Annotated in this window: 113 protein-coding genes, 1 tRNA gene and 2 pseudogenes (2 of these 116 running past the window's edge); 77 read left to right on the top strand and 39 right to left on the bottom strand. The window is 64.6% G+C overall.

Annotated elements, in window-relative coordinates; genetic code table 11:
* Positions 1 to 803, bottom strand: the 5' portion of a protein-coding gene (locus ACVIIV_RS01895) for a DMT family transporter (protein WP_456742656.1). 133 nt of this gene lie to the left of the window's left edge; the window shows 803 of its 936 coding nt (coding positions 1-803); the start codon lies at positions 801 to 803; the stop codon falls past the left edge of the window.
* A 105-nt stretch (positions 804 to 908) separates the two neighbouring features.
* On the opposite strand from ACVIIV_RS01895, the gene ACVIIV_RS01890 reads away from it, so the two are divergent.
* On the top strand, positions 909 to 1298 hold the full coding sequence (locus ACVIIV_RS01890; RefSeq protein ID WP_456748646.1) for a DUF1330 domain-containing protein: 390 nt from the start codon (positions 909 to 911) through the stop codon (positions 1296 to 1298).
* A gap of 121 nt (positions 1299 to 1419) precedes the next feature.
* Entirely contained in the window at positions 1420 to 2517 is a 1098-nt protein-coding gene (locus tag ACVIIV_RS01885; protein ID WP_456742655.1) for an ISAs1 family transposase, read from the top strand.
* A gap of 56 nt (positions 2518 to 2573) precedes the next feature.
* Here the strand turns inward: ACVIIV_RS01885 and ACVIIV_RS01880 are convergent, their stop codons facing one another.
* Positions 2574 to 3506: a DMT family transporter gene (locus tag ACVIIV_RS01880; protein ID WP_456742654.1), complete on the bottom strand. Its 933-nt coding sequence runs from the start codon at positions 3504 to 3506 to the stop codon at positions 2574 to 2576.
* Between the two features lie 428 nt (positions 3507 to 3934).
* Here ACVIIV_RS01880 and ACVIIV_RS01875 point away from each other — a divergent pair, with 428 nt between their 5' ends.
* Positions 3935 to 5227, top strand: coding sequence for an adenylosuccinate synthase (locus tag ACVIIV_RS01875; RefSeq protein WP_456742653.1), 1293 nt, complete (start codon positions 3935 to 3937; stop codon positions 5225 to 5227).
* A 37-nt stretch (positions 5228 to 5264) separates the two neighbouring features.
* A complete protein-coding gene (locus ACVIIV_RS01870) occupies positions 5265 to 6857 on the top strand; it encodes a hypothetical protein (protein WP_456742652.1) in 1593 nt (530 codons plus the stop codon).
* 76 nt (positions 6858 to 6933) lie between these two features.
* Here the strand turns inward: ACVIIV_RS01870 and ACVIIV_RS01865 are convergent, their stop codons facing one another.
* From ACVIIV_RS01865 to ACVIIV_RS01855, 3 genes are all read right to left on the bottom strand, one after another.
* Positions 6934 to 7206, bottom strand: coding sequence for a hypothetical protein (locus ACVIIV_RS01865; protein WP_456742651.1), 273 nt, complete (start codon positions 7204 to 7206; stop codon positions 6934 to 6936).
* A 256-nt stretch (positions 7207 to 7462) separates the two neighbouring features.
* Positions 7463 to 7702, bottom strand: a complete 240-nt coding sequence (locus ACVIIV_RS01860; protein WP_456742650.1) for a hypothetical protein — start codon at positions 7700 to 7702, stop codon at positions 7463 to 7465.
* Positions 7703 to 7727: 25 nt separating this feature from the next.
* Positions 7728 to 7985 carry a hypothetical protein gene (locus ACVIIV_RS01855; RefSeq protein WP_456742649.1) on the bottom strand — a complete coding sequence of 86 codons (258 nt, stop codon included), beginning with the start codon at positions 7983 to 7985 and terminating at the stop codon, positions 7728 to 7730.
* Between the two features lie 145 nt (positions 7986 to 8130).
* On the opposite strand from ACVIIV_RS01855, the gene ACVIIV_RS01850 reads away from it, so the two are divergent.
* On the top strand, positions 8131 to 8556 hold the full coding sequence (locus ACVIIV_RS01850) for a DUF5413 family protein (protein WP_456742648.1): 426 nt from the start codon (positions 8131 to 8133) through the stop codon (positions 8554 to 8556).
* 58 nt (positions 8557 to 8614) lie between these two features.
* Positions 8615 to 9157 carry a DUF4112 domain-containing protein gene (locus ACVIIV_RS01845; RefSeq protein WP_456742647.1) on the top strand — a complete coding sequence of 181 codons (543 nt, stop codon included), beginning with the start codon at positions 8615 to 8617 and terminating at the stop codon, positions 9155 to 9157.
* 276 nt (positions 9158 to 9433) lie between these two features.
* Here the strand turns inward: ACVIIV_RS01845 and ACVIIV_RS01840 are convergent, their stop codons facing one another.
* The 4 genes from ACVIIV_RS01840 to msrA all read right to left on the bottom strand — a co-directional run bounded on the left by ACVIIV_RS01840 (position 9434) and on the right by msrA (position 11382).
* Positions 9434 to 9727 carry a hypothetical protein gene (locus tag ACVIIV_RS01840; RefSeq protein WP_024337713.1) on the bottom strand — a complete coding sequence of 98 codons (294 nt, stop codon included), beginning with the start codon at positions 9725 to 9727 and terminating at the stop codon, positions 9434 to 9436.
* A gap of 212 nt (positions 9728 to 9939) precedes the next feature.
* Entirely contained in the window at positions 9940 to 10104 is a 165-nt protein-coding gene (locus ACVIIV_RS01835; RefSeq protein WP_456742646.1) for a DUF3309 family protein, read from the bottom strand.
* Between the two features lie 108 nt (positions 10105 to 10212).
* The gene (msrB, locus tag ACVIIV_RS01830) at positions 10213 to 10632 is read right to left on the bottom strand and encodes a peptide-methionine (R)-S-oxide reductase MsrB (RefSeq protein WP_456742645.1); all 420 of its coding nucleotides are present in this window, start codon (positions 10630 to 10632) and stop codon (positions 10213 to 10215) included.
* A 45-nt stretch (positions 10633 to 10677) separates the two neighbouring features.
* A complete protein-coding gene (gene msrA, locus ACVIIV_RS01825) occupies positions 10678 to 11382 on the bottom strand; it encodes a peptide-methionine (S)-S-oxide reductase MsrA (RefSeq protein ID WP_456742644.1) in 705 nt (234 codons plus the stop codon).
* A gap of 250 nt (positions 11383 to 11632) precedes the next feature.
* On the opposite strand from msrA, the gene ACVIIV_RS01820 reads away from it, so the two are divergent.
* A complete protein-coding gene (locus ACVIIV_RS01820) occupies positions 11633 to 13321 on the top strand; it encodes a caspase family protein (RefSeq protein WP_456742643.1) in 1689 nt (562 codons plus the stop codon).
* Between the two features lie 141 nt (positions 13322 to 13462).
* On the opposite strand, the gene ACVIIV_RS01815 is transcribed toward ACVIIV_RS01820, so the two are convergent.
* From ACVIIV_RS01815 to napE, 6 genes are all read right to left on the bottom strand, one after another.
* Complete coding sequence (locus ACVIIV_RS01815) at positions 13463 to 14578, bottom strand: ATP-dependent DNA helicase (RefSeq protein ID WP_456742642.1); 1116 nt, start codon at positions 14576 to 14578, stop codon at positions 13463 to 13465.
* An 89-nt stretch (positions 14579 to 14667) separates the two neighbouring features.
* A complete protein-coding gene (locus ACVIIV_RS01810) occupies positions 14668 to 15321 on the bottom strand; it encodes a NapC/NirT family cytochrome c (protein ID WP_456742641.1) in 654 nt (217 codons plus the stop codon).
* Positions 15318 to 15788: a nitrate reductase cytochrome c-type subunit gene (locus ACVIIV_RS01805; protein ID WP_456742640.1), complete on the bottom strand. Its 471-nt coding sequence runs from the start codon at positions 15786 to 15788 to the stop codon at positions 15318 to 15320. Before ACVIIV_RS01805 ends, ACVIIV_RS01810 begins: the two co-directional genes overlap by 4 nt.
* Positions 15785 to 18298 (bottom strand): nitrate reductase catalytic subunit NapA, encoded by a 2514-nt coding sequence (gene napA, locus ACVIIV_RS01800; RefSeq protein ID WP_456742639.1) that lies wholly within the window; start codon positions 18296 to 18298, stop codon positions 15785 to 15787. Before napA ends, ACVIIV_RS01805 begins: the two co-directional genes overlap by 4 nt.
* Positions 18299 to 18314: 16 nt before the next feature.
* Positions 18315 to 18659 carry a chaperone NapD gene (locus ACVIIV_RS01795; RefSeq protein ID WP_456742638.1) on the bottom strand — a complete coding sequence of 115 codons (345 nt, stop codon included), beginning with the start codon at positions 18657 to 18659 and terminating at the stop codon, positions 18315 to 18317.
* Positions 18660 to 18686: 27 nt separating this feature from the next.
* Complete coding sequence (gene napE / locus ACVIIV_RS01790; RefSeq protein WP_456742637.1) at positions 18687 to 18872, bottom strand: periplasmic nitrate reductase, NapE protein; 186 nt, start codon at positions 18870 to 18872, stop codon at positions 18687 to 18689.
* Between the two features lie 267 nt (positions 18873 to 19139).
* Here napE and ACVIIV_RS01785 point away from each other — a divergent pair, with 267 nt between their 5' ends.
* On the top strand, positions 19140 to 20342 hold the full coding sequence (locus ACVIIV_RS01785) for an LLM class flavin-dependent oxidoreductase (RefSeq protein WP_456742636.1): 1203 nt from the start codon (positions 19140 to 19142) through the stop codon (positions 20340 to 20342).
* A gap of 10 nt (positions 20343 to 20352) precedes the next feature.
* Here ACVIIV_RS01785 and ACVIIV_RS01780 read toward each other — a convergent pair whose 3' ends face one another.
* Together ACVIIV_RS01780 and ACVIIV_RS01775 are read right to left on the bottom strand one after the other, a co-directional pair.
* Positions 20353 to 20832 (bottom strand): DUF2269 family protein, encoded by a 480-nt coding sequence (locus ACVIIV_RS01780; protein WP_456742635.1) that lies wholly within the window; start codon positions 20830 to 20832, stop codon positions 20353 to 20355.
* On the bottom strand, positions 20832 to 22106 hold the full coding sequence (locus ACVIIV_RS01775) for an SDR family oxidoreductase (RefSeq protein ID WP_456742634.1): 1275 nt from the start codon (positions 22104 to 22106) through the stop codon (positions 20832 to 20834). Before ACVIIV_RS01775 ends, ACVIIV_RS01780 begins: the two co-directional genes overlap by 1 nt.
* A gap of 335 nt (positions 22107 to 22441) precedes the next feature.
* Between ACVIIV_RS01775 and ACVIIV_RS01770 the strand changes: the two genes are divergently transcribed.
* Complete coding sequence (locus ACVIIV_RS01770) at positions 22442 to 22936, top strand: septal ring lytic transglycosylase RlpA family protein (protein ID WP_456742633.1); 495 nt, start codon at positions 22442 to 22444, stop codon at positions 22934 to 22936.
* A gap of 184 nt (positions 22937 to 23120) precedes the next feature.
* Here the strand turns inward: ACVIIV_RS01770 and ACVIIV_RS01765 are convergent, their stop codons facing one another.
* Positions 23121 to 23282 carry a hypothetical protein gene (locus tag ACVIIV_RS01765; RefSeq protein WP_456742632.1) on the bottom strand — a complete coding sequence of 54 codons (162 nt, stop codon included), beginning with the start codon at positions 23280 to 23282 and terminating at the stop codon, positions 23121 to 23123.
* A gap of 496 nt (positions 23283 to 23778) precedes the next feature.
* On the opposite strand from ACVIIV_RS01765, the gene ACVIIV_RS01760 reads away from it, so the two are divergent.
* The 10 genes and pseudogenes from ACVIIV_RS01760 to ACVIIV_RS01715 all read left to right on the top strand — a co-directional run bounded on the left by ACVIIV_RS01760 (position 23779) and on the right by ACVIIV_RS01715 (position 33461).
* Complete coding sequence (locus ACVIIV_RS01760) at positions 23779 to 24561, top strand: helix-turn-helix transcriptional regulator (protein ID WP_456742631.1); 783 nt, start codon at positions 23779 to 23781, stop codon at positions 24559 to 24561.
* Positions 24562 to 24759: 198 nt separating this feature from the next.
* Positions 24760 to 26520: a caspase family protein gene (locus tag ACVIIV_RS01755; RefSeq protein ID WP_456742630.1), complete on the top strand. Its 1761-nt coding sequence runs from the start codon at positions 24760 to 24762 to the stop codon at positions 26518 to 26520.
* A gap of 562 nt (positions 26521 to 27082) precedes the next feature.
* A complete protein-coding gene (locus ACVIIV_RS01750) occupies positions 27083 to 28246 on the top strand; it encodes a cytochrome P450 (protein WP_456742629.1) in 1164 nt (387 codons plus the stop codon).
* A 428-nt stretch (positions 28247 to 28674) separates the two neighbouring features.
* Positions 28675 to 29628: pseudogene (locus ACVIIV_RS01745) on the top strand (aliphatic sulfonate ABC transporter substrate-binding protein).
* Positions 29629 to 29630: 2 nt separating this feature from the next.
* Positions 29631 to 29753, top strand: coding sequence for a hypothetical protein (locus tag ACVIIV_RS01740; RefSeq protein ID WP_456742628.1), 123 nt, complete (start codon positions 29631 to 29633; stop codon positions 29751 to 29753).
* Between the two features lie 9 nt (positions 29754 to 29762).
* Entirely contained in the window at positions 29763 to 30926 is a 1164-nt protein-coding gene (ssuD, locus tag ACVIIV_RS01735) for an FMNH2-dependent alkanesulfonate monooxygenase (RefSeq protein ID WP_456742627.1), read from the top strand.
* Positions 30923 to 31729 (top strand): ABC transporter permease subunit, encoded by an 807-nt coding sequence (locus tag ACVIIV_RS01730; protein ID WP_456742626.1) that lies wholly within the window; start codon positions 30923 to 30925, stop codon positions 31727 to 31729. Before ssuD ends, ACVIIV_RS01730 begins: the two co-directional genes overlap by 4 nt.
* 20 nt (positions 31730 to 31749) lie before the next feature.
* A complete protein-coding gene (locus ACVIIV_RS01725) occupies positions 31750 to 32601 on the top strand; it encodes an ATP-binding cassette domain-containing protein (RefSeq protein ID WP_456742625.1) in 852 nt (283 codons plus the stop codon).
* Between the two features lie 33 nt (positions 32602 to 32634).
* Positions 32635 to 33216 (top strand): flavin reductase family protein, encoded by a 582-nt coding sequence (locus ACVIIV_RS01720; RefSeq protein WP_456742624.1) that lies wholly within the window; start codon positions 32635 to 32637, stop codon positions 33214 to 33216.
* Between the two features lie 89 nt (positions 33217 to 33305).
* Positions 33306 to 33461: a hypothetical protein gene (locus ACVIIV_RS01715; protein ID WP_456742623.1), complete on the top strand. Its 156-nt coding sequence runs from the start codon at positions 33306 to 33308 to the stop codon at positions 33459 to 33461.
* Positions 33462 to 33621: 160 nt separating this feature from the next.
* Here the strand turns inward: ACVIIV_RS01715 and ACVIIV_RS01710 are convergent, their stop codons facing one another.
* The 9 genes from ACVIIV_RS01710 to ACVIIV_RS01670 all read right to left on the bottom strand — a co-directional run bounded on the left by ACVIIV_RS01710 (position 33622) and on the right by ACVIIV_RS01670 (position 43404).
* Positions 33622 to 34770 (bottom strand): M20 family metallopeptidase, encoded by a 1149-nt coding sequence (locus ACVIIV_RS01710; RefSeq protein ID WP_456742622.1) that lies wholly within the window; start codon positions 34768 to 34770, stop codon positions 33622 to 33624.
* A 257-nt stretch (positions 34771 to 35027) separates the two neighbouring features.
* A complete protein-coding gene (gene flbD, locus ACVIIV_RS01705; protein ID WP_456742621.1) occupies positions 35028 to 36413 on the bottom strand; it encodes a sigma-54-dependent transcriptional regulator FlbD in 1386 nt (461 codons plus the stop codon).
* A gap of 51 nt (positions 36414 to 36464) precedes the next feature.
* Positions 36465 to 36815: a flagellar motor switch protein FliN gene (gene fliN / locus ACVIIV_RS01700; RefSeq protein WP_407185462.1), complete on the bottom strand. Its 351-nt coding sequence runs from the start codon at positions 36813 to 36815 to the stop codon at positions 36465 to 36467.
* Positions 36816 to 36818: 3 nt separating this feature from the next.
* Positions 36819 to 37442: a FliH/SctL family protein gene (locus ACVIIV_RS01695; protein WP_456742620.1), complete on the bottom strand. Its 624-nt coding sequence runs from the start codon at positions 37440 to 37442 to the stop codon at positions 36819 to 36821.
* Positions 37442 to 38536, bottom strand: coding sequence for a flagellar motor switch protein FliG (gene fliG, locus ACVIIV_RS01690; RefSeq protein ID WP_456742619.1), 1095 nt, complete (start codon positions 38534 to 38536; stop codon positions 37442 to 37444). Before fliG ends, ACVIIV_RS01695 begins: the two co-directional genes overlap by 1 nt.
* A gap of 45 nt (positions 38537 to 38581) precedes the next feature.
* On the bottom strand, positions 38582 to 40195 hold the full coding sequence (gene fliF, locus ACVIIV_RS01685; protein WP_456742618.1) for a flagellar basal-body MS-ring/collar protein FliF: 1614 nt from the start codon (positions 40193 to 40195) through the stop codon (positions 38582 to 38584).
* A 180-nt stretch (positions 40196 to 40375) separates the two neighbouring features.
* Positions 40376 to 40651 (bottom strand): CtrA inhibitor SciP, encoded by a 276-nt coding sequence (sciP, locus tag ACVIIV_RS01680; RefSeq protein ID WP_002714638.1) that lies wholly within the window; start codon positions 40649 to 40651, stop codon positions 40376 to 40378.
* 436 nt (positions 40652 to 41087) lie between these two features.
* Positions 41088 to 41795: a flagellar hook assembly protein FlgD gene (locus ACVIIV_RS01675; RefSeq protein ID WP_456742617.1), complete on the bottom strand. Its 708-nt coding sequence runs from the start codon at positions 41793 to 41795 to the stop codon at positions 41088 to 41090.
* A 13-nt stretch (positions 41796 to 41808) separates the two neighbouring features.
* Positions 41809 to 43404, bottom strand: coding sequence for a flagellar hook-length control protein FliK (locus tag ACVIIV_RS01670; protein ID WP_456742616.1), 1596 nt, complete (start codon positions 43402 to 43404; stop codon positions 41809 to 41811).
* A 350-nt stretch (positions 43405 to 43754) separates the two neighbouring features.
* Between ACVIIV_RS01670 and mnmA the strand changes: the two genes are divergently transcribed.
* The 7 genes and pseudogenes from mnmA to ACVIIV_RS01635 all read left to right on the top strand — a co-directional run bounded on the left by mnmA (position 43755) and on the right by ACVIIV_RS01635 (position 49734).
* Positions 43755 to 44936, top strand: a complete 1182-nt coding sequence (gene mnmA, locus ACVIIV_RS01665; RefSeq protein ID WP_456742615.1) for a tRNA 2-thiouridine(34) synthase MnmA — start codon at positions 43755 to 43757, stop codon at positions 44934 to 44936.
* A 249-nt stretch (positions 44937 to 45185) separates the two neighbouring features.
* Positions 45186 to 45824 carry a class I SAM-dependent methyltransferase gene (locus ACVIIV_RS01660; RefSeq protein WP_456742614.1) on the top strand — a complete coding sequence of 213 codons (639 nt, stop codon included), beginning with the start codon at positions 45186 to 45188 and terminating at the stop codon, positions 45822 to 45824.
* A gap of 44 nt (positions 45825 to 45868) precedes the next feature.
* Positions 45869 to 46226 (top strand): annotated as a pseudogene (locus tag ACVIIV_RS01655) (hypothetical protein).
* 307 nt (positions 46227 to 46533) lie between these two features.
* Positions 46534 to 46610, top strand: a tRNA-Met gene (locus tag ACVIIV_RS01650).
* Positions 46611 to 46845: 235 nt separating this feature from the next.
* Positions 46846 to 48558, top strand: coding sequence for a tetratricopeptide repeat protein (locus tag ACVIIV_RS01645; RefSeq protein WP_456742613.1), 1713 nt, complete (start codon positions 46846 to 46848; stop codon positions 48556 to 48558).
* Positions 48559 to 49390: 832 nt separating this feature from the next.
* Positions 49391 to 49552: a DUF2934 domain-containing protein gene (locus tag ACVIIV_RS01640; protein ID WP_456742612.1), complete on the top strand. Its 162-nt coding sequence runs from the start codon at positions 49391 to 49393 to the stop codon at positions 49550 to 49552.
* Positions 49549 to 49734 (top strand): hypothetical protein, encoded by a 186-nt coding sequence (locus tag ACVIIV_RS01635; protein WP_456742611.1) that lies wholly within the window; start codon positions 49549 to 49551, stop codon positions 49732 to 49734. The genes ACVIIV_RS01640 and ACVIIV_RS01635 overlap by 4 nt, the downstream gene beginning before the upstream one ends.
* A 350-nt stretch (positions 49735 to 50084) precedes the next feature.
* Here ACVIIV_RS01635 and ACVIIV_RS01630 read toward each other — a convergent pair whose 3' ends face one another.
* Positions 50085 to 51872 (bottom strand): peptide ABC transporter substrate-binding protein, encoded by a 1788-nt coding sequence (locus ACVIIV_RS01630; protein ID WP_456742610.1) that lies wholly within the window; start codon positions 51870 to 51872, stop codon positions 50085 to 50087.
* Positions 51873 to 52170: 298 nt separating this feature from the next.
* On the opposite strand from ACVIIV_RS01630, the gene ACVIIV_RS01625 reads away from it, so the two are divergent.
* The 8 genes from ACVIIV_RS01625 (at position 52171) to ACVIIV_RS01590 (ending at position 60047) form a co-directional block, all read left to right on the top strand.
* A complete protein-coding gene (locus tag ACVIIV_RS01625) occupies positions 52171 to 52965 on the top strand; it encodes a MetQ/NlpA family ABC transporter substrate-binding protein (protein WP_456742609.1) in 795 nt (264 codons plus the stop codon).
* 148 nt (positions 52966 to 53113) lie between these two features.
* Positions 53114 to 54148: a putative FMN-dependent luciferase-like monooxygenase gene (locus ACVIIV_RS01620; RefSeq protein ID WP_456742608.1), complete on the top strand. Its 1035-nt coding sequence runs from the start codon at positions 53114 to 53116 to the stop codon at positions 54146 to 54148.
* A 37-nt stretch (positions 54149 to 54185) separates the two neighbouring features.
* Positions 54186 to 54800, top strand: coding sequence for a CMD domain protein (locus ACVIIV_RS01615; RefSeq protein ID WP_456742607.1), 615 nt, complete (start codon positions 54186 to 54188; stop codon positions 54798 to 54800).
* Positions 54797 to 55372: an alkylhydroperoxidase domain protein gene (locus ACVIIV_RS01610; RefSeq protein WP_456742606.1), complete on the top strand. Its 576-nt coding sequence runs from the start codon at positions 54797 to 54799 to the stop codon at positions 55370 to 55372. Before ACVIIV_RS01615 ends, ACVIIV_RS01610 begins: the two co-directional genes overlap by 4 nt.
* A 57-nt stretch (positions 55373 to 55429) precedes the next feature.
* On the top strand, positions 55430 to 56587 hold the full coding sequence (locus tag ACVIIV_RS01605) for an ABC transporter substrate-binding protein (RefSeq protein WP_456742605.1): 1158 nt from the start codon (positions 55430 to 55432) through the stop codon (positions 56585 to 56587).
* Positions 56588 to 56641: 54 nt separating this feature from the next.
* Positions 56642 to 58465, top strand: a complete 1824-nt coding sequence (locus tag ACVIIV_RS01600) for an ABC transporter permease (protein WP_456742604.1) — start codon at positions 56642 to 56644, stop codon at positions 58463 to 58465.
* Positions 58465 to 59313, top strand: a complete 849-nt coding sequence (locus ACVIIV_RS01595) for an ABC transporter ATP-binding protein (RefSeq protein ID WP_456742603.1) — start codon at positions 58465 to 58467, stop codon at positions 59311 to 59313. Before ACVIIV_RS01600 ends, ACVIIV_RS01595 begins: the two co-directional genes overlap by 1 nt.
* Positions 59310 to 60047 (top strand): ABC transporter ATP-binding protein, encoded by a 738-nt coding sequence (locus ACVIIV_RS01590; RefSeq protein WP_456742602.1) that lies wholly within the window; start codon positions 59310 to 59312, stop codon positions 60045 to 60047. Before ACVIIV_RS01595 ends, ACVIIV_RS01590 begins: the two co-directional genes overlap by 4 nt.
* A gap of 67 nt (positions 60048 to 60114) precedes the next feature.
* On the opposite strand, the gene ACVIIV_RS01585 is transcribed toward ACVIIV_RS01590, so the two are convergent.
* The gene (locus ACVIIV_RS01585) at positions 60115 to 61629 is read right to left on the bottom strand and encodes a helicase HerA domain-containing protein (RefSeq protein WP_456742601.1); all 1515 of its coding nucleotides are present in this window, start codon (positions 61627 to 61629) and stop codon (positions 60115 to 60117) included.
* Positions 61630 to 61734: 105 nt separating this feature from the next.
* On the bottom strand, positions 61735 to 62553 hold the full coding sequence (locus ACVIIV_RS01580; protein ID WP_456742600.1) for a YkgJ family cysteine cluster protein: 819 nt from the start codon (positions 62551 to 62553) through the stop codon (positions 61735 to 61737).
* A gap of 631 nt (positions 62554 to 63184) precedes the next feature.
* Between ACVIIV_RS01580 and ACVIIV_RS01575 the strand changes: the two genes are divergently transcribed.
* A complete protein-coding gene (locus ACVIIV_RS01575) occupies positions 63185 to 63613 on the top strand; it encodes a LysE family translocator (protein ID WP_456742599.1) in 429 nt (142 codons plus the stop codon).
* Between the two features lie 26 nt (positions 63614 to 63639).
* Here the strand turns inward: ACVIIV_RS01575 and ACVIIV_RS01570 are convergent, their stop codons facing one another.
* The gene (locus ACVIIV_RS01570) at positions 63640 to 64704 is read right to left on the bottom strand and encodes a ketopantoate reductase family protein (RefSeq protein ID WP_456742598.1); all 1065 of its coding nucleotides are present in this window, start codon (positions 64702 to 64704) and stop codon (positions 63640 to 63642) included.
* Positions 64705 to 65303: 599 nt separating this feature from the next.
* On the opposite strand from ACVIIV_RS01570, the gene ACVIIV_RS01565 reads away from it, so the two are divergent.
* Together ACVIIV_RS01565 and ACVIIV_RS01560 are read left to right on the top strand one after the other, a co-directional pair.
* Positions 65304 to 65459 carry a hypothetical protein gene (locus ACVIIV_RS01565; protein WP_456742597.1) on the top strand — a complete coding sequence of 52 codons (156 nt, stop codon included), beginning with the start codon at positions 65304 to 65306 and terminating at the stop codon, positions 65457 to 65459.
* A 22-nt stretch (positions 65460 to 65481) separates the two neighbouring features.
* Positions 65482 to 66564: an alpha/beta hydrolase gene (locus ACVIIV_RS01560; protein ID WP_456742596.1), complete on the top strand. Its 1083-nt coding sequence runs from the start codon at positions 65482 to 65484 to the stop codon at positions 66562 to 66564.
* Between the two features lie 86 nt (positions 66565 to 66650).
* Here the strand turns inward: ACVIIV_RS01560 and ACVIIV_RS01555 are convergent, their stop codons facing one another.
* The gene (locus ACVIIV_RS01555; protein ID WP_456742595.1) at positions 66651 to 67130 is read right to left on the bottom strand and encodes a MarR family winged helix-turn-helix transcriptional regulator; all 480 of its coding nucleotides are present in this window, start codon (positions 67128 to 67130) and stop codon (positions 66651 to 66653) included.
* Between the two features lie 530 nt (positions 67131 to 67660).
* Between ACVIIV_RS01555 and ACVIIV_RS01550 the strand changes: the two genes are divergently transcribed.
* A complete protein-coding gene (locus tag ACVIIV_RS01550) occupies positions 67661 to 69202 on the top strand; it encodes a porin (protein ID WP_456742594.1) in 1542 nt (513 codons plus the stop codon).
* A gap of 1260 nt (positions 69203 to 70462) precedes the next feature.
* Here the strand turns inward: ACVIIV_RS01550 and ACVIIV_RS01545 are convergent.
* The 4 genes from ACVIIV_RS01545 to ACVIIV_RS01530 all read right to left on the bottom strand — a co-directional run bounded on the left by ACVIIV_RS01545 (position 70463) and on the right by ACVIIV_RS01530 (position 74844).
* On the bottom strand, positions 70463 to 71098 hold the full coding sequence (locus ACVIIV_RS01545; protein ID WP_456742593.1) for a MarR family winged helix-turn-helix transcriptional regulator: 636 nt from the start codon (positions 71096 to 71098) through the stop codon (positions 70463 to 70465).
* A 797-nt stretch (positions 71099 to 71895) separates the two neighbouring features.
* Positions 71896 to 73221 (bottom strand): flagellar protein export ATPase FliI, encoded by a 1326-nt coding sequence (gene fliI, locus ACVIIV_RS01540; RefSeq protein ID WP_456742592.1) that lies wholly within the window; start codon positions 73219 to 73221, stop codon positions 71896 to 71898.
* A 102-nt stretch (positions 73222 to 73323) separates the two neighbouring features.
* Complete coding sequence (gene flgF, locus ACVIIV_RS01535; RefSeq protein WP_456742591.1) at positions 73324 to 74052, bottom strand: flagellar basal-body rod protein FlgF; 729 nt, start codon at positions 74050 to 74052, stop codon at positions 73324 to 73326.
* A gap of 3 nt (positions 74053 to 74055) precedes the next feature.
* The gene (locus ACVIIV_RS01530; protein ID WP_456742590.1) at positions 74056 to 74844 is read right to left on the bottom strand and encodes a DUF1217 domain-containing protein; all 789 of its coding nucleotides are present in this window, start codon (positions 74842 to 74844) and stop codon (positions 74056 to 74058) included.
* A gap of 142 nt (positions 74845 to 74986) precedes the next feature.
* Between ACVIIV_RS01530 and motA the strand changes: the two genes are divergently transcribed.
* The 37 genes from motA (at position 74987) to ACVIIV_RS01345 (ending at position 105686) form a co-directional block, all read left to right on the top strand.
* On the top strand, positions 74987 to 75883 hold the full coding sequence (gene motA / locus ACVIIV_RS01525) for a flagellar motor stator protein MotA (RefSeq protein ID WP_456742589.1): 897 nt from the start codon (positions 74987 to 74989) through the stop codon (positions 75881 to 75883).
* A complete protein-coding gene (locus ACVIIV_RS01520) occupies positions 75880 to 76821 on the top strand; it encodes a flagellar motor switch protein FliM (protein ID WP_456742588.1) in 942 nt (313 codons plus the stop codon). Before motA ends, ACVIIV_RS01520 begins: the two co-directional genes overlap by 4 nt.
* Positions 76802 to 77113: a hypothetical protein gene (locus ACVIIV_RS01515; protein ID WP_456742587.1), complete on the top strand. Its 312-nt coding sequence runs from the start codon at positions 76802 to 76804 to the stop codon at positions 77111 to 77113. Before ACVIIV_RS01520 ends, ACVIIV_RS01515 begins: the two co-directional genes overlap by 20 nt.
* Positions 77114 to 77189: 76 nt before the next feature.
* On the top strand, positions 77190 to 77564 hold the full coding sequence (gene fliN / locus ACVIIV_RS01510; RefSeq protein ID WP_027572802.1) for a flagellar motor switch protein FliN: 375 nt from the start codon (positions 77190 to 77192) through the stop codon (positions 77562 to 77564).
* Between the two features lie 2 nt (positions 77565 to 77566).
* Positions 77567 to 78607, top strand: a complete 1041-nt coding sequence (locus tag ACVIIV_RS01505) for a flagellar motor switch protein FliG (RefSeq protein ID WP_456742586.1) — start codon at positions 77567 to 77569, stop codon at positions 78605 to 78607.
* Between the two features lie 13 nt (positions 78608 to 78620).
* Positions 78621 to 79706 carry a flagellar biosynthesis protein FlhB gene (flhB, locus tag ACVIIV_RS01500; protein WP_456742585.1) on the top strand — a complete coding sequence of 362 codons (1086 nt, stop codon included), beginning with the start codon at positions 78621 to 78623 and terminating at the stop codon, positions 79704 to 79706.
* A gap of 85 nt (positions 79707 to 79791) precedes the next feature.
* Positions 79792 to 80172: a flagellar basal body rod protein FlgB gene (gene flgB, locus ACVIIV_RS01495; RefSeq protein WP_456742584.1), complete on the top strand. Its 381-nt coding sequence runs from the start codon at positions 79792 to 79794 to the stop codon at positions 80170 to 80172.
* A gap of 11 nt (positions 80173 to 80183) precedes the next feature.
* Positions 80184 to 80600 (top strand): flagellar basal body rod protein FlgC, encoded by a 417-nt coding sequence (gene flgC / locus ACVIIV_RS01490; protein ID WP_456742583.1) that lies wholly within the window; start codon positions 80184 to 80186, stop codon positions 80598 to 80600.
* A 2-nt stretch (positions 80601 to 80602) separates the two neighbouring features.
* Positions 80603 to 80932, top strand: coding sequence for a flagellar hook-basal body complex protein FliE (locus ACVIIV_RS01485; RefSeq protein WP_456742582.1), 330 nt, complete (start codon positions 80603 to 80605; stop codon positions 80930 to 80932).
* 18 nt (positions 80933 to 80950) lie between these two features.
* Positions 80951 to 81739, top strand: coding sequence for a flagellar basal-body rod protein FlgG (gene flgG / locus ACVIIV_RS01480; protein WP_456742581.1), 789 nt, complete (start codon positions 80951 to 80953; stop codon positions 81737 to 81739).
* Positions 81740 to 81752: 13 nt separating this feature from the next.
* Entirely contained in the window at positions 81753 to 82229 is a 477-nt protein-coding gene (gene flgA, locus ACVIIV_RS01475) for a flagellar basal body P-ring formation chaperone FlgA (protein ID WP_456742580.1), read from the top strand.
* Entirely contained in the window at positions 82226 to 83356 is a 1131-nt protein-coding gene (flgI, locus tag ACVIIV_RS01470; protein WP_456742579.1) for a flagellar basal body P-ring protein FlgI, read from the top strand. Before flgA ends, flgI begins: the two co-directional genes overlap by 4 nt.
* 66 nt (positions 83357 to 83422) lie before the next feature.
* Positions 83423 to 84193: a MotE family protein gene (locus ACVIIV_RS01465; RefSeq protein ID WP_456742578.1), complete on the top strand. Its 771-nt coding sequence runs from the start codon at positions 83423 to 83425 to the stop codon at positions 84191 to 84193.
* The gene (gene flgH / locus ACVIIV_RS01460; protein WP_456742577.1) at positions 84194 to 84901 is read left to right on the top strand and encodes a flagellar basal body L-ring protein FlgH; all 708 of its coding nucleotides are present in this window, start codon (positions 84194 to 84196) and stop codon (positions 84899 to 84901) included.
* A 42-nt stretch (positions 84902 to 84943) separates the two neighbouring features.
* A complete protein-coding gene (locus tag ACVIIV_RS01455; RefSeq protein WP_456742576.1) occupies positions 84944 to 85387 on the top strand; it encodes a flagellar basal body-associated FliL family protein in 444 nt (147 codons plus the stop codon).
* A complete protein-coding gene (gene fliP / locus ACVIIV_RS01450; protein WP_456742575.1) occupies positions 85384 to 86124 on the top strand; it encodes a flagellar type III secretion system pore protein FliP in 741 nt (246 codons plus the stop codon). Before ACVIIV_RS01455 ends, fliP begins: the two co-directional genes overlap by 4 nt.
* 266 nt (positions 86125 to 86390) lie before the next feature.
* A complete protein-coding gene (locus tag ACVIIV_RS01445) occupies positions 86391 to 87299 on the top strand; it encodes a flagellin N-terminal helical domain-containing protein (RefSeq protein ID WP_456742574.1) in 909 nt (302 codons plus the stop codon).
* A 273-nt stretch (positions 87300 to 87572) separates the two neighbouring features.
* Positions 87573 to 88487 (top strand): flagellin N-terminal helical domain-containing protein, encoded by a 915-nt coding sequence (locus ACVIIV_RS01440; protein WP_456742573.1) that lies wholly within the window; start codon positions 87573 to 87575, stop codon positions 88485 to 88487.
* Positions 88488 to 88794: 307 nt separating this feature from the next.
* The gene (fliF, locus tag ACVIIV_RS01435; RefSeq protein WP_456742572.1) at positions 88795 to 90420 is read left to right on the top strand and encodes a flagellar basal-body MS-ring/collar protein FliF; all 1626 of its coding nucleotides are present in this window, start codon (positions 88795 to 88797) and stop codon (positions 90418 to 90420) included.
* Positions 90417 to 91118 carry a hypothetical protein gene (locus ACVIIV_RS01430; protein WP_456742571.1) on the top strand — a complete coding sequence of 234 codons (702 nt, stop codon included), beginning with the start codon at positions 90417 to 90419 and terminating at the stop codon, positions 91116 to 91118. Before fliF (ACVIIV_RS01435) ends, ACVIIV_RS01430 begins: the two co-directional genes overlap by 4 nt.
* A gap of 6 nt (positions 91119 to 91124) precedes the next feature.
* Positions 91125 to 92438, top strand: coding sequence for a MotB family protein (locus ACVIIV_RS01425; protein WP_456742570.1), 1314 nt, complete (start codon positions 91125 to 91127; stop codon positions 92436 to 92438).
* Positions 92435 to 93613: a chemotaxis protein gene (locus ACVIIV_RS01420; protein ID WP_456742569.1), complete on the top strand. Its 1179-nt coding sequence runs from the start codon at positions 92435 to 92437 to the stop codon at positions 93611 to 93613. Before ACVIIV_RS01425 ends, ACVIIV_RS01420 begins: the two co-directional genes overlap by 4 nt.
* On the top strand, positions 93610 to 94941 hold the full coding sequence (fliK, locus tag ACVIIV_RS01415) for a flagellar hook-length control protein FliK (RefSeq protein ID WP_456742568.1): 1332 nt from the start codon (positions 93610 to 93612) through the stop codon (positions 94939 to 94941). Before ACVIIV_RS01420 ends, fliK begins: the two co-directional genes overlap by 4 nt.
* Positions 94892 to 95473 (top strand): transglycosylase SLT domain-containing protein, encoded by a 582-nt coding sequence (locus ACVIIV_RS01410; protein WP_456742567.1) that lies wholly within the window; start codon positions 94892 to 94894, stop codon positions 95471 to 95473. The genes fliK and ACVIIV_RS01410 overlap by 50 nt, the downstream gene beginning before the upstream one ends.
* Positions 95474 to 95563: 90 nt before the next feature.
* Entirely contained in the window at positions 95564 to 96796 is a 1233-nt protein-coding gene (locus ACVIIV_RS01405) for a flagellar hook protein FlgE (protein ID WP_456742566.1), read from the top strand.
* Between the two features lie 34 nt (positions 96797 to 96830).
* A complete protein-coding gene (flgK, locus tag ACVIIV_RS01400; protein ID WP_456742565.1) occupies positions 96831 to 98306 on the top strand; it encodes a flagellar hook-associated protein FlgK in 1476 nt (491 codons plus the stop codon).
* A 3-nt stretch (positions 98307 to 98309) separates the two neighbouring features.
* Entirely contained in the window at positions 98310 to 99356 is a 1047-nt protein-coding gene (locus tag ACVIIV_RS01395; protein WP_456742564.1) for a flagellar hook-associated family protein, read from the top strand.
* Between the two features lie 55 nt (positions 99357 to 99411).
* A complete protein-coding gene (gene flaF, locus ACVIIV_RS01390) occupies positions 99412 to 99756 on the top strand; it encodes a flagellar biosynthesis regulator FlaF (RefSeq protein ID WP_456742563.1) in 345 nt (114 codons plus the stop codon).
* Positions 99756 to 100166 (top strand): flagellar biosynthesis repressor FlbT, encoded by a 411-nt coding sequence (gene flbT / locus ACVIIV_RS01385; RefSeq protein ID WP_456742562.1) that lies wholly within the window; start codon positions 99756 to 99758, stop codon positions 100164 to 100166. The genes flaF and flbT overlap by 1 nt, the downstream gene beginning before the upstream one ends.
* Before the next feature lie 15 nt (positions 100167 to 100181).
* Entirely contained in the window at positions 100182 to 100604 is a 423-nt protein-coding gene (flgD, locus tag ACVIIV_RS01380; RefSeq protein ID WP_456742561.1) for a flagellar hook assembly protein FlgD, read from the top strand.
* Positions 100601 to 100867 carry a flagellar biosynthesis protein FliQ gene (gene fliQ, locus ACVIIV_RS01375; protein WP_027572776.1) on the top strand — a complete coding sequence of 89 codons (267 nt, stop codon included), beginning with the start codon at positions 100601 to 100603 and terminating at the stop codon, positions 100865 to 100867. Before flgD ends, fliQ begins: the two co-directional genes overlap by 4 nt.
* 77 nt (positions 100868 to 100944) lie before the next feature.
* Positions 100945 to 103026 carry a flagellar biosynthesis protein FlhA gene (gene flhA / locus ACVIIV_RS01370; protein ID WP_456742560.1) on the top strand — a complete coding sequence of 694 codons (2082 nt, stop codon included), beginning with the start codon at positions 100945 to 100947 and terminating at the stop codon, positions 103024 to 103026.
* Positions 103023 to 103775 (top strand): flagellar biosynthesis protein FliR, encoded by a 753-nt coding sequence (gene fliR, locus ACVIIV_RS01365; protein ID WP_456742559.1) that lies wholly within the window; start codon positions 103023 to 103025, stop codon positions 103773 to 103775. The genes flhA and fliR overlap by 4 nt, the downstream gene beginning before the upstream one ends.
* 8 nt (positions 103776 to 103783) lie before the next feature.
* Entirely contained in the window at positions 103784 to 104203 is a 420-nt protein-coding gene (locus tag ACVIIV_RS01360; RefSeq protein ID WP_456742558.1) for a hypothetical protein, read from the top strand.
* Positions 104200 to 104676 carry a rod-binding protein gene (locus ACVIIV_RS01355; protein ID WP_456742557.1) on the top strand — a complete coding sequence of 159 codons (477 nt, stop codon included), beginning with the start codon at positions 104200 to 104202 and terminating at the stop codon, positions 104674 to 104676. Before ACVIIV_RS01360 ends, ACVIIV_RS01355 begins: the two co-directional genes overlap by 4 nt.
* A 42-nt stretch (positions 104677 to 104718) precedes the next feature.
* Complete coding sequence (locus ACVIIV_RS01350; RefSeq protein ID WP_456742556.1) at positions 104719 to 105231, top strand: flagellar biosynthesis protein FlgN; 513 nt, start codon at positions 104719 to 104721, stop codon at positions 105229 to 105231.
* On the top strand, positions 105228 to 105686 hold the full coding sequence (locus ACVIIV_RS01345) for a hypothetical protein (RefSeq protein WP_027572770.1): 459 nt from the start codon (positions 105228 to 105230) through the stop codon (positions 105684 to 105686). The genes ACVIIV_RS01350 and ACVIIV_RS01345 overlap by 4 nt, the downstream gene beginning before the upstream one ends.
* 180 nt (positions 105687 to 105866) lie before the next feature.
* On the opposite strand, the gene ACVIIV_RS01340 is transcribed toward ACVIIV_RS01345, so the two are convergent.
* Positions 105867 to 106637, bottom strand: a complete 771-nt coding sequence (locus tag ACVIIV_RS01340; protein ID WP_456742555.1) for a response regulator transcription factor — start codon at positions 106635 to 106637, stop codon at positions 105867 to 105869.
* An 821-nt stretch (positions 106638 to 107458) separates the two neighbouring features.
* On the opposite strand from ACVIIV_RS01340, the gene ACVIIV_RS01335 reads away from it, so the two are divergent.
* Positions 107459 to 108409, top strand: coding sequence for a hypothetical protein (locus ACVIIV_RS01335; protein ID WP_456742554.1), 951 nt, complete (start codon positions 107459 to 107461; stop codon positions 108407 to 108409).
* A gap of 12 nt (positions 108410 to 108421) precedes the next feature.
* On the opposite strand, the gene ACVIIV_RS01330 is transcribed toward ACVIIV_RS01335, so the two are convergent.
* A complete protein-coding gene (locus ACVIIV_RS01330; protein WP_456742553.1) occupies positions 108422 to 109000 on the bottom strand; it encodes a MarR family winged helix-turn-helix transcriptional regulator in 579 nt (192 codons plus the stop codon).
* Positions 109001 to 109589: 589 nt separating this feature from the next.
* Positions 109590 to 110438: an SDR family oxidoreductase gene (locus tag ACVIIV_RS01325; protein WP_456742552.1), complete on the bottom strand. Its 849-nt coding sequence runs from the start codon at positions 110436 to 110438 to the stop codon at positions 109590 to 109592.
* 157 nt (positions 110439 to 110595) lie between these two features.
* Here ACVIIV_RS01325 and ACVIIV_RS01320 point away from each other — a divergent pair, with 157 nt between their 5' ends.
* Positions 110596 to 110786: the start of an HAD family hydrolase gene (locus tag ACVIIV_RS01320; RefSeq protein ID WP_456742551.1), read on the top strand. Its footprint extends 565 nt past the window's final position; only the first 191 of its 756 coding nucleotides appear in the window; its start codon is at positions 110596 to 110598; the stop codon falls past the right edge of the window.

Here is a 110786-nt window from a genome sequence, read left to right as displayed (position 1 = left end):
AGATGGAAGAACGGCGCCGCCCGGTTCGGCCCGATCAGCGCCACGCCGCGATTGAAGAAGAGATAGGCGAGGGTGGAGGGAAAGATCAGGATGTAGCCCAGCGTTGCCAGCGTTATTGCGTCGAATTGCAGCACGCGGCCGCTTGCCGCCTCCCAGATCGCCGTCGGCAGCAGCATCGTCGCGCCGCAGCAGGTGGTGAAGGACAGGAACGAGAGCTGATGGATCTTCGGCCGCCGCGGGATGAAGGCGGAGTAAATGCCGAACGCCACCAGCGAGGAGGCGAACATGATGTCGCCCCTGTTGAAGCTGATGCTCGCGAGCGCGGCGAGATCGCCGCGCAGGATGATGATCAGCACGCCGAGCAGCGAGATCGCGATGCCGCCGAGCTGCGCGCCGGTCAGCCGGACGCCGAACAGCACCAGTGACCACAGCGCCACGAACAGCGGACCTGCCGACTGGATCAGAAGCGCGTTCAGCGCCTCGGTGTATTGCATCGCCCAGTACGAGATCGCGTTGTTGAAGGCAAAGCCGACCAGCGACAGGAACAGCATCAGCGGCAGGCTGCTCCGCAACGCCGGCCAGTCGCGCTTCAGATGCGGCCAGGCGAACGGCAACAGGATCAGGAACACGCCGAACCAACGGATCGTGGTCACCGTCAGCGGCGGCACATGCGCGCCGACATGGCGCGCAAGCACGATGTTGCCGGCCCAGAACAGCGAGGTCAGGCTGAGCAGCAGATAAGGCTGGTTGTTGAGCCAGCCGGCCGGATTGGCGGCCGGTGGCGCGGGCGAAGCGATCGTCATGGGCGTTGCATGCAAGCTTTCGCCGGATTGCCGTGATGACACAAGTCACAGGGCCGCAATGCTACAATGCAGGTATGACCCAAGGAGGCGCCATTGGCGGTCAATATGTTGAACATCGAGGGCCTGGAGCGGCTCGATCCGAATGCGCCGGTGGTGATGCTGAACCTGATGCGCTTCCACGCGCGCTCGCGCGACGGCGATGGCTCGGGCTGGGATGCGTATCTGCGCTACAGCGCGATCACGGTGCCGATGATCAGGGCGCGCGGCGGCACGCTGCTCTGGACCGGCGAAGCGAAGGCGGTCGCGCTCGGCCCACATCAGGGTAACCACTGGGACTTCGTCGCGCTGGTCTATTACCCGTCCGTCGCGGCCTTTCTCGACATGATGACGTCGGAAGCCTACGAGCGCGAAGCCGACCCGCATCGCGTCAACGGCTGCGCCGAGCACGTCATCATCGCCACGAACGAGGCCTACAGCAAGTTCAGGCCGAAGTAGCGAGCGCTCTTTCTTACCCTCCCCTGGAGGGCAGGGGAATCGCATGTGGGATTCTGTAAGTCATTGCGAAGCGGCGAGAAATTGATTCTGAAGGTAGCTCCTGATTCGGATGGAGCGGCCGATGAACCGATTTGCGGAGTGCTTCGAGGAATTGCCGGACCCGCGCGCGGACAATGCGCTGCACGATCTGACGGAGATTTTGTTCATTGCGTTGATGGCGACGCTGTGTGGGGCAACGAGTTGCACCGACATGGCGCTGTTTGCGCGGATGAAGGCCTATCTTTGGGAGGGTGTGCTGGTGCTCGAGCATGGTCTGCCGAGCCACGACACGTTCAGCCGCGTGTTCCGCATGCTCGATCCGGCAGCGTTCGAGAAAGCCTTCCAGCGCTTCATGAAGGCCTTTGCGGAAGGCGCGAAGATCAAACAACCGAGGGGAGTGATCGCGCTCGACGGCAAAGCGCTGCGGCGCGGCTACGAGCGCGGCAAGAGCCATATGCCGCCCGTCATGGTGACCGCTTGGGCGGCGCAGACCCGCATGGCGCTGGCCAACGTGCAGGCGCCGAACAACAACGAAGCTGCCGGCGCGTTGCAGTTGATCGAACTTCTGCAGCTCAAAGGCTGCGTGGTGACGACCGATGCGCTGCATTGCCATCGCGGCATGGCCAAAGCGATTGTGGCACGGCGCGGCGATTACGTGCTGGCGGTGAAGGAGAACCAGCCGGCGCTGTTGGCCGACGCCAAGGCTGCCATCGGTGCCGCAACGCGCAAGGGAACCAGAGCGACCACAACCACCGATGCCGATCACGGGCGCAAGGAAAGGCGCACTGCCGTTGTCGCACCGGTCAAGGACATGGCGCAAAAGCACGACTTTCCCGGGATCAAGGCCGTGGCCAGGATCACCAGCAAGCGCGGCAAAGACAAGGCCATCGAGCGCTTCTTCCTGATGAGCCAAGCCTACAGCTCCAAGGATGTTCTGCGTATCGTCCGTACTCACTGGACCATCGAAAACGGCCTGCATTGGCCGCTCGACGTCGTCCTCGACGAGGATCTGGCCCGCAACCGCAAGGACAACGCCCCGGCCAACCTTGCCGTACTCCGGCGTCTTGCCCTCAATGTCGCCAGAGCCCATCCCGATACAACCACCTCCTTGCGCCTCAAGCTTAAGCGCGCCGGATGGAACGATGCCTTTCTCTTCGAGCTTCTTGGCCACATGCGATAGCCCTACCCTCCAGGGGAGGGTGAACTGGCAGCGGCGTGCGTGGATGAAGTTCGTGGCTAACCCGACTGCTTCCGCGATGCCGCGAACACGCCGGCCAGCACCAATGCAAAGCCGATGAAGTGGAACGCCTGCGGGTGTTCGCCCAGAAATGCCATCGCCATGATCGAGCCGAACACCGGCACGACGTGGAAGAACGGCGCGGCGCGATTGGCGCCGATCAGGCGCACGCCGCGATTGAAGCAGAGATAGGCGAGCGCCGATGGGAAAACGGCGACGTAGAACAGGCTCAAGATGTTCGGCCCGTCGAGCCTCATGACCGGGCGGGCAGACAGTTCCCAGACCTCCAGCGGAATGAGACAGGCGGCGCCGCAGCCGAAGGTGAAGGCGAGGAACGAGAGGCCGTGCATCGGCGGCCGCTTCAGTGACAGCACCGAATAGAGCGCGAAGATCAAGAGCGCGAGGAGGAAGATCAGGTCGCCCTTGTTGAAGTCGATGCTCGACAGCGTGGTGAAATCGCCGTGCAGCAGGATGGTCAGCACGCCGCACATCGACAGCAGCACGCCGAAGGCCTGCGCGGCGGTGAGCCGGATGCCGAGGATGACCAGTGACCACAGCGCCACGAGCAGCGGCGCGGCCGACTGCAGCAGCAGCGTGTTGAGTGCCTGGGTATGCTCCAGCGCCCAATATTGCAGCGTGTTGAAGGCGCCGATGCCGGTGACCGAGAGCGTGACCATCAGGCCGAGCTTGCCGCGGATGGCCGGCCAGTCCTGCACGAGGTGCTTCCAGGCGAACGGCAGCACCAGCAGGAAGGCGAAGAACCAGCGCAGGAACGACAGGGTGACCGGCGGAATGTGGCCGGCGGCGAGCCGCCCGACGATGGCGTTGCCGGCCCAGCACAGCGCGGTGATGCTGAGCAGCAGATATGGCTGGTTGGCGATCCAGCTGTGGCCGGATGTTTCCGCGCTCGTGGTCTGGCCGGTGGCGGACATTGTGATGATGCGGGCTCCGCGTGGAGTACGCCGAGCCCTCCGGCCCGGCGAGATCCGGGCCGGCTGATCACCCGGCACCGTCCAAAGACACGGAAATCGAGGTTGCATCAACGGGGCGCGGACGCATCGCGACCATGCTAGCGGCGAAGGCGGCCTCTCACGCTTTGGTCGAAGCCATTGCGCCCGTAGCGAAGGTTTCGGGATTTTCCGGGGATATCAAAGGCTTGGAGTGCGCGCTGGGCCCGAAAAAAGCCCCGTTCTTGCTTGCCTAGAACGGCCGCTTCCTTTATCCGGTTGGGCTGCCTCGCGTGCGAACGGCCTCGGCCGGGAATTGGGCTGGGCAGGCATGATCTTAGGAAAAGTGGGTACCCCGTTTTCCGTTCGGATCATGCCACTTACAAAAGAAATCTTCGAAGGATTACCCGCGCATGGCCAATGTTGTCGTCGTCGGCGCCCAGTGGGGCGACGAAGGGAAGGGCAAGATCGTCGACTGGTTGTCGGAGCAGGCGGATATCGTCGTCCGCTTCCAGGGCGGTCATAACGCCGGCCACACGCTGGTGATCAACGGCAAGACCTACAAGCTCGCGCTCCTGCCATCCGGCGTGCTGCGCGAGGGCAAGCTGTCGGTGATCGGCAATGGCGTCGTGTTCGATCCCGCCGCCTTCCTCGACGAGGTCACCAAGCTCAGGGCGCAGGGGGTCGCGGTCTCTCCGGACAATTTGCGCATCGCCGAGAACGTCACGCTGATCCTGCCGCTGCATCGCGAGCTCGATGCGCACCGCGAATCCGCCAGCGCCGCGACCGCGATTGGCACCACCCGCCGCGGCATCGGGCCTGCCTATGAGGACAAGGTCGGCCGCCGCGCCATCCGTCTGATGGACCTCGCCGACCTCGATACGCTCCCGCACAAGATCGACCGGCTTCTGGCTCACCACAATGCACTGCGCCGCGGCCTCAATCTGCCGGAGTTCGACGGCAAGGAGATCGTAAAAGAGCTGACCGCGCTGGCGCCGCAGCTGCTGCCCTATGCCGAGACGGTCTGGCGGCTGCTCGACATCGAGCGGCGCGCCGGCAAGCGCATGTTGTTCGAGGGCGCACAAGGCGCGCTGCTCGACGTCGATCACGGCACTTATCCTTACGTCACCTCGTCCAACACGGTGGCGGCGCAGGCCGCGACCGGCGCCGGCCTCGGGCCCGGCGCGGTCGGCTACGTGCTCGGCCTGTGCAAGGCCTACACGACCCGCGTCGGCCAGGGCCCGTTCCCGACCGAGCAGGACAACGAGATCGGCCGCAAGATCGGCGAGCGCGGCCGCGAGTTCGGCACCAATACCGGCCGTCCGCGCCGCTGTGGCTGGTTCGACGCCGTGCTGGTCCGTCAGGCGGTCCGAACCTGCGGCATCAATGGCCTCGCGCTGACCAAGCTCGACATCCTCGACGGCTTCGATTCGATCGAGGTCTGCACCGGCTACAAGCTCGACGGCAAGGAGATCGACCATTTCCCGGCCGGCGAGGGCGCCCAGGCCCGGGTCGAGCCGATCTACGAGACCATCGAAGGCTGGAAGGAGCCGACCGCCAGCGCGCGGTCCTGGGCCGACCTGCCGGCCCAGGCCATCAAATATGTCCGGCGGATCGAGGAATTGGTGGGGTGCCCGGTCGCGCTGCTTTCCACCAGCCCGGAACGCGAAGATACTATCCTGGTGCAAAATCCGTTTGAAGCTTAACGCTATCTTACCGGGACGCGCGTATAGTTGAGTAGAAATGGCTGATTACTACCCGCTGATCGCCCGCGCTATTGCCGCCCTGGACCCCAACGCTCCCGGCGAAAGCCGTCGCGCGCTCTATGAGCGGGCGCGCACGGCCCTGATCGCGCAGCTGCGCAGCGTGCAGCCACCGCTCTCCGAATCCGAGATCACGCGCGAACGGCTGTCGCTGGAAGAGGCTGTCCGCAAGGTCGAATCGGAAGCCGCCCAGCGTGCCCGCGAGGCCTCGCGCCCCGGTGGCGGCACCCGCTCCGGCGGCAGTGGCGATGCCTTCCGCCGCGCCAGCGCCCGTGCCACCGAGCCCACCCCGGCTGCGGCGCCGCCGCGCACGCGTCCGGCCCCGACGCCGCCACGGGCCGACCGCCCGTCCTTCAATGTCGACGACCAGGGCGAGGCCCCGCGCCCGCCGCGCGCTCCCCGTTTCGACGCCCCGCGCCAGGGAGGGCCCTCCGCCCCGCCGCCGCCGCCGGAGCCGCCGGCCGGGCGCGATCGCCAAGCTGCGCGGCGTCCGCCCGACGTCGGACCTCCGCCGCCGCTGCCGCCGTCCCCCGGCGTGCGCGGCTTCCGCGACATCACGGCCGACGCCAATGATCTCGGCGGCGCTGCCGCGCAGGCCAGCCGCGCCGCGCGCCGCACCTATGCCAACGTGCCCTCGCCCTCGCCGGAATTCGACCGGCTGGAGCCGAACCTGGAAAACCGCGCCGGCGAGTCCGAGGCGCCCTATTCCTACGACGAATCGATCGAGGAGGCCGAGCGCTACGCGCCGCCGTCGCCGCGTTCGCGCGTCGCGCCCGACCGCGACGCGAAGAAGCGTGCTCGCACCGGCTCGGCGTTTCCGTTCAAGAGCGCGATCGCCGTCGGCATCGTGCTGATCCTGGTCGGCGCCGGCATTCTCTGGGGCAAGCAGCTGGTCCAGACCGTCAACGGCTTTCTCAAGCCGTCCGCGACACAGGTGGTGGAGGCGCCGAAGGATCCGTCGCAGCCGCAGAGCAAGCCGAAGATTCCCGATCGCGTCGGCCAGCCCTCGGCCAGCGATCAACCGGTCGCGCCGGTGGCGCAGAAGGTAGTGCTCTACGACGAGGATCCGTCCGATCCCAAGGGCAAGCAGTTTGTCGGCTCGGTGGTGTGGCGGCTCGAGCCGATCAAGGCCTCGGGCAACCAGAAGGCCGACGTCGCCGTGCGCGCCGACATCGAGATCCCCGACCGCAAGTTCAAGATGACGATGTCGTTCCGCCGCAACACCGACTCCTCGCTGCCGGCGAGCCACACCGCGGAGCTGACCTTCATCCTGCCGCCGGATTTTCCCGGCGGCAGCGTCTCCAACGTGCCGGGCATCCTGATGAAGTCGAACGAGCAGGCGCGCGGCACGCCGCTCGCCGGCCTCGCGGTCAAGGTCACCGACGGCTTCTTCCTGGTCGGCCTCTCCAATGTCGATGCCGACCGCGCCCGCAACGTGCAGCTCCTGAAGGAGCGCTCCTGGTTCGACGTGCCGCTGGTCTACGCCAACCAGCGCCGCGCCATCATCGCCATCGAGAAGGGCGCCCCCGGGGAGCGCGCCTTCAACGACGCCTTCGCCCAGTGGGGCGATTGAGCTCTTCACCTCTCCCTACGGGAGAGGTGAAGCAAGCGATCTCGCTGGCAGCGGCCCAATCGAAATTAGAACCGCGCTACTGCGCCGCCGCTTCTCGCTTGCGGGCTGCCGCTGCGGCTGCGTGCTGGCGGTCCATCACGGCGCGACAGCCGGGGCTGACATGGGCCTTGTTCCGCACCATGCAGGCGGTGATCCGCGGGATATCCGGAATCTCACTGGAGCACAGCCGCATCGCATCGCCCGAGCACATCTGCTGGGCTTCTTGCGAGAAGGCGAGACTGGGTGATGTCTGGAGTGCGAAGGTGGTGGCGAGTGCGAAGAGAGAGGTGATGGTCTGATAGCGCGTCATGAAGGATGCGTCCCCGAGTTCCGTGGGTTGAGCCACTTGATTTTGGGGCGCCGCACGCGGCTTGATTTGCCGCATGTCACAGCCTCCACGCCGGGACCTCGATCCCGCATGTGGTCGCTCGATTACTTGTGATGTCGAATCGAAAGTGCTGCGCCGCCCGAGCGAAGTATGCGCCATTGTCACGGACCTGCAATGGTCAGCGCAAAGGAATTCGCAATTGTTGCGCGCGAGTCACGCCGCAAGCGGCGCTACGTGATCAGATCAGTCGGTCGGGCGATGCGCTCGCTTGTTCCGGGTCACCAGCACCGAGCGAAGCGGCATGTTCCTCGACCGCCGTGACGCCCTTCGGGGTGAGCTCGAACAGATCGCCGTCCTTCATCACATAGCCGCCTGCGATCAGCTCGCCGATCTTGCCCTGACGGTCGTCGGCGAAGGCGACCGACTGGCTGATGTCCCTAAGGATCGAGAGTTGTTCGTCGCGCAGCATGTCTGACATCTCCGATCTCCTCTGGGGCCGATCCTCACATGCCGTGGCTCTGAAACACCTTGCTGCAAGCGCGCGACAATCTGGACCGGTTGGCTTGCAGGCAGCTCTGCACCGCGCCGTCATTGCCGAGATCCTTGCGGCAGAAGCGCGACGCGTCGCGCGAGCAGGCCTGCTGCTCCTGCTGCGTGCCCTTATGGCCTTGCGCAACAGCGGGCGTCTCCGACAGGCCGCTCAGGGCCGCCAGCGCGATCGTCGCCAGGAGAAATTTGGCCAGGAGAACTTTGCGGGCCATCGGCCGCTCCAATCCGACAGGGATAATTGTGGTCCTGTCTGAACTCGTCGCCCTGCCACTTGTTCCCCAGAGGCAGCCCCGCGCCCCGGCTGTTCAAGGTTCCCGCTGCGCTGCTATAACACTGGCGAAGTGTGAGGGTTGTTTGATGAAACGCTATCTGGTGTTTGCGCTGGTCGGCCCGTTCGTCGGCGGGTTCCTGCTGCTGCTGACGACGACCTACCAGTCCGGCTATTGGGCCCAGACCAATCTCGGCGAGGTCGGCAAGCTGTTCGCGGTGTTCTTCAAGACCCTGCAATACAGCTATCTGTTCGGCTTCCTGCCCGCGCTGATGATCGGCGCGGTCGACGACATCCTGATCCACATCCGCCGGATCGGCCCGGGTTTGCGGATGCTCCTGGTCGGCCTGTTCGCCTTTGTTCTGGCCTCGCTCACCTACAGCTCGCGCGGACCGGATTCGGGCGCGGTGCAGTTCATCCTGTATGGCCTCGTCGGGTTCGTGCCGGCGGTGATTTCATCCTGGCTCGTGCATCGCTATATCGAGGAGCCGCAAGCGGCGGCGGCGCCGACCTGACGCGCGGCGTTCGATCGCGGCAGCAACCTCCGCCGCGCTGGCGCGTTCACCGAAGGCCATGATCATGTCCGAGGACGATATCCTTGCTCCGCGCAAATCCCGTACGGGCAGCAGCTCGCGCGCGACCTTTTCTCGCAACGAGGCGCGCGGGCCGATCATCGACCAGGAAGGCCACGAGATCAGGCCGGAAACCCTGGAGCAGGGCTTTCGTGAGTTTCGCTTCGAGTTCGGGCAAGCGAGCCCGTTCGGCAATCTGACGCGCGAGCAGCGGATCGCGCGCCTCGAGGCGATAGCAAAGCTGCTCGACGTCGCCTTCATCCTGCCCGGCACCAACATCCGCTACGGCATCGACGGGCTGATCGGCCTGATCCCCGTCGTCGGCGACATCGTCACCACCGCGATCTCGCTGTGGTTGGTGCGCGAGGCCCGCACGCTGGGGGCGCCCTGGCACATCACCGCGCGCATGCTCGGCAATGTCGCGCTCGACGGCGTGGTCGGCTTGGTGCCGTTCGCGGGCGACGCCTTCGACGTCATGTTCCGCGCCAACATGCGCAACGTGCGTCTCCTGCGCCGCTGGCTGGAAAAGCAGCCGCGGATGTAGTGTCTCTTTAAATTCCTCCGCCTTGCTCTCGCGTGTCCCGGACAAGGTGCGGCGCGTAAGCGCGGCGCCGCAGAGCCGGGACCCAGGAACCACGGGGGATGTCGATCCGTGGGCCCCGGCTCTGCAGCGCACCGCTGAAGGAGCGCTGCCATAGCGCGTCGAAGACGCGCGTAAACGCGCTGATGGCGCGTCCGGAGCACGAGGGTCGCAAACGCAGAAAGCGCGATGACCTTCGGCCATCGCGCTTTCTGCGCATATCGGAGGCTTGCGAAAAGCTTACGCCGCGTCGGCGTCGGTCTCCGCGGCCGGAGCCGGCTTGGGCCGACGGGGCAGCGGGAAGGCATCGCTCTCGTACAGCGAGCGGATGCCGTTCTGGTCGAAGCGCGCTTCCTCGACCTGAAGATAGGCGCCGTTCAGCGAGTCCGTCGGCAACTGCTCCATCGCGAACTGCACGGCCTCGGCCGCAGTGCCGAACCGCCGATAGGTGAAGCCCGCACGCTTCTTTTTGCGGATCGCGGCGGGGAAGAGTTCGGCGGAAGTGTTGAAGTTGAACGGACGCAGTGGACGCATGGTCAAAGACCTCGTGATCTTCTCTGGGGCTTTAAGCGCGTGGGGTTGGGGAGGGCAGGGGCCGCAATCAAGCGGGCCCGCCGCATGTCATTTTCGTCCACTAATATAGGCCGATTTGACAGAAATGCGACCCCCGCGATGCGAGATGATGAATCCGCGCATGGCAGCTCCGCTACTGAAATAAATCAAGTAATATCAAATAGTTAAATTGCTTACATCTTGCCAAGAAGCAGCAGCACGATCAGCACCACGAGCACGACCCCGCCGATGCCCATGCCGGAATGGCCCAGGCCATAGCCGTAGCCGCCGAACCGGCCGGACAGGCCGCCGACCAGATAGATGATCACCAGGATGATCAGGATGGTCCCAAGCGTCATGGCATCCTCCCTGGCGGCCGCCGAAATGCGATGATCGGCCGCACCGCCAGAGGAGAAAAGCACATCACGCCCCCGGGTTCCATGGGGGAACCCGCGGGCGTGCGCTGTTTATTTCGGCTCCAGCTTCAGCGCCGCCGAGTTGATGCAGTAGCGCAGACCGGTCGGCCCGGGGCCGTCGGGGAAGACATGGCCGAGATGGCCGCTGCACTTGGAGCAGAGCACTTCGGTGCGGATCATACCGTGACTCGTATCCCGCTCCTCGTCGATATGGCTCTCGACCGTGGGCTGGGTGAAGCTCGGCCAGCCACAGCCGGAATCGAACTTGGCATCCGACTCGAACAGCACATTGCCGCAGCCGGCGCAGACATAGGTGCCGGCGCGCTCCTCATGCTCATATTCGCCTGAGAAGGGACGCTCGGTCGCCTTCTCGCGCAGCACGGCGTACTGCATCGGCGTCAGCTCGCGCCGCCACTGCTCTTCGCTCTTGATGACCTTGTCGTCGGTGGTTTTCGCCTTGGTGTCGGGCATGGGTCTCCCGTTTCTTCAGTGATTTTGTTTTCGGTGATGTCGCGATCAGTTGGTGGCCTTGCTGGCATTCACCAGCGTCGGCTTCTCGATGTAATTATCCGCGAACAGCTTTTTCAGGTTCTGGACCTTCGGGATGTCGTTATAGGCGATGTAGGGCTGGTTCGGGTGCAGCGTCAGATAGTCCTGGTGATAGGCTTCTGCCGGGTAGAATGCCTCGAGCGCGCCGATCTTGGTCACGATCGGCTTGTTGAAGACCTTGGCGCCGTTGAGCTGGGCGATATAGGCCTCCGCCACCTTCTTCTGCTCGTCGGACGTGGTGAAGATGGCCGAGCGATATTGCGGGCCGACGTCGGGACCCTGGCGATTGAGCTGGGTCGGGTCGTGCACCACCGAGAAATAGATCTGGAGGATCTTGCCATAGGAGATCTTCTTCGGGTCGTACTTGATCTCGACCGATTCCGCGTGGCCGGTGCGGCCGCTCGAGACGGTCTGGTAGTCGGCGGTCGCCTTGGTGCCGCCGGCATAGCCGGAGACGGCGTTGACGACGCCTGCGGTGTGCTGGAAGACGCCCTGCACGCCCCAGAAGCAGCCGCCGGCGACCACGGCGGTCTGGATGCTGCTCGCGGGCGCCGCGTCCAGTGCGGGGGCGGGGATCACGACCGCATCCTCCGCGGCCCGGGACGGCATCGTGAAAGCCAGCGTCAGGGCGGTGGTTGCGGCGAGCAGGGAGGCGAGGGCGGTTCGGCGCATGGCAATCCTCTTTCGGAAGGGCTGACAGTCTAGGGCGGTCGGGACCGGGCGAACAGCCGGTCCGGCCGCGTTTTCGCATCATCCGAGATACGGGCCGGGACGGCGATTGTTACGAGATGACGGACACGAGGCCGTGAAGACGGCCGGGGCGGGCAGCCTGACTTGGCGGGATGCGGAACTCCGCGCTAGATGAACCGGCGCGATCGAAGATCGACCATTACGAAATGGTGGCTGGAGCTGACCTGACAACATGCTGCGCGTCGTTTCCCTGACCCTCGCCGCTCTGGCCGCCTTTATTTCGACTGCCGCGGCCGATCCCCAAACCGGCGACGATCTCGCCCTTTGCCGCGACCGCCAGGCGGAGATACAGGCTCGCGCCGCCGCCTGCGGCAATCTGCTGAACGCCGACCGTCTCACCGGCAAGGACAAGGCGATCGCGCTGTCCGTGCGCGGCAATATCCTGCTCAACAAGCGCGACCATGTCCATGCGATCGAGACGCTGTCCATGGCCATCGATCTCGATCCGGACAACGTCGTTGCGCGCAACCTGCGCGGCCTCGCCTATGAACGCAGCGGGCAGGACGACCTCGCGATGGCCGACTACAACCTCGCGCTCCAGAAGCGTCCGGCCTACGGCGTTCCCTACAACAACCGCGGCGTCATCTACGCACGCCGCGGCGCGCTGCAGAGTGCGATCGACGATTTCAGCCTGTCGATCAAATACACGCCGAAGTTCCTGCTCGCCTGGACCAATCGCGCCCGCGCGCGAACGCTGATGAAGGATTTCGACGGCGCGATTGCGGATTTCGCCGAGGCCGAGAAGATCGATCCGGCCGCGCCGCAGATCGCCGGCAATCGCTGTGTCACTTACGGCATGATGGGCAAGTTCGACCGCGCCCTGGCCGACTGCAACGGCCTGATCGAGAAGCAGCCGAAGAACGTGTTCGCGATCAACAACCGCGCTGACGTCAACATGATGAAGGGCGACTTTGATGCCGCGCTGAAGGACTACAACACGGCCATCCAGATCAATCCGAACAATGTCCGCGCCCATTCCGGCCGCGGCCAGATCTACGAGCGCCGGAAGGATCTCGCGCAGGCCCGCGCCGATTATCGCGCCGCGGCCTATTCGCTGACGAGGTTCGACGAGACGGAGGTCGCCCGCGCCCGCGCCATCGCGCAGGAGCGGCTCGCCGCCCTGACGCCGCAGGCGCCGGGAGCCGCGCCCACCGGTCGCCGCGTCGCGCTGGTGATCGGCAACGGTGCTTACAAGAATGTCCACGCCTTGCCCAATCCGCCACGAGATTCGAAATTGATCGCTGGCGTGCTGCGCGACGTCGGTTTCCAGACCGTGATATCGGTCAGCGACCTCACTCGCGACAAGTTCTTTGACGCGCTGAAGGCCTTCGCGGAGGAAGCGGAGAAGGCCGACTGGGCCGTGGTCTATTACGCCGGCCACGGCTTCGAGATCGGCGGGGTGAACTATCTCGTTCCGGTCGACGCAAAGCTCGCCGCCGACAAGGACGCCGAGACGCAAGCGGTCGCGCTCGAGCAGGTGATCGCCGCAGTCGGTGCCGCGCGAAAAATGCGTCTTGTGGTGCTCGATGCCTGCCGCGACAATCCGTTCGCGCCGACCATGCAGCGCACGCTGGCGCTGAAGCTGGTCGACAAGGGCTTTTCCAACATCGAGCCCGGCGCCGGCTTCATGGTGGTCTACGCCGCCAAGCATGGCGAGACCGCGATGGACGGCGACGGCAGTGCCAACAGCCCGTTTGCCACTGCGCTGGCGCGCGAGATCAAGCAGCCGCGCGTCGAGATCAGAAAATTGTTCGACATCATCCGCGACGACGTCTGGGCCGCGACCCGGCACGCGCAGCAGCCGTTCACCTACGGCTCGCCCCCGGGCCGGGAGGATTTCTACTTCGTCGCGGGGAAGTGAGGCGAGCTCGGATTCGTAGGGTGGGTTAGCCCTGCGATTGCGCGAAGCGCAATCGCTCGGCGTAACCCACCACCTCTGTCGCTGCGGAGACTAAAGAGGTGGGTTACGCCTTCGGCTAACCCACCCTACGGCAGCGGAGATTCAAATGACGATGCTCAGCCTTTTCGCCGCCCGCGTAATCCCCGTGTACAGCCACCGCGCCCGGCTATCCCCAAACGCAAAGCTCTCGTCGAACAGCACGACGTCGTCCCATTGCGAGCCCTGCGACTTGTGCACGGTCAGCACGTAGCCATAGTCGAACTCGTCGTAAGGCTTGCGCTGCTCCCAGGCGATCTGCTCGATGCCGCCCTCGAAGCAATCGGCGCGCACCGAGACCTTGGTCACCTTGTGGCCGAAATCCTCGTCCGGCGACAGTCGCATCGACAGGATGCGCGATTTCGAGCGCGAGGTGTTGCGCGACTTCACGCGCCACAGGCCGCCGTTGAACAGGCCCTTCTTGCGGTTGTTGCGCAGGCACACCAGCTTGTCGCCGGCGACTGGAAAGGTGTCCTCGATGTTCTGGCGCTGGCGCACCCGCATGTTGTAGGCGCGGCGCGTGTTGTTGCGGCCGACCAGGATCTGGTCGGCGCCCATGACGCGGTCGGGATCGAGCTCCTTGCGCGAGACGACCTCGCTCTCGCCGTAGCGGCCGATATCGAGCTCGCGGCCCTCGCGGACATCCATCGACATCCGCACGATCGGATCGTCCTGGGCCTGGCGGTGCACCTCGGTCAGCATCGCGTCCGGCTCTGAATTGGTGAAGAAGCCGCCGCCCTGGATCGGCGGCAGCTGCGCGGGATCGCCCAGCACCAGCAGCGGACAGTCGAACGACATCAGGTCGCGGCCCAGTTCGGCGTCGACCATCGAGCATTCGTCGATCACGATCAGCTTCGCCTTCGAGGCCGGCGCGTCGTCCCACAGCTCGAAACTCGGCTGCTCCTCGCCGGATTCACGGGCACGGTAGATCAGCGAGTGGATGGTGGAGGCGCCGTCGCAGCCCTTGTTGCGCATGACCAGCGCAGCCTTGCCGGTGAAGGCGGCGAACTTCACCTCGCCATCGACGCCATCGGCGATGTGCCGCGCCAGCGTGGTCTTGCCGGTGCCGGCGAAGCCGAACAGGCGGAAGATCGGCGGCGTGCCGCCCCGGCCCGGCTTGGCCTTGAGCCAGTCGCCGACGGCCTTCAGAGCGGCATCCTGATGCGGAGTGAAAGTGGCCATGTCTGTCTTGAGGGAGTGGCGAATGAGGCGATTCGCCTTCCCCCAAAACTAACCATTCGCCCCGGCCATTCAAGCGGGGCATGGCTACCTTACTGCCAGCCGGGAACGCCGCGCATGTCGGGCAGCTGGTGGGCGATGCCCTTGTGGCAGTCGATGCAGGTCTTTTCCTTGGTGAACAGGAAGCGCTGGTGCGCCACCGAGGCCCGCGGCGACTGTTTGGTGATGTCCATGGAATCGGCGCTGTGGCAGTTGCGGCATTCCAGGGAATCATTGGCCTTGAAGCGCGCCCATTCATGCGCGGCGAGCTCGAGCCGGTGATCCAGGAATTTCTCCCGTGTATCGATCGTGCCGAAAATCTTGCCCCAGACCTCCTTGGAGGCCTGCATCTTGCGCGCGATCTTGTCGGTCCAGTTGTGCGGGACGTGGCAGTCCGGGCAGGTGGCGCGCACGCCGGAACGGTTGGTGAAGTGGATGGTCGACTTCAGCTCGGAGAAGACGTTGTCCTTCATCTCGTGACAGCCGGTGCAGAACTTCTCGGTATTGGTGATTTCCAGCGCGGTGTTGAAGCCGCCCCAGAAGATCACGCCAGCCACGAAACCGGCCAGCACCAGCGTGCCGAGCGCGAACACCGAGCTCGGCCGCGTCAGCACGCCCCAGAGCTCGCGCACGAAATCCCAGCTTCGCGCGATGAAGCCGCGCTTGGCTTTCAGCTCCGCATCGGGCTCGTCAGCAGTCGTCGTCATCGCCGGCCACCCGGACTTGCGCGCGACAGCAGCGTGTCGATGTCGGTGAAATCGTTGCTGACGGGCGGATTGGCGGTGTTCTGCGGCACGTGGCATTCGGTGCAGAAGAAGCGGCGCGGCGAAACCGAGCCGAGGAACTGGCCATCACGGTCCATGAAGTGCGTGATCGAGACCATCGGCGCCTGCGACTCGGCCGTGCGCGCCCGTGCATGGCAGGACAGGCATTTGTTGCCGTTGAGATCGACCTGATAGCCGTCGATATTGTGCGGGATGACGGGCGGCTGCTCCGGATAGTTGCGCACCTCCTTCTCGGAGGTGTTGCGGTTCGGCAGCATCGGCGGCGCCGGGCCCTCGTCGTTGAGCGGGGTCGGGCCGCGCAGGCCGGAGGTCACGGTCTGCGCCGTCAGCGAACTCGTGCCCGCTGCGATCGCGAAGGCGAGCAGGATGATTGCGGATCGTTTCATCATGACATGTTCACCCGCTCGATGCGCACGGCGCATTTCTTGAAATCGGTCTGCAGCGAGATCGGATCGGTGGCGTCGAGCGTCACCTTGTTGATCAGCTTGGATTCGTCGAACCACGGCACGAACACGAGGCCGCGCGGCGGCCGGTCGCGACCGCGCGTCTCGACGCGGGCGCGGATGAAACCGCGGCGGGAGACCACCTTCACTTCGTCGCCGCGCCGCAGCTTCATGTCCTGGGCGTCGTCCGGATGCATGAAGCAGACGGCTTCGGGAAACGCCTTGTAGAGCTCGGGCACGCGGCGCGTCATGGTGCCGGAATGCCAGTGCTCCAGCACGCGGCCGGTCGAGAGCCAGTAGGGATATTCGTTGTCGGGCGATTCCGCCGCCGGCTCGTAAGGCAGCGCGAAGATGCGCGCCTTGCCGTCGGGATAGCCGTAGAACTGCACGTCGGTGCCCTGCTTGACGTAGGGATCGCTGCCCTCGCGGAAGCGCCACTTCGTCTCCTGGCCGTTGACGACGGGCCAGCGCAGGCCGCGCTCCCGGTGATAGGTGTCGAACGGCGCGAGGTCGTGGCCATGGCCGCGGCCGAACTGGGCATATTCCTCGAACAGGCCCTTTTGCACGTAGAATCCGAATGCCTTGGCTTCCTCGTTGGAGTATCCGGCCTCGATCTCCGACGTCGGAAACTTGTCGACCTGGCCGTTCTTGTAGAGCACGTCGAACAGCGTCTTGCCGCGATATTCCGGCTTCTTGGCGATCAGCTCCTCGGGCCAGACCTCTTCAACCTTGAAGCGCTTGGAGAACTCCATGAGCTGCCACAGGTCGGACTTGGCCTCGCCGGGCGCGGTGACCAGCTGGTGCCAGAACTGCGTGCGCCGCTCGGCATTGCCGTAAGCGCCTTCCTTCTCGACCCACATCGCGGTGGGCAGGATCAGATCGGCGGCGAGCGCCGTCACGGTCGGATAGGCATCCGAGACCACGATGAAATTCTCGGGGTTGCGGAAGCCCGGATAGGTCTCCTCGTTGACGTTGGGACCGGCCTGGAGGTTGTTGTTGACCTGCACCCAATAGGCGTTGATCAGGCCGTCCTTCAGCATGCGGCTCTGCAGCACGGCGTGGGCGCCGTTCTTGTCGGGAATCGTGCCTTCCGGAAGCTGCCAGATGTGCTCGGCGTGATCGCGATGCGCCTTGTTGGTCACGACCATGTCGGCGGGCAGGCGGTGCGAGAAAGTGCCGACCTCGCGCGCGGTGCCGCAGGCCGAGGGCTGGCCGGTCAGCGAGAACGGGCTGTTGCCGGGCGAGGAGATCTTTCCGGTCAGAAGATGGATGTTGTAGACGAGGTTGTTGGCCCAGACGCCGCGGGTGTGCTGGTTGAATCCCATGGTCCAGAACGAGACCACCTTGGTCTTGGGATCGGCATAGAGCTCGGCGAGCGCCTCAAGGCGATTGAGTGGCACGCCGGACATTTTTGCAGCCTTCTCCAGCGTGTAATCCGAGACGAACTTGACGTATTCGTCATAGCTCATATCGGTGGAGTCGTTGGCCTTTGCTGCGCCTGTCGCCTTCTTCTGCAGCGGATGCTCGGGCCGCAGGCCATAGCCGATATCGGTCTGCCCGCGCCTGAAGATGGTATGGGCGTTGACAAAATCCTTGTTGACGCGGCCGGTCGTGATGATGTGGTTGGCGATGGCGTTGAGGATGTAGAGATCGGTCTGCGGCACGAACACCATGCCGATGTCGGCAAGGTCGAACGAGCGGTGCTCGAAGGTGGAGAGCACGGCGACGCGCACGTGAGGCGCGGACAGCCGGCGGTCTGCGATGCGCGACCACAGAATCGGGTGCATCTCCGCCATGTTGGAGCCCCACAGCACGAAGGCGTCGGTGGCCTCGATGTCGTCGTAGCAGCCGGCCGGCTCGTCGATGCCGAAGGTGCGCATCATGCCGGCGACCGCGGAGGCCATGCAGTGCCGCGCATTGGGGTCGATGTTGTTGGTGCGGAAGCCGGCCTTGAACAGCTTTGACGCCGCATAGCCTTCCCAGATCGTCCACTGGCCGGAGCCGAACATGGCGACGCCGTTCGGCCCGCGCTTCTTGATCGCCTCCTTCCACTTCAGCTCCATGATGTCGAAGGCTTCAGTCCAGGATACGGGCGTGAACTCGCCGTTCTTGTCGTATTTGCCGCCCGTCTTGCGCAGCATCGGCTGGGTCAGGCGGTCATGGCCGTACATGATCTTGGAGAGGAAGTAGCCCTTGACGCAGTTGAGGCCGCGATTGACCTCGGCCTTGATGTCGCCGTGGGTGGCGACGACGCGATTGTCCTTGGTCGCGACCATCACCGAGCAGCCGGTGCCGCAGAAGCGGCAGGCGGCCTTGTCCCATTTCAATTCGCTCACTTCGCGCTCGGCGGCGAGGTTGGCGGCGAGCGCCGGCGCCGGGAGGCCGGCGGCGGCCGCGGCGATCGCGGCGGCCTCGAGCTTCAGCATCTGGCGGCGGTCGAGCTTCGGCGATGTCATGATGGCTCTTCCTGACTCACGCGGTTTCGATGGCGTGGAAGACCAGCGCCGCGGAATAGACGTGTTGCAGCGACTGGATGGTGTTGAGCAAGGTGCCGAGGCTGCCGGCATCGGGCGCTTCGGTGACCACGACGAGTTTTCCGCGCGCGTCACGGCCGTGAATCTCGCAGCCGGGCAGCGCCGTGATCTCGGCTTCGACCTCGGCGAGGCGCTCGGGACGCGCCTGCACGATGATGCTGGCGATCTCGGCGCCCGGCGGCGACACGATGCGGTCGGCGCTGAGCACGCGGCCGGTGATCAGTGCGCGGCGGTTGAGTGTGGTTCTGTTCAGTGTGGCTTGATTGGCTGTGGCTTGGGCCATGATGCCTGTCTTTCGCTTTTCGAATGATCAATGCGCGGAGGTTGGCGGGCCGGGAGGGCCGGTGAACATCTGATAGATCCAGACGCCGAGCCCATAGGAGCCGACCGTCCCGACCGCGAGGACGGGCATCACGACCGCGGTCAGGAACAGGAACGCAAAAATCTCCATGCGCTTACGGCGCACGCGCGACGTCGTGTCGTCAGGGGCCGACATATTCGGTCTCTTCGGGGATGAGATGGGGAATCGGGACGGCATCCGGGCCGTTGCCTTACTGCACTTCTGATCCATCCGGGCCGCCACGGCGTTGATCTGGATCAACCTATCGACTTGCGCGGATGTCGCAGCGCCGGGGGCGACCAGCCCCGCTTCGCACGCCGGGCGGCGAAATCATTCTCCCGCGCGGCGGAATTGCCACTCCGTAGACAGCTTCGCCTCACGCTTTAAGATGAGCTCAACAAGAATAAGCGGGAGAGCGACGCCATGAAGTTCGGCATCTTCTACGAGCTGCAATTGCCACGGCCCTGGGTGGCCGGCGACGAGCTCAGGCTCTACCAGAACGCGCTCTCGCAGATGGAGCTCGCCGACAAGCTCGGGTACGACCACGCCTGGGTGGTCGAGCATCACTTCCTCGAAGAATATTCCCACTCGCCTTCGCCGGAATCCTTCCTCGCCGCGGCCAGCCAGCGCACCAAGAAGATCAGGCTCGGCCACGGCATTCTCCAGCTCACCACCAATCACCCGGCGCGCGTCGCCGAGCGTGTCGCCGTGCTCGATCTGCTCAGCAACGGCCGCTGCGAATTCGGCATGGGCGAGAGCGCGTCCATCACCGAGCTGGAGCCGTTCGGCCGCGACATGGAGACCAAGAAGGAGGTGTTCGAGGAGGCGGTCGCCGCGATCTTCCCGATGTTCAGGGATGCCGGCAGCGAGTACCACGGCAAGTACTTCGACATCCCGTTGCGCAACGTCGTGCCCAAGCCGGTGCAGAAGCCGCACCCGCCGCTGTGGATGGCCTGCTCGCAGCTGCCGACCATCGAGCGCGCCGGCCGTCACGGCTTTGGCGCGCTCGGCTTTCAGTTCGTCAGCGCGGATGCTGCGCACGCCTGGGTGCACGCCTATTACAATGCCATGACCAAGCGCCTGCACAAGCTGGCCGACTATGAGATCAATCCGAACATGGCGCTGGTGTCGTTCTTCATGTGCGCGAAGACGGACGAGGAGGCGCGCGCCCGCGCCGACGGCGCCACCTTCTTCCAGTTCGCGCTGCGCTTCTACGGCGCCTCGCAGAGCCGCCAGCGTCCCGCGCCCTACACCGTCAACATGTGGGACGAGTACAACAAGTGGAAGCGCGACAATCCGCAAGCCCAGGAGGCGGCGCTGCGCGGCGGCCTGATCGGCTCGCCCGAGACCATCCGCAGGAAGCTGAAGCGCTTCCAGTCCTCGCATATCGACCAGGTGATCCTGCTCAACCAGGCCGGCAAGAACAGCCACGAGCACATCTGCGAATCGCTCGAGCTGTTCAGCCGCGAGGTGATGCCCGAGTTCCAGGACGATCCGGCGCAGGCGGCATGGAAGCAGGGGGTGATGAGCGGCGAGATCACGCTGGAAGAGATCGACACCGAAGCCTTTACGGATCGCTACGGCAAGCTCGCCATCAATGTCGCACCAGTGAGGGCGGCGGGATAGACGCGCGAACCTAGTCCCAATATGGAATGGCCGGGCGGGCGATCATCAGCCAGAAGATCATCAGCACGGCTGCGAACGCCGGAAAGCCGAAGGCGAACCACCATCGGAAGAGATGGTGATACCGGGCAGGCAGCTTGGTGTTGCTCGCAACCGCTGCGACGGCGAGATCGCGCATCTGCTTCTGCATCCACACCACAGGCAGCCAGAAGGCGCCGGTCACCAGATAGAGTGCGATGGACGCCGCAACCCAGCCGTCGCCAAGGGAATACCCACTCGACCAGGCGAGCCATGTGCCGGTGATCGGCTGCAGGATCACGGCACTCGCCGTGAACAGGAAGTCGGCCAGCACCACCGTCCGCGCGACTCCCGCGATCTCGCGCGGGTCGCCGCGCAGATGCGCCGCCAGCATGAAAAAAGCGATGCCGGCACCGGTGCCGAGCAGGACTGCAGCACCGACGATGTGCACCATCTTGACCAGGAAATAGAGCATCAGCGATCTTCCCGGATCGCCATGGCAACCAGATTGAGCATGATGACCGGCCAGATCTTCAGCATCGGTCCCAGCGGATCGGCCCACAGGCGGGGAACCAGCGCCGTGCCGATCACGGCATAGGTGAGCGAGATAATCAGTGCTGCCCACAGCCCGTAGCGGCTCAGAGGCCGCCAGAGGATGGCGAGGCCGATGACGATGTCTGCGAGCGCGCCGGCGGTGACGGTGAGCGCCGCGACGTTCTCTTGCAACCCGCCTTCCCGCAGCAACGACATGCCAATGTTCCAGCCTGCGCTCAGCGAGATGATGCCTGTGGCGATCCAGAACGTGCCGAAGACGCCGAAGATCAGCGGCTTGAGCGCATACAGCGGCGCAAACCAGCGTTCCTGCACCGAGGCGGGCTCACGTGCGAGCGCGACCTCGAGAGCGCGCGGCCTCATGCCGGTCACTTGACGCCAGGGCTCAGGGTCGCCGGTCGCGCCGCGCCGCATCTCGGCCTGTGCCGTCGAGTTGACGGGCGTTCTCCAGCCCAGCATCTGCGCAGCGTCGCCGACGCGATAAGCGGCTGAAGCCACCCAGGACGGCAGGTGCAGGCGGTAAGCAGCCCGCCAGCGCAGCCAGGAGCGAAACAGCGCGACCGCGTCGCTGAAGGCGATCCGCTTTGGACCGGCCAGATCAAGCGCGACGCGGGAGGGAGCACCCGGTCGCAGGAAGAACACCACTGTCTCAACCACGTCGTCGAGATGCACGGGTTGAATAGCCGCCGTGTCGGGCATGACGGGTAGGATCGGGAGTGACGCCAGACCTCGCAACAGCGCGCTGCCGCCATAGGCGGGCCGGCCCACCACGACGGAAGGCCGCAGCACGACCCAGTCGAGGTCACGCGCCATCAAGACAGCTTCGCCGTCCCGCTTGCTGCGCGAAAAATCGGTGCGGGCATCGCGATCGATGCCGATCGCCGAGAACAGGATGACACGGCGGACGCCCATGCTTTCACAGGCCGCATAAAGCGCCGCGCTGCCGGCGACATGAACGCCTTGCATGTCCTGTCCCTGCAGGGCACCCGCCGCATTGATGACGGCATCGGCGCCTGCAAGAAGGCTCTTCCATTTCGAAGCGTCGGTGGTCCGAGCAATATCGAGGGTGACGTGATGTCTATCGGGTGACGTCACCGGATGACGCGAGACCAATACGCATTCATGCCCTTCGGCGGACAGCCTCGCATGGATTGCCGATCCGATAAGCCCCGTACCTCCAACGAGAAGGATGCGCATGGATTGCTTCTTCGATCTGTCGGCCAGGATGGCGCAAACGGCTGATCAAACTCCGAAGATCTGGAGAATAAAGCGGGTGCGATGCCGATCGTTCCTCGCGGCGGAACCTGGAAGTTCGCGAAGGCCGCTCAGTCATGTTGCTGACGCATTCTCTGTCTTAGTCGGTGACAACTTAAAACACTACGTGGGAACCACCCTGGTTCACACGACGGTTCCATAGCCAAGGGGTTGGCTCGAATCCGCAAAACATCGGCGCAAGCCTCATGAACGCTCTCGCGTTCGCTTGCCCTGTTTGCGGGTGCCGGGAACCGGACGACGAAAAAATCACAGGAGTTATGATGCTGTTCCGCTCGAGCGCCGCACTTTGCGGCGCCCTGGTTGCGCTTGCCGTGTCTGTTACCGTTGCTAGATGTGAAACGCGCGGGGTCTACTCAAACGCCGTCGTCGATGCCGCCTCCGGGGATGCGGTCGTCGGCGCTGCATCCATGTACAATCCATTCAAGCCCGGCAAGGAGGAGGGAGGTCCGCGCACAGCATCCGGCGAGCGTTATGATCCCTCTGCCTGGACGGCGGCCATCAAGACGGGTCTGCGTCGGAAATTCGGTGGGGTCCAATTCGGTGTGAGACCGAAGTTTGCCCTCGTTGAGGCCGCAGGCAAGAAGGTCATCGTCAAGATCAATGACGTGGGGCCACTCAGGCCCGGCCGCATCATCGACTTTAACGAGCGCACGATGCGCCATTTCGATCCCAGCCTGGAGCGCGGAGTCATCAAGGACGTAAGAGTCAGCCCGCTTTCAGGGGACGATTGGACACTGGGACCGGTGGGCTGAACATCCCGCGCGGAAGAGGTCGTGCAAGTCTTGGACGAATTGACAAGTCCTGGACGAATTGACCGCCTCAGCCGGGACGGCTTCTGACCCGCAACGGATATGGCAGACTTAGAAGGCTGGACGCGGGCTCAAGTCCGGAGCTTTGTCCGCTCGGACAATCGTATCACGGACTGACGCGGTCGCCCTAACTGCTGCCGTGCTGGTCTTGATCGTAGGACTGCAGGATCCGGACGAAATCAGCCATGCTGGATCGATCCCGGTTTTCGGCAACAGCCGCAAGCTGAGTATCGGATGCGGACTGGCTTCCTTGCCAGAACCGCATGAGGAGATCGGCGATGTTTCTCATGGCGTGTTCTCTGCGGCCAGGTGTGGCAGTAGACACCAACTGAGCGGCAACGCGCCGCTAAAGCATGATCCGGACCCGAAGTGCCGCGTTAGCGCAAAGTGCGAAGCGGTTTTCCGGAAAGACCATGCGTAAACGACGACCTTAAGGTCGAGAAAAGCCGGCGGGCGTTACGCCGCCGACCTTGCTCCGCAACTGCCGGCTCGCGGGACCGGTTCCGTTGCTCTCACTCCGGATTTGTTGGTAGCACCAGCATTCGGTTGCCGCCATTGCGCACGGGTATGAAGGGGGCATACCTAGGTAGACTTGGACTGGTGAAGCGGAATCCGTCGAGCAGGTATCGACGTCCGTGGATGCCCCGTGGCAGTCCTGGCGCGTCTGGACGTCAATTCCCCCGGGGTGTGATTGCGGCCCGTGTCCGCAGACGCTGGCCTCTCTGCCTTTCGCGGAAATCGCCTTGCTGCTATCCTCCCGCAAACAATGTCTTGCGGAGGAAACGATGCGGTCTCAGGCGGTGCCCACAAATCCGTCGGCGGGCGATGTTACGTCCGCGGTGCTCGCCATCGGCCGCTCCGATTTCCGCAAAGTCCTGATCGACACGCTGCGCCGGCAGGCCGATGTCGGACATTGCATGGTGTTCGCGCTGAGCCGGGCCGGTGCCGCGCGCTGTCTGCTCGATGCCGGCAACATTCCGATCGGCGGCGATCTCGGCGCGGCCTATGCCGGCCAGTTCCACGAATCCGATCCCAACCGCGACGCGATGTTCGAAGGCGAGGGCGGGGCGCCGATCATGCTGCCGGCGTTCGCGCCGCGCATGTACGGCGCACGTTACCGCAAGATCTTCTTCCAGGATTCCGGCATCGTCGACAAATGCGCGACCGCGATCTGGACCGGCGACACCTGCTTCTACGTCAACTTTTATCGCATCGCCGCGCAGGGCCGCTTCAGTGCCGTGCAGCGTGAGCGGCTTGAGGCAATCGCACCGGCGATCGCGGCAAGTGTCGCGCGGCATTTCCAGGAGAATGCAACGCCGGACCAGTCCCTCGCTGCCTTGTTCGCCACCCGCCGGCCGCTCGCCGCGCTGACGCCGCGCGAGCAGGAGGTCTGCCGCCGCATCCTCGCAGGCTTCAGCTCCGAGGCGATCTCACAAGCGCTCGGCATCAGCCTGCATTCGACGCTGACCTACCGCAAGCGCGCTTATGAGCGGCTCGGCATCTCCTCGCAGGGCGAGCTGTTTGCGATCGTGCTGCGCCTGCTCGCCGGCTCGCGCGGTGTGAATTAAGGGTGCTCTTACGTCGCGATGTCTGCTCCGAAAAGCTAGACGGCTGCGTTGCGTAGCCTTGGAAGACTCTTCCCAAGAACTAGCTGTTACCTGACCAGCCGATGGTAGGTCCTCATCCCAGGTCGAGTGACGGCGATCACAGAGCCGTTGCAACTTTAAAGACATGTAGGTAGTCTTCGAAGCAGCCTGAGGCTGGCAATGGCTCTATTTCGAAGAATCTTATTGGCTTTATGGATTGTTGGACTAGGGGCGGGATCCGCGTTTGCCGAGAAGCGCGTGGCCCTTGTCATCGGCAACTCGGCTTATGAAAAGGTCGCGCGGCTCGGCAATCCCTCCAGCGATGCAGCGCTCGTGGCTGACACCTTGAAGGCTGCCGGCTTCGATCTTGTCGAGCTGCGCCTTGACCTGAAGGTAGCCGATATGAGGCGGGCCCTGCGCGATTTCATCGAACAGTCCCGCGATGCCGAGGTTGCGGTCGTCTACTATGCCGGTCATGGCATCGAGGTTGATGGGGTCAACTATCTCGTCCCGATCGATGCCGTCCTCGAACGCGACACCGACATCTATGACGAGGCATTGTCGCTCGATCGGGTGTTGGTAGCCATTGAGCCTGCGAAAAAGTTGCGGCTGGTGGTTCTTGACGCGTGCCGTGACAGCCCGTTCTCGAAGGCGATGAAGCGGACACTTGCCTCCAGGGCGATTGGACGCGGCCTCGCAAAGGTGGAACCAGCAAACCCGAACACCCTGATTGCCTTCGCATCAAAGGCAGGTTCAACGGCGTTGGACGGTGACGGCAAGAATAGTCCGTTCACGGCGGCGATGGTTCACCACGTGACCAGGCCCGGTCTGGATCTTCGAAAGGCTTTTGGTTACGTCCGCGACGAAGTCTTGAAGTCTACCGCCAACAGGCAAGAGCCATATCTCTACGGCTCGCTTGGAGGCGATGATCTGTCGCTTGTCCCGGCAGCGCCGTCCGCGACGGGACCGCAGGGCGATCCTCAGACGGCTATCCGGAGAGACTACGAGCTGGCGCTGCAACTCGGGACGCGCGACGGCTGGGAAGCTTTTCTGTCTCAATATCCGGATGGCTTCTACGCCAACCTTGCAAGGGCACACGAGAAGAAGATCGCTGCAGAGGAGGCGCGGGCAGCTGCAGCCGAAAAGGCGAGGCTTGCGGAGCAGGAGAGGGCTCGACTCGCCGCGGAAGGTGCAAGACAGTTCGAGATTGAAAAAGCAGCCGCGGCCGCCAAGGCTGCTGAAGAGGCCCGCATCGCTGCCGAGAAGGTCAAGCAAATCGAACAAGACAAGGCTGCTGCCGCTGAGCGAGCTCGTCTGGCAGCCCAGGAGAAGGCAGCCCAGGAGCAGGCACTTCGAGACAAGGCCTTGCGAGACAAGAACCAGCAGGTCGCTGCTCTACCACCTTCCGTCGAGGCGGAGCAGATGAATGTGGATACAGCTCGCGCGCTGCAAGCCGAGCTGCGCCGTGTCGGGTGCAATGTGGGCGTTGTAGACGGCGTTTGGGATGAGCCCTCTCGGAAAGCCCTCGACCTCTTCAACAAGCACGCTGGCATGAAACTGAATGTGAGCGTCGCCACGACCGACGCTCTGGACGCTGTCAAGAACAAGAGCGGGCGAATATGTCCGCTGATTTGCGAGAACGGTTACCGCGCAGAGGGGGACCGCTGCACGAAAATCACCTGCCGCAAGGGTTATGTCCTGAACGAAGAGAACGAGTGCGAGAAGAAGGGAGCATCGCCTGTGGCAAAGAGCAAGCCAGAGGTGCCGCAGCGCGAAGCAAGACCTTCTTCGTCCTCCGCCGTCGCTCGTGCGGATGCGGCTCTATCTAACGGCACCTACCAGAAATGCATGGGCCCGATCACGGGATGTTATGCAAGAGCTATTCAGCAGATGGATCCGGAAAGAGCCAAGATCTGGTGCAGTCGGCGGCCGACGTGCTGAATCGCCAAGGCAGACGAAGAAGCAACGAGAGTTGCTTGTGGTTACGCTGTTGTCGCGGCAGTCGCGTTTCGAACTCGCTTCAGCTTGACAGATCGAGGGAGCAGAAAATGTCGAGGATTCTTGCAGTTGCTTTAATCGTTATGTCTCCGCTGGTGCTTGCGGTCGAGGCGAGGTCCCAGGGGCACAGTCCAGCAGCCAAAATGAGTTCCGACAACGGACAATGTCCCACCGGGAGTTGCGCCATGGACGGATCGGCTTTCGCAAAACACCGAAAATATTGTTCGCCAGCCAACTGCCTGAACAACCGCTTCAACAAGAAGCAGACGCAGAGGTAGAATTTGAATCGTGTTCGGCGCATCATCCGGCGCTGCGACCCTGCGATCTAAGGAGCTGTACCGCAGGCATATTCGAACGTCGCCTCGTGACCCTCAGTGAACATGATGCATCGTCGACGTCTGCTGCTGTAGTTGTGCGGACCACGTCTGTCCCTATGACTGGGGACAGACGCCGGCACCGGCGGTCGCTAGTCTGGCCTCGACGACACGAGAAAAGAGAGGCCGCCTTGAGCACCGCGCCGCATATCGACATCGACCCTGATACATTCTGGACCGATCCCTATCCGATGCTCGCGAAGATGCGGAAAGAGGCGCCGATCGCGTTCGTGCCGCAGCTCGGCTCGACGCTGCTGACGAGCCGCGACGACATCTCGATCTCCGAGAAGCAGATTGACGTGTTCTCCTCGCACCAGCCCGCCGGCCTGATGAACCGGCTGATGGGCCACAACATGATGCGCAAGGACGGCGAGGCGCACCAGGTCGAGCGCCGCGCGATGTTCCCGACGGTCTCGCCGAAGACGGTGAAGGCGCATTGGACCGCGCTGTTCCAGGGCCATGCCGACCGCATTCTCGATTCGATCGAGCCGGGGCGCATCGACTTCATGCGCGACTTCGCGCTGCCGTTCTCCGGCGAATGCCTGAAGTCGATCACGGGCCTCGCCAACATCGGCTTCGAGGACATGGACGCGTGGTCGCAGGGCATGATCGAGGGCATCGCGAACTATGCCGGCGATCCCGCGGTCGAGGCGCGCTGCCACGCCGCGACGTCAGGCATCGATGCCGCGATCGACGACATCCTGCCGGCGATGCGCAAGAATCCGGACCAGAGCATCCTCGGCGTGCTGCTCGCCTCCGGCATGCCGATGGAGAGCGTGCGCGCCAACGTCAAGCTCGCGATCTCGGGCGGCCAGAACGAGCCGCGCAAGGCGATCGCCGGCACGGTCTGGGCGCTGCTCACCCATCCCGACCAGCTCGATCTGGTCCTGCGCGGTGAAGTGTCCTGGCTCCAGGCCTTCGAGGAATATGCCCGCTGGATCTCGCCGATCGGCATGTCGCCGCGGCGGATCGCAAAACCCTGGAGCATCCGCGATGTGTCGTTCGAGCTCGACGAGCGCGTGTTCCTCATGTTCGGCTCCGCCAACCGCGACGAGAAGCACTTCGAGCGCGCCGACCAGTTCGACGTGCGACGCGACACCACCAAGAGCGTCGCCTTCGGCGCCGGCCCGCATTTCTGCGCCGGCGCCTTCGCTTCGCGCGCCATGATCGCCGACGTGGCGCTGCCGACCGTGTTTGCCCGCGCGAGGCGCATCGAGATCGCCGACGACGAGCCGGTGCGGATCGGTGGCTGGGCGTTCCGCGGGCTGCAGAATCTGCCGGTGAAGTGGCATTAGGCTGGGTGATGCCTGCGTGCACCTAAGGGATTGTGGCACGCGTCCCGTCATACGTTCGGTGTCATCGCCCGGCTTGACCACTCCGCGATGACGCCATTCTGCCCCTGTTTTGCCCGACGAGTCAAACCAACTTCGGATAATGCGTAAGTCATTGTTTTCGCACGCCCTGGCTACTGTGCATGGGGTTGTTTTGCGACTTTTCATGTTCCGGTCGTCTCGGCTCGGACGGAATCTGCGCGGCTCTCACATTCGCGTGCGGAAAAATTCTGTCTGCATGGTCGCGGCCGCTTGAAATATTAATCATGCACTCCGCCACAGGCGCAGTGCTCGCATCGCTATTTTTCCGCACGTCTCGACACCTCCGCTGAGCCGCACCATCATTCCCGAACGCAGACGAAGTGACGGCCGCATGCGGCCGGGAGTGTGGAATGCAGCGTCGGGACTTTCTGAAACTGTCGATTGGAACAGCGGCCGCCGTTGCCTTCGGCTCGCCCGCGATCGCGCAAGGCGCGGTGAAGGAAATTCGTATCGGCTACCAGAAGACCGGCGTGCGGGTCATCACGCGCCAGCAGCAGGCCGCTCTGGAAAGCATTTCGCAGCCTTAGGCATCGAGGTGAAATGGATCGAGTTCTCGTCGGGGCCTCCGATGATGGAGGCGATGAACGTCGGCAGCGTCGATTTCGGCGCGGTCGGCGATTCCCCGCCGGTGTTCGCGCAAGCCGCCGGCGCCGCGATCGTCTACGCCGCCGGCCAGCCCATCACCAACGGCCAGGGCATCCTGGTGCCCAGGGATTCGCCGATCCGCGACATCGCCGACCTGAAGGGTAAGCGCATCGGCTTCACCAAGGGCTCCAGCGCCCACAACATCGTGGTGCAGGCGCTGGAGAAGGCCGGTCTCACCTATGCCGACATCACCCCGGTTTACCTGACGCCGCCCGGATGCCGGTCCCGCCTTCGCCAATGGCAGCATCGAGGCCTGGGCGATCTGGGATCCGTATTTTGCGATCGGCGAGGCCAAGCAGAACGGCCGCATCCTGATCAATTCGCGTGAAGTCACCAAGACCAATTCCTTCTACATCGCCAATCGCGAGTTCGCGAAGAATCATGGCGCGATCCTGCAACAGATCGTCGATGTGACCACCGCAGCGGGCAAATGGGCCGAGCAGCACCGCGACGAGGTCGCCAGATCGCTCGCCGCCATCACCGGCGTCCCGCTGGACATCCAGACCGTTGCCGCCAATCGGGCGAACTTCGTGGTCGGCCCCGTCACCGACGAGATCGTCGCGACCCAGCAGGGCGTCGCCGACCGCTTCTACAAGCTCGGCCTGATTCCCAAGCCGATTGTCATCCGCGACATCGTCTGGCGCAACCCGGCAGCCTGATCGTGCCGACCAGCCTTCCCATCCAAAAAGGTCTGAACATGAAGCGTATCGTTCAACGCGTGATCGCAGCCATCGTCATGTCGATCGGCATCGTCGCAGCCGCCGTTGGCACGACTTACGGCTAGGGCACATCCATGAGCCAATCCAAAAGCAACATCCTCTGGTTCCTGCCGACGCACGGTGACGGTCGCTATCTCGGCACCGGCATCGGCGGCCGCGAGGTCAATTTCAACTATCTGCGCCAGATCGCGCAGGCGGCCGACCAGCTCGGCTATTTCGGCGTGCTGCTGCCGACCGGGCGCTCCTGCGAGGATTCATGGATCGTCGCGTCCAGCGTGGCGCCGTTCACCGAGCGGCTGCGTTACCTGGTGGCGGTGCGTCCCGGTCTGCAATCGCCGAGTGTGGCGGCGCGCATGACCGCGACGCTCGATCGCGTCACAAACGGCCGGCTGCTCGTCAACGTCGTCACCGGCGGCGATCCCGTCGAGAACAAGGGCGACGGCATCTTCCTCGCTCATGACGAGCGCTACGAGGTCACCCGCGAGTTCCTGGGCGTCTACAGCGATCTGCTCGCCGGCAAGACGGTGAATGTCGAGGGCAAGCACATCCGCATCGAGGGCGGCAAGCTCCTGTTTCCGCCGGTTCAGTCGCCGCGGCCGCCGCTCTATTTCGGTGGCTCCTCCGATGCCGGCATCGATGTCGCCGTCGACACAGTCGACAAATATCTCACCTGGGGCGAGCCGCCGGCGCTGGTCGCCGAGAAGATCGCGAAGGTGAGGGAGGTCGCCGCCGCGCGCGGCAGAAAACTCTCCTTCGGTATCCGTCTTCACGTGATCGTCCGGGAGACCAATGAGGAAGCCTGGCGCGCTGCGAACGAGCTGATCAAGCATGTCAGCGACGACACCATCGCGCTGGCGCAGAAAAACTTTGCCCGTATGGACTCCGTCGGCCAGCAGCGCATGGCGCAGCTCCACGGCGGCAAGCGCGACAAGCTCGAGATCGCCCCGAACCTGTGGGCCGGCGTCGGCCTCGTCCGCGGCGGCGCCGGCACGGCGCTGGTTGGCGACGCCGAGACCGTCGCAGCCCGCATCAAGGAGTATCAGGACCTCGGCATCGATACCTTCATCATGTCGGGGTACCCGCATCTGGAGGAAGCCTATCGCTTCGCCGAGCTGATGTTCCCGCTGCTCGCGCTGGAGCAGCCGAGCAACGTGACGAAGCTGCATTTCAACGGCGGTCCCTTCGGCGAGACGGTCGGCAGCGATTTCCGTCCGCAGCACCGGGTGTCGCAATCATGAGCCTGATCGACAGCATTTCGCTTCCGCGCAGCATCCGCCTGCCGCGGGTCGACGGCCTGGTCCAGTGGATCGTGCCGCTCGCCATCATCGCGATCTGGCAGGTCGCCTGCGTCACCGGCTTCGTGCCGACGCGGGTGCTACCGGCACCGAGCGATGTTGCGCTGGCCGGCTGGAAGCTGCTGCTCTCCGGCGAGCTCGTCCGCAATATCTGGGTCTCGTTCTGGCGCGCCTCGATCGGCTTTCTGATCGGCGGCAGCATCGGCTTCGCCTTCGGGCTCGCCAACGGCCTGTCGCAGCTCTCGGCAAAGCTCACCGACACCACGCTGCAGATGGTGCGCAACGTGCCCCATCTGGCGCTGATCCCGCTGGTCATCCTCTGGTTCGGCATCGACGAGAGCGCAAAGCTGTTCCTTGTGGCGCTCGGCGTGTTCTTCCCGATCTACCTCAACACGCTGCACGGCATCCGCACCGTCGATCCGCAGCTGATCGAGATGGGCCGCATCTACGGCATGACCGACGGCGAACTGTTCCGCCGCGTGATCTTTCCCGGCGCGCTGCCGTCGATCTTCGTCGGCATTCGCTTCGCGCTCGGCATCATGTGGCTGACGCTGATCGTCGCCGAGACCATCGCGGCGTCATCGGGCCTCGGCTACATGGCGATGCAGGCGCGCGAGTTCATGCTGATCGACGTCGTCGTGCTCTCGATCCTGATCTACGCGCTGCTCGGCAAGCTCGCCGACAGTGCCTCCCGCGTGCTGGAGCGCTTGACGCTCTCCTGGCACCCCGCCTTCCAGAAACGTTGAGCAGAAATACTGGGAATCACATGCAGACAGCGCTTCGTACCTCCCTTCCCGAGACCGAGCTCGCCAGCCGCGCCAATTTCGCGCCACACGCCCGCGTGGTGCGCGAGGAGCGGCTGGTTCAGGCCAGCGGCCTGCCGCTCAGCATCCGGGGCTTGCGCAAATCCTTCGGCGACAACGAGGTGCTGCGCGGTATCGATCTGCACATCCCCGCCGGCCAGTTCGTCGCGATCGTCGGCAAGAGCGGCTGCGGCAAGAGCACGCTGCTGCGCCTGATCGCCGGCCTGGAGAAGATCGACGCCGGCAGCATCAGCTTCGGCCAGGACATTCAGCCAAAAGACATCCAGCCCGAAGACATCCGCGTCATGTTCCAGGAGCCGCGGCTGTTGCCCTGGGCGCGTGTGCTCGCCAATGTCGAGGTCGGTCTTGGCCGTGATCGTGCCTCCACCGATGCGCATGCGCGCGCGGAGAAGGCGCTGACCGAAGTCGGCCTCGCCGACAAGCGCGACCAGTGGCCTTCGGTGCTGTCGGGCGGCCAGAAGCAGCGCGTCGCGCTCGGCCGCGCTCTGGTCTCCCGCCCGCGCGTGCTCGCCTTCGACGAGCCGCTCGGCGCGCTGGACGCGCTGACCCGCATCTCGATGCAGCGCCTCTTGGAGCGGGTCTGGCGCGACCAGGGCTTTACCGCAATCCTTGTGACCCACGATGTCGCCGAAGCCGTCGCCCTGGCGGACCGGGTGCTGGTGATCGAGGACGGCCGCATCGCCCACGACGTCACGGTCAACGCGGCCCGGCCGCGCCAGCGCGGCTCGGCCGAGCTTGCCGGCCTCGAAGGCTCGATTCTGAGCCACCTGTTGTCGGCGGACGATCGTACCTAAATACAGGGAACCCCGCTTTCGGGGAGCAACGCCATGAATGTAGTGCCCCGCGATCTCATGACTGAAATCCCCGTCTCGTCCGCCGATTTCCGCGGCGCCATGCGCCATCTCACCGGCGGCGTCAGCGTCATCACCGCCGGGCGGGGCAAGGACATCACCGGCATGACGGTGACCTCGGTGGCCTCGCTGTCGGTCGAGCCGCCGACGCTGCTGGTCAGCATCAACCGTGACGCCTCGTCGTTTCCGCTGATCCGCCGCCACGGCGCTTTTGGCGTGAACATCCTCAATGCCGACCAGCTTGAGGTCGCCGAACGCTTTGCCGGCAAGGGCGGGCTGAAGGGTGCGGATCGCTTTGCAGGAAGCCAGTGGGTGACGGCAGTCTCGGGTGTTCCGCTGCTGGTCGGCGCGCTCTCGGCCTTCGATTGCGAGGTCGAGGAGATCGTCGAGCGCCACTCGCACGGCATCGTCGTCGGCCGTGTCAGGGACATCAGGAGCTCGACCCGCACCGCCGCGCTCGCCTATTGGCACGGCCAGTACGTGGCGGTCGACCAGGACGAAGACGCGGCAAGACTCGCCGATGTCAGCCTTCCCGCGCGCGGCCGGCGCGGCATTTGATCTGCGCCGGCACGCGCCAGGCTGGCCTTTTCGGCCTCATCGCTCTAGAAGCGCCCTGAGCTGTCCCGCCAGACGCATGGAGCGGAACGATGAAGCGCGTGGCTACCTGGGTCTTCTACGCCATCGGTGCGCTCGCGATCGCCTATCTCGCGCTCTACGCCTATGCGATGTTCACCGGCTCTCCGATCGTGCCGGGCGACCCCATCCACATCTTCCGCAAGCCCGACGCGCCGAGTTATTCATAGAGCTTTCGTAGGGTGGGTTAGCCCTGCGGTTGCGCGAAGCGCAGACCGCTGGGCGTAACCCACCATGCTTCAGCGAACGCCGGACGAAGTTGGTGGGTTACGCCGAGCAGATGCGCTTCGCGCATCTGCAGGGCTAACCCACCCTACGATCTCTCTGAACTCACCCCCTCAAAATCGCCAGCGCCAGCGCCTGCGCGCGCGGCACGATGCTGTCGATCTCCAGATATTCCTCCGGCGTGTGCGCGAGCCCACCGACCGGGCCGAGGCCGCAAATGGTCGGCGTGCCGACCGCGGCGGTGAAGCCGGAATCGGCGCAGCCGCCGGAGAACTCGCCCTGCAGCGTGGTGAGGCCCACCTGCCTTGCGGCCGCCTGATAGCCTTCGAACAGCGCCTTCGACTCCGCGCTCTGCACCACCGGCACGAACTCGCCCTTGATGGTGAGCGTCGCACTGGTGCCCGGCACGTAAGGCGTCGCGACGATCTTTTCGATCGCACCCATGATCCGCGTGCGATCGGCCGGATCGACATAGCGCAGGTCGATCTGCCCCTCCGCGTAGGGCGCCGTCGTGTTGACGGACTGCCCGCCCGAGACCAGGCCGACATTGAGCGTGATGCCCTTGTCGAGATCGGTGAGCGCGTGGATCTGGACGATCTTGTGAGCGAGCTCGCCAATGGCGCTCACCCCGGCGGCGAAGTTGGCGCCGGAATGCGCGGCCTTGCCGGTGATGGCCATGTGCATGAAGATGCCGCCCTTGCGCCCGGTGACGACGTTGCCCGTGGGCCGGCCCGGCTCGGAATTGAACACCACGCGGGCCGCGCGTCCCTCGCGCTCGATCACCGGGCGCGAGGAGGGCGAGCCGATCTCCTCGTCGGAGGTGATCAGCACCTTGATCGGATGCGGCGAGCCGCCGAATTTGTGAAAGGCCGTCGCCACGAACACGTTCATGACGAGCCCGGACTTCATGTCGGCAACACCCGGTCCATAGGCGCGGCCATCTCGAACTGTGAATGGACGCCGTCCGGCCTCACCCTTGCCGAATACGGTGTCGCGATGTCCCATCAACAGCACCGGCTTCTCGTTGCTGCCGGGCTTTGCCACCTCGGCATGGATCGCATCGCCGAAGGTGGCGTTAGCCTCGCGCCGAAACGGAATGCCGTGCTCGGCAAAGTGCCGCTCGAATCGCGCACCGACCGCATCGACGCCTTCCTTGTCGTAGGATCCGGAATCGATGTTCACGACGTCGCGGAGCAGATCGATCATCGCCTGCTTCTGCGACACCAGCCAGTCCATGATTTGAGCTTCAGACATGTTCACCCTCGGTGTGGTTCTCGGGCGGGTTATAGGGCCTGGCGCGCGGATGGCCTAGTCGCGTGGCGCGCTCCCGTTATGCGAGGAGCGCTCTCTCCGCCGTCATTGCGAGCGCAGCGAAGCAATCCAGTCTGTCACCGCGGAGGGATTCTGGATTGCTTCGCTGCGCTCGCAATGACGAGGATTGGCCGCCTGCATTCAAACAAGATGCCCAGGCCTGAGCCTGGGCATCTGCATTCTCGACCGTCGTGGAGCCCTCACGCCCCCACCATCGGCATCCGCGGATATTCTCCGGGCGTGCCCGCGGGCGGGATCGGGATGCCGCCGTCGGCGTATTCGTTGAGCTTGTTGCGCAGCGTGCGGATCGAGATGCCGAGGATGTTGGCGGCATGGGTGCGGTTGCCGAGGCAGTGCTTCAGCGTCTCCAGGATGAGGTCGCGTTCGACATCGGCCACGGTGCGCCCCACGAGGGCGCGCGTCACCTGCTCGGCGGCCATGGTGGCATGCGCCACGGCCGGCGCGGTCTTGGCAAGATCGAGGCGGTCGCCGTCCGGCGTAATGATGGCGTCGGGACCGATCTCGTCGCCCTGCGCCATCAGCACCGCGCGATGCATGGTGTTTTCGAGCTCGCGAACGTTGCCCTGCCAGCGGTTGGCGGAGAGCACGCGACGGGCTTCCGCCGAGATCGGGCGCAGCGGCACGCCGTTGGCCTCGGCGTATTTCTTCACGAAGTGCTGGGCGAGCTCGAGGATGTCGGCGGGACGTTCGCGAAGCGGCGGGATCTTCAAATTGACGACGTTGAGGCGGAACAGCAAGTCCTCGCGGAACGTGCCTTCGCGCACGGCCTCGGCCAGGTTGCGGTTCGAGGTCGCGATGATGCGGATGTCGACCGGCACCGGCCTGGTGCCGCCGACGCGGTCGATCACGCGCTCCTGGATGGCGCGCAGGAGCTTGGATTGGAGGCGGACGTCCATCTCCGAGATTTCGTCGAGCAGCAGCGTACCGCCGGTCGCTTCCTCGAACTTGCCGATGCGGCGCGCCACCGCACCGGTGAAGGCGCCCTTCTCGTGGCCGAACAGTTCGGACTCCAGGAGATGCTCGGGGATCGCGGCGCAATTGATCGAGATGAAAGGACGCTTGGCGCGGGCCGAGCGGGAGTGAACGTAGCGGGCCAGCACTTCCTTGCCCGTGCCGGATTCGCCGGTGATCATCACCGAGGCGTCCGAGCCCGCGATCTGCTGGGCGAGCTTGATCACCTTTGCCATGGCGTCGTCGCGATAGACCAGCTCGCGGGAATCGTTGGCGACGGCGGCCAGCACCGCGGCGATCAGCTCCGGATCCGGCGGCAGCGGGATGTATTCCTTGGCCCCCGCATGGATCGCGGCGACGGCGGCGCGGGCGTCGTTGGTGATGCCGCAGGCGACGATCGGGGCGTGGATGTGCTCGGCTTCCAACCGCAGCACGAGGTCGCGGATGTCGAGCGCGACGTCGACCAGCAGCAGGTCGGCGCCCTTGCCGCCGCGCAGCACGCGCATCGCCTGCTCGTGATCCTCGGCATGGGTCACGGTGGCGCCGTTCTCCATCGCGATCTTGGTGGCGGTGGTGAGCTGGCCCTTCAATGTGCCAACGATGAGAAGCCGCATGTCAGTCTCCTGTCCGTCTGCTCGCGCTGCCGCGCGTCACGTCCTTGTGTGCTAGCCGCGTTCGGCCTTGATGATTTCCGTCATGGTCACGCCGAGCTTGTCCTCGACCAGAACGACCTCGCCGCGGGCGACCAGCTTGTTGTTGACGTAGATGTCGATGGCTTCGCCGACGCGCCGGTCGAGCTCGAGCACGGTGCCTGGTCCGAGCTTCAGGAGCTCGCCGACGTCCATCTTGGAGCGGCCGAGCACGGCCGAGACCTGCACCGGCACGTCGAATACCGCTTCGAGGTCGGCGGCCGCGCGCGCCGCATATTCGTCCTCGTTGTAGCCGACGTCGGCGCCGGCAGGCGGCATCGGGCCGTTGAGATCGGGCAGCGGGACCTGTCCGTCGGTGTCGCTCATGGTTTAGCTCCCCCTGCGGGACGCGATATAGCGTCCGACCATTTCGTCGATCTTGGCCGCGATGGCGCCGCGCTCCAGCACGACGCCGCCATCGGCCCATTCGATCCGGCAGTCGCCGGTGGCAATGTCCGGCTCGGCCAGGATCACCAGCCGGCCCTCGAAGCCGCTCTGCTTGGCGAGCCGCTCGATCTTCTCGCGCGCGCTGTCGTAGAGCGCATCGTTGATGCGGACGACGAGATGCGGCGTCGCGACCAGATGCGAGAAGCAGTCCTTGACCAGCGCGATGACCTCGCCGAGCGGCTCGGCCGCGATGAGATCGGCGCACAGCTTGCGCGCCACCGCGACCGCGACCTCGACCGCCTCGGTCTCCATCCTGGTCTCGATGCTGCCGATGCCGGAGGCGACGCCCCGAATTGCGATGTTGATCTCTTCCATGGCGAGCGCAACGCGGCGGTCGCTCTCGGCCTTGGCCTCGCGCTGGCCGGCGGCAAAGCCGTCCTGGTAGGCGCGCGCCTCGGCTTCCGCGACCTTCTGGGCGATCTCGGCTGCAGTCGCGGCCTTCTCGCGCGTCGTCCGCTCGGGCGCCGCGAAGTCGGTATCGAACAGGAATTTCGCCGGAGCGGCCATCAGTACACCAGCTCGTCGTCGGCGCGGTTCTTGGTCAGCATGATCTCGCCCTTGGCGGCGAGATCCTTGGCGAGGTTGACCAGCAGCGCCTGGGCCTCGTCGACGTCGCGCAGGCGCACCGGGCCCATCGCCGCCATGTCGTCCTGGAGCATCTTGGCCGCGCGCGACGACATGTTGCCGAAGAAGAAGTTGCGGACGTCCTCGTTGGCGCTCTTGAGCGCGACGCCGAGCTTGTCCTTGTCGACGTTGCGCATCAACGTCTGGGCCGAGCCGGAATCGAGCTTCACGAGGTCGTCGAAGGTGAACATCAGCGCCTTGATGCGCTCGGCGGATTCGCGGTTGTCCTCTTCCAGCGAGGTGATGAAGCGGGTTTCGGTCTGGCGGTCGAAATTGTTGAAGATTTCCGCCATGACCTCGTGGGCGTCGCGGCGGCGGGTCTGCGACAGGTTGGACATGAATTCGGTGCGCAGCGTCTTCTCCACGCTCTCGATCACCTCCTTCTGCACCGCCTCCATCTTCAGCATGCGGTTGACGACGTCGAGCGCGAGCTCCTCGGGCAGGATGCCGAGCACGCGCGCGGCGTGCTCCGACTTCAGCTTCGACAGCACCACCGCGATGGTCTGCGGGTATTCGTTCTTGAGATAGTTGGCGAGAACCTCTTCCTGCACGTTGGAGAGCTTCTCCCACATGTTGCGACCGGCGGGGCCGCGGATCTCGTCCATGATGCCGTTGACGCGCTCCGGCGGCAGGTACTGCTGGAGCAGGCGCTCGGTGGCGTCGAAATTGCCCATCAGCGCGCCCGAAGCCGACATGCGCGAGACGAATTCGAGCAGCATGTCCTCGACGGTGTCGACCTCGACGGTGCCGAGTGTCGACATCTCCAGCGAGAGCTGGCGCACCTCGTCGTCGTCGAGCAGGCCCCAGATTTTGCCGCCATATTGCTCGCCGAGCGCCAGCATCAGGATCGCGGCGCGCTTCGGCCCGGCCAGCCCTTCGGTCTTGGCGCCGCCCGCGCGGCTGCCGGCGCGCTGACCGAGCGTGGAGATCACGCTGGTGATGTCGTTGGAGTTGGCGTTCTGCAAATTGGCGGCCATGTCAGATCACTTCTTGATTCACTTGGCAAAGTTACTTGGCTTGGGTCATTTGGCTGGTTCGGTCAGCCACTGGCGGATGATGGCGACGGTTTCGTTGGGGTTGCGTTCGGCGAGCTCGCCGACGCGATGAACGGACTGGGCGTGGACCTGACCCTGGATGGTGGCGACGTCGATGGCGCTGGCGGCGCCGCTCGGCAGTAGCTGCTGGCCGGCGGCCGGCGCTGCCTCTTCCGAAGCGGCGGGCCCCGTCAGCACGCCGGAGATGGCGGCGGCGACCTCGTCGGAGGCGAGGATGCGCTTGACCAGCGGACGGATCACCAGGAACAGCACGACGAGGCCGAGCAGCATCATCACGCCGAGCTCGACGAAATACATGACGTCGTCCTTGGTGAACTGCAGCATGCCGAGGAAGCCGCTGGGCTCGCCGACCGGGGCGGTGGAGGGGGCGTCGGCAAAGCGCAGATTGACGACCTCGACCTGGTCGCCGCGCTTCTGGTCGAAGCCGATCGCCGAGCGCACCAGGGTGGCGATGCGGTCGAGCTGCTCCTTGGTGCGGTCCTGGTAGGCGAGCTCGCCCTTGTCGTTCTTGGTGTAGATGCCGTCGACCAGCACCGCGACCGAGATGCGGTTGACCCGGCCGGCTTCGGTCACTTCGGTCTTGGTGGTGCGGGAGATCTCGTAATTGTTGGTCTCCTCGGTCTTCTTGCTCTGGTCCTTGGCCGCGACGCCGTTGTTCTGCTGGTTGCCGGGCAGCTCGTTGTTGACGGTGACCTGGCCGTTGTTGTCGGCGGTCATGCTCTGCTCTTCGCGGGTCTGGCTCGAGCGCAGCACGCGGCCTTCGGGGTCGAACTTGTCCGAGGTCTGGGTGATCTTGTTGAAGTCGAAATCGGCGGAGAGCTGCACGCGGGCGCGGCCCGAGCCGACCACGGAGGACACGATGTCCTCGACCTGCTTGCGCATCCGCTTCTCGAAGGCGATGCGGCGCTCGTCGCCGACGGCCTGCTCCGGATCGGTCGCCGCGCCGTCGGCAAGCAGCTGGCCGGCCTCATCGACGATCGAGACCCGCTGCGGCTTCAGCCCGTTGACGGCGGAGGCGACGAGATGGCGGATGGCGCGGATCTGCTGGGCTTCGAGCGCGCCGCGGACCCGGACTACGATCGAGGCCGACGGCTCCGGCGCCTCGCGCGCAAACAGCGGGCGCTCGGGCAGCACCAGGTGGACGCGCGCGGCCTGGATGCGATCGATGGCGCGGATGGTGCGGGCGAGCTCGCCTTCCAGCGCGCGCAGGTGATTGATGTTCTGGACGAAAGAGGTGGTGCCGAGCGCGTCCGACTTGTCGAACACCTCGTAACCGACGCCGCCGCCCTTGGGCAGGCCGCCCTCGGCGAGCTTCATCCGCAGCCGGGTGACCTTGTCCTTGGGCACCATGATGATGGAGCCCTCATTGCGGATCTCGAACTGGATGCCCTGGCGTTCCAGGTCCTTGATGATGCTGGAGGAGTCCTCGACGCTGAGGTCGGTGAACAGCGTCGTCATCTGCGGCGTGGTGACGCGCATGATGACGAAGGCGAAGAAGCCGATGAGCGCGGCGGTGACCGCGATCATGGCCCCGAACCGGGCGGCACCGATACTCTTCAGAAAGTCCGCAAGCCCTTGCAAGCAACCGCCCCACAGATTCGGCTGCTTTCACCGGAAAGGCCGACTGGGCAATTATTGCCTAGGTGATGGTTTCGATATGGTTAACGAAGATTAAGAGGTCGGACAAAAGTGCATCATGAAAAAGATCGGCCTCGCAGGGCGAGGCCGATTTTCGTCAAAAGGTGCAGATTTCCGGATCGCCTACTGGCGATATTGCTGGATGCGGGTTGTGCGAAGACCCGCCAGACCGTGCTGGTCGATGGAAAACTGCCAGGAGAGGAATTCGTCGACCGTCAGGGTATAACGGCTGCAGGCCTCCTCAAGGGAGAGAAGTCCACCACGGACAGCGGCGACGACTTCGGCCTTGCGGCGGATGACCCAGCGTTTGGTGCCGGGTGCAGGCAGATCCGCGATCGTCAACGGACTGCCGTCCGGCCCGATGACGTATTTTACCCTCGGGCGATGGGGTTCTGTCATGGCGTACTCACAAACTCTCAACCACTGAACTCACGCCGTAACCGTAACCCCGGCGGCTTAAAAATCCGCTAAGCCTAAGGCTTCAATACAATTCTCGTTGAATCTTGCGGGAACGCGGCCGGCCCGGCGGGCGGGAGAGGTGATCTCGGCCGGCTGAGCGGGGCAGAAGGTAAATACTTTACTAAAGAATGGGGCCGGCGCGGATGCCGCAAGGCTCTCTCTTGTCGTCCCGGGGCGCGCCAACGGGTCCGCGCGAAGCGCGGCTCGATGACAGGCTCCGCGCGAGCCCGGGACCCATAACCCCAGGGAGTAGTTCTTACGAAGACTCGGGGTTACTGCCTCACGCGAAAACGACTTCCTGGGGTTATGCATCCCGCTCCCGTGCGCAATTGCGCACTAGGCGGGGATGACACTGAATTTGTCGCTGCAGCGTTCCTCAGTTGCTGCTCGTCGCGATGATGCTCTTGACCTGGCTCAGCGTGTAGCTGGCGCCGTCGATGGTGAGCAGCGGCGGCGACTGGGTCAGGTCGACCGACGACACCACGCCCTGCACCTGCGCGGCGATGCCGACATTGTTGTTCGCGACGTCCTTGCCCGTGGCCGAGATCGTGTACTTGCCGTCGGGCCATTGCGTGCCGTCATTGCCCATGCCGTTCCAGGTGAAGGGGATGTCGGTGCCGGCGGCGGCGCTATATTTGCCGGTGAACACGGTCTGGCCGCTGGCATTGGCCACCGAGATTTCGACGGTGGAGTCGGTCGGCACGTTGAGATGCCAGGTCGCCGACGAGTTCTTCATCGTCGCGGTCGAGCCGTCGACCAGGGCGGTCTTGCCGACGAAGCCCAGCGCCTGGGTCGCCTGCGTGGTCTGCTGCAGGGTGACGAGCTGCGACAGCGAATCGTTGGTCTTGAGCTGCTGCTCGACGCCGGCGAACTGCACCAGCTGCTGGGTGAACTGGTTGGTGTCGAGCGGATCCAGCGGGTTCTGGTTCTGCAGCTGCGTCGTCAACAGCGTCAGGAAGGTCTGGAAGTTGCCGGCGAGCGTCGATCCCGTCGTCGAGCTCATCGACGAATTCGACGAGGATTTCGGGATGTCGGTCGTCCCGGAGACGACGGACGGGGCGGTGGTGGCATTCGTGGTGGCCATGTCTCGATACTCCTCACACCCTGATGTCGACGCCGCTGCTCGATCCGAGCATGCGGCCATAGCCGCGCCCGATGGGCGCGGCAGCAACGGTTTCGTCCTCGGTGACGATCAGCCGGCGGGCATTGCCGCCATTGTCGTTGTTCTGGCCGGAATTCTGGCCCGATGAATTCTGGTCGCGCAAGCTGAAGGACAGCCCGTTGCTGCCGGTCTTGAAGCCGGCATCGTCGAGCGCGCGCTGCAATTGCGGCGCGTCCTGACGCAGCATTTGAAGCGTCTCCGGCTTCTCCACCGTGAGATGCGAGGTGACGTTGCCGGCGCGGTCGACATTGATGCGCACGTCGATGCGGCCGAGCTCGGCCGGATCGAGGCTGATGTCGAACCGCGACTTGCCGGCGCGAATGGCGGCCGCGATCTCGATCGGCACGCCGCTGATCGGAACAGTCGTGTGGGTTGCCGCGGTCGCGGTGAGCGTCGCGGTCGATGCGGTCGCAGCCGAGGTGGTATTGGTCAGCGGCGCCTGCACGGCGGAAGCGGCCTGCGCGCTGGTGTCCGAGGCGGCAACGGCGGTTTGCGTGCCGGCATGCGCGGGCGCGGCCGGCGCGCCTTGTGCCGGATCGGCGCTGCGGTCGGCGGCACCTGGCTTCGCGTCGGTCGCTCCGCCATTTGGCTCCGGCTTGACGCCTTGCGCATGCGCGGCAGGTACCGGCGCTTGGGACGTGGCGGCGTTCGCCTTGCCGGTGTCCTGGCCGATGTTCGAGATGTCGGTCTGGGCCTGCGCCGCGACGGCGTCCTTGAACGAGGTTTTTGGCGTGCTCTGACTGGCGATGGCGATCAGTCCGCCATTGGCTTTCGCTTCGGTCGTGGTGGCTTCGCTCGTGCCGGTCGCGGTCTCGCCGAGCGTCGTCGTGGTGTCGGCATCGACCTCGGCGCCTGCGGTCTTGGCGCTCTTGTCGCTCGTCGTAGCGGTATCGGTCTTGGTGCCCGCGATCTGCGCCGCGGTGGAGGCACTGGCGGCAAGACCTGCCGCGGCGATCGTCAGCGGCGAGGCGGCGGCATCGCCGGCCTGGCTCGCAGCCGCGTTCGGATCGACGGGAACGACGGGCGCTGCAACGACGACGCCGGGATCGGGCGCGGCCATCTGCGCCACATCGGCCGCCACGCCGGCAGCCGCATCGGCGGCCGCGGTGACGGCGTCGGTGCCGTCGGTCTTGTCGCCCTTGGTCTCGTCGGATGTCTCCGCCGATTTCGCCTCTGATGTCTCGGGCTTGTCCTTGATCTTGCCGGCGTCCTTGGCCGGATCGCTGGTCGCCTCGCTCTTCTCATTCTTCGCCGGCGCAGACGTGTCGGTGTCGTCGCTCGCCTTGCTCTGCGAAGCCTGGTCCGTGGAAGAGGCGTCGCGCGGGCTGCGGTCGGACGCCGTGGAATCGCTCCGGCGCGGCGCGGCGTCCTGCGCCTGCGCATTGTTGCTGATGGCCTGGGTGTTGCTGTCGACCAGCGTGCCGAAGGAGTCGGTCGCGGGCGGGTCCTTTGGCCCTTGCGACCGCGCAGGCTTCTGCTGCGCGCTCGGGACTTGCACGCTTGCCACGACATCTGACGTACGACCAACCACAGGCAACCCCTTGGAAGCAACTTCGGAGTAGGGGGAGCAAGGAGCGGGCCAGCGTCCCTCTTCGATTATTTCTATAGCAAAATCAAATGGTTGATGGTTTGAAGCTGCCGCCGGGCAGCCCGGCGCCACCCCGCCATTTCTGCCGCCCCGGCAAGAATTGCCCTAAGCCGGCCGCCCGCGTGATTGCTTCACCGGAATGCCGCCTATATTAATGAGGTTACTCTCAGCCGCTTTCGACTTGGGCAGTCGTGCTCTTCGGGAACTAAAGTTCCGGGGGATCGCCGTTGTCCCGCGAGAAGGCACAGCAATCGCGGATCGCGCTACGTCGCCGTCACAACGCTTTAGGGCCCATGCTCAACAGTCTGGATCTCGAAGGCCGTCCCGAGGACACCAGGGTCGTCGTCGCCATGTCGGGCGGCGTCGATTCATCGACGACGGCTGCGCTGCTCAAGGCTGAGGGCTATGATGTCGTCGGCATCACGCTGCAGCTCTATGATCATGGCGCGGCGACCCACCGCAAGGGCGCCTGCTGCGCCGGCCAGGACATCCACGACGCCCGCGACGTCGCCGCCAAGCTCGGCATTCCCCATTACGTGCTCGACTACGAGGATCGCTTTCGCGAGTCCGTCATCGACAACTTTGCCGACTCTTATGCTCTTGGTGAAACGCCGGTGCCGTGCATCGAGTGCAACCGCAGCGTCAAATTCCGCGACCTTCTGAAGACCGCGCGCGAGCTCGGCGCCCAGGCGCTCGCCACCGGCCATTATGTCGCCTCGCGCCGTCAGGGCGACGGCTCGCGCGCGCTGGTCTGCGCGGCAGATAGCGACCGCGACCAGAGCTATTTCCTGTTCGCGACCACGCAGGAACAGCTCGACTTCCTGCGCTTTCCGCTCGGCGACATGACCAAGCCCGAGACGCGCGAGCTCGCGCGCCGCTTTGGTCTTGCGGTCGCCGACAAGCACGACAGCCAGGACATCTGCTTCGTGCCGACGGGCCGCTACACCGACATCATCACGCGCCTGCGGCCGAACGCGATGGACCCCGGCGATATCGTCGATCTCTCGGGGCGCGTGCTCGGCCAGCATCACGGCATCGCCAATTTCACCGTCGGCCAGCGCCGCGGCCTCGGCATCGCCTCCGGCTCGCCGCTGTTCGTGGTGCGGCTGGAGGCAGCCAGCCGCCGCGTCGTCGTCGGCCCGCGCGATGCGCTGAAGATGCACCGCATCAGCTTGCGCGACGTCAACTGGATCGGCGATGGCGACATCGACCACGCCATCGGCGGCGGCCTCGAGATGTTCGTGCGCGTGCGCTCGACCCGCTCGCCGCAGCCGGCCTGGCTGCGCGGCAGCAATGGCCATTACGAGGTCGAGCTCGTCGCCGGCGAAGAGGGCGTCTCGCCGGGGCAGGCCTGCGTGTTTTATGATGCGCCTGGCGGCCAGGCCCGCGTGCTCGGCGGCGGCTTCATCCAGAGCGCCGCGGCGAAGCTCGGCGCCGCGACATCGCGGCCGCTCGTGGAAGCAGTCCGCGGCTGACGGATGGTGGCATTGGAATGCACTCTCGCGACACCGGAAGTGCGCTCCCTCTCCCGCTTGCGGGAGAGGGTTGGGGAGAGGGCTCTCTCCACATGCGATATCTCGCGAGCGGATAAAGCCCTCACCCGCCACGCTCTTGCGAGCGTGTCGACCCCTCCCGCAAGCGGGAGAGGCACAGACCGCGCGAGGGGCTGGATTTGATCTCACCAACGGCTTTTACTCTCCAGAGTTTTTGTTAGGGCAGGGGGCATGGCAGCAGACATCTCGCGGTCCGGGGTCGAGAAGGCCTATGGCCGCTGGGCGCCGGTCTATGATCTCGTGTTCGGCAAGGTGTTCGACGCCGGCCGGCAGTCGACCATCGCCGAGGCCGACCGCATCGGCGGCCGCATTCTCGACGTCGGCGTCGGCACCGGGCTGTCGCTGTCCGACTATGCGCGCACCACGAAGATCTGCGGCGTCGACATCTCCGAGCCGATGCTGCGCAAGGCGCAGGCGCGCGTGCGCGCGCTTCGCCTCTCCAACGTCGAGGTGCTCTCGGTGATGGATGCGAAGAACCTTGCTTTCCCCGACAACGCCTTCGACGCGGTGGTCGCGCAATATGTCATCACTGCCGTGCCCGATCCCGAAGGCACGCTCGACGAGTTCGTGCGCGTGCTCAAGCCGGGCGGCGAGCTGATCCTCGTCAACCACATCGGTGCCGAGAGCGGCCCCCGAAAGCTGTTCGAGCTCGCCTTCGCCCCCGTCGCCCGCCGCCTCGGCTGGCGCCCGGAATTCCCCTGGGCCCGCCTCGAGGGCTGGGCCGCCAGGCACGGCGGCATCACCCTCACCGAGCGCCGCCCGATGCCGCCGATGGGCCATTTCTCCCTGATCCGCTACCGCAAATCGTGATCGTGCCACGGGAACGCGCGCCAAGGCCGGCGCGTTTCCATCCCATGCGCACGACATCAAACATCATTCTGGCCGGCCTCCTGATCGCCGCTTCTGGCGCAGCGATCGCGCAGGCCCCGCCCGCCCCGGCGACGCCGCCGCAACAGACCGCGCCGCCTTCCTCGCAACACACCGCGAACTGCACCCTGCAGGACCGTCCGAATCGTCAGGCCGACGGCACCACCACCGGCCAGTCCCGGGAACCGCTCGGCGACAAGCTGGCCAAATCCGAGGGCGTGCTCTGCCCGCCCGCCGGCGTCGACCCCGAGATGCACGCCCCGGCCCCTGACACCGGCGCAAACACCCCGGTCATCCCGCCCCCCCGGCAGCCCCGGCGGCGATCCGAATGTGAGGCCGAAATAACTTATCGCGCCGACTCGTCCGCCGAAGCTTGAGCGAAGGCGGAAGCCCTGGCGTAGGCGGACGCGCTTCTTCCTTTGCCTCTCCCCGCCGGGGAGGGGCCGGAAATCCGCGCAAGGCGCGGATTCCTGGTGAAGGGGACTCTCCGCAAGTCTGGTGCCTGAAAACGGCCGAGCCCGGCGCCAAACGGCTCGATTCCGCAGCGAAATCACTCAGCAATCGCCGCCACTTTGCTTGACTTCCCGCCGCCCCCTTCATTATATGCCGCGCGTTCGCGAGATCGGCCTCAAGTCGCCGCCGCGATCCCTGTGGCGGGGTAGCTCAGCTGGTTAGAGCACGGGAATCATAATCCTGGGGTCGGGGGTTCGAGTCCCTCCCCCGCTACCAAAAAGCCAATTCAAATCATGTGCTTGTCCCGATAGTCTTTTCGCACGAATCCTTCAGCCGCGCGCCGTAGCAAATTCCGTAGCAGTGCCCTTCAGCGCCGTACCGATTTGACCTGGCCGTCGCGCCGGCCCTCGAAGGTTTGCTCGGGAAGCAAGCGACCGGTTCTGTGATCACCATCACAGGTGTGGCCGCCTTCCCCTGTCTATACTGCCGGCTCGGAAGCAGGGTGGCGACCATGCGGAATCGGATTGCACTGGTTTTCAGTTTCTTTTTTTTCACTTCTCTGGCAGCCGCTGATCTTGCGGCCGCAGACGACCGGACAATCTGCGCGCAGCGCGGCCATGAAGACCGCATCGCCGCGTGCTCGCGGCTGATCGCAAAGAGCGGCGGGCGCGACGCCGTGGCGTTCGACAATCGCGGTGCCGAATATGGCGACAAGGGCGACTACGATCGCGCAATCTCCGATCTCAGCGAGGCCATCCGCATCGATCCGAAATACGCGCTTGCCTGGCAGCATCGCGGTGCCGCCCTGCTTCGCCGGAACGAAGTGGATCGGGCCATCGCCGACCTGACCGAGTCGATCCGGCTCGATGCAAACAATCTGAACGCCTTGAACGACCGCGGCATGGCCTATGCCGCTGCAGGTGATTCCGAGCGCGCGCTTTCGGATTACAACGCAGCGATCCGCATCAATCCGAGGTTCAAGTTCGCCTACTTCAATCGAGGGCGGCTCTATGCCGGCAAGGGCGACCACACCCGGGCGATCGCCGAATACTCCGAGGTAGTTCGCATTGACCCGACCTACGGTTATGCGTTCAACAATCGCGGACTGTCCTATCAGCACACCGGCCAGTCCGAGCGTGCCGTGGCCGATTTCAGCGAGGCGATCCGGCTTTTGCCGAGGACAACGCTGGCCTACAACAACCGCGGCGACATCTATCTCCTTCAGGGCAGGTACGATCAAGCCCTCGCCGATTTCAATGAGTCGCTGCGCAATGATCCGCAACATCAGAGCGCGCTGGTAAACCGCGGAATGGTGTTCGAGAAGCTGGGCGAGGTCGCAAAGGCCCGCGCCGACTTCAACGCAGCTCTGGCTGCCCCGCAGAAGTACGACAGCGCGAAATGGTCGATGGACAAGGCGCGCGAACGCCTCGCCGCGCTGGACGATACGTCCATCAAGACCGTTCCCGCCACCACCACGTCGGTCATCGCGCTGCCGGGACCGTCAAGTAGAAATGACAGGCGCATCGCGCTCGTGGTCGGAAACTCCGCTTATGAGAATGTCGCAGCGCTCGCCAATCCGGCGCGCGATGCGGCGCTCGTCGCCGAAACGCTCAAGCTCACCGGATTCGATTCCGTCACGCTGCTGGCCGATCTGCGCAAGGATGCGTTGACCGCGGCACTGCGCGACTTTGCAAGGCAGGCGGAAATCGCCGACTGGGCGATGGTATATTACGCCGGTCACGGCATGGAGGTCGGCGGCGTCAACTATCTGATCCCGATCGACGCGAAGATCGCATCCGACCGCGACGTCAGCTTCGAAGCCGTGGCGCTGGACCAGGTGTTGAACGCGGCGGAACGCGCCAAGCGGCTGCGTCTCATCGTCCTCGATGCCTGCCGCGACAATCCATTCGCCAACCAGATGAAGCGCACCATGACGCTGGCGTCGCGTTCGGTGTCGCGCGGCCTTGCGGCGATCGAGCCCGAGGCGGGCACGCTGGTGGTGTATGCCGCCAAGGACGGAGAGATGGCGCTCGACGGAGAGGGCAGGAACAGCCCGTTCGCCACGGCGTTCGTCAATAATATGCGCAAGCCCGGTCTCGAGGTGCGCCGGCTGTTCGACGTCGTGCGTGACGATGTCATGGAGGCGACCAATCGTGCACAAAAGCCGTTCAGCTACGGATCGGTCTCGGGCCGGCAGGATTTTTACTTCGTTGCCGGGAAATGAGACAAAAGGCTTTGGCTGTCGCGCGGGCCAAAATTCACGGTATTGAGCCGAATTTCGGAAATATCGTATCCCTCGCCCATCCCGGCTTATCCTGAGGGGCGATCGCGTCGTCGTCATGTTCGCGAGCCGGGCTTGCGGTGGACGCGGCAGTGTCGGGCGCGAGTGGCCAAGGGCAGGGCGGATTGCTCTCCGTGAGCCCTAAGCTTCGCGCGGACGAACGGCGCTGCTAGGCTTCGTCTCGTCTGTAAGTTTCCGGCTTCGTCGACGGGGCCCGGGAAAACTGCGGCGAAATGGCGGGCCGTGCGTACGGCAAAACCGTGTGGTCCTGGCCGTCGTTGCTGCGGTCAAGCGCTTGCGGAGGCGGTGATCGCGTCAACCGGCGCGGTGCTGGTGAATTTCGCAAGCGTGAGGGAGGCCAGAAGGAACTCGGCTCCCGGGAGAGCACGGCATAAACCGTCCGACCATCGCGCAGGGAAGGCCGAGTGATTGGCACCACCTGTATGCCGCTGTGCGGTCTCCTTTGCGCTATCTTCGCGCAGCGGACCGCGGGTGCGAGGTCAGCACCCGGCCTTCCCTGCGCCCTCTTGGCTTTCAGAGGGTGGAGCGACCAGGCAAAGCTCGGGCGGATTGCGCCACGAGGGCGCGAAGCCGTGGCCTTCGCCGGTCAGATTGGATTCCGCACGGCGGGGTCAGGCGCGCAGGAACTCTTGCACATGGTCGAAGATTGACTCCGCGGGCCAGCGTCGCCGCCGATGGCTGGCCTGCACGGCCCCGCCTCCAAGCCCCCCGTACCCCCCAGGGTGGGGCCGTGCTTCCCACGCAGGAGGTGCAATTGTCCGAGCCGACCGAGCAAGCCATCAGGGAGCGCGCGCACCAATTGTGGGAGCAAGCCGGCAAGCCCGAAGGCCGCGAAGAGGAGTTTTGGCACGCCGCCGAGCAGCAGCTGCGCAACGAGGACAAATCGAACACGACGCGGACGCCGGATACGCTGTGACCGACAAGAGGTGCCCATTCTGCCAGGGTCTCGGATGGGTCTGCGAAAACCATCCGCTCCGGGTCTGGAGCGAGAAGCTCGGCGGCTGCCGCTGCGGCGAGGGCATGCCCTGTGCCTGCAACACGGCCGAAGACCCTGAAGTCAGAGTGGTGATCGTCGAAGCCGATACGACGTGGCACTAGCGGCGCCGGCGCGAAATGGTGGTGCGTAGGATGGGTAGAGCTCTTGCGAAACCCATTATGCATCCGCGTTCGAATATCCTGATGGGTTTCGCTTCGCTCTACCCATCCTACCGAGCCTGAAAAAAAGAAAAAGCCACCGGGTTCTTCAGCCTGGCGGCTTCGAAAGGTCCGTAGCTGTTGATCGTCTTCCCAGCCTTGTGCGTACCGCCGTTACCTTGTTTGCGGCCATGCCCGGTCGTTGTAGGCGATGGTGCGTGATTCCGCTGTGATCTGGAGCACACAGTGGAAGGGATTCCACGCGCTATGCGCGTTGCAGCTTGTCCGGAGCACAAAGCCGTTGCCGGTCTCCCTCAGGTCCGATACCACGCCGCCACATTCCACGTGATGGTGTCCCAGCCCGAGATGTCGATCATCAGGTTGTTGACGCTGGCGTTGACGATGTGGCGCGAGAGCAGCGGCAGGAACACGTGGGCCTCGCAGAAGGTCTCGTCGACCTTCATCAGCAGCGCGGCGCGCTTGACCGGATCGAGCTCGTTCTGCGCGGCCTTGTAGGCCTTGTCGGCTTCCGGATCGGAATAGCGCGAGTTGTTGCGGCCGAGCCACTTATTGTCCTTGGTGGCGATCTCCCAGGACACGCACTGGTTCAGCAGGCGCTCCGGATCGGGCTGAGGCTGCGTCGTGTTGTACATCTCCATGTCGGCATAGAACTTCGAATAGGTGTCGGGATTGCCGACATCGGAGGAGAAGAATACGGAGGCGGTGACCGCCTTGATCTCGATCTCGATGCCGGCCTTCTGGCAGGCCTGCTTGATGATGGCCTGCGTCTTCTGCCGCGGCGCGTTGGTCGAGGTCTGGAATACGTATTTGAGCTTCTTGCCGTCCTTCTCGCGGATGCCGTCTGCGCCCTTGGTCCAGCCGGCCTCGTCGAGGATCTTGTTGGCCTTGTCGATGTCGAACGCGTATTTCAGCTTGGGCGACTTGAACTGCTTGGGCGCGTTGACGAAGCTCGCGGTGGCGATGGCGCCGCGCCCGTAGATGAACTTCTGGATCGAGTCGCGGTCGATCAACAGATTGATCGCGCGGCGGACGGCGGGATCGGACAGCGTCGGGTGCTTGGTCTTGACGCTCGAGCGCTCGCCGTCGACCTCGGTCCAGGGATCCGTCGTGTTGAGGATGATGAACTCGACATTGCCGGAAGGCGTGATGTCGAGCTTGCCCTTGCCGCCCGCCTCCATGCGCTTGAGGACCTCCTCCTCGACCTGCATGTTCCAGGCAAAGTCGTATTCGCCGGTCTGCAGCACCGCGCGTGCCGCAGACACCGCGTCGCCGCCGCCCTTGACCTCGACCGTGTCGAAATGCGGCTGGTTCTTGATGTGATAGTCGGGATTGCGCTCGGCGCGGATCATGTCGCCCGGCTTGAACTCGACGAATTTGTACGGGCCGGTGCCGACCGGCTTCAGATTGCCCGGCGCTTCGCGCGACTTCGCGCCGACATAGTCGCCGAAATGATGTTTCGGCAGGATCATCCCGACCGAGCCGACGAACGGATCGGCCCAGAACGGCGTCGGCGCCTTGAAGTTCACCTTCACCGTATGGTCGTCGATCTTGTCGACCTTGATGTCCTTGTAGGACCCGGTCGTATAGGCCGCGGTCGCGAGATCGGCGGCATACTGCCAGGTGAAGACGACGTCGTCGGCGGTGAACGGCTTGCCGTCATGCCATGTCACGCCCCGCTTCAGCTTCCAGATCACGCTCAGGCCGTCGGCCGCAAGGCCGCCGTTCGCCTTGGTCGGAGCCTCGGCGGCGAGACAGGGGATGAGATTGCCCTCCTTGTCCCAGCCGGCGAGCGGCTCGAAGAAGATGCGCGAGGCGATCTGGTCCTTGGTGCCGAGCGCGAAATGCGGATTGAGCAGGGTGGGCGCCTGCCAGAGCAGGATCTTGAGCGTGCCGCCGCCGCCGGCCTTGGTCGGCTTATAGGCAAGTGTGGAATCCGCCATCGCCACGTCGTGCCAGACCAGGATTTGGCTGGCGAGGGGCGCTGTGATTCCGACCGCGGCCATTGTCCTGATGAACGAGCGCCGCGACAGCGTGCCTTGCTTCACCTCCGCGACCAGATTGCGGATTTCGTTCTCGTTCATCGGATGCCCTCCACCTCGCGAAGAAACGTCGTCACCGGCTCAGTGCGCTCTAACTCAGCACGTCCGGCGTGGTGGAGTCAAAGAGGGGGGCGGACGCTTCGCCACGGTTGCGTAGGGGACTGCGCCGCTTTGCCGCGATCCCGTCATGCTCGTGGCGCACGGTGCCGGCGCTCCGCATTCGTTTCCCGTTTGCGGCCGATTGGAGAAGGGCTGCCCGCGATGGCCGGCCAATATGGATTTCCATTTCATTGATTTCGCAGCGCAGAAAAGGGAATACGGTTCCGTTGCCGCAGACTCCATGGAGACCAAGATGTCGTTTCGCCTTCCCCTGATTCTCTCCGCCGTGCTGGCCGCATGGTCCGCCGCAGCCGCGGCCGAGACCATCAAGATAGGCGTGACGCCGGGGCCGCACGCGCAGATCCTCGAGGCGGTGAAGCCGATCGCGGCCAAGCAGGGGCTCGACATCCAGCTGCTCGAGTTCTCCGACTACGTGGTGCCGAACGCCGCGCTGGATGCCGGCGAGATCCAGGCCAATTCGTTCCAGAACCAGCCTTACCTGGACAACCAGAAGGCCGACCGCGGCTACAAGATCGAGGCCGTCGGCCTGACCGTGAACTTCCCGATCGGCGTCTATTCGAAAAAGCACAAGGCCTTCGCCGACATCCCCGAGGGCGGCAAGGTCTCGATCCCGAACGATCCGACCAATGGCGGCCGCGTGCTGCTGCTGCTGCGCGACAAGGGCGTGATCAAGCTGAAGGACGGCACGGGCTTCAAGCCGACGGTGCTCGACATCACCGACAACCCCAAGAAGCTGAAGTTCATCGAGGTCGACGCGGCGCAGGCGCCGCGCGCGCTCGACGATGTCGACGCCGCCGCGATCAACACCAATTATGCAACCCAGGCCGGCCTCGATCCGGTCAAGGATCCGATCCTGCGCGAGGATCCGAAGGGTCCTTATGTCAACCTGATCGCGGTGCGCAGCGCCGACAAGGACAAGCCCTGGGTCAAGGTCCTCGTGGACAGCTACCACACGCCCGAGGTCAAGGAGTTCGTCCTGACCAAGTTCAAGGGCGCGGTGCTGCCGAGCTGGTAGGCAGTCTGCCCGCGAAGAGTCCATGTAAGGGCGATCCGGCGGGCAGCCTTGCGCAGGAATCTTGCGTATGAGCCTTGCGCAATGCCCGCTTGTCTGGAGCTGCGGCAACCGACATCATCGGGGCCCATCCTCGCCCGACAGGGGTCGTATGAAACGCTTTGCAAACCTGAAACGCCTGGGCTTCTTCACGCGCCTGCTCGACGAGGCCCCGGCAGCCGAGCGATATCGCTTCGCCGCCGAGCAGATCGTCCGCGCCGAACAGGCGGGCCTCGATTCCGCATGGATCGCGCAGCATCATTTCCACGAGCGCGAGGGCGGCCTGCCGTCGCCCTTCACCTTCCTGGGTTACGTCGCAGCCCAAACCTCGCGCATCCGCCTCGGCACCGGCATCGTCACGCTGCCGCTGGAGAATGCGGTGCGGGTGGCAGAGGACGCCGCGGTGCTCGATCTCCTCTGCAACGGCCGCTTCGAGCTCGGCGTCGGCACCGGCGGCAACCCGTCCGCCTTTGCCGCCTTCGGCCTCGACAGTGCCCAACGCAACGAGATCTTTGCCCGCAATCTCGACATCGTCCGCAAGGCGCTGACCGGCAAGCCGCTCGACGGCGGCGACACGCTCTATCCGCAGCGGCCGCAATTGGACAAGCGCATCTGGCAGGCGACATTCTCCGTCGCCGGCGGCGCCCGGGCCGGCAAGGCCGGCGATGGCCTCCTGCTCTCGCGCACCCAGCCGCGAGCCAAGGACGCGCCAAATGCGACGCTCGCCGAGATCCAGAATCCGATCATCGACGCCTATCTCGCAGCGCTGCCGCCGGGCTGCGAGCCGCGCATCATGGCCTCGCGCAGCGTCTTCGTCGCCGACGACCATCGTGAGGCGATGCGTCTCGCCGACCTCGGACTGCGCCGCGCGCTGCCGCAATTCATGAAGGGCGGACACCTTCCCCCGGGCGAGACGCTGGAGGAGATGATCACCGCGTTCGACACCCATGTCGGCGCCGCCGATGAAGTCATCGCATCGCTCCGCACCGATGCCACGCTGGAGCGGGTGACCGATCTCGTCTTCCAGGTGCATTCGGTCGACGCGCCGCATCCCTATGTCCTGCGCTCGATTGATCTCGTCGCGGAGAAGGTCGCGCCAGCACTGGGCTGGGCCCGGACGGCGGCCGACGTTGCCCTCGCAGGCTAGCTGGAATGAACATGATCGCGTTGCACGAGGCTGACTGATGGGTACACAAGATATCATCGACACGCTCGCCGGGATCGAGCCGGGATCGGCTCTCGACGCCATCCGCGCGCGCCGCCTGCAGGCGCGCGAGAACGCGCAGAAGAGCTATCTCGCCCTGTTCGAGCCGATCGATGCCGGCGATTTTTCGCTTGCCGAGCGCGCCGCGGTCGCGGCCTTCGTGACCGGGCTCCATGGCGAGTCCCCCGTCGCGGCCTTCTATCGCGAGAAGCTTGCCGCGAACGCGGATGCAGCGCCTCTCCTCGAAGCGATCAAAGCCGAGATCGAGCGCGGCAAGACGTCCGGACCGTATGGCGCCTTTCCCGCCGGCCCGTTATCGATCGAGAACAAGGCCGGGCTGATCTATCGGGTCAGTGGGGAGCGCAAGCCCGAGCTCGGCGCCCGGCTGGTCGCGGCACTGGAGCACGCGCATCTGCTGGTGTTCCGCCCGCGCGATGCCGCGTCCGCGGACATGAAGGCGCTGCTGGCCGCCGGCTGGTCGACCACCGGCATCGTCACGGTCTCCCAGCTCGTTGCGTTCCTGTCGTTCCAGGTCCGCGTCGTCAGCGGCTTGCGCACGCTCGTAGCGGCAGGCGCGCAGGAGGCCCAATCATGAGCACCGTCAATCCCCCCGTCGTCTTCACCCAGGACGAGCTCGGCTGGGTCTCGTGGATCGAACCGCTGCCCGAGGCCGAGCTGACCGAGCGGCACTTCGCCGGCCTGGTCGACCGTGCCCGCGCCAAGTCGGACTATTTCCGCCTCCTGGTGCGGGACCCCGAAGTGCTTGAAGCCCGCACCAAGACCGACAAGGACATCTTCTACAATGTCGCCGACGGCCTGCCGCGCGCCGAGCGTGAGCTCGCCGCTGCCGCGACCTCGCGCTACAACGGCTGCATCTATTGCGCCTCCGTGCATGCGCGCTTTGCCAGCACCTATTCCAAGCGCCGCGACGACGTGCAGCGCTTGCTCGACGAGGGCGTCGGCGCCGATCTCGGCGAGCGCTGGAATGCCGTGGTCAAGGCCTCGGTGGCCCTGGCGGAGACGCCGATCGCATTCGGGCCCGACAATATCGTGGAGCTGCGCCGCGCCGGTCTCGACGACGCCGAGATCGTCGACGTCATCAACGGCGCATCCTTCTTCAACTGGGCGAACCGGCTGATGCTGTCGCTCGGCGAGCCCTCGAAATAGGCAATCTCCCGGCACAAGAATTGCTGCTTGTATCAACTAAAATGGATGGAGCCGTGCATGAGCAACATCGATCGTCGTACCCTGGTCAGAGGCTCGCTCGCCGCGATGATGGCGAGCGCGGCCTTCTCGCGCGCCGCGCTTGCGCAATCCGCCGAGCCGATCCTGCTCGGCGTCAGCGGTCCCCTCACGGGACCGAACGCGCAATATGGCGCCCAGTGGAAGCAGGGCTTTGATCTCGCGCTGGACGAGATCATGGCTGCCGGCGGCATCAATGGCCGCAAGCTCGCCTACCAGTTCGAGGACAGCCAGAGCGATCCGCGCCAGTCGGTGGCGATCGCCCAGAAATTCGTCTCCGATCCCCGCATCGTCATGGAGCTTGGCGATTTCTCCAGTCCCGCCTCGATGGCGGCTTCGCCGATCTATCAGCGCGGCGGCCTCGTGCAGTTCGGCTTCACCAACTCACATCCTGATTTCACCAAGGGCGGCGACTTCATGTGGAGCACGTCGGTCAGCCAGGCCGACGAGCAGCCGCTGCTGGCGTCCTATGCCGTGAAGCGGCTCGGCCTGAAGAAGCTTGCGGTGCTGCACCTCAACACCGATTGGGGCCGTACCAGCCGCGACTATTTCGTCAAGGCGGCGAAGGAGTATGGCGCCGAGGTCGCGGTCACCGAGGGCTACATCGCGGAGGAGCGCGACTTCCGCTCCACGCTCGTGCGCGTGCGCGATGCCAATCCCGACGGGCTGATCCTGATCTCCTATTATTCGGACGGCGCGCTGATCGCGCGCCAGGCCCGCCAGGTCGGCTTGAAGCAGACCATCTGCGCCGCAAGCTCGGTCTACTCGCCGAAATTCCTGGAGCTCGGCGGCGAGGCGGTCGAGGACGTCCATCTCGGCACGCGCTATTTCCCGCAAGACCCACGGCCCGAGGTGAAGAAGTTCATTGCGGGCTTCAAGGCCAAGTACAATGGACAAGAGCCCGACGCCTTCAACGCTTATTCCTATGACGCGATGAACATGGCCGCTGCCGTGGTGAAGATCGGCGGCACCGACCGCCGCGTCATCCGCGACGCCTTTGCCAAGGTGAAGGACGTCTCCAGCGTCATATTCGGCCAGGCGACGTTCGACGTCGAGAGCCGTCGCGTCAAGGGCGCCATGAATGCCGAGCTCGTCGTGCGCAAGGGCCAGTTCGCGCTCTGGGACGGCAAGCCAACCTGACTATGACGGCCGGAGCGATCGTTCCGGCCACCTTACTCTCACTGGAAACCTCGCGTGTCCTCTTGGCTCGACTACACGATCAACGGGCTGATCGTCGGCAATGTCTACGCCCTCGTTGCGGTCGGGCTCGCGCTGATCTTCGGCGTCAGCCGGCTGATCAACTTCGCGCAAGGCTCGATCTACCTGGTCGGCGCCTATATCGGCTGGGTCGCGGTGGTGCAGCTGCATACGCCCCTGCCGCTCACCATCATCGTGGTGGCGGCGGCCGCAGCGGTGGTCGGTCTGATCATCGAACGGTTCGGCCTGCGGCCGCTGCAGAACTCGGTGCGCATCGCGCCGCTGCTCGCGACGATCGGCATCAGCTTCGTGCTCGATCAGCTGGTGATGCTGACCTTCTCGCCCAATCCGCGCGCGTTGCCGAGCCAGCTGCCTGACGTTCGCTTCCAGCTCGGTGACGGCACGATCGGCCCGCTTGATCTCTTGATCGCCGGCGTCGGCATCACCAGCGCGATGTTGCTGTTCGTGTTCCTGCGCTACAGCAAGCTCGGCTGGGCCGTGCGCGCGGCGTCGCAGGATCGCGATGCCGCGATGCAGATGGGCGTGGATGTCAATCGCGTCAATCAAGCGGTGTTCGGCATCGCCGCCGCGCTCGGCGGCGTCTCCGGCATGCTGGTCGGCATGTACTACAACCAGATCGACACGGCCATGAGCCTGCAGGCGACGCTCAAGGGCGTCGTTGCTGAAGTCGTCGGTGGTGCCGGCAACGTGCCGGGCGCGGTGATCGGCAGCCTGCTGCTAGGACTGGTCGAAAGCTACGGCGTTGCCGTGTTCGGCACCAGCTATCGCAATCTGTTCGCCTTCCTGCTGCTGGTCGTCGTGCTGGTGCTGCGCCCGAACGGCCTGTTCGTCAGCGCCCGGCAAGCCCCGCCCGAGCCGCTCACCGGCACCTTCATTGCGCCGAGCCGGCCGGTCCGCATTCCACGCTGGACCTTGGCTGTGGCGGCTGCTGCCTTTGCGGTCCTGCCGTTCTTCCCGGTGTCCTTCTACGTGCTCCAGACCCTGATCAATGCCTGGCTGCTCGGCATGCTCGCACTCAGCCTGACGCTGGTCGCGGGCACGATGGGGCAGGTCTCGCTCGGACACGCCGCGCTGCTCGCGATCGGCGCCTATACATCGGCGCTGCTGTCGCTGACGCTCTCCGTTCCTGTCGGGCTTGCCGTGATCGGTGGCGGCCTGATGAGCGCTGCGCTCGGCACGCTGTTGATCTCGCCGTCCTTCCGCCTGCGCGGGCACTACGTATCGATCGCGACGCTCGCGATCGGCGAGATCGTGTCGCTGGTAATATTGAATTGGGAAAGCGTGACGCGCGGTCCGATCGGCATCTCCGGCATCCCGCCGCTGTCGCTGTTCGGCTACGATCTGATCAGCCCGTCCTCGATCTATTGGTTCAGCTTAGCCGTGATGGTTGTGCTGGCCCTGCTCCAGGGACGCCTGCTCGGCTCGCATCTCGGCCGCAGCTTCCGCGCTATCCGTGACGACGACATCGCCGCCCGCGCCTACGGCCTCAGCCTCAACCGCTACAAATCGCTGGCCTTCATCTTCGGCGGCTTTGCCGCCGGCGTCAGCGGCGGCATCGCCGCGCATCTCTATTCCTACATCAACCACGAGACCTTCAACACGCAGCAATCCATCCTGGCGCTGACCGTCGTCATTCTCGGCGGCCTCGGCAATGTCGTCGGCGCAATTCTGGGGGCGGTGGCGCTGGTCGGGCTGCCCGAGGTCTTCCGGATCGCGGCTGAGTATCGCATCCTGATCTACGGCATCGTGCTGCTGCTGCTGGTGCGGTTCAGGCCGCAGGGCCTGTTGGGGACGATTTGATGGCGGAGCAGCACAATCCCATGCTGTCCCTGCGCGCGCTGACCCGCCGCTTCGGTGGTCTCACCGCGGTCGATGCGATTGATCTCGACCTCGCCAAGGGCGAGCTGATCAGCATCATCGGCCCCAACGGCGCCGGCAAGACGACGATGTTCAATCTCGTGACGGGGCTCGATCGCCCCGACGCCGGCAACGTCCGTTTCGAAGGCCAGGACATCACCGGCCTGTCGCCGGAACGGCTCGCGGCCGAAGGGATCGCGCGCACCTTCCAGCTCGGCCGCGTGTTCGGCAATCTCAGCGTCATGGATAATGTCCTGATCGGCGCGCACACGCGGCTGCGCGCCGTGAAGCCGGCTGTGCCGGTAATCGGTCCGCTAATCGAGCTGGGCCTCGCATTGCTGCGCCCGGCCAGCGTCAAGGCCGAGGAAGAGCGGCTGCGCGAGGAGGTGAAAGCCATTCTCGCCCGCTTCGGCGAGCGGCTGCTGCCGCGCATCGACCAGCCCGCCTACAGCCTGTCCTACGCCAACCGCCGCCGGGTCGAGATCGCCCGCGCGCTCGCGCTGAAGCCACGCCTCTTGCTGCTCGACGAGCCAACCGCCGGCATGAACCCGACCGAAACCGCGGAGATGCAGGCCCTCGTTGCCGAGCTGAAGGCGGAAGGACTGACCATTCTCCTGATCGAGCACAAGCTGGAGATGGTGATGCGCCTGTCCGACCGCGTCATCGTCATGGACGAGGGCAAGAAGATCGCTGAAGGGCCGGGCGAGATGGTGCGGAGCGATCCCAAGGTGATCGAGGCCTATCTCGGCCACGGCCTGTCGGGCGCGGCGGAGCAGGAGAGCGCGGCATGACGAGCCCACCCGAAGCACTGCTGGCTTTGTCGAACGTCAACACCTACTATGGCCAGGCCCAGGTGCATTTCGACCTCTCGATCACGGTCGCGCGCGGCCACATCGTCTGCCTGCTCGGCGGCAATGCCAGCGGCAAGTCGACGACGATGAAGATCATCCTTGGCCTGGTAAAGCCTCGCTCGGGCGAGGTGACGTTCGACGGCGCCTCGCTGATCGGCCTGTCCACGCCGCAGATCGTCCGCCGCGGCATCGCCTCGGTGCCGGAGGCGCGGCGGCTGTTTGCGGACATGAGCGTGCGCGAGAACATTCTGATGGGCGCCTTCGTGCGCAACGACCGCGAGGCGATTGCGCAGGATCTCGAGAGGATGCTGACGCTGTTTCCGAAGCTTGGCCAGCGGCTGTCGCAGCGCGCCGGGTCGCTGTCGGGCGGCGAGCAGCAGATGGTGGCGATGGCGCGCGCATTGATGAGCCGGCCCCGCATGATCGTCATGGACGAACCGACCATGGGCCTGTCACCGCTCTATGTCGATCGTGTGCTGGAGCTGATCCGCACCATCAATCAGGAGGGCGTCTCGGTGTTCATGGTCGAGCAGAACGCCAGCCTCGCGCTCGAGATCGCGCATGAAGCCTATGTGCTGCAGACCGGCAAGATCGTGCTGTCAGGCCCGGCGCGCGCGCTGAAGGACGATCCGCGCGTGCGGGACGCCTATCTCGGCGGCTCCGAGGCCGCATGATGCAGCGCGCTGACCTCTCCACGTCATGGCCGGGGACAAGCCCGGGCATGACGACCTCCATCTCGTATCAAGCCGAAGCTGCGCTCTGCGCTGGCTCCACCGGCAAATCATCGCCATGGGGATCGCCCGGCGCCGTGGCCCAGGCCAGATCCACCAGCGTCACGATCCGGCGGCCGCCGCCGTCGAGCTGGACGACGATCAGGCCCTGCTCCTCCATATAGCTCAGCAGGCGCTGCGCCCGGCGCAGCGAATGCGAGCCATAGGCCCGGGCGATCGCGGCATCGCCGGGGCAGGGCCAGCCTTCTTTCGCCGCGCGCGCGATCATCATGAACACGCCCTGCATGTCGTCGGGCAGGATCGAGGCGCGCAGCGACACGTCCTGCCAGGCGTCGTCTTCAGTGAGATCCGTCCCGAGCCCGGCGCGCGCATGCGTCAGCATGCGGCGGAATTCATTCAGGTCAGGCACGGCCGCGCCGAGGCCCTCGATGCGGCAGCGGACCACGAATTCCTGATAGAGCACGCCGATGGCGCGGAAGCCGGCGTCGGGCTCGGCCAGCACGGCGCGCAACGTGCGGTCGACACGTTCGCGCCGCTCCGCCAGCTCTTCGGCGCTGACCGGTACCTCGACCACCTCGGGCCGGATCTCCGGCGTGGCGGCCGCCTTCGCCGCGCGAAGCTGCTCCAGCAGATCCGGCGCGGGCCGGCGCTGCGGCCGGCTGGCATCGGGCGGTGGTGCCGCCAGGATCACGGCGCGCGCATCCTCCAGCGTCGCCTCCGGCAGCGGCATCAGCCGCGGCGTGGAATTGCGCGGGCTGGTATCGGTCGGCCCGATGTTCAGACGCAGCGGACGGCGCGACAGCGCAGGACCAAGCGCCATGAACTGGCCGCGCTCGAGATCGCGGAAGGCTTCGGCCTGCCGCCGCTCCATGCCGAGCAGATCGGCGGCGCGCGCCATGTCGATGTCGAGGAAGGTCCGGCCCATCAGGAAGTTGGAGGCTTCCGCCGCGACGTTCTTGGCGAGCTTGGCCAGGCGCTGGGTCGCGATGATGCCGGCAAGGCCGCGCTTGCGGCCGCGGCACATCAGGTTGGTCATGGCGCCGAGCGACAGCTTGCGCGCCTCGTCCGAGACTTCGCCGGCCACCGCCGGCGCGAACAGCTGCGCTTCGTCGACGACGACGAGCATCGGGTACCAATGGTCGCGGTCGACGTCGAACATTCCACCGAGAAAGGCCGCGGCGCGCCGCATCTGGTTCTCGGCATCGAGCCCTTCGAGATTGAGGACGGTGGAGACGCGATGCAGCCGCGCGCGCTCGCCGGCGACCTGAAGGCCGCGCTCGGTGTGGTCCTCGGCCTCGATCACCAGATGGCCGAAGCGCTCGGCCAGCGTCACGAAGTCGCCTTCGGGATCGATGATGGCCTGCTGCACCCAGGGCGCGCTCTGTTCAAGCAGACGCCGCAGCAGATGCGATTTGCCGGAGCCCGAATTGCCCTGCACCAGGAGGCGGGTCGCCAGCAGTTCCTCGAGGTCCATGGCGGCCGCGGCGCCTGCCGTGGTCTGCCCCATCTCGATCGCAACCGTCATGTCCCCGACTCAAGTCCCCATCATTGGCGGACAGGGGCTTATCAATCCCGCCGCGGCGCGTCGAGCGGCGCAGGACGAATCGTGCCGTGTTGCCCACGGACGCGTTCAGGCGTGATTCGATTGCCGTAGCAGTGCGGGCCGATAAGGGGCTTGCGGATCATCGTCCTCGTTCTCGGGGATCGCGCAGGAGCCGAATTCCTGCCTGATCCGCTCAATCTCGGCGATTCGCTCGTGCAACCGCCGCAGATGCTCCGGCGATGTCGCCTTCCAGAATCGGAACGTGTCGGCCGTGAGCGGCAGGAACGCGGTGCCTGATAGCGTCGGCTCGGGAACGACGGTGCGGCCAAGCAGCAGGAAGCGGTCGGTACCGGAGACGACGAGGGTGGCATAGCCCCTGTTTCCGATCCGCCTGATGCCGTTCAGCGACCATTCGGCGAGCTTGCTGAAATACGGCTCCTCGCGCCAGCGGTCCGGGCAATCGTCGTCGACGGTGACATTGACGGCGTCCTGGCTGAAATGCACCACGAGGCCGGCTTTCTCGGGAAACCAGTCGTCATCGAGATGGCCTTGCAGCCAGGCGCAGGTGAACGACCGGCACATTTGCGGGCGGCGGTCGTAAATGGCGCATCCGGTCCCTTTCTGCCAATGCCGGCAGAGCTGGTTCACCGGCTTGTCGACGGCGGCCACTTCGAGGATATCGCAGCAGGCGTTGCACGATCCGCACTGCCGGGCGGGACGGGCGGCCTTCGGCAGGCCGGTTGCGCGAAAGCCCTGGCCGTCGCGGACCAGCAGCTTCTGCTTCTCCAGCGCGGTCAACGCACGTTCGATCTTGAGACGGGATAGTCCGGTGGCGTCGATCACGCCCTTCATCGTCGTCGCGCCTGCCTCCACTGCGCGGACGACGCTCAGCATCGCCTGATCCATTTTTGTTGTTCTTGTTCTCTCAGCCGTGCATTGCGATTTCGCCGGAACAACAGACCGGCAAACAGGTCTCTGAAACCTGATTTAGAAAGATATGGTGCTCATCTCTTTGTGGCTGGCAAGAAGTCGGACCCGTCCTGCGCGCATGCAACGCTTGCGCGAATGAAGGACCTGCACGTGACGGAGCTCATCTCGCGCCGAAATCGGCTTGCTTTGCCCGCGAAGCGCCGGGATATGACGAGCGGCATGCAGTCGTCTCACGCAGTCGTGATATCAGCGCTCCGCGCGTGGGCGCGATGTGGCCGCGACCCGATCGCGTGGCCAATGAGGTGCAACGACGGTCGTTGAATTTGTGCCACACCGGGAACGGTGTTGCGCCGAACCAGACGTGAGCTGCGGTGCAGAGAGGCGATACCACGCTCGGCACGGAATGACGCAGATCAAGATCCGTGAGCCCGAGACCTGCTATCCGGCCGTATGACTTTTCTGACCTTCTTCACGGCGACCTACTTCCTGCTGGCGGTGCCGGGGCCAACCAACACCCTGCTCGCGACATCGGGGGCCGGAGCCGGCGTCTCGCGCTCCCTTCATCTGCTCGCGGCGGAGCTATGCGGGTATCTGCTGGCGATTGCGGGTGCTGCGGCTGGCGCTCGGTCCTTTCATCAGCGACGTCCCGATTGCGGCACTGGTGCTCCGCGTTGCCGTGACGATCTACATCCTGTGCCTCGCGGCCATGCTCTGGCGCGTCAACACGCGCGAGCTGCGCGACGGTGCTGCGGTGACGTTCGGTCAGGTGCTGCTGACGACCCTGTTGAACCCGAAAGCACTGGTCTTCGCGTTCCTGCTCCTGCCGCTTGGAGCCGGGCCGCTCGAATTGGTGCCGTGGCTCGGCGTGATCGTGCTTCAGATTCTCACCGCCGGCGCCGCGTGGATCATTCTGGGTGCAACACTCGGACGCGGCGCCCGTCGCCTCGGGCGCCCTGACCTCGTCACGCGTATCGGCGCGGTCACGCTGGTCGCCGTGACCGGCCTGATCTGGCTTCAATCATTCCTGATTGCCTGAGCGCCGACGTCGCTGGAGGCGGCGCGCTACTGCGCGCCGGATCCGCCCTGCACGATCTTCTCGTTCAGCTTCTGGTCCACGGTATCGACGGTGCGGTCGATCTCGGCGTTGGGCACGCCGAGCTGATGCGAGATCAGCTTCACCAGGAGGTCGACGCGTTCGATGAAGGGCGCGCCGCTCGCGACCGCGCGCGCGGCCGAGGACGGCTTGAGCAGGCTCTCGGCGGCCTTGGCATATTTCGCGAACGGCACCTGGTCCTGCGGATCGGCGCCGAGGCGGCGGGCGATCGCGTCGACATGGTCGTAGATCGTCTGCGAGCGCTTGAGATCGCCATGCACGGCGTCGCGGATCGACTGCGGCTCATTGGGAGTGATGCAGCGGTAATTGCCGGTGAGCAGCATCGACCATTTCGCCAGCGGTACGAACAATGAGTCGAACACCTTCAGCTTCACCGGCACGTCGTGGCCGTCGAGCGTCACCGCGTCGATATCGGCTTCGAGTTCGCGCAGCAGCTTGTTGTGCTTCTCGTCGGCAAAGACCGATGCCTTGAAGTTGGTGGGCAGGCCGACATGAAGCACGTTGGCGGCTTCTTCCGGCGGACGGAATGCCTGCGGGTCGGGCGAGCACAGCGTCACCAGTCCCGGCTCGAACCGCTCCCACACCTGCGCATTGGTGTAGGCCTCCTCGAGATCCATGTGCGCGAGCGCCGGAATCCGCTTCAGATAGGGCAGTGGCGGCATGTTCATGATCGACAGGCACGGCAGCTTCGCCGCGGCGATCTTGACCATGAGAACGCGAACCGTGTGGTTGGTGTATTGCGGCTCCTGCATCGCAAGGCCGACCAGATCGTAACGGGAGAGGTCGACATTGGCCGGCGTGACCGCATCGAGCTTGCCGGGCAGGTCGCGGGAGAAGATCGCACGGTGCACCGTCTCGTCGCGCAACTTGATGCGCACCTCGGTACCGTCGCGGTTGATCAGCTCCGCGGTCTTGGCGCGGCAGACCAGGGTCACGTTGTGCCCGGCCATCAGCAGCTTCGTGCCCAGCAGCGAGCCGTAAGAAGCCCCGAGAATCAATATGTTGCGCGCCATGCTCCGTCCCTTTGACAATTTGTGTGATTTTTCAGCCCCGGCCGTCATGCGCGGGCGAGTTGCCGGCATGTAAAGCGAACTGGGTGGGGATGGCAACTGGGATAATGCATACAAGGCGGCGCGAGGGGTCCCAAGCCGTGGGGCAAAAGGCTCGGGTCCTTGCTCGTTCGAGAATACTGCGCTTTCCGGATCGGGATCTTTCAGGTGTCCCGGCTCATTCCAGCTCGCCGTAGGCGCAACGTCGTCGTCACACGTCGCTCGCGGATGAGCGGCACAATGGCGGGTCTTGGCGGTTCTCCTGCCACCTCGGCACTCGGCATTGATGCGGTGGCGATGCGCCGCATCCTTCACCACATCGTGCTTTCACAATCGCGGCCTACACAGGCATGTCTCTTCTGTCGGCACGCCAAGTATTTTTGACTCGCCGACCGCAACAAGAAACGACAAAGCCCGCATCGCAAAGTTGGCAGGGTGCGCGGCGATAAACTGTCTGTCAGCGACGGAGCTGGGACGTGACGATTGGGGTGAGCCGGCCTGGACTTTGTGCCCAAGCACGCGCGTTTGAAATGCAGACCGTTTCGCGCTGTCGCAGCGCCGAGATGGCGCTGAAGGAAATCGCCGAGATGGGCAGCATCGCCAGGCGCAGGCGCAATGGACGCGATCAGGCGCGCCTGCGATCGCATCGAGCAGGCGTGCACGGGGCCAAGCAGAACGCGAAGCCGGCCGATCCGGACGCAAGTCCGGCCAACCGTTGACGGCGCCGTTCGGGGGACTGACATGGAAGGTGATCATTGGCCTCACCGCTCGTGCGACGGCGCCGGTCGAAACCTGGCACGCTTGCGGGATCGCGCATCGCAATTTTTCGAAAGCCTGTCCGTCGCAGAGCTTGCGCGTGAGACGCACCGGCATCTGTGGATTTCAGACTGGTTGAGGGTCGCAGACGACTACCGGACATTGGCCGAATCTGCGCGCGAAACGCGTTCCTCTCCGATTGCCGGGGAAGCTTGGCTATGTTCGTTGACGGCCCTTGAAGTCGCCAGAAGCCTGTCTTGTCCGGGAGATGCCGAGAGTGCCGACCTCGCAGACGAGGTCAGTACCAGCCTGAGAGGTCTCGAGACAGAGGCTGGTCTGGCGATTGAGCGCGTCAAGATCGACTGCTTCGACCAAGGTGCGCTGGCTGGCTTCTTTCTGCCGGCGCTCCGTCGCGGGTCTGCCGCACCAGCGGTGATCTGCGTCGGTGACGAGGGCGCCACTTTGGGCTCGATGATGAGCAGGCTGTTGCCAGCCTCGCTCTGCGGGACCATGTCGCTGCTGCTCGTTGATGCCGCCAATTCAACGGTTCATCGCTCCTTCAAGCCGGAGCACAGGCTTCAGTTCTGGCTGGACTATCTGGAAGCTCGCCCCGATGTCGACCCGCGGCGGATCGGAATCTATGGCGAAGGGGCGGGCGCCTCCCATGCCTCCCGCCTCGCGCTCTCGGATCGCAGGATCGCGGCGGCCGTGTGCGACGGCGGGCTTGCGACCACCGTCATGTGTCAGGCGTCACTTCGCTTGATGACCGGCTTCGGGCCGGCCGTTCCTGACCGGGTCTCGAGAGAGGCAATGCTGCCGCAGCGTCGGATCCCGTGCCCGCTGCTCATGGTCGTCGGGAGTCGCTCCATGATGTGGGAGCATGATGCTCTCGAGCTGCAAGCCGACTATCGGCAGATTGGAGTTGATTGCTCGGTCGTCGTGCCCAACAACGTCCCGCACCCGCTCGGCGAGGTCGAGAATTTCATCGCCGTTGACGATTTCATTCTCAAGTGGCTCGACAGCAAGCTTGGATCTGCCCGTCAGCTTGATCCGGTGACCCACCTCTAGCTTGTCTCGCGGCATCGCAGGACCTGGCGGCGCGACGACAGCAGCGCCCCGGCTCGGGCGCTCATTTGATGCCCGGCAGCAGCGGATCAGGACGCGTCGATAGCCAGCAATCGCGCAGCCAGCCGGGCGTTCTTGGCGATGGTTGCGAGCGAAGCGTTCAATTCAGCCAAGGTCTTCTCGTCGAAATCGTTGAACATCGTCGAATTCAAGGCGAGCTTTCGCTTCGACAATTTTTCGATCTCCGTCGTCGCCTTCGTCGTGAGCGACATCAGGACGAAGCGGGCATCGTCCGCAGCCGGTCGCCGCGACAGAAGGCCACTCTTTTCGAGGGACTTGGTCTGGTTGGTCACGAAGGCCGGGTGGACCCGCAGCTTGTTGGCGATGTCGATGCCGGCGACGCCGCGCCCCTCGTCCAGTTCAGTGATCGCCATCAGGATCAGCCATTGCGGCTGGGTAATGCCCAGCAGTCCGGCCCAGCTGGTGTGAATGTCCTCCAGCTGAGCGTGAATTTCGACGACGTTCCAGATGAAGTCCGTAATCGCCCTGTCGAGTTTCTTCTCGAGCATGCGGCTCCCCGTTTGGCTTTGACCGGTTTTTTATTGTTCTTGGATCAGTCTTTTACCGGGATATTGGGGGGACGTCTCGAATATCGCGCAATGATCATGGCGGTAGACGCAACATCGCGCGAACAGATTGGCCACTTGGTGCTTGCAAAAAGCAATTAATTAAATTACGTCTCCCCGCACTCAGAATTTGCTGCTCTTGACCATTGCGACAGGCAGCGATGTGAGACCTCCAAGAAAGCCCTCGGGATGCCCCCTGAGGGCTTTTTCTTTTTATTACAATTTGTTGACAGGTTCCCCGGCTCTCCCTGTTGCGCCCGGGCAACATTCCGCGCCGAACTGTAGATTCACTAAATCAATAAATTGAGGCCATTGTTTTTATAAACTATACGTGAGGCACGACGGAGGGGGGGCACCTCGCTGTCGTTTCAGTCCGGACCTTCAGTGCGGATCTGAATTGAACGGAAATTATGAGGGTGAAGCGGTGTCCTCCGAGGAAGCCGAGCCCCTGAATCGACCTGGAGGTTTACCTAATGAAGTTGACGAAGACGCTTTTGCTCGGCTCGGCTGCCGGCCTGATGGCCGCCTCCGGGGCGTTCGCTGCCGATCTCCCCGTGAAGGCCAAGGCGGTCGAATATGTGAAGATCTGCTCGCTGTACGGCGCTGGATTCTACTACATCCCGGGCACCGACACCTGCATCAAGCTGGGTGGTTATCTGCGCGCTGAAGTCGCGTTCAACACCAACAGCAACTACGGCATCTCGAACGGCGCTCCCGCCGGTGCGCACAACCGCCTGAGCAACTACTACCAGATGCGCGCTCGTGAAGACCTCAACATCGACACGCGCACCGCGACCGAATACGGCGTCGTCCGCACCTACTTCGACGCGGTCTTCACCTGGACGACCGGTGGCTACGTCGGCACGGGCTCCGCTACTGGCACGACTGGTTACACAGCCACGACGGCCGGTACCACCACCATCAACTCGACCGACGGCGGCACCTCGGGTGGTTCGCTCGGCGTGTACTACGCCTTCATCCAGTTCGCCGGCTTCACCATGGGTAAGGCCGTGTCGCAGTTCGACGCGCCCTGGACCAACTATCCCGGCAACAACATCGACAGCCTCGTCGGCGGCAGCGGCACCGTCACTGGCGTGAACCAGTTCACCTACACCGCTGACTTCGGTCAGGGCATCACGGCGTCGTTCTCGGCCGAAGATGCGACGGCCTACTACCAGGCCGGCAACCTCAACATGACCGGCGCGACTGCCGCTGGCATGGTTGGCGGTTCGTATGGCTCGAACGCCATCGGCGGCTCGCGTTCGCCGAACCTCGTCGGTATGGTCCGTGTCGACCAGGCCTGGGGCCTGTTCCAGGCGTCGGTTGCTGCGCATGACAACCACGTCGCCTATTACGGCGCGACCGAGACCACTGGCCACCCCGACGACAAGTGGGGTTGGGCGGTTCAGCTCGCTCTGTCGATCAAGAACATCCCGACCGGTGCGGGTGATGTGATCAACATCCAGGGCGTCTACACGGACGGTGCGACCCGCTACAACTTCCAGAACCTGGCGGGCAGCTCCTACCAGATGTACGGCAGCTCGGGCATCGCCTATCAGAGCGTCGGCTTCGCCAATGCTCCTGACACGGTGTTCGTCACCGGCTCGCAGCAGGAGACGGTCAAGACCTGGGGCTTCCGTGGTGCGTACACCCACAACTGGGATCCGTACTGGAACACCGCGCTCTACGGTGCTTATGCTCAGGCGCAGTTCGGCACGCTCGCCAAGACCGCGCTCTGTGGCGCCGGCGGTGCTGGCGGCGTGTTCGGCGGCCTCGCGGGTGTCACGGGTTGTAACCCTGACTTCGCGATCGGCCAGATCGGCATCATCACCCGCTGGACCCCGGTCAAGAACCTGACCTTCTCGGGCGACCTGAACTGGACCCGTCTCGACCAGAAGTACTCGGGCACTGCCGTGCTCAGCCCGGCTGCCAACACGGCCAAGCCGACCGCTGCGTACGAGCTGAAGGACCAGGACAGCTTCACGCTGCTGCTCCGCGCCCAGCGCAACTGGTAATATCTGTCGAAGCCTTTCGACGAGCACCCGGCGGGAAACCGCCGGGTGTTTTTTTGTGTGCATTCTGCGTGATATATGGGACCGGGATGTGTCGCCCGGCTGTCAACCCGCCGGCGCAAAATATTCCTCTTTGCCGAAATTCGGAAATATCGTATGTGTCGCCCCATCCCGGCTCATTCTTGAGGGGCGATCATGAGGTCGTCATGTTCGCGAGCTGGGCTTGCGGTGGACGCAGCAGCGTCGTGTACGAGATGTCAAGGGCAGGGCGGATTGCTCTCCGTGAGCCCGAGGCTTCGTGCGGACGAGCGGCGCTGTCAGGTTCGTCTCGCCTGTAAGTTTCCGGCTCCGTCGACGGGGCCGGGAAAACTGCGGCGAAATGGCGGGCCGTGCGTACGGCAAAACCGTGTGGTCCTGGCCGTCGTTGCTACGGTCAAGCCTTGGCGGATGCGGCAGTCGCGTCAACCGGCGCGGGTGCCGGTGAATTTCGCGAAGGCGAGGGAGGCCAGAAGGAACTCGGCTCCCGGGAGAGCACGGCATAAGCCGTCCAACCATCGCGCAGGGAAGGCCGAGTGATTGGCACCACCTGTATGCTGCTGTGCGGTTCTTCCTGCGTGTGCTTCTCGCGCAGCGGACCGCGGGTGCGAGGTCAGCACCCGGCCTTCCCTGCGCCCTCTTGGTTTCAGAGGGTGGCAAGACGAAGCAAAGCTCGGGCGAAATCAGCCGCGAGAACGTGAAGCCGCGTCTGCGGCCATACATTCGCTGTCATCTGTCATCGCCCGGCTCGACCGGGCGATCCAGTACTCCGAGACGGCAGTGATTGAATCGAGAGGCCGCGGCGTACTGGATTCCCCGCTCCAGTGCGCGTGCGCACAAGGCGGGGAATGACAGCGTCACTTGGAGCACCAAGCTGTCACCTCACACTCCGTCATTGCGAGCGCAGCGAAGCAATCCAGAATCTTTCCGCGGCGGGATTCTGGATTGCTTCGTCGCAAGGGCTCCTCGCAATGACGAGGAGGAGAGAGTGTGCGCCACACGCCTCTCTCGTGCCCCGGACGCAGCGCAGCGCTCCTTCAGTGGTGCGCCGCAGAGCCGGTGCCCATCTCGCCGCATTGAACCATGTCGCTCTGGGTACCGACTCTGCGCCGCAACGCTCGCCGCGTTGCAGCTTGTCCGGGACGCGAGAGTTGCCAACGATGGATGTTGGCATGGACTCTCTCCGCTGGCCTTGCCGCCGTTGTCCGTTCCGACCTTGGACGCGCCTCAGCCCTGGCTGGCCACGCGCGCGCGTTCGAGATGCTGCTCGATCTTGGGGCGGTCACGCGTGCGCTCGAAACTGGTGCAGAGCAGTTCGGTCTCCTCGAGCGAGACCGGAGCACGATAGAGCCGGCACATGAATTCGGCGGTTCCACGTCCCTTGCCGGTGCCCGGGCCGCGCTCCGCGAGAAACATGCAGTCCCGGCAGACGCTGGCATCGAGCCGCTGATGGGCCGCGTCGAGATGATTGAGGATCTCGCGGAGAGAGTCGCGCAGCCTGATGCACTCGTCGGTCCCGAGCGCCGTGACCGCATTCATCACGTGGTTGATCGGGTCGTGCTGGCTCAGGCATTTCTCGCCCTGAGCGGTGACGTGCAGGACGACGGAACGCTTGTCCTCGTGCGACGGCTTTCGCACCAGAAAGGACTTGCTCTCCAGAGTCTTCACGATCTGCGATGCAGTCGCTCGGGTGGCGCCGATGAAGCCGGCCAGCGCGGACGGGGTGCGCGAAAACCTGTTGGCGCGGCCGAGAAAGCGCAGCGCCATCCACTCCCGATCGCGCAATCCATGCTGATTGCCTTCGAAATACCAAGCCCTCGCCGCCTGAACCAGCAGCTCGACGGCTTCTCGCGCCAATGGCATGAATCTACCTCGTCCCCGGAACTTCGTCTGCGGCGTCCCGAAGCCGCCTTGCGCCCTGAGCGTCCGACCAGCATGTCGTGTCGAACCCTCGTCCAAAGGCACGGACCGCAACGCGCCGAACCTTGGCCGACGGGCGTCGCATCGTCCGGAGCGAGAGGCTGCGCCGCCGATGGCATGCCGACGTCGTCGTCGCGCGGGAGCCCGGGTTGCCATCGTCGGCAGACGGTGGATCGGAGTAGTTCAACCGAAACCCCCAAAGTTCAAGTCACAAGCAGACGTTTCTTGTATTCCGCGGAAACGATGAATGAGCTTCTCAACAAAATCAAGTAGAGACCCTCGCGGAGACTGGATGTCGTCGCAAGCGAATGGAACGTTCAAGGCAATCTCACGCTTCGGGACACATGATGGTGAATGCAATACGCTGCCTGACGAGCAGCCTGCGCTCAACTTACGAAGGTTTGATTGCACGGCACGTTGTTGTCTGTCGTTGACGCAAATTGATCGAAGCTTGTGCACGAGGATCATGTTGGCGCGGCACGTCATCCACAACTTGTGCGTTCTGTCGGAAAAACGCCAGGGGAACTCACAGGAATTGCACGTGCCGGTTGTTGCCGCCGTGCTCGCGGAATCGTCCGCTCGATCGTCTGCACCACTGCCGCGCGTTGCGCTCACGACGGAAATCGGTGATGGGTGTGCGCGCGCATGCGCTGGAAGCGTGACGACATGCGCAATCTGCTGTCGAAAACCACGAGCAGGACGGGCGGCAGGCGGCGCTCGCGCCGTCCCCTCTCCACCTGCTATTCGCCCTTGAGCATGTCCCGGAGCTCGCGGAATGGATCGGCGCTCGGCGGGGCCGAAGCGCCTTGCCGCATCGCGCTGTAGATTCGCGGAACCATCTCGACCGCCTGGTCGAGGCCCGAATCACGTCCCGACTGATAGCCGCCCATCAGGCGAAGGTCGCGCGTGTCCTCGTATTTCGCGATCATGGCGCGCAGCTTGCTCACCAATTCGCGCTCCTCGGGGTCCCAGACGTTATGGGCGAGGCGGGAGACCGAGGCCAGAACGTCGACTGCCGGATAGCGCGCCTGGTCGGCGATGTGTCTGGAGAGCACGATGTGCCCATCGAGTGTGCTTCGAATCGTGTCCGCGATCGGCTCGTTGTGATCGTCGCCGTCGACCAGCACGGAGAAGATTCCGGTGATCGTGCCGGATCCCTCCTCTCCGGGCCCGGCGCGCTCCAGCAGGCGCGGCAGATCGGTGAAAACCGTCGGCGCGTAGCCGCGCGCGACCGCGGGCTCGCCTGCGGCGAGCGCGACCTCGCGGGCGGCGTGGGCGAACCGGGTGATCGAATCGACCATGAGCAGGACCGATTCGCCGCGGTCGCGGAAATATTCGGCGACCGCCATCGCCGTCTTCGGCGCCAGCCGCCGCATCATCGGGCTTTCGTCGCCCGTCGATACGATTGTGACGGCGCGGTGACGGTCGCTGCCCAGCACGTCCTCGATGAACTCGCGCACCTCGCGGCCGCGCTCGCCGACCAGGGCCAGCACGACGGTGTCAAAGCCCTGGCTGCGGGCGAGCATCGCAAGCAGCGTCGATTTGCCGACGCCCGATCCGGCAAAGATGCCGACGCGCTGGCCGGCGCAGATCGGGGCAAACAGGTCGATGACGCGTACGCCGGTGCGCAACGGCTTGTGCACGCGTGCGCGCTTCATGGCCGACGGCGCCTCCGCCTCCGCCGAGACCGCCTGGGATCCCTGGGTGAGTGGCCCCTGTCCGTCCAGCGGCGCGCCGAGGGCGTTGATGACGCGGCCCTTCCAGCTCGGATCGGGCGCGAAGGCCAGAGGCGGCATCCGGTAGGCGACCGAGCCGAGCCCGCCGGCAAATTGCCGGTCGAACGGCTTGGCAACGATGCCGTCGCTGTCGATCCGCACCACTTCGCCGATCTGGCGCTTGCCGGCCGAATTGACGCCGATGAGCTCGCCGAGCCTGACGAAGCGCGACAGGCCGGAGACGCGGAAATGCGTCGGCGCGATCTCGGAGATCGCGCCGCTGACGCTTGCCAGGGGAGTGCTCTGCTGAAGTTCCAGCAGCGCCCACTCGAGTTGCCGAAGAGCGTTCAAGGAAACCGTCCAACCTCAATCCTGAAGCATGATCCGGAAAAGTGTGCAGCGGTTTTCCCGAAAGATCATGCTCAAACAACAACCTAAAGCGCGAGGCGCAGTCTACTTGCCGGGTTCGCCGAGCGTCCGGATCGCGTTCTGCAGCGAGCTCTCGGTGCCCTCGATCATCGAGTTGGTGCCGTCGAAGGCGCGCGAGGCCGAGATCAGCCGCGTCAATTCGAGCATCGGATTGGCGCCGGAACCCTCGACATAGCCTTGCTTGAAGCCGTCCCGGGAGAAATCGGCGATGGCGGTCGCGGGCCGGTCGGGTGTCACGCCGGAATTGCCGTAGCGTTCGAGATTGGCGTCGGGTGGAATGTTGAACAGGCCGATGGTGCCGATCTCGTTGTTGTCCTGGGTGATCGCGCCGCTGCGCGCGATCGAGATCGGTCCGCCGTTCGGGTCGAGCGTGATCTGCGCGCCGCCGGAATCGACGACGGGGAAGCCGCTCACTGTCTGAAGATCGCCATTGGGGGCGATCTGGAGGCGGCCGTCGCGCGTGTAGACCGTGCCGTTCGGACCGGCGAAGGCGATCCAGCCCTGGCCGACCACGGCGACGTCGAGCGGGTTGCCGCTCTCGGTGATGTTGCCCATCTCGCGCGAGATGATGTTGTCGCCGGGCGAGGAGAACGCCACCGGGGTCGGCCCCGCCTTGGACAGCACGGTCTCGAACTTCACCACGTCGGTGCGGAACGCCGCCGTGTTGACGTTGGCGACGTTGTTGGCGATCGTCTGGAGGCGCTTCTCGAGGGCGACCTGCGCCGACAATCCCACATAGAGAGCCGATTGCATGACTTACCTGTTGAACTTGATGTTCTGAAGCGTCGTGAGCACGTTGGTATCCATGCTGATCGACGTCGCGGCGCCGGCGATCAGGACCAGCGCGGGATTGGTCGAGCTGTCGCTCTGGGCCTGGGTCGCATCCCACATCGCCGCGAAGCGCTGCACGAACTTGGTCACCTTGGCCGGGTCCTGGAAGTCGGTGAGGTTGATCTTGCTCGCGATCATCTTGGCCTGGGCGTCGATGTCGGCCGAGCTGATCGTCGCCGGCAGGCCGAGCGCGGTCTGAACCACCTGCGTCAGCGCCTTGTCCGCGAGGATCTGGTAGGCGGTCGTGATCGTGGAAGCCTTGCGGGTGAAATACAGCGCCAATCGCAGGCCCTCGTTCTGATCGCCGGCCTTCTCCTCCATCGTCTGCGTGACGTATTGGGTCGCGGTACCGGTCGTGGCCGCGGCGGTCTGGGTCGCCTTGTCGCCGAGGGCGGCGAAATTGAAGGCGGTTGCGAATTGCCGGTAGCGGGTGTCGGTCAGCTTGTTGGCGAAGGCGTCCTTGCTCGCGACCCCCTCGGTCAGCACCTTGCGCATGAACGCCTTGGCATAGGTCATGTCGCTGAGGCCATAGGCCTTCATCGCGTAGGAATAGAGACGATAGTCCTTCAGGAAATCGTCGATGGTCTTCACCTTGCCGATATGGCTGAGGAAATAATCGGTCTCGCGGCTGACGTCCGGCTGCTTCGCGACCTGCGTCAGCGACTTGCCCATGTCCTTGGTCAGCCTGGTGTAGTCCGCGATGGTGGATAGCATGACACGCGCCCCTCTGGCCGCCGTTGCGACACCGCTTCAAGCTGCCGCCAATTGCTTGCGCGGGGCTGGCGACGAAGAAGCCAGCTTCGCGCAAGCGTCGCCGACTAGATATTCCCAGTGGGATCGGCGATGGAGTGGCGCGTTGGGCAGTTTCGTGGGGGTTTTCATCACGGTAGCGGCGCTGCTCGGTGGATTTGCTGCCATGGGCGGGCACCTTGGCGTGCTCATGCAGCCGTGGGAGTTCGTGATCATCATGGGCACCGCGGCCGGCACCTTCATCGTGGCCAATCCGTGGAAGACGGTCGTGGACACCGGCGTTGCCTGCATGCAGGCCATCGCCGGCGCAGTGCCGGGGCAGCGCTATTATCTCGACCTGCTCGGGGCGCTGCATGCGCTGATGCGTGAGCTGCGGGGCAAGGGCCGCAATGAGGTCGAGGCGCATATCGACGACCCCTCGTCCTCCGAGATCTTCAAGGCGTTCCCGAGCGTGCTCGGAGATCCCTCGCTACTCCAGTTCATCTGCGACTATGTCCGCCTCATCATCATGGGCAATGCGCGCACGCACGAGATCGAGGCGCTGATGGACGAGGAGATCCACACTATAGTGAAGGGCAAGCTGGCGCCCTATCATGCGCTGGTGACGGTGTCCGAGGCGCTGCCGGCGCTGGGCATCGTCGCCGCCGTGCTCGGCGTCATCAAGGCGATGGGCGCGCTCGACCAATCCCCGAAGCTGCTCGGCGGCTTCATCGGCGCGGCCCTTGTCGGCACCTTCGCCGGCATCTTCCTGTCCTATGGCGTCCTTTCGCCCTTCGCGATCAAGATCAAGATGACGCGCGAGAAGAAATGCCGGCCCTACATCATCGTCAAGCAGACGCTGCTGGCGTTCATGAACGGTGCCATGCCGCAGATCGCCGTCGAGCACGGCCGCAAGATGATCGCGAGCACGGAGCGGCCATCGATCGACGTCGTCGAGAATGAGACCATCGCAGGTCCCAAGGCGGTCGTAACCGAGGCCGAACCCAAGGCGGCGCGCGCATGATGATGGAAGACGCCGAGGTCGATCAGCGCAAGCAGCTGCCGAACTACCTGCTGGACGCCGCCGGCATATCGATCGATCGTATGCCGATGCTCAATGTGATCTTCGATCGCATGGCCGCATCGTGCACCGACAGCCTGCAGCCGATGGCTGGAACGCCCTGCTATTTCTCGGTCAACGGCATCACCAACGACCGCGTCGGCGACATCATCAAGGACTACGAGGCCAATGCGGTCGCGGCGGTGCTCTATGCCGAGCAGTGGGACTCGCGCGTCATCATCATGCTCGACCGTGACTTCGTGTTCACGATGGTCGAGGCGATGTTCGGCTCTGACGGCGCCGAGCCGCCGCTCGACGTCGAGCGCTCGTTCTCGAACATCGAGCTCCGACTGGTGCAGGCGTTGTTCGAGCGCTTCGCCAAGGCGCTGCAATCCGCCTTCGCCGGCACTTCGAACGTCACCTTTCGCGTCGAGCGGGTCGAGACGGCGATGGCGTCGCTGGCGATCGGGCGCGCCAGCAACATGTCGATTTGCGCGAACATGATGGTGCAGGCGCTCTACCGCGGCGGCCAGATGTTCCTGATCATTCCGCACTCCGCGCTCAACCCGCTCAGGCAGAAGCTCGCTCACGTCGTCGTCAGCGACGGCCGTGCCACCGATCCGCGCTGGCGCGAGCAGATGGAGAGCGAGGTCCACCGGACCGAGGTGACGCTCAGCGCGGTGCTCGACGAGAAGATGGTGACGCTCGGCGACGTCGTGAAGTTCAAGGTGGGGCAGGTGCTCGAGCTCGAGGCCACGCCGCGCACGCTGGCCCGTCTCGAAAGCAACAACCAGGTGCTGTTCTGGTGTCAGATCGGCCAGCTTGATGGCTATTACGCCATGCAGGTGGCAGATCCCGTCGATCAGAAGCGGGAGTTCGTCGATGATATCCTATCTCGTTGATGTCGTGCTGCTGATTGCGCTCGCCTTCACCAGCATGCGGGTCACCAGGATGCACCGTGAGCTGGCGCGGTTGCGCAGTTATCAGGGTGAATTCTCGACCATCGTGCACGAGACCGCGGGTGCGTTCGACACGGTCATCTCGGCGGCGCACGATTCTACCGCCAATCTCGGAAGGCTCGCCAACGTGCTGAGCACGAAGATCGATCAGGCGCACGAGGCGATCGCGGCGCTCGATGCGCGGAGCGGGCTCGTACCCGCCGCGACCGCGGGCGCCGACCTGAACAAGCATTGAAGCCGAAGCCGGCAGAACGAATACGATCGGAACGCCGCGGCGCTCCGGGAGTGGAAATACCAAGAGGCGATACCAAATGGCGCAATCCTTCGACTATGAGTCTGCACCTGCATCGGCAGAGGCCGAGACGTCTCCGCTGGAGCGGCTGGCGGAGATCGCCCAGCGCACGGCCGAGGAGACCGGCAAGTTCGCCAATGTCGACGCCATCCTGCGCATTCCCGTCACCATGCAGGTGGTGCTCGGATCGGCGACCATTCCGGTGGCAAACCTGATGAAGCTCGGCCGCGGCGCGGTGGTTCCGCTCGATCACCGGGTCGGGGAGCCCGTCGATGTCGTCGTCAACGGCCGCATCGTCGCCCGCGGCGAGGTGGTCGTCGTCGAAGAGGACAATTCCCGCTTCGGCGTCTCGCTCACGGAGATCGTCGGACCGCTGGGGCAGGGTGATACCTGACCATGGCGGCACCGGTCGGCATCGCTCCCGTCAAGCAGCGAGGCGTTACCACGCTGGGCGGCACGGAAAAGGTCGCCGCGCTCCTGCTGGCGATGGGCCGGCAGGCGGCGGCGAGCGTGCTGCAGCAGTTCGAGCCGCAGGAGATCCGCATCGTCACCAAGGCGGCGGCGGAGCTGCGGCCGATCACCGCGCAGGAGCTCGAGGGAATCGTCGAGGAGTTCGCCCAGCAGTTCTCGATGGGCGCGAACATTCTCGGCACGCTCGGCGGACTGGAAGCCGTGCTCGGCGACGTGCTGCCGGCCGACCAGGTCTCGCAGATCATGTCGGATCTGCTCGGCAATTCGAGCCGGTCGGTATGGGACCGAGTCTCGTCAGTGTCGGAAAACTCGCTGGCGAGCTACCTGTCCAAGGAGCATCCGCAGACCGCGGCGCTGATCCTGTCCAAGGTCAAGCCGGCCTGCGCTGCCAAGGTCATGAGCCAGCTCCCCTCGAGCCTGCGCAACGAATTGATGCGGCGTGTGCTGAGCCTCAAGCCGATCGTCGATGACGCCCTGCGCATTATCGAGAAGACGCTGCATGAGGACCTGACGCTGAACTTCGCCCGCAACCTCGGCGCCGACACCTACGCCCGCGTCGCCGACATCATCAACAAGATGGAACGCGGCCACATCGAGGACATGCTGAAGAGCCTGTCGGAGAAGCGGCCGAAGTCGGCCGAAGTGCTGAAGGAGCTGCTGTTCACCTTCGACGACGTGGTCAACCTGACGCCGAAGGCGCGCACCATGATCTTCGACCAGGTGCCGACCGATCGCATCGTCGTCGCGCTGAAGGGCACCGACAAGCATTTCCGCGAGTTGATCCTGTCCTCGGTCGCCTCGCGCGTCCGCCGCGTCGTCGAGCACGAGCTCGCCATCGGCGAGCCGTCGAACCAGCGCGACGTGCTGGAGGCGCGGCGCGTGATCACCGACCTCGCGCTCGAATTGGCGGAGAAAGGCGAAATCGAGCTCAACCCCGAGCAGGAGGATGAGCTGGTCTTCCGCTGACCGCTGAACGGGCATGGCAGAAACATCCGATCAGGAGAGCAAGACAGAAGAGCCGACCGAGAAGAAAGTCCGCGATGCGCTCGAACAGGGCAAGATTCCGGTCTCTCGGGAGGCATCCATTTTCGCCTCGATGGCCGCGCTGATGGTGATCCAGGCGTTCCTGATCGGCCAGGGCGTGCAGCAACTGACGCCGACGCTGAAGAGCCTCCTCGACGATCCCGAGGGCTTCCCGCTCTCGACCGGCGCGGATGCGCAGAACCTGCTCACCGTGGTCGGCCTTCAGGCACTGCGGTTCCTGGTGCCGCTGGTCGTCATCCTGGTGGTGTTCGGGCTGGCCGCGTCGCTGCTGCAGAACGCGCCGCGCCTGGTGCTCGAGCGCATCAAGCCGGACTTGTCGCGAATCTCTCCGGTCAGCGGCTGGAGCCGGTTGTTCGGGACGCAGGGCCTGATCGAGTTCGCCAAGTCGCTGTTCAAGCTCGCCGCGGTGACCGCCGTCGTCGCCTTCGTGCTGCGCTCGTCCGAAGCGAGGGCGTTCGAGGCGATGTACACCGATCCGGTCGCGCTGCCGGAGATGATTCTCAACATCGCGATGCGAATCGTGTCGGCGATCTGCATCGCGACCATCGTCCTGGTGGCGATCGATCTGGCCTGGGCGCGCTTCCACTGGCGGCGCGAGCTGCGCATGACCAAGCAGGAGATCAAGGACGAGCACAAGCAGGCGGAAGGCGATCCGCTGATCAAGGCGCGCCTGCGCTCGCTGGCGCGCGACCGTTCGCGCCAACGCATGATCGCCTCCGCCGCGCGCGCGACGCTGGTGATTGCGAACCCGACACACTTCGCGATCGCGCTGCGCTACAAGCGCGAGGAGAACGCCGCGCCGCTCGTGGTGGCCAAGGGCATGGACGTGATCGCGCTGAAGATCCGCGAGGTCGCCGAGCAGAACCGAATCCCCGTCATCGAGAACAAGGCGTTGGCGCGCGCGCTCTACGAGGCAGTCCAGGTCGATCAGGTGATTCCGGCGGAATTCTTCCGGCCGGTCGCCGAGATCATCTACTTCCTCCAATCCAAGCAGACGCCGCGGCCCGAGAAGGTCCAGTAGATTTCCGAGGACGGTGGTCCGCGCATCAGCTTGACGAAAGCTTAACGCCCTAGGCTTGTCCCGAACGGATCAGAATGGAGCCGTCGTGGGACCGCTTTATCTCTTCGAACTCGCATCATCGCAGGCGCGGTACCTCGAACTGCGCCAGTCGACCATCGCCACCAATGTCGCCAACGCCAACACGCCGGGCTTTCGGGCGCGCGATGTCGAGCCCTTCAACAAGGTGCTCGACGGCATGCCGGTCAGGCTTGCGACGACATCGCCGTCGCACATGCAATTGTCCGCAGCCGAGACCGACACGCGGGCGACCGCGAAGAAGGACAGCTGGGAAGTGGTTCACTCCGGCAACTCCGTCAGCCTCGAGCAGGAAATGATCAAGGGCAGCGACGTCAGCCGCGACTATTCGATGAACGCGGCGATCGTGCGGTCGTTTCACCGCATGGTGCTGTCGAGTGCAAAGGCCTGAGGTGAATTGACATGCTGGACTCATTGAGCGCCTCTCTGTCGGTCGCGAGCTCGGGGCTCGAAGCGCAGTCGACGCGCATGCGCATCGTCTCGGAGAATCTCGCGAACGCCACCTCGACGGGGCGCACCGCCGGCGCCGATCCGTATCAGCGCAAGACCATCACCTTCGACGCCGCGATGGACCGTGCCTCGGGCGGGCAGCTCGCGAAGGTCAAGGAGATCGGGGTCGACACCACGCCGTACCGCGTGGAGTACGATCCGGGGCATCCCGCTGCCGACAAGGCCGGCTACGTCAAGCTGCCGAACGTGAACATGATGATCGAGATGGCCGACATGCGGGAGGTCAACCGGTCCTATGAAGCCAATCTCCAGGTCGTGAAGCAGGTGAGGTCCATGCTCGGCATGACCATCGACCTCTTGAGGAGCTGACAATGCTTGAGGCGATTTCATCCACGGCGATATCCGCCGGCCAGGCGACGACCCGCGCAACCGAGACGCAGGCCGTCGCTCCGGCGGCGACCACCGCGATCCAGACCAGTGACGACGTCGGCTTCGAATCGGTGATGAAGCAAGTGACGACTGACGCGATCGGGACGCTGAAGGCGGGCGAGGCGGCGTCGATCTCGGCGATGCAGGGCAAGGAATCGACGCGCCGCGTCGTGGAGGCGCTGATGTCGGCCGAGCAGGCCCTGCAGACGGCGGTCGCGGTTCGCGACAAGGTCGTGCAGGCCTACCAGGAAGTCGTTCGGATGTCGATTTGATCTGAAGGAGTGGGTTAAGTGAAATCGCTTGCTATTGCGGCCACGGGCATGAATGCCCAACAGACCAACATCGAAGTCATCGCGAACAACATCGCCAACATCAACTCGACCTCGTACAAGCGGGCGCGCGCGGAGTTCACCGATCTGTTCTACCAGATGGACCGCATGCAGGGCGTCGCGAACACCAACGGCTCCTCGCCGATTCCGGAAGGCGCCAATCTCGGCCTCGGTGTCAAGTCGGCGGCGATCCGCAAGCTGCACATCCAGGGCGCGCTGACGCAGACCGGCAATCCCTACGACCTCGCGATCAACGGCCGCGGCTGGTTTCAGGTGCTCGGACCCAACAACGAGGTGCAATACACCCGTGCGGGCTCGTTCAACGTCAACGCCAACGCCCAACTTGTCACGATTGACGGTTACCTGCTGGATCCCGCGATCACGATCCCGCAAGGAACGGTCGAGGTCACGGTCAACCAGACCGGCCAGATGTTTGCCAAGCTGGACACCGAAGTGAATCCGCGGCAGATCGGCCAGCTCAACCTCGCCAACTTCGCCAACGAAGCCGGCCTGGAGCCGCTGGGCGGAAATCTCTATCGCGAGACCACGGCGTCCGGCACACCGGTCGTCGGGCTGCCGGGCGATGCCGGCTACGGCAAGATCAACCAGAAATGGCTCGAGGCCTCGAACGTCGACCCGGTCAAGGAGATCACCGAATTGATCTCGGCGCAGCGCGCCTACGAAATGAATGCCAAGGTCATCCAGGCCTCGGATGAGATGGCCCAGACGGTCTCGAAGGGCATGCGCTAGTTCCGGTGTCTCGATGTTGAACAGGGTGGGCCTGATCGTGCGCGGGTTGGCCGCCGTGCTGCTGGTTCTCGCCGCGGCGGAGGTCGCTGCGGCCGAGGAGAAGCGGCTTCCCGTGCCGGCCGTCTCGATCCGCGCCGGCGAGCTGATCCGCGAGGAGATGATCACCGAGCGTGCCTTCGCGCCGAGCCTGCTCGGCGTCGCCATGTTCATCGAAGGGCGCCAGGTCCTGATCGGCCGCATGGCGCGGCGCGCACTGTTGCCGGGCCAGCCCATTCCGACCAATTCGGTGGAAGATCCCTGGACCGTCGCCCGCGGTGCCATGGTCAAGGTCGTGGTCGAAGACAGCGGCCTGTCCATCGTCACTTACGGTTCGGCGATGCAGTCGGGCGCGGCCGGCGCGCTCATCCCGGTGCGCAATACGGACACCGGGGTGATCATCAGGGGCGTCGTCCAGCCGGACGGCACCGTCAAGGTCGTGGACGGGTCATGACCAGACTCCTGCTTGCGCTAGTTCTGCTCATGTCGACCGCCAGCGCCCAGGCCGCCGTCCGCATCAAGGACATCGCGGACATCAAGGGTTTGCGCGAGAACCAGATCGTCGGCTACGGCCTCGTCATCGGGCTGAACGGCACCGGCGACACGCTTCGCAATGCTCCGTTCACGGAACAGTCCCTGCAATCGATGCTCGAGAACATGGGCATCAACGTCAGGAACGAGGCGACGAGCACCAACAACCCCACGCGTCCGACCACGCTGCGCACGCGCAACGTCGCGGCGGTGATGGTGACTGCGGACCTGCCGCCCTCGATCGGGCCCGGCGAGCGCATGGACGTCACCGTGTCGTCGCTCGGCGATGCGACGTCGCTGCTCGGCGGCACGTTGGTCATGACGTCGCTGCGCGCGGCGGACGGCGCCGTCTATGCCGTGGCGCAGGGCGCGATCACGGTCGCCGGTTACAGCGTCGGAGGCCAGGCGCAGAACGTCAGCCAGGGCACGCCGACGGCTGGACGCATCCCGAACGGTGCCCTGGTCGAACGCGAGGTGCAGGGAAGTCTCCACGAGATGGAGTTCCTGGTGCTACAGTTGAAGAACCCGGACTTCGTCACCGCGACGCGCATCCTCGACGCCATCAACCGCTACGCCGGCGGACGCTACCGCGCGCAGATTGCCTTTGAGCGCGACTACCGCACCATCGTGCTGTCGAAGCCGCGCCATATCGGCCCTGTCCGCTTCCTCGCTGAGATCGGCGAATTGGCGGTCGAGCCGGACACGCCGGCGCGGGTCGTGATCAACGAGCGCACCGGCACGGTCGTGATCGGGCGCGACGTTCGGATATCGACCGTCGCCGTGACCCACGGCAATCTGACGGTTCGTGTCACGGAGATGCCGGTGGTGTCGCAGCCGGCGCCGTTCTCGCGGGGGCAGACGGTGGTCGTTCCGCAGACGGTGGTCGAGGCCAACGAGGCCGGATCGCAGGTGGCGATCCTGAGCGGGGTCGATCTCCAGCGCCTGGTGCGCGGGCTGAACCAGATCGGCCTGAAGCCATCGGGGATCATCGCGATCCTTCAGGCGATCAAGACCGCAGGCGCGCTCCAGGCCGACGTCATCGTGCAATGATGCACAAGCGTCGTGCAAGCTTGGTCGCTCAATGCTCAGTCTGAAGCGAGAATCGCACGCGGCCCGATGCTGAAGCTGGATCACAAAGCCAAACTCCTCCTGCTGGCCGCGGCATCAGTGCTCGCGACCGCATCGCCCGTCCTGGCACTGGAGGAGGCCAAGCCGTCGAAGCCGCTGAACCTGCTCTCCTTCGCGCGCGCCCGCGCACCCGGACCGCAGAAGCCGCAGCCACCGGCCACCGCAATTCCAGGCGACGATGCTTCGATCCGGGCGACGGCATGGGCGGCCGAAGATTCGGGACCCGCGATCACCGGTGCCGTGCCGGCTCCGGAGACGCCGGCACCCGCGGCTACGCCCACCCCGGTACGTCCGGCCAAGCCCGGTAGCGTCACGGCGTCGCCGAAGCCCACGCCGCCGCAGGCTGCGCCGGCCCCGGACAGCGAAATCGCCCTGTTCTGCAGCAACGTCGCCGATCCCGCCGTCGACGCAAGGCTGGCCTGGCAGCTCAAGGAGCTGGAGAAGGCCGAGACCCTGCTCCGCGAGCGCATCGCCGAAGTCGAGGCCAAGCGCGCCGAATACGAGAAGTGGATGGCGCTGCGCGACGACTTCCTGAAGAAGGCCGAAGCGAGCGTGGTCGAGATCTATTCGCGCATGAAGCCCGAAGCTGCGGCGACCCAGATCGCCGGCATGGCCGACGAGACCGCCGCCGCCGTGCTCGCCAAGCTCAGCCCGAGGAGCTCGAGCGCGATCTTCAATGAGATGGATACGGCACGCGCGGCGCACCTCGCCGACCTGCTGGGCGGGATGCGCCGCGTGGATGACGGAAAGACCAAATAGATGAACAAGCCGATCCTCATCCTCTCGCTCGCGCTCGCATCGGTGCCCCTGGCCGGATGCTACCACGATCCCGCCGAGGTCCTGACCGGCCCGCGACTGTCGCCGGTCGGGAGCGGCCTCAGGACGCAGGCCGATCCGATTCCGGTGACGCCGCGCATGCGCACGCCCGTCAGCTATCGCTCGACCTGGGACGACGGCACCGATCTCTACCGCGATCCCCGCGCCCGGCGCACCGGTGATGTCGTGACGGTGATCATCTCAATGCAGGATAAGGCCAAGCTCGACAACAAGACCGGCCGCTCGCGCGATTCGCAGATCAAGTTCGGGCTCGACTGGCTGATGGACGTGGCCGGATGGAACGACACGGGTTCGGCCAACGCCAACCTCAGCACCAACACCCAGATCAAGGGCAACGGCCAGATCGACCGCACCGAGGACATTAAGCTGTCGATCGCGGCCATCGTCACCGACGTGTTGCCGAACGGCAATATGATGATCAGCGGATCGCAGGAATTTCGCGTCAACACCGAGATGCGCGTGCTCAACGTCGGCGGCATCGTGCGGCCGCGCGACATCTCGCGAGCCAACACGATCTCCTACGACAAGATCGCCGAGGCGCGCGTGTCCTATGGCGGGCGCGGAAATCTGTCGGACGTGCAGCAGCCTGGATGGGGACACCGGATCTATGACGCCGTGGCACCATTCTGAGGTTCGCAGCCGGAGGGGCGCACCGGGACGGCGGGGGACGCCATGCGCCTGATCGCCGCCATCGTCGTGCTGACCCTGATCGCGATCGGCGCGGGCGCCGTTGCCGGGCTGCATCTGATCGCGACCGCCGAGCGCGTCGCCGACGCCAAGAAGAGCGCCACGCCGCCGCCGATCGCCTCGGGCTACGCCGGCAGCGCGCGGCTCAGGAAACTGTCTCCGATCGTGACCAATCTCGCCGCGCCGGCCAACAACTGGGCGCGAATCGAAGCCTCCATGGTGACCGACAGCATGAGCGACGAGGATGCCGGCATTCTGGCGGCCCATATCAGCGAGGACATCGTGACCTATCTGCGTTCGGCGACGGTTTCGCAGTTCGAGGGATCGCGCGGGCTCCAGCATCTGCGTGACGACCTGACCGAGCGCGCCACCATCCGCTCGTCGGGCAAGGTCCGCGAATTGATCATCGAGACGCTGGTGATCCAGTGAGACTGAGAATCCTGCTGCTCGCGTTGGTTCTGGTCGTGCTGCCCGAAGCGGCGTTGGCCCAGATTCCGGACCTGAATTCCCTGTTGCCGCCGGGAAACGGCTCGACCAGCGGCCGGATCATCCAGCTTATGGCGCTGATCACGGTGCTGTCGGTGGCGCCGGGACTGCTCATCATGGTGACGAGCTTCACGCGATTTGCGGTGGCGTTGTCGTTCCTGCGCGCCGGTCTTGGCCTTCAGACCACGCCTGCCAACCTGGTGCTGATCAGTCTCGCGTTGTTCATGACCTTCTACGTCATGGCGCCGACCTTCGACAGGGCGTGGGAGAGCGGCGTCCAGCCGCTGATGAAGAACGAGATCTCGGAAGAGGAAGCCTATCTGAAGATCACCGATCCGTTCCGCGAGTTCATGCTGGCCCATGTCCGGGACAAGGATCTCCAGACTTTCGAAGCGCTCGCCGCGGAGAGCTTCCGCAAGAAGTTCGACGACAAGCGGATCGATTTGCGCGTCATCATTCCGGCCTTCATGATCTCCGAGCTCAGGCGCTCGTTCGAGATCGGATTCCTCATCATCCTGCCGTTCCTGGTGATCGACATGATCGTGGCGACGCTGACCATGTCGATGGGCATGATGATGATGCCGCCGACGATTCTCGCGCTGCCGTTCAAGATGCTGTTCTTCGTGCTGATCGACGGCTGGAACCTGCTCGCCTCCGGACTGGTGCGGTCGTTCTCGTAAGAGCCGCGATCGCTGGCCGGCTGGGTATGGTTAAGCGATACACGCTGGTCATGGTTAGCGACAGGTAATGTTAACCATATGATTTTACTGCGAAATTCAAGTGGGCCTTAATCCGGAAGCAAGATTCGGCGTGCTAGCAATGCGGGCACGGCGGGTTGGACCCCACCCACATCAGTCCAAAGGCATGATGCCGCCCCTCCGTACCGGTGAAAGCCCGGTATGTCCCCTCGTGAAAATGTATCGCGTACAAAAAAGGGACATTCGCAATGTCAAGCCTGCTTACGAACTCGACTGCCATGACCGCACTCCAGACCCTGCGGTCTGTGGGTTCGCAACTCTCCACCACGCAGAACCGGATCTCCACCGGTCAGCGCGTGGCCACCGCTTCGGACAACGCCGCCTATTGGTCGATTGCCACCTCGATGCGCGCCGACAACGCCGCGCTCTCCGCCGTCTCCGACTCGCTCGGTCTGTCGGCCGCGACCGTCGACACCGAATATACCGCTCTGACCACGGTCATCGGTGACAAGGACTCCGGTCTGACCAAGCTCCAGTCGCTGCTGGTCCAAGCCAAGACCGCGGGTATCGACCGCACCAAGATCCAGGCGGACGTCACCCAGATCCAGCAGCAGATGAAGAGCACGGCCAATGCCGCGACCTTCAACGGCATCAACTGGCTGAGCACGACGACCGGCACCACACCGACGAGCTTCAGCCTCGTGTCGTCGTATTCGCGCGTCGGCGGCACACCCACGATCGGCTCCATCACCGTGACGACCGCCAACTACACGCTCTACTCCAGCACGCAGACCGGCATTCTGGACACCGTGAGCGGCAGTGCGTCGGTCGACACGATCAACATCTCCGCGCTGACGGACTCGGCCGCTGACCAGACCACGCTCGATGGCTACATCGCGCAGGTCACGACCGCCATCAACTCGGTGGCCGCGTCCGCCGCCAATCTCGGTGCCGTCAAGAACCGTATCTCGACCAACTCGGAGTTCGTGAAGTCGCTGATGGACTCGGTTGACCGCGGTGTCGGCCAACTCGTCGACGCGGACATGAATGCGGAATCCACCCGCCTGGCCGCGCTTCAGGTCCAGCAGCAGCTCGGCGTTCAGGCGCTTTCGATCGCCAACAACAGCAGCCAGAGCATCCTATCGCTGTTCCGCTAACACTTGGATCATCGGAAGGAGGGCCGCGCTTCTCGCGAAGCGCGGCCCTTTCGTTTGGCGTGACCTCGCGCGCCGCGATTCCGGCTGCCTGTTGCTGCCGGAGCACAGAGCCACAAGCCTCGCACAAGCTTCGCTCGCTAACCTCGCCGTTACGACAGATTGGGCCTTGAACCCGCGTTTGCGGAGAGCCCAAAGGCATGACGCCGCCCTGTCGTACCGGTGCAAGCCCGGTATGTCCCCCAAGCTCGATTCAATCTTCAAAGGGACATCAAAATGGGTTCTAGTCTTCTCACCAACTCCTCCGCCATGACCGCGCTCCAGACCCTGCGGTCTGTCAGCGCACAACTCGCCACCACGCAGAACCGGATCTCCACCGGTCAGCGCGTGTCCACCGCTTCGGACAACGCCGCCTATTGGTCGATTGCGACGTCGATGCGCTCCGACAACGCCGCGCTGTCCGCGGTTTCCGACTCGCTCGGTCTGTCGGCTGCGACCGTCGACACCGAATATACCGCTCTGACCTCGGTGATCGGCGACAAGGAATCCGGCCTGACCAAGCTCCAGGCGCTGCTTGTCGAAGCCAAGACCGCGGGTATCGACCGCACCAAGATCCAGGCGGACATCACCCAGATCCAGCAGGATATGAAGCTCAAGGCCAATTCGGCCACCTTCAACGGCATCAACTGGCTGAGCACGACGACGGGTACCACCCCGACGAGCTTCAATCTCGTCTCGTCGTATTCGCGTGTCGGCGGCACGCCCACGATCGGTTCGATCACTGTCACGACCGCCAACTACACGCTCTACTCCACCACGCAGACCGGTATCCTAGACACCGTGAGCGGCAGCGCCTCGGTCGACACGATCAACATCGCCGCGCTGACCGACTCGGCGGCGGACCAGACCACGCTCGATGGCTACATCGCTCAGGTCACCGCTGCCATCAACTCGGTGAGCTCGGCCGCGGCCGATCTCGGCGCGGTCAAGAACCGCATCTCGACCAACTCGGAATTCGTCAAGACCCTGATGGACTCCGTGGATCGCGGTGTCGGCCAGCTCGTCGATGCCGACATGAACGCGGAATCGACCCGCCTCCAGGCTCTGCAGACCCAGCAGCAGCTCGGCGTTCAGGCGCTCTCGATCGCCAACCAGAACAGCCAGAGCATCCTGTCGCTGTTCCGCGGCTAGGCGGCGCTCTCGAAAACGACCGTGCTCCCTCAGGGAGCACGGTCCCCGCCATGATCGGCGGACGCGACGGCACAACACGTGCCGGCAATCGACCTCCCGACGCCAGACTTCGAGCAACACGCCGCAGCCGATCGCGCCGCCACGCCCCCGCGCGTCCTGCTTGCGGCTGCCAAACCGGTTGCGTCGCCCAGGCTTCTTGTAAAATTGCAACGCCTCGCCCGCGAACCGACACATTCGTGGCCTTGCGCAACCTTCAGACAAGGTTGGCAGCTGAGTGTCCTCACCATTCGCATTGGTACGAGGTCATATGCTCAGTCGTGCGCAGGTACAGCAACTGCTCAACAATCTGCTGGAGCTTGGGCCGCGACGCCTGATGGCCCTGGGACTGATCGGCTTTGCAGTTCTCGTCACCGTCGTCGGCGGCGCCTATTATCTCAGCCGTCCCGAGTTCGAGACGCTCTACACCGGTCTCACCCGCGAAGACGTGACGCGCATCGGCGCGGCGCTGCGCGAGCAGAACATCACCTTCGACGTCAATTCCGCTGGCGATGCGGTCTCGGTGCGCCCGAGCCAGACCATGCAGGCGCGGATGCTGCTCGCCGAAAAGGGACTGCCGACCAGCGCCAATTCCGGTTACGAGCTGTTCGACAAGATCGGCTCGCTCGGCCTGACCTCGTTCATGCAGGAGGTCACCAAGCTCCGGGCGCTGGAAGGCGAGATTGCGCGCACGGTCCAGTTGATGAAGGGCGTGAAGGCGGCGAGGGTGCATATCGTGCTGCCGGTGCGCGGCTCGTTCCGCGCGACGCAGCAGCCGCCTTCGGCTTCCGTCGTGCTGCGCACCGACGGCGCGATCGAGGCGCGCACGGCGCAGTCGATCCGTCATCTCGTCGCCGCCGCCATCCCCGGCATGAGCCGTGACAAGGTGACGGTGCTCGATGCCGACGGTTCGATGCTGCTCGCCGAAGAGGACGAGGCCAACGCCGCGCCGACCAAGATGGCGAGCCTGCAGAAGACGGTCAGCGGCATGGTGCAGGAGAACATCCGCAAGGCGCTGACGCCGTATCTCGGCCTCGACAATTTCGAGGTGAGCGTCGCTCCGCAGCTGTCGACCGACAAGCGGCACATCAACGAGACGGTCTACGATCCCGAGAACCGTGCCGAGCGTTCGGTGCGGAACGTGCGCGAGAAGGAATCCTCGCAGAACGCCGACCGTTCGACGCCGACCACGGTGCAGCAGAATCTCCCCGATCAGCAGGTGAATGCCGGGGGCGGCAAGAACTCCAGCGAGGACAAGACGCGCCGCGAGGACGTCACCAATTTCGAGGTCTCGTCCAAGACCACGACGACGGTGAGCGACGGCTACTCGGTCAAGAAGCTGTTCATCGCCGTCCTGGTCAACCGTGCGCGACTGGTCGCCGATCTCGGCGACAAGAGCAATCAGGCCATCGTCGACAGCAAGCTCGCCGAGATCAGTCAGCTCGCGGCGACGGCGGGCGGACTGGACAAGGCGCGCGGCGATCAGATTCAGGTGACGGCCGTCGATTTCATCGAGGGCTCGCGTGAGCTGGCGCCGGTGCCCCCGATCAGCTTCGTCGAGATGATCAACAAGCAGCTCGGCAGCGTCATCAACGCGGTGACGATCCTGGCCGTTGCTTCGATGCTGGTCTGGTTCGGGCTGCGACCCGCGGTCAACGGCATTCTGACCCATCGCGCGGAGCAGGAGCAGGCCGAGGCGGCTGAGGCCGCCCAACTCGAGGCCTCGGGGGCCCTTGCGTTGGCCGACAGCGACGAGGCCGAGCTCAACCTCGTCGAAGACCTCGAAGGCAAGATGCAGCGAACGCCGCAGAAGCGGCTGGAGCAGATCGTCCGGCTCGATCAGATGCAGGCGGCGGCGATCCTTAAAGACTGGATGCGACGCGAGGAGGCGGCATGAACGCGGCAATCGGAAAACTCCTGACGCAGTTCGACGCGAATGGCCGGGTCAAGTCGTCGCCGCCCCCGCCGCCGAAAATCCAGGACGTGCTGACCAGGCCGAAGGAAGCCAGGCGCGAGCCGCAGCCTCAAGCGCAGCCTCAGGCCCAGGCGCAGCCGCAGCTTCAGGCGCCGCCACCTCCGGCGGCCGCGGCGGAAGCTCCGCCGGTCAATCTCCTGGACGATGCCTATCGGCGCGGCCATGCGGCCGGCCTCGCGGAAGGCGACGTCAAGCTCGCCGAGGAGCGCGTCCGCAGCGCGATCCGGCTCGGCGAGGAGCGGGCCAAATGGTCCGACCAGCAGGCGGCCGCGATCGTCAGCGGCTTCGAGGCGGCCTGCCGCGAGATCGAGACCAACATCGCAAGCTCCGTTGCGCGGATATTGCTGCCGTTCCTCGCCGAGGCGGTGCGCGACAAGGCGATCGGATCGCTGGTCGAGCAGGTTGCGGCGCTGACCGGCAATTCTCCGGTGCCGGTGTTCAAGGTCACTGGGCCGAGCGAGCTGCTCGACCTCGTGAAGACGCAGCTCGAGGCTTCGAGGCGAACGGGCATTGCCTACGAGGCCGCGGACACTTTCGAGGTCCGCGTCGTGGCCGACCAGACCGTGATCGAGACGCAGATCTCCGCTTGGAGTGAACGCCTCAAGGAAGCGCGCCGGTAGTCCGCCATGGAAGAGGTCAAGCATGAGATCGTGATCGTCCGCCGGCGCAGCGCCTTCGCCGAGGAGGCGCATCACGGCGGCGTCTGGAAGATCGCCTATGCGGACTTCATGACCGCGATGATGGCGTTCTTTCTCGTCATGTGGCTGCTCAATGCGCTCAACCAGGACCAGAAGCAGGTGGTCGCGAGCTATTTCAACCCGATCAAGCTCGCGGAGAACGCACCTGCCCCGAAGGGTCTCAAGGATCTTTCCAAGAAGGAGCCGTCGTCCTTCGAAGGCCAGGATGGCAAGCGTCAGCCGGCCGGGCCGAACGAAGAACGTCGCGGTGACTCTCCAACCGCCGAGAAGCCGGCCTCCTACGAGGAGAAGGTCCTGTTCCGCGACCCCTATGCGACGCTCACCGAGATCGCCAATATCGCGAGCCAGTCCTCGGGCCAGCGCCGCGCCGGCGCTCTGACGTCCGCCGAAGAGGAGGGCCTCAAGGGTGGCGACGCCTACCGCGATCCCTTTGATCCCGGCTATTGGAGGCTGGCGCCGCAGGCGTCCAAGGACGCGGATCGCTTCATCGAGAGCGAGCCGAAGCCGAATGCGTCTGCGCGCGACAACGCGTCCGGCGCAGGTCAGGGAGATGCGCAGCCGCGCCGTGGCAAGATGGATGATGCTGGCGGAAGCGTAGCGCCGAACGCAGATAGCTCGTCCACCAGCCTCTCGCCCCTGCTGCCGCCGGGACCTGTAGCGACGCAATCCTCGCGCGAGGGCAACGGTCAAACTGGCGTTCAGGCCAACGCCGCCCCGCAGGCGCGCCCCAACGACACGACGAAGGAGTCCGAACCGCGCGAGGCGGCGCAAACGCAGCAGCCGACCCTCAAGCAGCTTCAGTCCGCGATTGCGGACGCGCTGTCGGACATCAAAGCGGGCGCAGGGCCGGCGGCCGAGGTGCGTCAGGTCGAGGAGGGACTCCTGGTCAGCCTGACCGACGACGCAAGCTTCGGCATGTTCGCGGTCGGCTCGGCCGAGCCGCGGCCCGAGCTGATCCGCGTGATCGACAAGATCGGGCCGCTGCTGACGAAGCGCCAGGGCATGATCATCGTCCGCGGCCATACCGACAACCGGCCGTATCGTTCGGAGACCTACGACAACTGGCGGCTGTCGACCGCTCGTGCGCAGATGGCCTATTACATGCTGGTTCGTTCCGGCGTCGATGCGCGGCGGATCGAGCATGTCGAAGGTTACGCCGATCGGCGACCGAAGCTTCCGAACGATCCGGCGGCCGCGCAGAACCGCCGGATCGAGATCCTGATCCGGGAGAAGCGCCCTTGATCAGGCTGCTGCGCCGCGCCGCCTTGCTGCTGCTGCCGTTCACGGCGGCAAACGCGCTTGCTCAACCTGCGCCCCAATCCGGCGAACCCTATGAGCTCGTCCGTGCGTTACAGGCGGTGCAGGACGGCATCGCCAACGGCGACACCGCCGCGCATAGCAGTCACATCGCGCTGATCCGGCAGATCGGCGAGAAGTTTCTCGCTGCCGATCCGGCCGTGTGGAGCAATCCGCAGAACAGCCAGGCCGTGGTCATCTACCTGCTCAGCGGCGGTGCGCCGCAGGTCGTCCGCAAGCTACCGCGCGACAAGATGAACGTCGACGAGCGGCTGTTCAATGGTGCGCTCGCCTATGTCGAGGGTCGTCAGGACGAAGCGCGGGAGCTGCTCAAGGACGTCAAGCCGCGGACGATTCCCTCGGGCCTGGGCGGACAGGTCGCGCTGGTCCAGGGCGCGCTGTTCGCGCGTGCCGAGGCATCGCTCGCGATCGAGCGCCTGGACGATGCGCGCCTGCTGTTGCCCGGCACGCTGGTCGAGGAGGCGGCGCTGCGGCGCGAGATCCTGCTGGTGGGGCAGGCGGAGGATTTCGAGAAGTTCGAGTTCCTGACGCTGGCCTATATCCGCCATTACCGCAACTCGATCTATGCCGGCGATTTCTGGCAGCGCTTTTCCGCGGGGCTGACGCAATCGAGCCTGCCGCTTGAGGAGCGTCGCTTTGCGCGGATCGCAGCCCTGCTGGAGCAGATCGATCGCACCAGCCGCCTCAAGCTGTATCTCGTGATCGCGCGCGCCGCGATGGTGCGCGGACGGCTGGCCGTGACCCGGCTTGCCGGCGAGCGGGCGCTGACGCTCAGCGCGGACGCCTCGGCGGATCGCGAGCGGGCCCATTTCTTCCGCGGCGCCTCGCGGGCGCTCACCGACGAATATGACGGCGGTCTCGCCGAGCTGAAGGCGCTCGGCCGGTCGAAGCTGCCCGAGCGCGACGTCCCTCTCCTGAATGCCACGGTGCAGCTCGCGCTCGACGTCCGCAAACCGTTCGCGAGCGGATCAGCCGCGGCAGCAGACAAGCCTCCGGCAACGCCGGCGCGGCTCGATCTGGCGTCATCGACCGTGACGCTCGCACGGGCGCAGAAGCAGCTCGGCGAGCTCGAACTCCTGACCAAGGACCGCCGTCCATGACCAAGCTCAGTGGAACCTCCGGACAGCTCTTCTCAGGTCTCGCCGAGAGTCTCAACATGCGCGGGACGTCGCGTTCCGCAAAGAGCGCTGGGAGCAAATCGCAGGCAAATTCGTCGTTCAACGATCTGCTCCACACCGTCTCGAACCTCGCAAAGCAGGCACTGAGCGATGATGGCAGCGAAACGACCGCGAAGACCGGAACGCTGCGCACGCGTCTGGCCCACCCGACAGAGAAGAAGGACGCGACGTTGCGCGAACGCGTCGTGGCGTCCGGGGGACCAGAGTCCACCGAGGAGTCCTCCGACAAGAAGGCCGACAGGTCGTCGGAGAAACTGCGTCCGGTGGATCATGCCGCCGGGGTAGACGTCCAGGCTCAATCGGGCATTGCTGTGGTGGTCGGGCAGGAGATCGCTGCCGCGCCTGCCGTGAAGCCGCAGCTGCAATTGCAGTCCGCCGACAAGGACGCGCCCGCGCGCGACGAGCGGTCCTCCACGGCGAAGCGCGAGGCTCCCGCCACGGGCGCGAAGGCGGCGACGGTCGACACCGCCCCATCCAGTGTCGCCTCCACCGCCGCGCGCTCGCAGGCTGCGGCTTCGCAAGCAGTGGGCGCGGCGCAGTCGGCGCCGACGCAAGGCACGGAGGCTTCGAGCGCAATGCCCGCGTCAGCGGGCTTCGAGGCGGTCACGGCCAATGTCGAGCGTGCTGTCAAGGCCGCAGGGCGCGACGCGTTGCCCGAGGCGACCAAGGTCACCGTGGTCCAGCAGGAGACCCATCTGCCGCCAGCGCAGTTCAACGCCCCGCAACAGGTCGCCAATGCAGCCGTCGCCGAGTTGAAGGAGTCCTCGGCACCGGCGGCGTCTGATCTCGCAACGTCCCAGACCAATGCGCCGGATCAGCCGCTCAAGATCCTGACCGTCAATCTCGAACCGCCCGCGCTCGGTAACGTCACGGTGCGCCTGCGCCTCGTCGGCACCGAAGTGTCCGTCCAGCTTGCGGCCGAGCGCAAGGATACGAGCCTGATGCTCGACCAGCAGCGCGACCAGATCCGCGATCTCATGCAGTCGGCGGGCTATGTCGCGGACGTCGCGCCGGTCCAGCACGGCTCGTTGGACGGATTCCAGAGTGGCTCCGGCCAGTCGCAGCCGCAGCTCTCGGGCCAGCAACAGTCCTCGCCGCAGTCGCAAGGCACGTTCGGCGGTACCAGCACATCGTCGGGGCAATCCGACGGCGGCGCGAAGCAGGCCCGCCAGGAACGCCAGCCCAACCAGGAGACGCGTCATGATCAGGACGTGGCGCCGCATCATCGTCGCGGCCCTGTTTATCTCTAATGCGAGCGCCGCCCAGGCGGCCGCCGAAATTGCGCGCCCCTGCGAGCGCGAGATGGCGCGTGCGGCCCGGCAGCACGGGATTCCGCTCGGCATTCTCTATGCGGTCGGCCTCACCGAGACCGGCCGGCGCGGCGCGCTCCATCCTTACGCCCTCGGTGCCGACGGCCAGACCGTGTTCGCCAAGGACATGGATGACGCAATCGCGAATTTCGAGACGATGCGCAGCAAGGGGATCAAGTTGATCGACCTCGGTTGCATGCAGATCAACCACTATTATCACGGCGACAAGTTCGTTTCGGTACGGGCGATGTTCGATCCCGCTGGGAACGTCGACTACGCCGCGCGCTTCCTCAAGGAGCTGAAGCAGCGCGAGGGAAGCTGGACCATGGCAGTCGCCCGCTACAATGCAGGTCCCAACAACCAGCCGGCGCAGAAGCGCTACGTCTGTCACATCGTCGCTCATCTCGTCTCGAGTGGCTTCGGCGCGTGGACCGACAAGGCGCGCTCGTTCTGTCAGCCGAAAACGACCTGACAACATGAAGTTGTGCATCGCGCCCAGTCATCAGCCCCGCGCAAGCAAGACCCCCCATTCTAGCTGCAACCTACCAAAGGAGCCCAATCCATGAGCCTGTATGGTGTTATGCGCACCGGTGTTTCCGGCATGTCTGCGCAGTCCAACAAGCTGTCGACGGTCTCGGACAACATCGCCAACGTCAACACGACCGGCTACAAGCGGGCTTCCACGGAGTTCTCCTCGCTGATCCTGAAGAGCGGCTCCGGCAATTACGATTCCGGCGCCGTCGAGACCACGGTCCGCTACGCCATCACCGATCCAGGACACACGCAGTTCACCACGTCGAGCACGGACCTCGCGGTTCAGGGCAATGGCTTCTTCGTGGTGTCGAACGCAGACAATACCCAGCAGTATCTGACGCGCGCCGGCTCGTTCGTGCCGGACAGTCAGGGCAATCTGGTCAACGCGGCCGGCTACTATCTTCTGGGCCAGCCCGGCCTCGTGACCAACTTCTCGCAAAATAGCCTGGCCGGAATGCAGATCGTGAACATTGCCCAGGTCTCGCAGGTGCCCGTGCCGTCGACCGCGGGAACGCTGACGGCGGGGAATCTGGATCCGAACGCGGCTGTTATCGCCGGTCCGCCCGGCCCGGCATCATATTCCTCGAAAAGCTCGATCGTGGCCTACAACAATATTGGCCAGCCGGTCACGCTCGACGTCTATATGTCTCACACCGCGACGGCGGCCGGCTCGGACACCTGGCAGATCCAGGTGTACGATTCCGCGACGGGTACCTCGCTCGCCCCCGCCACCACCTTCACCTTCGATACCACGGCGGCCGGCAAGGGCGCTCTGGCTGCTGCAAGCCCGACCGGTCTCACCGTGACTGTGCCGGGCGGTGCGGCGCTGACCATGAACCTGTCGAACATGACGCAGGCCGGCACCGACTTCAGCTTCAAGGCGACCGTCAACGGCAGTGCTCCCTCGGCCATCGACAAGGTCGACGTCGACGAGGCGGGCCACGTGACGGCGATCCTCAAGAACGGCCAGCAACGGACGCTCTACACCATCATGCTCGCCGACGTCGCGAGCCCCGACAATCTGACGCCGGAGCCGGGCAACGTCTATTCGACCAACATGAACTCCGGCAATGCGCAGGCCGGCAATGCCGGCACCGGTGGGCTCGGCACGATCCAGTCCGGCGCCCTGGAAGATTCCAACGTCGACCTCGCGGACGAGCTCACCGGGATGATCGAGGCCCAGCGCGGCTTCACCGCCAACTCGAAATCGTTCCAGACCGGTGCCGACCTGCTCGACGTCGTCGTCAACCTGAAGCGCTGAATTCTGCAGCGCCCATCCCGGGCAAGAGCAAACCATGTCCCTAACCGCCGCCCTCGACTCCGCTCGCGCTTCGCTCATGGCGTCGGGCATTCAGTCCTCGACGATCTCGCGCAACATCGCCGGTGCCAGCGCCGCCGGCTATTCGCGCAAGATCGCCGTGCTGGACAATCTGCCGAATGCCGGCGTCTATGTCGCGGCGATCCAGCGCGCCGCGAGCGGCGGCCTGTTCACCAACGTCCTGACCGCGACTTCGGCGTCCACCAAGCAGAGCGCGATCTATGACGGTCTCCAGAAGATCGCGGCATCGACGGTGGATGATCCCGAGCTCGATCAATCGCCGACGGCGCAGCTCAATGCGCTGAAGCAGGCGTTGCAGAAATATGCCAACGCCCCCGATAACACCACGCTGGCGCAGGCGGCGGTCACGTCCGCCAAGGACATGGCGACGGCGCTCAATCAGGCGACCCGGACCGTGCAGTCCGTCCGTGAGAGCGCGGATGCCGACATGAAAACGTCGGTTCAGAACATCAACCAGTTGCTCTCCCAGTTCGAGACCGTGAACACCGCGATCGTGAAGGGCACGATCTCCGGCGACGACATCACGGACTACCTCGACCAGCGTGACAACATCGTCTCGAAGCTGTCGCAAGAGGTCGGCGTCTCGATGTCGATCCGCCCCAACGGCGACGCGGCGCTCTACGCCGACAGTGGCGTCGTGCTGTTCGACAAGACGGCGCGGGCGGTGAGCTTTGCGCCGACGAATGCCTACACGGCCGGCACCACGGGCAATGCAGTTTACATCGACGGCGTCCCCGTGACCGGCGCCAACTCGGTGATGCCGCTGAAGTCGGGCAAGCTCGCAGGGCTGGCCCAGCTGCGTGACCAGGACACCGTCACCTATCAGGGCCAGCTCGACGAAATCGCGCGCGGCCTGATCAACACTTTCAGGGAAAGCGATCAAACGGCTGCGGCGCTGCCCGATGTCCCCGGTCTCTTCACCTATCCCGGTGCACCGGCGATGCCGGCGAGCGCGACCGTCTCGGTAGGTCTCGCCGGCACGATCTCGGTTGCCGCATTGGTCGATCCGGCCCAGGGCGGCAATCCGAATCTGCTGCGCGACGGCGCGATCAGCGGCAATCCCGCCTACCGATACAACACTGCCGGCAACGGCGGCTATTCGGTCCGGCTGCAGCAGCTCATCGGCGGCATGGATGCCTCGCAGCCATTCGATGCAACCACGCAAGGCAAGCCGAGCGGCAGCCTGATCGACTTCGCATCATCGTCGACGAGCTGGATTGAAAACCAGCGCAAGACCGCCAACGCCAACTCCGAGTACCAGAGCACGCTGCTGAACCGCAGCATCACGGCGTTGTCGAACGTCAACGGCGTCAACATGGACGACGAGATGGCGTTGATGCTCCAGGTCGAACGCACCTATTCGGCGTCGTCAAAGATCATTTCGACCGTCGACGAAATGCTGCAGAGCCTGCTGGCTGCCGTGGGGAATTAAGTCATGATGAGCGCAAACTACATTTCCACCCTGATGTTGTCCTCGTCGTTGAGGTATTCGATCACGAGCAACCAGGCGGCGCTGAGCAAGGCCTCGACGGAGGCGACCACCGGCCGCTTCGCCGATGTCGGCCTCGAGCTCGGTGCCACGACGGGAAGCGACCTCACGCTGCGGGCGGACTGGAGCTTCGCCGATCAGCTCGTCGATACCAACGGGCTCGTCGCGGGACGCCTGGATGTGACGCAGAACCGGATCACCCAGCTCAGCAAGACCGCAACGGACTTCCTCAAGGACCTGATCGCGGCCCGCAGCACCGACGGTGGCGGGCGGGTCATCCTGCCGCCTGCAGCCTCCAATCTCCAGGATCTGATCGGCGCGCTGAACGTCTCCTATAACGGCTCGTATCTGTTCTCCGGCATCAACACGCAGAACGCGCCCATCACGCCCTACACCACGGGCTCGGCCAGCAAGAACCAGGTCGATGCCGATTTTCTCGCGGCCTTCGGCTTCTCGCAATCCTCGCCCGGCGTGGGCACCATTACCCCGGCCCAGATGCAGACCTTCCTCGACACCACCTTCGATGCCGAGTTTGCGAGCCCGGCCTGGAACACCAACTGGTCGTCGGCGACAGACCAGGCCATGCAAAGTCGTATCTCCACGACCGAGATCGCCGATACGTCCGTGAGCGCCAACCAGATCGGCTTCCGCAGGCTCGCCGAGGCCTACACCATGATGGCCGATCTCGGGAATGTAAACCTGAGCCAGGAGACGTTCCAGGTCGTCGTGGACAAGGCCATCGGCCTCGTCGGTAACGCCATCAACGACCTCGCTGCGCTCGGCGGCAGCGTCGGCACGGTCCAGCAGCGGGTCACCAGCGCAACCACCAAGCTCAAGACGCAGCAGGACATTCTGAACAATCAGATCGTCGGCATGGAGAAGGTCGATCCGACCGAAGCTTCGGTCCGCGTCAACACCCTGCAGACCCAGATCCAGACGGCGCTGGCGCTCACCTCGCAGCTCCAGAAGATCAGCCTGATCAATTACCTCTGAGCCGGGGCTCGTAACCTTTGTCCAGTTGTTCGGTCTCCTGCGAAGAGTGGTCCTGATGACGTTTGAAGCCTATGAAGCGGTCGTTGACGAAAGCGGCTATGAGGCCCGAAGCCGCGAGCGGCAGGCGCTCAGCCTCGGCATCGACCGGCTCGAGCGGATCCAGAAGGGGCGTTTCAGCATCGAGGACCTGGTCGAGAGCCTGCTCTATGTACGGCGGCTGTGGACGATCTTCATCGAGGATCTCGCGCACCCGGACAATGGGCTCCCGGACAAGCTGCGCGCCGACATCATCTCGATCGGCTTGTGGGTGGTCAAGGAATCTGACCGCCTCCGCGAACAGCGGTCGAACGACGTGGTGCAGCTCATCGAAATCAACCGCCTGATCCGAGACGCGCTTTAATGAAGATCTCCTTGCGTGCAGGCGAACGGATCTACATCAACGGCGCGGTGCTCCGCGTGGACCGCAAGGTCTCTGTCGAGCTCGTCAACGACGTGATGTTCCTGCTCGAAGGGCAGGTCATGCAAGCTTCCGACGCCACCACGGCGCTGCGACAGCTCTATTTCATCGTCCAGCTCATGCTGATGAATCCGACCGACGTCCGCGACGCTGCGGCGCTCTACGCGCAGCATCACGCGGCCCTGTGTGCTGTGTGCGAAAGCCGCGAGATGCTGGACGGACTCGGTGCGGTCGACGAGCTGGTCGGGGCGACGCGCTACTTCGAGGCGCTGAAGCGGATTCGAGCCCTGTTCCCGGTGGAGCAGGCCATCCTGGCTGGCGCCGCCACCGTTTCCCCATTCGAGGCTGCCTGACAGCGGAGAGGCTAGATGAACGTCAACAGCGCGACCGACACGACCGGCAAGTCGTCCAGTTCGACCGGCACCACCTCGGCGACGTCGAGCAACAGCGTGGACTACAACACGTTTCTTCAGCTCCTCGTTGCCGAAATGAAGAACCAGGATCCGACCAATCCGATGGATACCTCGCAATATATGAGCCAGTTCGCTCAGCTCTCGACGGTCGAGCAGGCGATGCAGACGAATTCGAAGCTGGACGCGCTGCTGTCTTCGCAGTCCTTGTCGCAGGCCAACGGGCTGATCGGGAAGACAGTCAGTTTCACCGACGCGACCGGCGCCAGTTTTTCCGGCAAGGTCGTCTCGGTCTCCATCAACAGCGACGGCTCCATCGCGACTCTCGCGGACGGCACGAAGGTCGCGGTCGGGCCCGGGCTCACGATCAGCCAGTCATGAACGAGCGGGACGCCCTCGATATCGTCCAGGCGGCGATCTGGACCATCATCGTCGCCTCCGGGCCTGCGGTCGGCGCCGCGATGCTGGTCGGCACCGTCATCGCGCTGATCCAGGCCCTGACCCAGATCCAGGAGGTGACGCTGACCTTCGTTCCGAAGATCATCGTCATTCTCCTGGTCGTTGCCGTCTCCGGCTCCTTCATCGGCGCGCATCTGTCGACCTTCACCGAGATGGTCTATTCGCGGATCGAGCACGGCTTCTGATCCGGACAGCGACCTGCCACCACCCTCGCGTAAGCTTTGCGCGGCAGATTACGGGCGGACCCCTCTGCCGGTGACCCATGTCCGATACGTTAGCTGCTAGCCTGCCCAATCCGCGCCGCCTCGGGGCGGATGCCTTTTTCGCTGGCGGCATCGTGACCATGCTCACGATCCTGTTCCTGCCGATTCCTCCGATCCTGATCGATCTCGGCCTCGCGTTCTCGATCGCACTGTCGGCGCTGATCCTGATGGTCGCGCTGTGGATTCAGCGGCCGCTCGACTTCTCGGCCTTCCCGACCGTGCTGCTGATCGCGACGATCCTGCGCCTGGCGTTGAACATCGCGACGACGCGCCTGATCCTGTCGCGGGGCGGGGAGGGCGAACAGGCCGCAGGTCACGTCGTTGCCGGCTTCTCGAAGTTCGTCATGGGCGGTGACTTCGTCATCGGCCTGATCATCTTCGCGATTCTGGTTACGGTGAATTTCGTCGTGATCACCAAGGGTGCGACGCGTATCGCCGAAGTCGGCGCCCGTTTCACCCTGGACGCCATTCCCGGCAAGCAGATGGCGATCGACGCGGACCTGTCCGCAGGCCTGATCGACGACAAGGAGGCCCAGCGCCGGCGGCGCGAACTTGAAGAAGAGAGCGCGTTCTTCGGCGCCATGGACGGCGCCTCGAAGTTCGTCCGCGGCGACGCCATTGCCGGCCTCATCATTACCGCGATCAATATCTTCGGCGGCATCGTCATCGGCGTCACCCATCACGGATTGACTCTGTCCCGCGCTGCCGATGTCTACACCAAGCTCTCCGTCGGCGATGGCCTGGTGTCGCAGATGCCGGCGCTGATCGTCTCGCTGTCCGCCGGCCTCCTGGTCTCCAAGGGCGGCACCAGGGGCTCGGCGGAGCAGGCGGTGCTGCGGCAGCTCGGCGGCTATCCGCGCGCGGTGTCGGCCGCAGCGCTGATGATGTTCGTGCTCGCTTTGATGCCGGGACTGCCGATGGCGCCCTTCGTGCTGCTCGGGGGTGTCATGGCCTTCGTCGGCTATTCGCTGCCGAAGCGGCAGGCCGCGCTGAAACAGAAGGAGGATGCGCGCAGGGCCGACGAGCGCGCTCAGGCTGAGGCCAAGGAATCCGTCAAGGAGCAGCTCAAGACCGCCGAAATCGAGCTGGCGCTCGGCGGCCACCTTTCGGTCCATCTCCTGGGCTCGCGCACCGAGCTTGCCCACCGTGTGGCCAAGATCCGCAAGAAGTTCGCCAAGCAGTACGGCTTCGTCATTCCCGAGATCAAGCTCACCGACAATCTGTCGATCGACCCAAAGAGCTACCAGATCCGGATTCACGACACGCGCGTCGCCCATGGCGAGCTCAGGCTCGGCGAGGTGCTGGTGCTGGTCGACAAGGACGGCAAGCCCGACGTGCCGGGCGACGAGGTGATCGAACCCGCCTTCGGCATGAAGGCGCTGTGGGTGACGGAAGCCTTCACCGACGAGGTCAAGCGACAGGGCTGCAAGCCGGTCGACAATCTGTCGGTGCTGCTCACGCATTTGAGCGAAGTGATCAGGGCGAACCTCGCCCAGCTGCTGTCCTACAAGGACATGCGCGCCCTGCTCGACAGGCTCGATCCCGAATACAAGCGCCTGGTCGAGGATCTCTGCCCTTCGCAGATCTCCTATTCGGGCCTGCTGGCGATCCTGAAGATTCTGCTGGCCGAGCGAGTCTCCATTCGCAACCTTCACCTCATCCTCGAGGCGATCGCGGAGATCGCGCCCCATATGCGGCGCCCCGAGCAGGTCGCAGAGCACGTGCGGACGCGGCTTGCCCAGCAGATCTGCGGCGACCTCTCCGACAATGGCGTGCTCAACGTGGTCCGTCTCGGCAACCGCTGGGACCTCGCTTTCCACCAAAGCCTGAAACGCGACGCCAAAGGCGACGTCGTCGAGTTCGATGCCGACCCGCGCCTGATCGAGCAGTTCGCGACCGAAGCCAGCGCCGCGATCCGCAAGTTCACCGAGAGCGGCACCAGCGTGGTGCTGGCGGTGACGCCGGAAGCCCGCCCCTATGTCCGGATGATCCTGGAGCGGGTGTTCCCGACCTTGCCGATCCTGTCGCATGTCGAAGTCGCGCGCAGCGCCGAGATCAGGGCGCTCGGAGCCATATCGTGATCTCTGGGCTCGCCGATAGCGTGCTGGTGACGTTCATCGTGTTCTGCCGCATCGGCGCCTGCCTGATGCTGGTGCCCGGCTATTCCAGCGTCAACGTTCCGCCCCAGGTGCGCCTGTTCGTCGCGCTGGTCACGACATTTGCGCTGACGCCGATCCTGATTGCGGTCCTGAAACCGCTCACGGACAACGCGGCGCCGCTGACGCTGGCACTCCTGATCTGCTCCGAGCTCGTGGTTGGCAGCGTCATCGGGCTCGGCGGGCGCGTGTTCTTTCTCGCCCTCCAGACCATGGCGACCGTGATGGCGAGTGCGATCGGGCTGAGCAACATCCCGGGCACACCGGTCGGCGACACCGATCCGGCGCCGGCCCTGGTGCCGCTGATCATGGCGGCCGTCACCACGCTGTTCTTCATGACCGACCAGCACTGGCAGGTGCTGCGCGGGCTGATGAACTCCTACGACGTCTGGCAGCCCGGCAACAGGCTCGGCGGCAGCATGGCGCTCGAGCTACTCGTCGGCCGCCTGTCGGAAGCGTTCGTGCTGACGCTGCGGATCTCGAGTCCCTTCATCGTCTATTCGGTCATCGTCAATCTGGCGGTCGGCCTGATCAACAAGCTGACGCCGGCAATTCCGGTCTATTTCATCTCGGTGCCCTTCGTGCTGTTCGGCGGCTTCCTGCTGCTCTACCTCACCAGCGACGAACTGCTGACGCAGTTCATGCTGGGCGTCTCGTCGTGGCTGGCGGAGTGACCGGGGTCATGACGTCGCGCGCGGACAAGCTCGACCGGATGGTATCGCTGGTGAAGCTCCAGCTCCGGCTCTCGGAATGGCAGCTCGCGCAATTGCGGCAGCAGGAGCGCAGCCTGCAGGACGAGCAGGAATGGTTGGTCGGAGCCCTGAACGATGGAAGGCCGCCGGCGGGTTCATCGAGCGAATCGATCGCGCGGCGGCTCAACAGGACGAGCGTCGGCGCGCGCGCCGTGAAGGAGCAGGCCTCGCGGCAGCTCGACCAGGTTCGCCGCGAGACCCGCCGCGTGAAACAGCTCGAGGAGGTCGCCAAGGCGGCGCTCGCAGACAAGCTTCGCGACGCCGAGAAGCGCTCGCTCGAGGATATGACGGGAACGAGCCTTACCGTGCGCGCGTGGGTGCCACAGCCAGCCAACCGGAACAAGACATGATCGTGACAGCGACGCCCGACCTCGTTCTCGATGTCCTCGAAGCCGCCGATCCCGTGACGCAGCGCGCGGCGACCGCGAAGCTCGACGCGCTGAAATCGTCGGACGCCGATTTCGCCGCCGCGATGGACGCGGAGGTCGGTAAGGCCGCGGCGGCTGCCGATCAACCCGCGGCGAAGGCCGCCGAAGTGCAGTCGGGTGCAGTGAACGGGTCGCCGGTGCAGGTGATCAAGGCGCCGGCATCCGGCGAAGTCTACCGGAAGTTCGAAGCCTTCATCCTCCAGACCTTCGTCGAGACGATGTTGCCGAAGGAATCGGAGGAGGTCTTCGGCAAGGGCACGGCTGGCGGCGTCTGGAAGTCGATGCTTGCCGAGCAGCTTGGCAACCAGCTGGCTAAGGGCAAGGGCATTGGTATCGCCAAGCAGCTCGCCGCCGCACATCCGGCCGGACCGGACGATGCGGGGAAGGCCGGATGATGATCCGCGAACGAGTGACAGAAGTTGAGGGGTGAATTTCCGATGCAGGTACTAGAAGGCGCGACGGCCATGGCGATCGACCAGGCGGTCGCGGAGACCGAGGTGATGACGGCGGAAGCGGCAGCAAGCGATGCGCTGCTGCCCGTCCTGCTGCCGAGCGCGAGTGGCGAGGCGATGGCCGACGCCGCGGATCCGGTGAGATCGGACGAGGTGCGTGGCCTCCTGGCCGCAATCCGCCGGCTCGCCAGCATCGTCGAGGAGGAGACGGTCGCGCTCGCGACGGGGCAGAAGATCGATTTCGACGACTTCAGCGCCCGGAAGAGCCGGAGCATGCTCGAGTTCGTCCGCCTGATGCGGGCGCGGATGCATCTCGGCGGCGAAGTCGAGATCACCGAGGAGATTCAGCGGCTACGGGAGAAGCTCGAGCGGAATCGTTCCATTCTGGAAATGCACTACGACGCGGTCCGCGAGGTCGCGGGCATCATCGTCAAGGCGATCAAGGAAGCCGAGTCGGACGGCACCTATACCGGTCGCGCAGCGCAGGACGGAAAATGATCAGGCTGGTGCTGGCCGGGCTCTGGGTATGCATCCTCACCGCGGGCACGAGCTATGCCGTCGCCTATTGGAAGGAGAACGGCAGCCTGCTGCCGGCGAAGGACGAGTATCTCGACGGGCTGCAATATCAGAAGACGCGGGCCCTGAGCGTGCCCATGGTCGAGAACGGCAATGTGCAGGGCTACATCGTCGCGCGCTTCGTCTACACCATGGAGGCGCGGACCATGCACCAGCTGAATGTTCCGCCGGAGCCGTTCGTCGTGGACGAGGCGTTCCGCAGGATCTATGCCGACGAGCGTCTCGACTTCAGGAAGCTCGCCCGTTACGACCTCTCCATCCTGACGACGGCGATCAAGCAGCGCGTCAACGAACGGATGCAGGCTGACATCGTCCAGGACGTCCTGGTCGAGGACTTCAACTACGTATCCAAGGAAGAATTTCAGCAGAAGCCGTAGAGCAGGCCGTTCGGAGATACTGCTTCCGGAAGGATCGTGCCCAATGGCCACCTGAGGCCGGCGCCACGGTTGCGTCGCCGTTGCAGGCATGTGTCCTGCCGTCTCCGCCGTTGAAAGTACAACGGCCTCTGCGAAGGTGCTCGCAGAGGCCGTTGCCGGTTTCGTGGCAGTGTCCTGCCGTCAGTTTCCGGCCGGGTAGGCCGCCGGGGCGGCATGCGCCCTGTTCAGGAGGATGCCGACCTCATCGAGCTCCTGCACCGGCTCGTCGAGGGTCTCGCCGGCCGGGATGTTGAGGCGGTATCCGACGTAACGGCGGGCCACGATCGCGTCGAAGCCGAGGCGGTCGCGGAGCTTCTTGCGTAGCTTGCTGACGTGACTCTCGATCACGCTCTCGTCGAAGGTGGACTCGAAGATGCCGTAGACCGCGTTGAAGATCTGCGTCTTGGTGATCCACTTGCCGTGGTTGGCGACCATATATTCGAGAATGCGCAGCTCGCGGCGGGGCAGGGTGAGGGCGTGGCCCGCGATCTCGGGGTCTCGGCCGTTGAAGAAGACCTGGATCCTGCTCTCGCAGGGCCTCGGCAGCTCGCCCACCCGGCGGCGCGCGATTGCGGCCGTTCGGGCGAGGATCTCGCGCAGGTGAATCGGCACGTGCACGACGTCGTCGACGCCCGATTCGAACAGCTCCAGCGTGTTCTTGAGCATCTTCTGGCCGCTCATGGCGATGATGGGTGCCGAGGAGCGCTTGCGCATCGCCCGCGGCAGGCTTCCGCGGGCATCGCAATCCCCGAGGAGAAAGGCGTCCACCGCCGCCAGATCCGATTCACTCGCAGATTGCAGCCAGTCCCAGAATTCTCCGGAAGAGAAGCCGATCGACGATACGCCTTCGCGAACGAGCCCTCCGACATAGCTGTTCGCGACGCTCTCGCGATCATCAACGATAATATACATCAGTCTTTCGCCCCTGTTTCGCACTTGTTGCGGCCGGTTGGTTGTTGTGATGCCCCGGCTCGGCAACGATGCTGTTTGACGACATTCCATCCCGCGAACCGTTGTTATGGTTTCGATATTCGCGGGCAGCCCTACGCATTCAGTGCCTGCGTCTCGCAGGCCTGTTACTTCAACTCGATACTGAAACGCTTACTGCGTGAGGCTCGGCGGGTGTCTTACGGATCACCTCGCGGAGCGGATTGAGAAACGACCTAAAACAGCTGCGCCAAGTTGCTCATCGCGCCCGAACACTGCTGAACTGTGTCGATCTCCTCGCCGACTGGCGAGAATCACTTGAGTAGGACCGTAACAATTGCCGATTTCCGATCAAGCGTGCGTAAGAAAGCGATTGCTACGTGTGCTTGATACTGTTGATTCGTTTCGGGTTGTTTCTTGATGTATTCAATCGCATCAGTTGATTTGGATTTCTAACTAGTTTTGCACCGTGCCGGTTGTAAAGTTCCGCATCCCCGTACAATTGCAGCTATTTTGAGTGGTGCTCCGGGTCATGCACATTGACGGGTTTTCAACCCCGGATTGCCCCTGGCGCTCGCTTCTCCACGTGCGACAATTCGACTCACACTTGGCGCGGTGACTCCAGCTTGGTGAAATCTTGGCGAGTGTGTGTCTTTCGAGTCGCACTATCGCCACGTGTATGACGCGATTTGACTCATGCGGTGTCGCATCGCGCGCGACGAAAAGTTTTCGATGCGCACGTTTCAGGCAAGCTTCGGCAAATAACGTCACCGTTCGATAGATCGAACCGAACGGAGCATTTTCACATGTTGTCCGATGGACCAGCTCGTCCCAACGCGGCCGCGGATGCTTCCGCGGCGGCGAAGCCGGGTTCGGAGGCGAGCGATACAAAGGACAATGCTGCGCGCGCGACCAAGCCTGCTGCGAGCACAAAGCGTGTATCGGCTGCGGCGGGCGACGAAGCTCTCGCGAAGGAGGCACTCGAGGGCTTGAAACGTATTCGCGCCAAGGCGCGCCTCGACAAGATGGCGATCCCGAAACCTGCGCCGGTCGTGATCAAGCCGGCCGTGATCGTGGCGAAGCCGCCGCCACCCCGCCCGACATGGGTTGCGCCGCTCGCAACCCTGGCGGTCGCTGCCATGTTGGTGGTCTGCGCCTGCACCGGCGTGATCGCCTATCTCACCACCCAGCCCGCTCAGAACAACGCTGCGGCCAATGCGGAAATCAGAATTCTGCGCGAGACCGTCGCGCAACTGCGCAGGCAGGTGTCGGGCGTGTCCGAAAATCTCGACGGCTTGCGCACCGCGGTCGATCAGTCGAGCAAGGTGACGAATGATCGTTTCGGCAGGTTTGCCGAGAACCTGGACCGGATCGAGCGGGTGAGTTCGTCCTCCACAGTGAAGCTCGACAAGCTCGCTCAGGTGCAGGCCCAGGCTCCCGCGCCGGCAATGGTGCAATCGCAGCCGGTGTCACAGCAAGGGCCGATGATGGCCTCGGTCGCAGCGCCCGAATTCACGGGATCGGTGCCTGCGACCGAGCGTGCGTCGGCGCCGCGCAAGACGATCAAGGGCTGGTCGGTCCGCCAGGCCTATGAGGGGATCGCGATCCTGCAAGGCCCGAACGGCGTCATCGAGGCCGTGCTCGGGCAACAGGTGCCCGGTCTTGGCCGCATCGAAGAGATCAGGAACGAGAACGGGCGCCTGGTGGTGGAATCCAGCGGCGGCGTCATCTATTCGTCACGCAAGGCAACGCCCTGATCGAGCCGCCTTCTATTGGCGGTGATGCTCGAAGCTGGTGCATAGCAGATCGACCTCCGCCTCCGCGATCGGCGCGCGAAACAGGCGGCAGCTGAACTCGACGGTCGTCTTGCTGTCAGTGGTGGTGCGATCTTCCCGCAGGAAGATGCACCGCTTGCAAACGTCGGTGTGGTGCCGCTGCTCGGCAGCATCCGACTGGTCCAGCACGTGCCGGAACGTGTCGCGGAAGCGGATCTTGACGTCGTCGTCGAGAACGGCAATCGCCTCGACGAGAACGTTGACGGGGTCGCGCACCAGAAACTTCTTGCCCTGCTGCGTCACGCTCAACATCACCGATCGCTTGTCCGTGGCCGAGCGCTTTCGTTCGATATAACCGAGCCGCTCGAGCTCGCCGATGATGAAAGAGGCGGTGCCGCGCGTGGTGCCGACGTAGCTCGCCAGCGCCGACGGCGTTCGGGAAAACCGGTTGGCGCGGGACAGGAACCGCAGCGCCATCCATTCGCGGTCGCGCAGGCCGTGCTTGGCGCCTTCGAACCACAGGATTCGCGCGGCCTGCTCCAATAGTTCAATCGATTCGCGAGCCAAATTCATTTCAGTTCCAGGTCGGATAAACGTCTATTTCAATTGAGCCTTGGGCAGCGCAATCTGGGTGGACGAGAATGAAACCCGGGCGCTCCATCGTCCGTTGCCGGGCAGCCGATCGCGCGTCGGGAGGAAGCCGCCCCGTTTCCAGAGATGGAACTTCCGGCCGTGGAACTACGGTGTCACAAAGAAAGTTCGAGTAAATCGTGCGGCCCAGATCCTTCGAAAATTTCAATCAAATGACGACGGTTCGCACGGGAATTGGCGATGATGTGCGATGCGCGAGCAACATGATGTGTCACTCTCGTATCCGCGATTGCCATTTGTTGCGGCCGAGCCTGTCGCGTGCGCGAACGAGAGCATTCCCTGCGACGTCTGATGTCCGGCCGGCAGCGAAAGAACCGCATTTTTCGGTTAACGGATGTTGCGATGCAATGCGGCTAGATGGTTAAGTTCGCGCGCGATCCAGGGAACGTCAGGAGGGCGGCCAGAGCGGCCGCCCTCTCTCTTTCAGAACGTGCCGATCTCACTTCGTCATCGCGCCGTAGACGATGTCCTGGACCTGCTCGCGATCATATTTCCTGAGCTCACCCGATCCCTATCGTCCTTCGCCTGCGCGCCACAGTGCATCTAGGCCGTGCCGATAGGTGGGGCAGGCCAGCGTGAGGCCGAGCTCGCGCTTCAATTTCGCGTTGGCGACACGCGCGCTGCTGGCATAGAAGCTGCGGGCCATTGCCGACATCTCGGCAGTCGCGAACGCTTCCTCGGGCGGCGGTGCAATGCCCATCAGCTGCGCGGCATAGGTGATCACGTCCTGTGGCGGCGCGGGCTCGTCGTCGCAGACGTTCCAAATGCCGCCGCCCGGGTGATGAACAGCGGTCATGATCGCGCTCGCGATGTCGTCGACGTGGATGCGGTTGAAGACCTGTCCTGGCTTGATGATGCGCCTCGCCGTTCCCGCGCGCAGCGTCGCCAGCGCGTTGCGGCCGGGACCGTAGATGCCGGCGAGCCGCAGGATCGCGGCATTGCCGCGCGCCGTGTCGATCCAGGCCTGCTCCGCAGCAACCCGCATGCGCGTGCGGTCGAGGGCTGCCTGCGGCGGCGTGCTCTCGTCGACCCATGCACCGCCGTGATCACCGTACACCCCGATGGTGGAGAGATAGACGATCCTGCGGCGGCTCCCCTGGAGCACGTCGCCGAACGCCGCGATCGCGGGATCGCCGGTGCTGCCGGGCGGGATGGACACCAGGAGGACATCGGCGTCGTGAACCCGTTGAGCCGTTTCGCGCGAAGGGCGGCTGCCGGAATACGGATGCGCTTCGAGCCCGGCGAGATCGTTCCGCTGCGCGGGGTCGCGCATGGTGCCGGCGACATGCGAGAAGCTGCCGCCGTGTTTGCGGACGAAGTGCCGGGCGCTGTAGCCGAGGCCAAGGATGAAGAGCCGCATGCGTCTCCCGTGCAGGTCGGAGTTCCCGTTCGCGCCGTCGCGCGCAGTTCGCTCATAAGAGATTTTTGGGTCCGGCAAAAGATATTGCGATTTGTCTCGTCCTCCGGCTCGGTCGATGCTCGCTCGTCGCAGGAGCATCGGAAGGGAGGCATCGATCATGCAGGCCGAAGCGCTGGCCCAGTCGCCAGTGGATGCCGCCGATCTGATCCAGCGCGCGGCCGCGCTGATTTTCGACGTCGACGGCACCTTGGCCGAGACCGAGGAGCTGCATCGGCAGGCCTTCAACCTTGCCTTCGCCCGCCACGGTCTCGACTGGCAATGGGACCGCGCCGTCTACAAGGACCTGTT

The organism is Bradyrhizobium sp. USDA 4354, from assembly GCF_054060315.1.
The sequence above is the reverse complement of the archived record's forward strand: the minus strand, read 5'-3'. Positions and strand labels throughout refer to the sequence as shown.

Excerpts from the sequence above, each read along its gene's own strand:
- ACVIIV_RS01890 (WP_456748646.1), top strand. The coding sequence starts at position 909 with ATGTTGAACATCGAGGGCCTGGAGCGGCTCGATCCGAATGCGCCGGTG.
- ACVIIV_RS01885 (WP_456742655.1), top strand. The coding sequence starts at position 1,420 with ATGAACCGATTTGCGGAGTGCTTCGAGGAATTGCCGGACCCGCGCGCG.
- ACVIIV_RS01880 (WP_456742654.1), bottom strand. The coding sequence starts at position 3,506 with ATGTCCGCCACCGGCCAGACCACGAGCGCGGAAACATCCGGCCACAGC.
- ACVIIV_RS01875 (WP_456742653.1), top strand. The coding sequence starts at position 3,935 with ATGGCCAATGTTGTCGTCGTCGGCGCCCAGTGGGGCGACGAAGGGAAG.
- ACVIIV_RS01870 (WP_456742652.1), top strand. The coding sequence starts at position 5,265 with ATGGCTGATTACTACCCGCTGATCGCCCGCGCTATTGCCGCCCTGGAC.
- ACVIIV_RS01865 (WP_456742651.1), bottom strand. The coding sequence starts at position 7,206 with ATGACGCGCTATCAGACCATCACCTCTCTCTTCGCACTCGCCACCACC.
- ACVIIV_RS01860 (WP_456742650.1), bottom strand. The coding sequence starts at position 7,702 with ATGTCAGACATGCTGCGCGACGAACAACTCTCGATCCTTAGGGACATC.
- ACVIIV_RS01855 (WP_456742649.1), bottom strand. The coding sequence starts at position 7,985 with ATGGCCCGCAAAGTTCTCCTGGCCAAATTTCTCCTGGCGACGATCGCG.
- ACVIIV_RS01850 (WP_456742648.1), top strand. The coding sequence starts at position 8,131 with ATGAAACGCTATCTGGTGTTTGCGCTGGTCGGCCCGTTCGTCGGCGGG.
- ACVIIV_RS01845 (WP_456742647.1), top strand. The coding sequence starts at position 8,615 with ATGATCATGTCCGAGGACGATATCCTTGCTCCGCGCAAATCCCGTACG.
- ACVIIV_RS01840 (WP_024337713.1), bottom strand. The coding sequence starts at position 9,727 with ATGCGTCCACTGCGTCCGTTCAACTTCAACACTTCCGCCGAACTCTTC.
- ACVIIV_RS01835 (WP_456742646.1), bottom strand. The coding sequence starts at position 10,104 with ATGACGCTTGGGACCATCCTGATCATCCTGGTGATCATCTATCTGGTC.
- msrB (WP_456742645.1), bottom strand. The coding sequence starts at position 10,632 with ATGCCCGACACCAAGGCGAAAACCACCGACGACAAGGTCATCAAGAGC.
- msrA (WP_456742644.1), bottom strand. The coding sequence starts at position 11,382 with ATGCGCCGAACCGCCCTCGCCTCCCTGCTCGCCGCAACCACCGCCCTG.
- ACVIIV_RS01820 (WP_456742643.1), top strand. The coding sequence starts at position 11,633 with ATGCTGCGCGTCGTTTCCCTGACCCTCGCCGCTCTGGCCGCCTTTATT.
- ACVIIV_RS01815 (WP_456742642.1), bottom strand. The coding sequence starts at position 14,578 with ATGGCCACTTTCACTCCGCATCAGGATGCCGCTCTGAAGGCCGTCGGC.
- ACVIIV_RS01810 (WP_456742641.1), bottom strand. The coding sequence starts at position 15,321 with ATGACGACGACTGCTGACGAGCCCGATGCGGAGCTGAAAGCCAAGCGC.
- ACVIIV_RS01805 (WP_456742640.1), bottom strand. The coding sequence starts at position 15,788 with ATGATGAAACGATCCGCAATCATCCTGCTCGCCTTCGCGATCGCAGCG.
- napA (WP_456742639.1), bottom strand. The coding sequence starts at position 18,298 with ATGACATCGCCGAAGCTCGACCGCCGCCAGATGCTGAAGCTCGAGGCC.
- ACVIIV_RS01795 (WP_456742638.1), bottom strand. The coding sequence starts at position 18,659 with ATGGCCCAAGCCACAGCCAATCAAGCCACACTGAACAGAACCACACTC.
- napE (WP_456742637.1), bottom strand. The coding sequence starts at position 18,872 with ATGTCGGCCCCTGACGACACGACGTCGCGCGTGCGCCGTAAGCGCATG.
- ACVIIV_RS01785 (WP_456742636.1), top strand. The coding sequence starts at position 19,140 with ATGAAGTTCGGCATCTTCTACGAGCTGCAATTGCCACGGCCCTGGGTG.
- ACVIIV_RS01780 (WP_456742635.1), bottom strand. The coding sequence starts at position 20,832 with ATGCTCTATTTCCTGGTCAAGATGGTGCACATCGTCGGTGCTGCAGTC.
- ACVIIV_RS01775 (WP_456742634.1), bottom strand. The coding sequence starts at position 22,106 with ATGCGCATCCTTCTCGTTGGAGGTACGGGGCTTATCGGATCGGCAATC.
- ACVIIV_RS01770 (WP_456742633.1), top strand. The coding sequence starts at position 22,442 with ATGATGCTGTTCCGCTCGAGCGCCGCACTTTGCGGCGCCCTGGTTGCG.
- ACVIIV_RS01765 (WP_456742632.1), bottom strand. The coding sequence starts at position 23,282 with ATGAGAAACATCGCCGATCTCCTCATGCGGTTCTGGCAAGGAAGCCAG.
- ACVIIV_RS01760 (WP_456742631.1), top strand. The coding sequence starts at position 23,779 with ATGCGGTCTCAGGCGGTGCCCACAAATCCGTCGGCGGGCGATGTTACG.
- ACVIIV_RS01755 (WP_456742630.1), top strand. The coding sequence starts at position 24,760 with ATGGCTCTATTTCGAAGAATCTTATTGGCTTTATGGATTGTTGGACTA.
- ssuD (WP_456742627.1), top strand. The coding sequence starts at position 29,763 with ATGAGCCAATCCAAAAGCAACATCCTCTGGTTCCTGCCGACGCACGGT.
- ACVIIV_RS01730 (WP_456742626.1), top strand. The coding sequence starts at position 30,923 with ATGAGCCTGATCGACAGCATTTCGCTTCCGCGCAGCATCCGCCTGCCG.
- ACVIIV_RS01725 (WP_456742625.1), top strand. The coding sequence starts at position 31,750 with ATGCAGACAGCGCTTCGTACCTCCCTTCCCGAGACCGAGCTCGCCAGC.
- ACVIIV_RS01720 (WP_456742624.1), top strand. The coding sequence starts at position 32,635 with ATGAATGTAGTGCCCCGCGATCTCATGACTGAAATCCCCGTCTCGTCC.
- ACVIIV_RS01715 (WP_456742623.1), top strand. The coding sequence starts at position 33,306 with ATGAAGCGCGTGGCTACCTGGGTCTTCTACGCCATCGGTGCGCTCGCG.
- ACVIIV_RS01710 (WP_456742622.1), bottom strand. The coding sequence starts at position 34,770 with ATGTCTGAAGCTCAAATCATGGACTGGCTGGTGTCGCAGAAGCAGGCG.
- flbD (WP_456742621.1), bottom strand. The coding sequence starts at position 36,413 with ATGCGGCTTCTCATCGTTGGCACATTGAAGGGCCAGCTCACCACCGCC.
- fliN (WP_407185462.1), bottom strand. The coding sequence starts at position 36,815 with ATGAGCGACACCGACGGACAGGTCCCGCTGCCCGATCTCAACGGCCCG.
- ACVIIV_RS01695 (WP_456742620.1), bottom strand. The coding sequence starts at position 37,442 with ATGGCCGCTCCGGCGAAATTCCTGTTCGATACCGACTTCGCGGCGCCC.
- fliG (WP_456742619.1), bottom strand. The coding sequence starts at position 38,536 with ATGGCCGCCAATTTGCAGAACGCCAACTCCAACGACATCACCAGCGTG.
- sciP (WP_002714638.1), bottom strand. The coding sequence starts at position 40,651 with ATGACAGAACCCCATCGCCCGAGGGTAAAATACGTCATCGGGCCGGAC.
- ACVIIV_RS01675 (WP_456742617.1), bottom strand. The coding sequence starts at position 41,795 with ATGGCCACCACGAATGCCACCACCGCCCCGTCCGTCGTCTCCGGGACG.
- mnmA (WP_456742615.1), top strand. The coding sequence starts at position 43,755 with ATGCTCAACAGTCTGGATCTCGAAGGCCGTCCCGAGGACACCAGGGTC.
- ACVIIV_RS01660 (WP_456742614.1), top strand. The coding sequence starts at position 45,186 with ATGGCAGCAGACATCTCGCGGTCCGGGGTCGAGAAGGCCTATGGCCGC.
- ACVIIV_RS01645 (WP_456742613.1), top strand. The coding sequence starts at position 46,846 with ATGCGGAATCGGATTGCACTGGTTTTCAGTTTCTTTTTTTTCACTTCT.
- ACVIIV_RS01630 (WP_456742610.1), bottom strand. The coding sequence starts at position 51,872 with ATGAACGAGAACGAAATCCGCAATCTGGTCGCGGAGGTGAAGCAAGGC.
- ACVIIV_RS01625 (WP_456742609.1), top strand. The coding sequence starts at position 52,171 with ATGGAGACCAAGATGTCGTTTCGCCTTCCCCTGATTCTCTCCGCCGTG.
- ACVIIV_RS01620 (WP_456742608.1), top strand. The coding sequence starts at position 53,114 with ATGAAACGCTTTGCAAACCTGAAACGCCTGGGCTTCTTCACGCGCCTG.
- ACVIIV_RS01615 (WP_456742607.1), top strand. The coding sequence starts at position 54,186 with ATGGGTACACAAGATATCATCGACACGCTCGCCGGGATCGAGCCGGGA.
- ACVIIV_RS01610 (WP_456742606.1), top strand. The coding sequence starts at position 54,797 with ATGAGCACCGTCAATCCCCCCGTCGTCTTCACCCAGGACGAGCTCGGC.
- ACVIIV_RS01605 (WP_456742605.1), top strand. The coding sequence starts at position 55,430 with ATGAGCAACATCGATCGTCGTACCCTGGTCAGAGGCTCGCTCGCCGCG.
- ACVIIV_RS01595 (WP_456742603.1), top strand. The coding sequence starts at position 58,465 with ATGGCGGAGCAGCACAATCCCATGCTGTCCCTGCGCGCGCTGACCCGC.
- ACVIIV_RS01590 (WP_456742602.1), top strand. The coding sequence starts at position 59,310 with ATGACGAGCCCACCCGAAGCACTGCTGGCTTTGTCGAACGTCAACACC.
- ACVIIV_RS01585 (WP_456742601.1), bottom strand. The coding sequence starts at position 61,629 with ATGACGGTTGCGATCGAGATGGGGCAGACCACGGCAGGCGCCGCGGCC.
- ACVIIV_RS01580 (WP_456742600.1), bottom strand. The coding sequence starts at position 62,553 with ATGGATCAGGCGATGCTGAGCGTCGTCCGCGCAGTGGAGGCAGGCGCG.
- ACVIIV_RS01570 (WP_456742598.1), bottom strand. The coding sequence starts at position 64,704 with ATGGCGCGCAACATATTGATTCTCGGGGCTTCTTACGGCTCGCTGCTG.
- ACVIIV_RS01565 (WP_456742597.1), top strand. The coding sequence starts at position 65,304 with ATGGCGCTGAAGGAAATCGCCGAGATGGGCAGCATCGCCAGGCGCAGG.
- ACVIIV_RS01560 (WP_456742596.1), top strand. The coding sequence starts at position 65,482 with ATGGAAGGTGATCATTGGCCTCACCGCTCGTGCGACGGCGCCGGTCGA.
- ACVIIV_RS01555 (WP_456742595.1), bottom strand. The coding sequence starts at position 67,130 with ATGCTCGAGAAGAAACTCGACAGGGCGATTACGGACTTCATCTGGAAC.
- ACVIIV_RS01550 (WP_456742594.1), top strand. The coding sequence starts at position 67,661 with ATGAAGTTGACGAAGACGCTTTTGCTCGGCTCGGCTGCCGGCCTGATG.
- ACVIIV_RS01545 (WP_456742593.1), bottom strand. The coding sequence starts at position 71,098 with ATGCCATTGGCGCGAGAAGCCGTCGAGCTGCTGGTTCAGGCGGCGAGG.
- flgF (WP_456742591.1), bottom strand. The coding sequence starts at position 74,052 with ATGCAATCGGCTCTCTATGTGGGATTGTCGGCGCAGGTCGCCCTCGAG.
- ACVIIV_RS01530 (WP_456742590.1), bottom strand. The coding sequence starts at position 74,844 with ATGCTATCCACCATCGCGGACTACACCAGGCTGACCAAGGACATGGGC.
- ACVIIV_RS01520 (WP_456742588.1), top strand. The coding sequence starts at position 75,880 with ATGATGATGGAAGACGCCGAGGTCGATCAGCGCAAGCAGCTGCCGAAC.
- ACVIIV_RS01515 (WP_456742587.1), top strand. The coding sequence starts at position 76,802 with ATGATATCCTATCTCGTTGATGTCGTGCTGCTGATTGCGCTCGCCTTC.
- fliN (WP_027572802.1), top strand. The coding sequence starts at position 77,190 with ATGGCGCAATCCTTCGACTATGAGTCTGCACCTGCATCGGCAGAGGCC.
- ACVIIV_RS01505 (WP_456742586.1), top strand. The coding sequence starts at position 77,567 with ATGGCGGCACCGGTCGGCATCGCTCCCGTCAAGCAGCGAGGCGTTACC.
- flhB (WP_456742585.1), top strand. The coding sequence starts at position 78,621 with ATGGCAGAAACATCCGATCAGGAGAGCAAGACAGAAGAGCCGACCGAG.
- flgC (WP_456742583.1), top strand. The coding sequence starts at position 80,184 with ATGCTGGACTCATTGAGCGCCTCTCTGTCGGTCGCGAGCTCGGGGCTC.
- ACVIIV_RS01485 (WP_456742582.1), top strand. The coding sequence starts at position 80,603 with ATGCTTGAGGCGATTTCATCCACGGCGATATCCGCCGGCCAGGCGACG.
- flgA (WP_456742580.1), top strand. The coding sequence starts at position 81,753 with ATGTTGAACAGGGTGGGCCTGATCGTGCGCGGGTTGGCCGCCGTGCTG.
- flgI (WP_456742579.1), top strand. The coding sequence starts at position 82,226 with ATGACCAGACTCCTGCTTGCGCTAGTTCTGCTCATGTCGACCGCCAGC.
- ACVIIV_RS01465 (WP_456742578.1), top strand. The coding sequence starts at position 83,423 with ATGCTGAAGCTGGATCACAAAGCCAAACTCCTCCTGCTGGCCGCGGCA.
- flgH (WP_456742577.1), top strand. The coding sequence starts at position 84,194 with ATGAACAAGCCGATCCTCATCCTCTCGCTCGCGCTCGCATCGGTGCCC.
- ACVIIV_RS01455 (WP_456742576.1), top strand. The coding sequence starts at position 84,944 with ATGCGCCTGATCGCCGCCATCGTCGTGCTGACCCTGATCGCGATCGGC.
- ACVIIV_RS01445 (WP_456742574.1), top strand. The coding sequence starts at position 86,391 with ATGTCAAGCCTGCTTACGAACTCGACTGCCATGACCGCACTCCAGACC.
- ACVIIV_RS01440 (WP_456742573.1), top strand. The coding sequence starts at position 87,573 with ATGGGTTCTAGTCTTCTCACCAACTCCTCCGCCATGACCGCGCTCCAG.
- fliF (WP_456742572.1), top strand. The coding sequence starts at position 88,795 with ATGCTCAGTCGTGCGCAGGTACAGCAACTGCTCAACAATCTGCTGGAG.
- ACVIIV_RS01430 (WP_456742571.1), top strand. The coding sequence starts at position 90,417 with ATGAACGCGGCAATCGGAAAACTCCTGACGCAGTTCGACGCGAATGGC.
- ACVIIV_RS01425 (WP_456742570.1), top strand. The coding sequence starts at position 91,125 with ATGGAAGAGGTCAAGCATGAGATCGTGATCGTCCGCCGGCGCAGCGCC.
- fliK (WP_456742568.1), top strand. The coding sequence starts at position 93,610 with ATGACCAAGCTCAGTGGAACCTCCGGACAGCTCTTCTCAGGTCTCGCC.
- ACVIIV_RS01410 (WP_456742567.1), top strand. The coding sequence starts at position 94,892 with ATGATCAGGACGTGGCGCCGCATCATCGTCGCGGCCCTGTTTATCTCT.
- ACVIIV_RS01405 (WP_456742566.1), top strand. The coding sequence starts at position 95,564 with ATGAGCCTGTATGGTGTTATGCGCACCGGTGTTTCCGGCATGTCTGCG.
- flgK (WP_456742565.1), top strand. The coding sequence starts at position 96,831 with ATGTCCCTAACCGCCGCCCTCGACTCCGCTCGCGCTTCGCTCATGGCG.
- ACVIIV_RS01395 (WP_456742564.1), top strand. The coding sequence starts at position 98,310 with ATGATGAGCGCAAACTACATTTCCACCCTGATGTTGTCCTCGTCGTTG.
- flaF (WP_456742563.1), top strand. The coding sequence starts at position 99,412 with ATGACGTTTGAAGCCTATGAAGCGGTCGTTGACGAAAGCGGCTATGAG.
- flbT (WP_456742562.1), top strand. The coding sequence starts at position 99,756 with ATGAAGATCTCCTTGCGTGCAGGCGAACGGATCTACATCAACGGCGCG.
- flgD (WP_456742561.1), top strand. The coding sequence starts at position 100,182 with ATGAACGTCAACAGCGCGACCGACACGACCGGCAAGTCGTCCAGTTCG.
- fliQ (WP_027572776.1), top strand. The coding sequence starts at position 100,601 with ATGAACGAGCGGGACGCCCTCGATATCGTCCAGGCGGCGATCTGGACC.
- flhA (WP_456742560.1), top strand. The coding sequence starts at position 100,945 with ATGTCCGATACGTTAGCTGCTAGCCTGCCCAATCCGCGCCGCCTCGGG.
- ACVIIV_RS01360 (WP_456742558.1), top strand. The coding sequence starts at position 103,784 with ATGACGTCGCGCGCGGACAAGCTCGACCGGATGGTATCGCTGGTGAAG.
- ACVIIV_RS01355 (WP_456742557.1), top strand. The coding sequence starts at position 104,200 with ATGATCGTGACAGCGACGCCCGACCTCGTTCTCGATGTCCTCGAAGCC.
- ACVIIV_RS01350 (WP_456742556.1), top strand. The coding sequence starts at position 104,719 with ATGCAGGTACTAGAAGGCGCGACGGCCATGGCGATCGACCAGGCGGTC.
- ACVIIV_RS01345 (WP_027572770.1), top strand. The coding sequence starts at position 105,228 with ATGATCAGGCTGGTGCTGGCCGGGCTCTGGGTATGCATCCTCACCGCG.
- ACVIIV_RS01340 (WP_456742555.1), bottom strand. The coding sequence starts at position 106,637 with ATGTATATTATCGTTGATGATCGCGAGAGCGTCGCGAACAGCTATGTC.
- ACVIIV_RS01335 (WP_456742554.1), top strand. The coding sequence starts at position 107,459 with ATGTTGTCCGATGGACCAGCTCGTCCCAACGCGGCCGCGGATGCTTCC.
- ACVIIV_RS01330 (WP_456742553.1), bottom strand. The coding sequence starts at position 109,000 with ATGAATTTGGCTCGCGAATCGATTGAACTATTGGAGCAGGCCGCGCGA.
- ACVIIV_RS01325 (WP_456742552.1), bottom strand. The coding sequence starts at position 110,438 with ATGCGGCTCTTCATCCTTGGCCTCGGCTACAGCGCCCGGCACTTCGTC.